This window comes from Actinomycetospora endophytica (assembly GCF_021026375.1).
Classification (GTDB): domain Bacteria; phylum Actinomycetota; class Actinomycetes; order Mycobacteriales; family Pseudonocardiaceae; genus Actinomycetospora; species Actinomycetospora endophytica.
This window is the reverse complement of the sequence record NZ_JAJNDB010000007.1, coordinates 338448-453790: the sequence shown is the minus strand read 5'-3', so window position 1 is coordinate 453790 and position 115343 is coordinate 338448. Positions and strand designations below refer to the sequence as shown.

Here is a 115343-nt window from a genome sequence, read left to right as displayed (position 1 = left end):
AGCGGGTCGGCGCCCATGGCGCGCTCGAGGGCGACCGTCAGCGTCGCCCCGCCCCCGTCGTCCAGCGACGCGAACGCGACCAGCGTCGCCGGTTCGGCCACCTCCGGGGCGGGCACGGCGCGCATGAGCACCCTCCAGAGCGCCCGGGCGTGGTCGGGGGCGACGGCGTCGTCGTGCCCGGCGGCGAAGCCCAGTGCGATGTCTCGGACCCGCGGGTCGCCCAGCGCGACCGCGAGCCGCGCGATCTCCTCCTCGGCCAGCACCCCGCCGTTCCCGACCTCCGCCGCCGCGCGCCGGACCGCGTCCAGGTCGCGTCGGGCGGCGCCGATCCCGGAGAGCTCCCGGTCGGTCAGCGCGGCCCGGTAGGCGTCGTCGATCAGGCCCCGACGACGACGGCCGCTCGCCGCGGCCTCCGGGGCGAGCGCGGCCTCCACCTCGTCGCGCGAGCCGTAGGTGATCCGGCCCGCCCCGGCGACCTCGGCGGCCGCCTGCATCCCGGTCGGGTCGGGCAGCGTGCCCACGCACGCGCACTCGTCGTAGCACTGCCAGGGCGCGTCCACCGCGACCCGCGCGGTCCACACCGCGCCCGTCACCGGCACCTCCACCTCCGCGAAGCTCGCCCGCAGCGCGTCGACCAGGTCCGCCTGCGGTGGCCGCACACCCGGGACGCCGTCGGAGACGACGACGATCATCAGCTCGTCCGGCCCGGTGCGCCGCAACCGGTCCCGGAGCGCGGCCGCGAGCAGCCGGTCGGTCTCGGCCGGGTCGTGCGACCCGTCGTCGGCGGGCAGGTCGACGCGGGCCATCCCCCCGACCCGGCCGCGCTCGCCGCGGCGGTGCATCGCCATGGCGACCACCGACTCCTCGGGGACGAAGCCGAGCATCGCCGGGAGCGACGCGACGAGTTCCGGCGGCGTCCCGACCCGGACGACCACCGGCTCGTCGTCGGGACCCGGTGACGGACGGGAGGGCAGGGGACCCGGCAGGCGGCGGGGAGGGATGCGGCGACGGGCTTTGCGGGAGCTCATGTCCTGTCGACTCCGCCCGGCCGCGATCGGATCCACGGATCACCCGGACGGCCGCAGGCGACGACCACCCGTCACCTGGACGTCACGTCGATTGGCTTGCCGTGCTCCGGCGCACGGGTCACGCTCCCGGACGTGACCAGCGCCGATACGGCCCCATCCCCCCGGCACGACTACGACCTGCTCGTCATCGGCTCCGGGCCCGGCGGCCAGAAGGCGGCGATCGCGGCGGCGAAGCTGGGCAGGCGGGTCGCGGTCGTCGAGCGGCGCGGCATGGTCGGCGGGGTCTGCACCCAGACCGGCACGATCCCGTCGAAGACGCTGCGCGAAGCCGTCCTCTACCTGACCGGTTACGCCATGCGGGGGCTCTACGGCGAGAGCTACCGGGTCAAGCAGGACATCACCGTGCAGGACCTGCTCGCCCGCACCCACTTCGTCATCGGCCGCGAGGTCGAGGTCATCCGGGCGCAGTTGCAGCGCAACCGCGTCGACCTGCTCAGCGGGGCGGCCCGGTTCCTCGACGAGCACGCCGTCGAGGTCCTCGGCGAACGCCGCGGTGAGCACCAGACGGTCACCGCCGACAAGATCATCGTCGCGACGGGGACGCGGCCCGCGCGCCCGCCGGCCGTCGAGTTCGACGACCGCCGCGTGGTCGACTCCGACGGCATTCTCGCGATGGAGGCGATCCCGGCGAGCATGGTCGTCGTCGGGGCCGGGGTGATCGGGATCGAGTACGCGTCGATGTTCGCCGCCCTGGGGACGCGGGTCACCGTCGTCGAGCGACGCCCGCAGATGCTCGACTTCTGCGACACCGAGGTCGTCGAGTCACTGAAGTTCCACCTGCGCGACCTCGCGGTGACCTTCCGCTTCGGCGAGGAGGTCGCGAGCGTCGGGGTCTCCGAGCGCGGCACGGTGACCACGCTGGTCAGCGGCAAGAAGATCGCCGCCGAGACGGTCATGTACTCCGCGGGCCGGCAGGGCGTCACCGACGAGCTGGCCGTCGAGAAGGCGGGGCTCGAGGTCGACGCCCGGGGCCGGCTGACCGTGGACGAGCACTACCGGACGTCGTTGGGGCACATCTACGCGGTCGGCGACGTCATCGGCTTCCCCGCGCTCGCCGCGACCTCGATGGAGCAGGGCCGCCAGGCCGCGTACCACGCGTTCGGCGAGCCGGTGGGCAACACGAGCGCTGTGGCCCCGTACGGCATCTACACGATCCCCGAGGTCTCCTACTGCGGCGCCACCGAGACCGAGCTGACCGAGCAGGCCATCCCCTACGAGGTCGGCATCGCGCGGTACCGCGAGCTCGCGCGCGGGCAGATCGTCGGCGACGACTACGGGATGCTCAAGCTCCTCGTGTCCCCCGACAACCATGCGCTGCTGGGCGTGCACGTGTTCGGCACCTCGGCGACCGAGCTGGTGCACATCGGCCAGGCGATCATGGGCTGCGGCGGCACCGTCGACTACCTCGTGGACGCGGTCCTCAACTACCCGACGTTGTCCGAGGCCTACAAGGTCGCCGCGCTCGACGCGACCAACAAGATCCGGGCGCTCCGCGCCATGTGAGTGGATGTGGTCGTCATAGCGACCACATCCACTCACATGGGCTACGCCCCAGTCGGGAACCGCAGCAGCGCGCCGACGTTGTCCTGCAGCTCGGTCCCGGCGCCGAGCACCGCGACGTCGCCGCCCAGGGCGCCGGTCGCCCGCACGAGCACGTTCTCCGCGGGCCGCGAGACCGGCTCCGCGTCCGAGATCTCCTTCAGGTTCGCGGGGTCGGTGGAGAGCGCCTCGGGGCTGTCGCCGACGTACAGGTCGCCCGGGACCTCCGTCCCGTCGACGAGCAGCAGCGTCGCGACCGCACCGGTGCGGGCGGCCTCGAGCACCGGCTCCAGGCCCTCGACGGCGTTCGCGTGCGCCTTGGCCTCGTGGAACTGGCGCCGGACGGCCGCCTCCTGCTCGGTCGCGGCCCGGCCGGCCTCGGTGAGCAGGGCGTCCTCGAGCGCGTCCTCGCTGGCGCCCGCCGCGCGGCTGCCGGCGTCGACCTCGCGGGTGACGTCGAGGAGCTCCTTCGGCAGTTGCTCGCGGATCACCTCGCGGCCCTGGACCTCGCCGGCCAGCACGACCAGCTCCGGGCGGAACGAGGACGCGGCGCTGCGGATGCCGGACACGACGTCGGCGGCGTTCTGGTACGAGGCCTGCTCGTGGCGACGCTGGCGCTGCTTGTGGGCGTTGCCGCCCTCGCGCGGCTTGTGCACCTGCTCGGCCGCCGACCCGTCGATGGTCTCCCCGGTCAGCTCGCGCGCGCCCTCGGCGTTCGACGCGATGACCTGGTGGACGTCACCGCCGGTCTTGTCGGCCACCACCAGCAGCACCCGGATCGAGCCGGACTGCGAGCGGTAGTAGGCCCCGAGCTCGGGCAGCGGCGACCAGATCGCCGAGTCACCGGAGGCGTCGACCGCCTCCACGGTCTCGTCGAACAGCACGCCGTCGCGGGACGCGACGACCACGCGGCCGTAGGCGTCGAGGTCGCCGCCGCGGGCGGTCCCCAGCACCTCGTCGAGCGCGGCGACGGTCTTGTCGTCGGCGCCCTGCTCGGTCAGCGAGTCCGACAGCCCACGCCAGCGCAGCTGGGTCTCCTTGTCGGCGTTCTCGCCCGGGTTGCGGGCCTCGAGGTAGACCGTCGCGAAGGGCCCGGTCCGTTCGAAGAGATCCCGCGTGCGCGACAGGTCCATCCGGCGTTCCTCCTTCTCGTCGCCGCTGGAGGGGGTCCGCGGCGACGGGTGTCGTTCAATGCCTGGGGCCAGCCGTACCCGGTGTGTCCCGTGCGGCATGCGTCGGATCGAACGAGCCGGGATCACCAGCCGCGCAGGTCGACCGGCCAGGTCTCGAGGACCTCGTCGTCGCGGACCAGGTGCATCCGCTCGTGCAGCGCGACGGTCGGGTCGATGTGCGCCGGGACGACGAGCACGCGGTCACCGACCCGGACCGGTTCGGCGGGCGCGAACGTCACGTGCTCGTCCGAGCAGAACCACACCTGACTGCCGGGGATCGTCGGGTTCCCGTGGTCCATCCCCAGGGCCTTGAGCCCGACGTCGGCGACCGCGTAGCCGGGCATCTCGCCGCGCGGCGGCGCCACCGACACGACGGTGCCGAGGACGTGCAGCGCCTGGGCGTACCCGACGCCGGCGGCGGCGTAGGCGGAGTCCATGAGCGCGTAGGACCCGGCCTGCATCTCGGTCACCCACGGGTTCATCGCCGAGGTGCCCGTCCCGCCGCCCGAGACGACCTCGCCCCCGACGTCGGCGTGCGCGGCGAGCAGCAGCGCCATGCACGCCTCGGTGAGCCGGGCCCGCTCGGCGGTGTCCGGCAGCGCCTGCAGGTGGCCTTCGTAGCCCATGACGCCGCGCACCGTCAGTCCGTGGGCCCGCGCGGCGTCCGCCAGTGCTCCGGCGTCGGACGGTGCGCAGCCGCAGCGGGGGAGGCCGACGTTGACGTCGACGAGGACCTCGCGCACCCCGCCTGTCGTCGCTGCCTGGATCGTCTCCGGCGAGTCGACCGCGACGGTCACCCGCGCGCCCCGCTCGACGAGCGCGCCCAGCCGCCGGGTGTCGAGCACCTCGTTGGCCAGCAGCAGGTCCGTGCCGAGCCCGGCGACGACCATCCCCTCGACCTCGCGGATCGTCGCGCACGTGAAGCCCGGCGAGCCGTGGGCGGCCTGTCGGTGGGCCAGCGCCGTCGTCTTGTGTGCCTTGACGTGCGGGCGCAGCGTCGCGCCGGGCCAGCGCGTCGCCATCGCCGCGAGGTTGGCCTCCAGCGCGTCGGCGTCGACGACGAGGGCCGGTGTCTGCAGGTCAGCGCTTCGCACCGGTGGCTCCCAGGATGCGGTCGAGGTGGGCGTTGGCGAACCGGCCCTCGGGGTCGAGCCGGTCGCGCAGCGCGGCGAAGGCGCCGAACTCCGGGTACGACGAGGCCAGCTGGGCCGCCGTCCGGGTGTGCAGCTTCCCCCAGTGCGGCCGGCCGTCGAGGGCGGTCATCACCGACTCGACGGCGGCGAAGTAGGCCTCGTGCGGCCGGCCGCGGTAGACGTGCACCGCGAGGTACGCGGAGTCGCGGCCGCTCGCCGTCGAGAGCGGGATGTCGTCGGCCCCGGCCACCCGGACCTCGACCGGGAAGGTGACGTCGCGGGCGTGCCGGGCGGCCGCCGCGCGCAGTCCGGCCAGCGCCTCGGGCAGCGCCTCCCGCGGCACGGCGTACTCCATCTCCAGGAACCGGACGCGTCGCGGGCTGGTGAACACGCGGTAGGAGCGGTCGACGTACTCGGCGTTCGCCATCTGCCCGGCCATCACGCGGTTCAGGGCCGGCACCAGACGCGGGGCGGCGGACCCGAGGCGGCAGACCAGCTCGAACGCGCCGTTGCCGAGCAGTTCGTCGCCGAACCAGGCCGAGACCGGCCCGCGGGCCGGGCCGCGCCGGCCCTCGTCGTCCGGAACCCGATCGTTGATCTTGGTGGCGGCGAGGTCGGTGTGCGGGAACCAGTAGAACTCGACGTGGTCGTGCGCCGCGGCGAGGTCGTCGAACCCGGCGAGCACCTCCGCCAGCGGCATCGCGCTCTCGCGGGCGTGCAGTCGGAACGCGGGGACGGCGGCGAGCGTGACGGCGGTGACGACGCCGAGCGCGCCGAGCCCCACGCGGGCGTGGTGGAAGATCTCCGGGTGCTCGTCGGGGCTGCACGCGAGCACCGAGCCGTCGGCCGTGACGAGCTGCAGCGCCCGGATCCGCGCGGCGATCCCCTGGTGGGCGGCGCCGGTGCCGTGGGTGCCGGTGGCGACGGCGCCGGCGATCGTCTGGGCGTCGATGTCGCCGAGGTTGGGCAGCGCGAGGCCGCGGTCCCAGAGCCGCTCGTTCAGCGTCCGGATCGTCATGCCGGCGGGGACGGTGACCTCGTTGCCGTCCACCCGAAGGAGATCCGGCGACGACGGTGCCGCGAGCGCGACGCCGTCGGGGACCCCGATCCCGGTGAACGAGTGGCCGGTCCCGGTCGCCTTGACCCGCAGGCCCTCGCGGGCGGCGGCCTTCACCGCCGCCGAGACCTCCGCGGCGTCCCGCGCGACGACGCGGCGCACCGGCTCGGTGCGCTGGTTCCCGGCCCAGTTGTGCCAGGTCATCCGGCCTCCACCACGGTCGTCGTCGGGGTCGTGTCGGGGAGCCCGGCCGTCCCGTCGCGGAGCCGCCGGCGCAGCACCGCCACGTACCAGAGCCCGGCCAGTGCGATACCGCCGAGCACCACATAGTCGGCGGCCCGGAACGCGTCGGGCAGGCTCAGCGCCGCGACCACGACGACGAGCCACACCAGCGCGAGCGTCGCCACCGGGAGTGCCGCGCGGCCGAGCTCGAAGCCGGAACCGCCGTCGGTGCGCAGCCGGCGACGGCGGGCCAGGTAGCCGCCGAGCGTCAGCAGGTACGCCAGGTAGGGCACGAGCGCGGTGGCCCCGACGAGCACCGTGAACGCTTGGCCGTCGAGCGTGCCGTAGCCGAGCAGCAGGAGGCAGACGATCAACGACACCACCAGCGCGGTCACCGGAGTCGCGGTGCGGGGATGGACGCGGGCCATCGCGGTCGAGGCGGGCAGCAGGCCGTCGCGGGCCATCGCGAACAGCAGCCGCGAGTTCGACGCCGCGGCAACCACGAGCAGCGCGAACATCGAGAACACGACGATCACGAGGAAGACCTTCGTCAGCACCGGCCCGAGCCAGTAGCCCGCGATCGCGGCGAGCGGGACCGGGGAGGCCTCGACGGCCGCGAGGTCCGGGATGGCGACCGTGAACCCGATCAACGCCACCAGCCCGAGCACCCCGGAGATGACGGCGGCCGCGATCATGGCCCGCGGCACGGTCCGTCGGGCGTCGACCGCCTCCTCGGCCATGTCCGCGGCGGCCTCGAAGCCGACGAGGGTGAAGATGCCGATGAGGGCGCCCCCGACGATGCCGTCGGCGAGCGGGGTGCCGGGGTTGGTCGTCGTCAGGAAGCCGAGGCCGTGCCCGCCGTCGGGGGTGCTCGCGTGGCCGTGGGCCCACAGGGCGAGCACGACGACCGAGAGCACGACGGTCCCGACGATCTCCGCGAACACCGCCAGGTTGTTCACCCGCGCCGCCCACTGCACCCGGATGATGTTGACCAGGTAGGCGAGGACGATCGCGAGCACGGCGATGACCAGCAGCAGCGTGGTGTCGGTCGCGTCGAGGCCGAGAACAGTGGCGGTGAGCGGGGCGAGCCCGATGAGCGCGATGCCGGGGAGCCCGACCGCGCCGTAGAGCACGCCGAGCGAGCCCACCGCGTAGCCGAACCGGGTGCCGACGAGCCGCGCGCTCCACTGGTAGTTCGCCCCGGCCAGCGGCATGTGGCCGGCGAGCTCGGCGAGGACGAGCACCACCAGGATCTGGCCGACCGCGGCCACCGGCCACAGCCACACCGCCGCCGGCCCGAGGGTGGTCAGGCCGTAGGCGTAGTTGACGAAGATCCCGGTGGTGATCGAGACGACCGAGAACGCGATCGCGAACAGGGCGAACCGCCGCAGCACGCGGGGGAACGCGGTCGCGTAGCCGCTGGTGGTCGTCTCTTCCACGAGCGTCAGCGTGTGGTGTGGGCCATACTGTGTCAAGCGTCTGAGACGGTTGACCAAGTTCGGGGGTGCGCGGTGGCTCGGGTGTCGGCGATCGAGCGGCGCCGCCAGCTCGTGGAGGCGGCGTTCCGGGTGATCGGCGCGGAGGGGTTCGCGGCCGCGACGACCCGGCGGATCTGCGCGGAGGCCGGCGCCCCGGTCGCGACGTTCCACTACTGCTTCGCCTCGAAGGAGGAGCTGCTCGTCGAGCTGACCGAGGCGACGGTCGCGGCGCTGATCGACGCGCAGGCCGGTGGGGTGCTGGTGCGGGGGTCGGTGGCCGAGTCGCTGCGGGCGACGCTGCGCGAGTACTGGGCGACGGTCGAGGCCGACCCGAACCGCGAGGTCGTGCTGACCGGCCTCACCCAGTACGCGCTGCACGAGCCGGCGCTGGCGGGGGTGGCCCGGCGGCAGTACGAGGCCTACCACCGGACCGCGCGCGTGACGCTGGAGTCGCTGGCGTCGGCGTGCGGGGTGTCCTGGCGGCTGCCGGTCGAGGAGCTGGCGCGGATGCTCGTCGTCGTCACGGACGGGGTGGTGATCGCGTGGCTGGTGGACCGGGACGGCGCGGCCGCCCGGGCGTCGTTGGACGCGTTCGCCGACGCGCTGGCGGGCTTCGCCGTGTCAGCGGTGGCCCATCGCTGACATCGGCCCGGCACCCGGGGTGCACGACGACGGCCCGTGCGGTACGCCTGAGGGGTGCCGGAGCTGCGGACCGTCGACGTCGCCGAGATCGAGGACACCGTCCGGAAGCTCTGCGTCGAGGCCAACCACGAGCTGCGCGCCGATCACGTGGCGGCGCTGGAGCGGGGCCGGGCGGCCGAGGAGTCGCCGATCGGGCGCGAGGTGTTCGACCGGCTGCTCGAGAACGCGCGGGTCTCTGCGGCCGAGCGGATCGCGTTCTGCCAGGACACCGGGTACGCGGTGGTGTTCCTGACGCTCGGCCAGGACGTGCACCTCACCGGCGGCTCGCTGGCCGAGGCGATCGACCGCGGCGTGGCCGACGGGTACCGCGAGGGCTACCTGCGCGCCTCGCTCGTGCGCTCCCCCGTCGACCGCGTGAACACCGGGGACAACACCCCGGCGATGGTCCACTACGACATCGTGCCCGGGTCGGCGATCGAGCTGACGCTGCTGGTCAAGGGCGCCGGCTGCGACAACATGTCAGCGCTGCGGATGCTCACCCCGGCGGCGGGCGTCGAGGGGATGAAGCAGTTCGTCGTCGAGACCATCGAGAAGGCCGGGCCGTCCGCGAGCCCTCCGGTGACCGTCGGGATCGGGATGGGCGGCACGTTCGACCGCGCGGCGGTGCTGGCCAAGCGCGCCCTGACCCGCGACCCCACCGGCTCGCCGTCGCCGGATCCGAAGCTCGCGGAGCTGGAGGCGGAACTGGTCGACGCGATCAACGCGACCGGGATCGGGCCGGCCGGGTTCGGCGGGACGGTGACGACGGTGGCCGTGCACGTCGAGTCCTACCCGACCCACATCGCCGCGTTCCCGGTCGCGATCAACCTGGACTGCCACTCGCACCGGGTGCGGAGCGTGACCCTGTGACCGGCCCTGGAGACGTCAGCGATGGGGCACCGCTGACGCCCAACGACAGCAACTCCACATCCTCGATCCGGCTCCCGCTCGAGGAGACCACGCTGCGTGAGCTCCGCGCCGGCGACTCCGTCCTGCTCTCCGGCACCGTCTACACCGCCCGCGACGCCGCCCACGCCCGCTTCGCCGAGGCGATCGCCGCCGGCGAGCCCCTCCCGTTCGACGTCGACGGCGCCACCATCTACTTCGTCGGCCCCACCCCGGCCCGCCCCGGCCACGTCATCGGCTCGGCCGGGCCCACCACCGCCAGCCGCTGCGACGCCTACTCGCCGATGCTCGTCGAGCGGGGGCTGCGCTCCATGATCGGCAAGGGCCGCCGCAACCAGGCCGTCAAGGACTCGATGCGCGCCCACGGCTGCATCTACTTCGGCGCCATCGAGGGCACCGCCGCGCTCCTGAGTCAGTGCATCACCAGCGCCGAGATCATCGCCTACGAGGACCTCGGCGCCGAGGCGGTCCGGAAGCTCACCATCGAGGACTTTCCCGCGCTCGTCGTCAACGACGTCCACGGCGCCGACCTCTACGACGACGGGCCGGCCCGCTGGCGCCGGCGCTGAAGCCGACGCAAACCGGACCTACGCCGCCCCGACCCGGCCGGCGTCGTCGTGAAGTGCTCTGATCGGGAATCGAGCGGTGCCGCCGGCACCGACGAGGAGGGAGTACTCGCCATGAAGTACGACGCCGTCCTGGCCGAGACCGTGGGCATCCGAGGACACGGCGACGACCTCATCGAGGCCTACAGCGCACGACCGATGGACGCCGCCCCGCACAGCGGCATGATCGTCATCCACCACATGCCGGGCTACGACGCGGAGACCAAGGAGATCACCCGCCGCTTCGCGACGATGGGCTACTCCGCGATCTGCCCGAACCTCTACACCCGCGAGGCCCCCGACGCCGACCCCGACGACGCCGCGGCCACCGCCCGCGCGAACGGCGGGGTCCCGGACGAGCGCTTCGTCGGCGACGCGAAGGGCGCGGCCGCCTGGCTGCGGGCGCTGCCGAACGCGACCGGGAAGGTCGGCGTCATCGGCTACTGCTCGGGCGGGCGCCAGGCGGTGCTGACCGGCATCGAGGTCGACGTGCAGGCCGCGGTCGACTGCTACGGCGCGCTCGTCATCGAGACCCCGCCGGAGGGCTTCCCGCTGAAGGTCAGCCCGTTCCCGGAGCGCATCAAGGACCTCGGCGCCCCCCTGCTCGGCCTGTTCGGCAACGACGACGCGCACCCGGCGCCGGACCACGTCGACGAGCTGGAGAAGCTGCTGCAGGAGAGCGGCAAGACCTACGAGTTCCACCGCTACGACGGGGCAGGCCACGCGTTCTTCGCCGTCGACCGGCCGTCCTACCGGCCCGAGGCCGCCGTCGACGCCTGGGGCCACGTCGAGAACTTCCTGGCCGAGCACCTCGGGGCGTCCTGATGTGCACCTACTCCACCGAGAAGGTCGCGCTCGACCGGTCGTCCGGGAAGACCCGTGACGGCTGGCAGTCGATGTCCGAGGCATCCGTCTACTACGACCACCCGGTGCACGCCCCGGACGCGCACACCGTCAACATCGACTTCCTGAACCCCGACCGCGGGCCGTCCTCGCGCATCGCCGTCGAGCTCTCGCTGGACTCGGCTCGCGAGCTGCTCGCCGCGCTGCAGACGACGGTGGAGCGGGCCGAGGAGCACTAGCGTGCTTGTGAGTGGATTTGGTCGTTCCAGCGACCAAATCCACTCACATGGCGGCAGCCAGGCGGCCTACTCCGACATCGGCCCGCTCCGGATCCGTCGTCGCGAAGCACAGCCGCAGCGCGTCGGTGAAGTGCCCGGCCGGGGAGAACGCCTGGCCCGGGATGTAGGCCACGCCTTCGGCGAGCGCCGCCGGGAAGAGCTCCTGGGTGTCGACGCCGGGCAGGGTCACCCAGAGGAAGAACCCGCCGTCGGGGTCGGTCCAGCGCGCCCGGTCCCCGAGGTGACGCGACAGCGCCGCCTGCATCCCGGCCTTGCGCTCCCGGTACACCGCGCGCTGCGTCGCGAGGTGCTCCGTCAGGTACCCGCCGGCGAGGAACCGCGCGACGAGCCGCTGCGCGGGCATGTTCGCGCAGGTGTCCATCGCCTGCTTCGCGTTGATCAGCAGCGGTGACAACGACGGGTCCGCGTCGACCCAGCCGCACCGCAGTCCGGGCGCGACCGTCTTGGAGAACGTGCGCACCGAGAACACCAGCGGGTCGCCGCCGGCCACCGCCCGCAGTGACGGCACCTCGGTCCCGGCGAAGCGCAGCAGGGCGTACGGGTCGTCGTCGATCACCATCGAGCCCCAGCGCCGCGCGAGCTCGACCAGCCGTTCCCGACGCGGTGGCGACAGCGTCGTCCCGGCCGGGTTCTGGAAGGTCGGGATCGTGTAGATGACCGTCGGCGCCCGCCCGGCCGCGGCCACCGCCTCCTCGAGCGCGTCGACGTCGAGGCCGTCGGCGTCGGTCGCCACCTCGAGCAGCTCGGCCCCGTAGGACAGCGCGACCGCCGACCCGCCGGTGTAGGTCGGCGACTCGACGACGACGAGGTCGCCCGGGTCGACGAAGAGCTTGCAGGCGAGGTCGAGCCCCTGCATGCCACCGGCGGTGATCGTCAGGCGGTCGTCGGTGGTCTCGTCGGAGGTGCCCCGCAGCGACTCGAGCAGGGCGCTGCGCAGCATCGGGTCGCCCTCGGTGGCGGCGTAGTCGTACGACGACGGGCGGGTCAGCTCCTCGGCGGCGAGCGCGGCGAGGACCTGCGACGGGATCGAGTCCGGGGCCGGACTGCCCATCGCGAACCGGACGATGTCGTGGGTCTGCGCCGCGAGCAGCGAGGTCGACGAGTCGATCACCGACCCGACGAGTCCGTCGGTGCGGGCGGCGAACGGGAGGGTGATCACGAGGGCTCCTTCTGCTGCGACGTCCACTTCGACTTCTTCGACGTCCCGACGACGGGGGCGGTGGCCGGTTCGGGTGGCGACCTCACGACGGGTCCGCCCGTCCGGTGAGCAGCAGCGCCACGCGCATCCCGGCGAACTCCCCGGCCCGGCCGACGAGCAGCGCGAGCCCGGCCGCGGCGGCGGGCTCGACGGCGTGGCCGAGCGCGTGCAGCCGGTCGGTCGCGGCGACGATGGCGTCCTCGTCGACCACCTCGACGCTCTCGAGGACCTCCCGGCACACCGCGAACGTCACCGCGTTGTCCGGGCCGAGGTCGCCCATGAGCGAGGTCGCGACGGTGTCGATCTCCGGCACCGACACCGGATGGCCGGCGGCCAGGGACCGGGCCATCGCGGGCGCCCGCTCGGCGGACACCCCGACCACCCGGGTCCGCGGCGCCAGGGCCCGCAGGGCCAGCCCGACGCCGGCCGCGAGCCCGCCGCCCGAGACCGGGACGAAGACCGCGTCGTACCGCTCCCCCACTTCCAGCCCGAGCGTGCCCTGGCCGGCCACCACCTCGGCGTGGTCGAACGGCGGCACGAACACCTCGCCGTCCCGGACGGCCGACGCGGCAGCGATCGCCGCGGTCTGGTCGGCGGCCGAGGCATCGACCTCCGCCCCGGCCTCCGTGAGCGCCCGGACCCGAGCCGCCGAGACCGACGACGCCACGTACGCCCGCACCCGCAGGCCTGCCCGTGCGGCCACCGTCGCGACCGCCCGCGCGTGGTTGCCGGTGGACGCCGTCGTGACCCCGGTCGCGCCGCGCTCGGCCGCAGCGAGCACCGCGTTCGCCGCCCCACGGATCTTGAAGCTGCCGCTCGGCTGGCGGTACTCGCAGACGAGATCCACCGTCACGCCGAGCTGGTCGGAGAGGACGTGGCTGGGCCGCAGCGTCACCGGGTCGGCGACCGTCGACACCCGGGCGACGGCGGCCTCGACGTCGGCGACGGTGGGCAGGAGCTGTGCCGTCACGCCGTCACCACCAGCTCGCGCGGCAGCGTCGTGAGCGGACGCGGGCCATCGTCGGTGACGTGCACCGTCTCGGACAGCGCGTACCCGAGGTCGTCGAGCCAGACCGCGACCATGAGGTGCAGGACGTGCCCGTCGACGAGAACCGTCCGGTCCCCCGGGGCCAGGCTGATCGTGCCCTCCATCCAGATCGTCTTCGGGAACGAGATGCCGATCGAGTAGCCGATCCGCGCGGCCTTGGTGATCCCGAACGGCGCGACGACCTTCCGCCACGCCGCCTCGACGTCCTCCGCGCGCGCCCCGACCCGCATCGCCTCGAGGGCTGCGGCCATCCCGTCGGTGACGACGCCCTCGACCCGGCGGTAGCCCGGCGACGGCTCGCCGAGGTGGAAGCTGCGGGAGAGCCCGGCGGCGTAGTTGTGCCGGTGCCCGCCGAGCTCGACGTACACCGGGCCCGGGCCGTACGTGCCCTCGCGCCAGCGCAGGTGCGGGTTGTTCGTGTTGTCGCCCATGGCCATGTAGGGCTGGGCCGGTGTGGAGCCGATCAGGTCGCCGGTGCCGCGCACGAGCGCCGCGTAGACCTCGGCGGCGACGTCGGCCTCCCGCGCGCCGGGTGTGATCGCCTCCCGCGCGACCTCCATCGCGGCGTCGCTGATGGCGGCGGCCTCGGTGATCACCGCGATCTCCGCCGGGGTCTTCACCGCCCGCACCCACTCGACGAGGCCGTCGGAGGACGCGACTGACGAGCCCGGGAACGCCGCGCGCAGGATCTCCAGCTCGCGCGGGGTCAGCGTGCCGTCGAGCTCGACCCCGATCCGGGCGCGCGGGATCCCGCGCTCGGCGATCGTCGTCGCGACCACCGAGAACGGGTGCTCGCCGCGCGGTCCGTCGTTGATGCAGGACTCGGGATAGCCGACGAGCTCGTCGTCGGAGAGCCACGTCGTGACCCGGGCGCCCTGGACGTCCATCGCGCGCAGCACCAGCACGATCTGGGCGGTCGGGTCCACCGGCACCAACAGCGCCTGCGGGACGTAGAACGAGTACGCGTCGTAGCCGGTCAGGTAGAAGATGTTCTTCGGGTCGGTGACGACGAGCAGGTCCAGCTCGTCGCGGGCGGCGGCCTCGCGCACCCGGGCCAGGCGGCCCGCGAGCTCGCCACGGTCGAACGGCACGGTCGGGGTCATCGACGCACACCTCCGGCTGGATCAGGACTGGGAGATCAGCTCGGTCCACATCGCCGTGGACAGCTCGAGACTGCGCAGGTCGACCCGCTCGTCGGGGCCGTGGAACATCCGCCGGAACTGCTCGGGCGTGGCATGGCCCGAGTGCATCGAGAAGCCGTACACCTCGGCGCCGGCCCGGCGGAAGTAGTCCGCGTCGGTAGAGGCGGTGATCATCCCGGGGACGAGCCGGGTGCCCGGGACGAGCGCGTCCGCGATCCCGGCGATCGTGTCGCGCAGCGGGCTCGCCACCGGCGAGGTCGTGGTCTCCAGCCGGTGGCGCCACACCACGTCGACCCGATCGGTCAACGGTCCCAGGGCCCGGGCGATCTCTGCCTCGACCTGCGCGCACGTCTGCCCGGGCAGGATGCGCGCGTCCACGTCGATCTCGACGAGGTCCGGGATCGCGTTGATGACGACGCCGCCCCGGGCGCCGGTCGGGGTGATCGTCAGGTGGGTGCACGCGTGGGCGTGGGCGGCGAGCGCCGGGTCGCCGGTCGCCTCGGCGGTGGCCAGCACCGTCGCCGGATCCAGCAGGCCCGCGGCGAGGTCGGCGTCGAGGCCCATCGCGGCGACCCAGGCCTCCCACTCCGCCGGGATCGACGGCGCCACCCGGTGCTCCGCCAGCCGGCGCACCACCTCCGCGGCGGTGACCAGCGCGTTGTCCGCCCCGTGGGGCATGGCCGCGTGCCCGGCACGGCCGTGCACGTCGAGGCGCAACCACGCGGAGCCCTTCTCCGCGACCGCCCACGAGAGCGCCGGCACCGGACCCGTCGTCAGCGGCCACCCACCGCCCTCGGTGACGATCCGGTCGGCCATCACCTCGTCGCGGTGGTGGTCGAGCAGGTAGCGGGTGCCGTGGTCGGCGTGGCCCTCCTCGTCGGCGGCCGCCACGAACACGATGTCCCCGCGCGGCCGGATCCCCCGACGGGCGGCGAATCCGGCCCGGCGCATCGCCACGGCCATCGTGGCGGTGGTGTCGAGCATGTCGATCGCCCCGCGGCCCCACACGATCCCCTGGTCGACCTCGCCGGCGAACGGATCCCGCGTCCAGTCGGCGTCCGTCGCGGGCACGACGTCGGTGTGGCAGACCAGCCCGAGCGACGGCGCCGTCGGGTCACTTCCCCGGAGCCGCGCGACCACCGAGCGCCGTCCGGGCGCGGCGTCGACGACGGCGGTGTCCACCGCGTCGCCGAGGAAGGCGCGCAGCGTGTCCGCGGTGCGCACCTCCTGCCCGGACGCCACGTCGCCGGTGTTCACGCAGCCGTTGCGGATCATCGTCGTGAGCAGCTCGACGACCTCGCCGGTCGCCGCGCTCACGAGCCCACCCCCGGCACGAACCCGCCGTCGAGGTCAACCACGTTCGCCAGCGGCCGGCCGTCGAGGAACCGCTCCATCTGATCCACGAAGAGCGCCGCGAGCGTGTCCCGCCAACCGATCACGTCGCCCGAGCAGTGCGGCGAGATCAGCACGTTCGGCGCCGCAAAGAGCGGGTCGTCGGGCGGGAGCGGCTCGACGTCGGTGACGTCGAGCGACGCGGCCCCGAGCCGGCCCGCCTGCAGGGCGTCCACCAGCGCCGCGGTGTCGACGATCGGCCCGCGCCCGACGTTGACCAGGTGCGCGCGCGGCGACATCGCGGCCAGCACCTCGGCGGAGACCATCCCGCGTGTCGCGGGGGTCAGGGGCGCGGTCACGACGACGTGGTCCGCGTCGCCCACCACCGCGTCCGGGTCCTTCGCCAGCTCGGCCGCACCGACGACCTCGTCGAAGTCCGGGTCGGCCTCCCGCGACGACCGTGCGACCCCGCGCACAACCACCCCGACAGCACGCAGCAGCCGCCCGGTCGCGCGCCCCAGCGCCCCGGTCCCGACGACGACGGCCCGGGTGCCGGCGAGGCGGGCGTTCTCGCGGTAGTGCCAGCGGTGCGCGTCGGTGTCGCGGACGGTGGTGGCCAGGTCCTTTGCGCGCGCGAGCAGCAGGGCGAGGACGTACTCGGCGATCGGGCCGTCGAACACCCCGCGGCTGTTGGTGACCACCACCCCGGAGGCGCGCAGCTCCGGCGTCATGACGTGGTCGACGCCCGCGGCCGCGACGTGGATCCACCCGAGCCGGTCGGCCCGGTCCCAGGCCGACCCGAGCGCCGCCGAGAAGTGGTCCCACATCAGGAGGGCGTGGGCGCCGGGCAGGGCGTCCGCGAGACCCTGGGCGTGGGTGTGCCGGATCGCCAGGCGGCCGTCGAGCCGGTCCAGACCCGCGGGCGGGTCCAGACCGGGAGCCGAGAGGACGACCAGCACCGACCCGTCGTCGGGAACCTCCGAGCTCACGCGGCCACCGGAGGAGCCTCGACGGCGCGGGGGATCTCCGTCCCGCGTAGTGAGCAGCCGCGGGTCTCGGGCACGAACCACAGGGCCACCATCCCGACGACGAAGGCCACCATCATCACGTAGGCCGGGATCAGCTTCGACCCCGTCGCGCCGATGAGGGCCTCGCTGACCGCGGGCGCGGTGCCGCCGAAGATCGCGGTGGCGATGTTGTAGGCGGCCGCGAACCCGACGTAGCGCACCTGGGTCGGGAACATCGCCGGGAACGTCGACGAGATCGTGCCCAGCTGCAGCGTGTAGATGACGCCGAGTACCGCGAAACCGACCAGCGCGCCGACGAAGCCCTGCGCCATGAGCAGGTACATCGGGACCACCAGCACGAACATCCCGATCAGCGAGATCCACCAGAGCGGCTTGCGCCCGATCCGGTCCGACCACGCCCCGGCCAGCGGCAGGAAGATGATCATCGCGGCCTGGCCGATCGCGATGAGGAGGTCGGTCGCCCCCGAGCCCATCCCGATCGTCTCCTGTAGATAGGTCGGGGAGTACGTGAGCAGGGTGTAGTTCGCGACGTTGAGGGCGACGACGAGTCCGCCCAGCATCAGCAGCGGGCGCCAGTAGAGGCGCACGAGGTCGACGAGGCGTGTCCGCGCCGACTGCTGGACGCGGCCCTGCTCCTCGAGCTCCCGGAAGACCGGGGTGTCCTCGAGCCGGGACCGCAGGTAGAGCCCGACCAGGCCGAGCGGCAGGCCGAGCAGGAACGGGACGCGCCAGCCCCATGCGGCCATGGCCTCGGAGCCGATCGACGCCTCGGTCACCCCGACGACGATGATCGCCAGGGTGAAGCCGGACAGCGTCCCGACCTCGAGGAAGCTGCCGAAGAACCCGCGGCGGCGGTCCGGGGCGTACTCGGCCATGAACGTGGCGGCCCCGCCGTACTCGCCGCCGGTCGCGAAGCCCTGCACCATCCGCAGGATCAGCAGCAGGATCGGGGCGAGCACCCCGACCGACGCCGCGGTGGGCAGCACCCCGACCAGGAACGTCGCGGCGCTCATCAGCAGGATCGTCATGGCCAGCACGGCCCGCCGCCCGACCCGGTCGCCGAGCGCGCCCCAGAAGATCCCGCCGAGCGGCCGGAGCACGAAGCTCACCGCGAAGACGAGCATCGAGGCCAGCGTGGAATATTCGCCGGGGAAGAACGCGTCGCCGATCTGCGTGGCGACGTAGGCGTAGACGCCGTAGTCGAACCACTCGGTGGCGTTGCCGATCGCGGACGCGGCGATGGCGCGGCGGACGAGCGTCGGGTCGGCCTCGACCGTTCCGGTGGGGCTCTGGCTCATGGGAGGGCTCCCGGGATCAGGTGACGCGTCGGTCGAGAGCCGTGCGGATCGTCGTCGCGATGTGGTCGACCTCGTCGTCGGTGACCACGAACGGCGGGCAGATCTGCAGCGTGTTCTCGTGGATGGCGCGCAGGATCACGCCCTCGTCGGTGACGTCGGCGGCGACCGCAGCCCCGTCGACGTCCGCGCGCAGCGCGACCCCGGCCAGGAAGCCGGCGCCCGAGCGCACCTCGGCGACCAGCGGGTGGTCGCGCAGCGGATCCAGCACCTTCGTCAGCACGTCCTCGGCGGCCGCGGCGCGGGCGACGAGCTCCTCCTCGGCGAGGATGTCGAGGTTGGCCTCGGCGACCGCGCAGGCGGTCGCGTGCCCGGAGTAGGTCAGGCCGTGGCGGAACATCGGGGTGTCCGGCGTGTCGGCGAAGAAGCGGTCGGCCACGCGCGGCGCGACGAGGACCGCGCCGAGCGGCGCGTAGCCGCTCGTCAGGCCCTTGGCGAGGGTGATGACGTCGGGCTGCAGTCCCCAGCGGTCGCTGGCGAACCAGTGTCCGGTACGTCCGAAGCCGGTGATCACCTCGTCGGCGACGAACAGCGCGCCGATGTCGTGAGCGAGGGCCTGGAGCCCCTCGAGGTAGCCCTCGGCCGGGCCGTGCACGCCGCCGGTCCCGATCACGGGTTCGGCGACGATCGCGGCGATCCGCTCCGGGCCGATCCGTTCGATCTGCGCCCGGGCACCGTCGAGGTCGTTCGTCGGGATGCGCGCGGTGTCCGGCACGAGCGACGGCGAGCCGTACCCGTCGCGGTTGTAGGGCAGCCCCGCGATGCTCGTCCCGAGCCCGTGCAGGCCGTGGTAGGCGCGGTCCCGGGAGACCAGCACGGTGCGGGTGGTGTCCCCGGAGAGCTGCGCGTGGCGCAGAGCGAGCTTGCAGGCGAGGTCGACGGAGTCGGACCCGCCGCTGGTGAGCATGACCTTGGCGCCGTCGACCGGACCGAGCGCTGAGAGCCGGTCGGCCAGGCGTAGTGCCGGCTCGTTCGCGAAGCGCCCGAAGCAGTGGTAGGTCTCCAGCCGGCACATCTGGTCGTAGGCGGCGCGGGCGATCCGCTCGCGCCCGTGCCCGACGTTGGTGTGCCAGAGCCCGGCGGTCGCGTCGAGCAGCCGGCGGCCGTCGTCGGTCGTCACGTACGCGCCGTCGCCGCCGGCGATCGTCAGCCGGGTCCGCGCCGTCGTGGGCATATGTGCCTGGCCGTGCCAGAGGGCCTCACCGAGCGTCATCCGCACCTCCCTGGAGGCTCGAAACTGTAAGACAGTTCAGCAGTGAGGCACAAGGACTAGAGTAGCGGCGTGCGAGTCGACGAGGGACTCACGGCCGGGATGACGGTGCGGCGCACCACCACCGCGCAGCAGGTCGCGGACGGGCTCGCGGAGCGCATCCTCGACGGACGGATCTCGCCGGGCGCCCGACTGCGCGAGAGCGCGATCGCGACGGATCTCGGGATCTCGCGGCCGACCGTCCGCGAGGCGGTGCGAGCCCTGGAGCTGCGCGGACTGGTGCGCTACGAGATCAACCGGGGCGCCGTCGTCATCTCCCCGACCCCGGAGGAGCTCGCCAGCCTCTACGCCGCCCGCGCCGAGCTCGAGGTGGCCGCGGTGGCCTCACCCCGTCCGCCCGAGGCGCTCGCCCGGGTCCGGGCGGCGCTCGAGGACCTGCGCGAGGTGGCCGCAACGCACGACCCGGAGCTGATCGTCGAGCGCGACCTCGCCTTCCACGCCGCGCTCGTCGGGATGCTGGGTGTGCGCCGGCTCGACGACTTCTACGCCCAGCTCACCCAGGAGCTGCGCGTCTACCTGCTCGTCCTGTCGGTGTCCGACCGCGAGTACGAACACTCCGACGCGGTCGTCGCCGAGCACGCCGAGATCGTCGACGCGCTGGACTCCGGCGATCCGGCACACGCGGCCGCCGTCGTGCGCCATCACGTCGAGGCGAACGCGGCGCGGTTGACGGAGATCCTCTCGCGGGGCTGACCCGCGTCGGCGAGTGTGACGAGCGCCACATCGCTTTGCGAGCGCTAACGATATATCGTTGAGCCATCGCCGACAGTCGGCGACATCAATCGAGAGGAACACTCACCATGTTCAACACCCATGAGCGCCCGGAGCGGGCGCACCGACACGGCGGCCCGGGTGGGCCGCACGAGCACCGAGGCGAGCCCGGCGGGCCGCGACGCGGTGCACGCCGACGGGGTGGCCCGTTCGGCGGAATGGACTTCGGTCCCCCCTTCGACGGCCCGTTCGGCCCGGGGGGTCCCCGTGGCCGCGGACGCGGTCGGGGTCGCGGACCGGAGGGCGAGGGGCCGCACGACGGTCCGGGTCCCGACGACAGCGGCCAGTTCCCCGGCCCGTGGGGTCCGGGAGGGCCGCGCGGACGTCGGGGTGGTCCCGGCGGTCGCGGTCCCGGTGGCCGCGGCGGCCACGGTCACGGCCCGGGTGGTCGCGGCAAGGGCCGGCGCTCGCGGGGCGACGTCCGCCTCGCCATCCTCGCGCTGCTGCGTGAGGAGTCGCGCCACGGCTACCAGATCATCCAGGAGATCTCCGAGCGCTCCGGCGGCTCGTGGAAGCCCAGCCCGGGCTCGGTCTACCCGACCGTCTCGCAGTTGGCCGACGAAGGCCTGGTCCACACCGAGAAGGAGTCCGGCCGCACGGTCGTGCACCTGACGGAGGAGGGCAAGCGCTACACCCAGGAGCACGCCGCCGAGCTCGACGCGGTGTGGTCGCAGGTGGAGGCGGGTGCGAACGACGGGTTCACCGATCTCCGCACCGCGGGTCGTGGACTGGCCGGCGCCGTGGCGCAGGTCGCCCAGGTCGGCACGAACGAGCAGGTCACGCAGGCGACGAGCATCCTCGACGAGGCCCGACGCAAGCTGTACCTGCTGCTCGCCGAGGTCGATCCCGCTTCCGGGGCCGACAGCGACGACGACGAGCCCGAGGACGACGGGCCGGAGGGCCCGGTCGCCGAGACGACGTGACCGCCGGTCGCGCCGCCACATCGGTGAAACCTCCCCGTCACGTGACGTCACATGGCGCTCCTACGCTCGATCTTCCGGTTGCCGCGATCCGCGAGCTTCGTGCCGGGACGAGAGGAGCCAGGAGTGCTGGGACTGCTACGGGCGACGTACGCCCTGCTCGGTCCTGTCCGTCCGGGACGGGGAGGTCCACCGGCCCCGGGTCCGGTGCTGCGCAACGTGCCCGGCGAACGCTGGGCCCTGCAGTACCGCACCGTGCACGGGTACCGGCGAGCCTTCCGCATGGCGGGCTCCGGCCCGGTCCTGCTGCTGATCCACGGGATCGGCGACGACTCGTCGACCTGGGGCCCGATCCTCGACGACCTCGCGCATGACTTCACCGTGCTCGCCCCCGACCTCCTCGGCCACGGCGGCTCCGACAAGCCCCGCGGCGACTACTCGATCGGCGCCTACGCGAACGGGATGCGCGACCTGCTCTCGGTCCTCGACATCGACCGCGCGAGCCTCGTCGGGCACTCCCTCGGCGGCGGCGTCGCGATGCAATTCGCCTACCAGTACCCGGAGCGCACCGAGCGGCTCGTGCTCGTCGGCGCGGGCGGCGTCTCGCAGGGAGTGACCCCCGCACTACGGGCCGCGTCGCTGCCGTTCGCCGACCTCATCCTGCCGATCCTCAGCTGGCCCGGCGTCCGCTTCCAGACCGAGCTGCTCCTGCGGTTCGCCCAGCAGCTCGACACCAACCTCGGCCGCGACGCGGAGGACTTCGTCCGCCTCGTCGACGCCCTGCCCGACGCCACCAGCCGCGCCGCCTTCCTGCGGACGCTGCGTGCGGTCGTGGACTGGCGCGGTCAGGTGGTGACGATGCTCGACCGCTGCTACCTCACCGCCGGCATGCCGACGCTGCTCGTGTGGGGCGCCGACGACATGATCGTCCCCGTCGAGCACGGCCGCACCGCGCACGCCGCGATGCCGGAGAGCCGCCTCGAGGTCTTCGAGCGGGCGGGACACTTCCCGTTCCACTCCCACCCGGAGCGCTTCATCGCGGTCCTGCGCGAGTTCCTGGCCACCACAGAGCCCGCCCACTGGAGCCCCGCCGAGTGGCGGAACCTCCTGCGGACCGGTCGGAGTGAACGAACCGCCCGCGCGGTCCGGACCGCGGCGCCGGACGACGCACCACCCGCACCACGGACGAACGGGACACTGATCGGCCACGCCGGTCGGTGAGATCCTGGCCCGGCGTCAGCCGTCGGAGGTGAGTTGCCCGGCCCGCTGGAAGGAGACGCCGAGCAGCTTGCCGATGTCGCGCAGTGAGAGCCCTGCCCGCTTCAACTCGGTCGCGGCCGCCCGGGCCTCGGCGGCGGCGGCCTTCCGGGCCTCGGCCTCCTGCTCGCGCAAACTCGCTACGCGCGCCAGGTGCTCTCGAGCGGAACCCGGCAGCTGGATGTCGATCTCGAGGTCGATGCTGTCCGGTTCGATGTGACGCAAGGTCGCGATCAGGTCGCGAGCCATCGTCTCGATCTCGGCGACGTTGCGAGCCTGGGTGTACTGGCCGAGCTCAGCAACGTGGACCAGCCAGAAGCGGTCGTTGTCGCGCGTTGCCCGGGCCGTGTAGGTCGTCATTTTCGCCACCAGCCCCTCCCGAGCTTCGCTTCGCACTGCTTGTAGATCTCCCGGGTCAGCCCCTCGCCGAGCTCAGCGTGGCGCGGAATCGGGATCGTGACCCCGTCGAGCCCGTACAAAGAGTGATTCGCTCCCTGACGAAGCAGGGTCCAGGACAGGCCCTGGCGTTTGGCCTCCTGTCGAATCCGCTTCTCCAGGGTCCTTGCCCTGGTCATGTTTGTCTATCCAGGGATAGACGCACGGATCTATACCGCACTAGACGCCCGAAGCGCCACATATCAACACCGCATCGATCGGTCGTGGCCCGGCTCGGCTGGTGTAGGTGTGCCCGGTCGGGGTGGTGGTCCGGATCTGCTCGAACAGAGCGATCCGATCGACCCGCGCTGCGTCCGACACCGCCGCGTCCTCAGCACGGGCGAGTTCCCCGAGGCGCCCGAGCAGCGCGGTCAGCTCGGCGCTGACCGCGTCACCCGTCTCACACGCATCGTTCGAACGCATGTTCGAGAGACTAGCAAGACCCCCCGACGACGAAGCCCGAACCGGACGACCGGCCCCGACCGCCTCACCCGACGGCGCGGCTCGTCGGCACCCGGTCAGGACAGTTGGGCAGACTGGGCGGGTGACCTCCACGCCTGTGACCACCGAGACGAGCACCGACGACCCGTACCTCTGGCTCGAGGACGTCACCGGCGACGAGGCCCTGTCCTGGGTCCGGGAGCGCAACGGCGAGAGCCTCGGTGCCCTCGCCGACGGCAAGCGGTTCACGGCCCTGCGCGACGGCCTGCGGGCGGTCCTCGACTCCGACGACCGCATCGCCTACACCCGTCGTCGGGGGGACCTGCTCTACAACTTCTGGCAGGACGCCGAGCACGCGCGCGGCCTGTGGCGGCGGACCACCCTGGACTCGTACCGGACCGGCGACCCGGACTGGGAACTGCTGCTCGACGTCGACGCGCTCGCCGCCGAGGAGGAGGAGAACTGGGTCTGGGCCGGCGCCGCGGCCCGCTGGCCGGACTACACCCGCGCGCTCGTCCAGCTCTCCCGCGGCGGCGCCGACGCGACGGTCGTCCGGGAGTTCGACCTCACGACGAAGCGCTTCCTCACCGCCGACGACGGCGGGTTCGCGCTCCCCGAGGCCAAGAGCCGGATCTCGTGGATCGACGACGACACCGTGTTCGTCGGCACCGACCTCGGACCGGGCTCGCTGACGACGTCGGGCTACCCGCGGGTGATGCGGCGCTGGACCAGAGGCACCGAAGTAACCGACGCCCCCGTCGTGTTCGAGGCCGACGAGACCGACGTGTCGGCCTTCGCCGGGCACGACCACACCGTCGGCTTCGAGCGCGACATCGTCGGCCGCAGCCCCGACTTCCACACCGCCGAGGAATTCGTGCTGCGCCCCGACGGCGGCCGCGTCCTCGTCGACGTCCCGCCCGACGCGGACACCGAGATCGAGCGCGCCTGGCTACTGGTGCGCACGCGCTCGGCGTGGACGGTCACCGGCACCGAGTACCCGGCCGGGACGCTGCTCGCGTTCGGCATCGAGGACTACCTCACCGGGGGCCGCGAGCACACCGTGCTGTTCGAGCCCACCGCCAGCCGCTCGCTCTCGGGCTGGGCCTGGACGCAGCACCACCTGATCCTCACCCTGCTCGAGGACGTGGCGACGCGCCTCGAGGTCCTGACCCCGCCGTCCGGGCCCGAGCACGCCACCCCGGGCGAGTGGAGCCGGCGCGAACTGCCGGCCGCCGACGACTTCTCCGTGGTCGGCGTGATGGGGGTCGACCCCGACCAGAGCGACGAGGTCTTCCTCGACACCGACGGCTTCACCCGGCCGTCGACGTTCGTGCGCACCGAGATCGGGGACACCGCCGCGCAGGACGCCCCGCTGGAGACGCTGCGCTCGGCGCCGGCGTTCTTCGACGCCGCCGGGATCACCGTGCGGCAGTTCTTCGCGACGTCCGACGACGGCACCGAGGTGCCGTACTTCGTCGTCGGGAAGGAGCGTTCGACGCCGGGTCCGGTGCTGATGACGGGCTACGGCGGCTTCGAGATCTCCCGGACGCCCGCGTACTCCGGGGTGATGGGCCGCGGCTGGATCGAGACGTCCCCGGAGCAGGGGTGGGACGGCGGCACGTACGTCGTCGCGAACATCCGCGGCGGTGGCGAGTACGGGCCGGAGTGGCACACCTCGGCGCTGCGCGAGCACCGCCACCGCGCCTACGAGGACTTCGCCGCGGTGGCGCGCGACCTCGTCGACCGCGAGATCACGACGCCGGGGCAGCTCGCCATCCACGGCGGGTCCAACGGCGGGCTGCTCATGGGCGTGATGATCACGCGGTACCCGGAGCTGTTCGGGGCCGTCGTCGTGATGGTGCCGCTGCTGGACATGCGGCGGTTCCACCTGCTGCTCGCCGGGGCGTCGTGGATGGCCGAGTACGGCGACCCCGACGACCCCGACGACTGGGCCTTCATCTCGCAGTACTCGCCGTACCAGAAGCTCGACAAGGACTCGTCGTACCCGGCGATCCTCGTGACGACCTCGACCCGCGACGACCGCGTGCACCCCGGGCACGCGCGGAAGTTCGTCGCGCGGCTGCGGGAGTACGGGCACCCGGTGGAGTACTACGAGAACGTCGAGGGCGGGCACGGCGGCGCGGCCGACAACGCGCAGCGGGCCTTCCAGTGGGCGCTCGTCCTGGAGTTCTGCCGCCGCCAGGTGGGCTGACGCTCAGACGAGCCGCGCCAGCAACCGTTCGACCTCGGTCTCGGGATCGTCGGTCAGCCCGGTGTGCACGGGACCGGGCTGCACCACGGTCGACCGCGGCGCGGTGAGCCACCGGAAGCGCTCGCCGGCCGAGAGCACCCCCGCCGGGCCCTCCCCGGCGACGGTGCGCTCCCAGGCCGCGACCGCGGTCGCGACCTCCTCGACGTCGAGGTCGGGCGCCAGCGCCGCGAGCCGTGCGGTGTCGAGCGCAAGCCGGATCGTCAGGTGCACCTCGTGGCGACAGTAGAGGAGCACCCCGACGTTGACGCACTCGCCGCGGTCGACCCGGGGCACGACCCGCAGCGCCGCCCATTCATAGGTGTTCCGCTCGGCCCCGGTCACGGCACCCACGTCCGATCCGCCAGCCGCGCCAGCAGGTGCTCGACGTAGGCCGCCCGGGCCGCGGACACCGAGGAGAAGAACGCGTCCTCGGCGAGCCACTCCTCCGGGACCTCGGCGACGACCGCCTCGAGCACCGACCGCGTCACCGCCGCCGCCATCTCTTCGTCGGCCGACGCTCGCGCGGCCGTCGTCGTGAACGGCAGGAGGACGTGGTCGGACGCGTCGTAGGCCCGCCCGACGACGCCGTCCGCGCGCGCCCACGAGTGGTGGAAGTAGAGGCAGGCGCCGTGGTCGATGCTCCAGAGCTCCCGATGCCAGCGCAGCAGGTTGGGGTTGCGCCAGGTGCGGTCGACGTTCTCGACGAGGGCGTCGAACCACAGGATCCGCGCCGCCTCGTCGGCGGGCACGGTGTGCGCGACGGGGTCGAACCCGATCGCCCCGGGCAGGAAGTCCATCCCGAGATTCGGCCCGCCGGAGCGGGCGAGCAGCTCCTGCACCTCCCAGTCGGGCTCGGCGCGCGCGACCACGGGGTCCAGATCCACGACGACGAGCTCCGGCACCCGCAGCCCCAGCGCCCGGCCGAGCCCGCCGGCCACGACCTCGGCGACGAGCGCCTTCACGCCCTGCCCGGCGCCGGTGAACTTCACGATGTAGGTGCCGAGGTCGTCGGCCTCCACGACCCCGGGCAGCGACCCGCCCTCGCGCAGTGGCGTGACGTAGCGGGTCGCGGTGACGCGCTGCAGTGTCACAGCAGAGCCGGCGTCACAGGAGGTCCAGCGCGTACCAGACCTGGGCGTGGGGGTTGTCGTTGTACGGCTCGACCTCGACGAACCCCGCGCGCTCGTAGAGCGTGCGGGCCTCGATCAGATCCGCCCGCGAGTCGAGCACCAGCCGCGCGCAGCCCGCCTCCCGGGCCAGGCGCACGACCTCGTCGAGCAGCAGCTTCCCGACGCCGAGCCCGCGCACCTCGTGCGCGCTCCACATCCGCTTGATCTCGGCCGCGTCGGGCGGCACCCCGGGACCGCGCCAGCGGAGTCCGACGCAGCCGACGGCGGCCCCGCCGTCCTCGACGGCGACGACGAACGTGCCGTCCGGCGGGACGAGCCCGTCGTCCGGGCTCTCCACCCCGAAGGCCTCGACCTCGTCCTCGGTGGCGGGCCGACCGTGCATCCGGCCGATGACGTCGTGGAGGTAACCGCGCAGCGCACCGAGACCCGGCTCCACGTCGGGACGGGCCTCACGCAGGACGATCGTCGCGCTCACGGGGGACATTGTGACCTCCGGCGAGATCCGGGACGTCGTCAGTACCCCGCCCCGGAGAGCATCTCGGTGATGACCTCGCCGATCCGCGTCGTGTCCTCCTTGCGCAGCCCGAACATCGCGAAGTGACCCGCCGGGGTGTCGATCACGCGCAGCTCACCGTGCGGCAGCAGGCCGGCCTCGACCTCGCAGTCCTCGACCGGGAAGAAGTTGTCGCCGCCGAACGGCACCACGAAGAAGTGCCCGGTGATCTTGCTGAGCGCCGCGGGCAGGAACCCGTGGCCGTGCGGCGAGATGTCCCCGGCCCACCACTTGGCCGCCTGGGCGACGAGGTTGTTCGGGTCCATCGGGGCGAAGTAGCCGCGGATGAAGTGCTGGCGGAAGTCGTTCGCGCTCGCGTACCCGAGCCCGCGCCAGTGCTCGCCGCGGTACCACTCGTGTGTGAAGCCCTCCAGCGAGAACGCGAGGGCGTGGCGGGTGAGCCCGAGCCGGACCTCGGAGGAGTCGGCGTAGAAGCCGCCCGCGAACGCCGGGTCCGAGCGGAGCAGTTCCATGTGCAGGTCGATGAAGACCTGGTTGTGCGCCGGGGTCTTCGCCGTTCCCGCGAACGCCGCCGCCCGCGGCACCATGCCCGGGAACCGCGCGGCCCACTCGTAGGTCTGCTGGGCGCCCATCGACCACCCGAGCACGGCGTGCAGCCGCTCCGCCCCGAAGTGCTCGGTGACCAGGCGGTGCTGGGCGACGACGTCGTCGACGATCGAGACGGCCGGGAACTGGCCGCGGTCGAAGGGCGGCGGCGTGTTCGACGGCGAGGACGACATCCCGCCGCCGAACTGGCCGGGGCAGACGACGAAGTACTTCTCGGTGTCGACGGGCAGGCCCGGCCCGATGTAGGCGTCGAGCGACGACGGCGTCCCCGAGTACATGTGCGGGAACAGGACGAGGTTGTCCTTCGCCGCGTTCAACGTGCCGTGGGTGCGGTACGCGAGCACGGCGGACGGCAGCGTGTAGCCCGAGGTGAGGACGAAGGGCCCCAGGTCGAAGTACTCGTGCTCGCCCTGCCGGCCGTGGGAGTAGTAGCCCTGGCCGTCGGTGCCGGTCATCGCACGCGCCCTCCGCCTCGACTGGATCGGTCGCCGAGCGTATCGGCGGCGCCGCGTCACGGTCGTGTCAGGGAACCCGGACGCCCACCCGGTGCGCCGCGTTCCGGGCGCCGCTCGCGGGCTGGGTCCGCCCGGCGGCGTCGGTGGCGGACGCGGCGAGCACGTGCTCGCCCGGCCCGAGGGCGACGCGCGCCCGGAAGCCCTGCCACGCCGGCGCGTCCGTCGTCCGGGGTCGAGCTCGGCCGCCGTCGGGGTCCCGTCGACGGTGACGACGACGGCGGTCACCGGATCGACGCTCCACGCCCAGCCGGTGACGACGACGTCGGGCCCGACCGCGGCGCCCTCGGCCGGGACGGTGATCGCAGCGTTGACGTCGAGGTCCCGGACCGGCACCGGCTCGCCGTCGGGACCCGGTCGCAGGTAGAGCCGCGTGGTGAACAGGTGCTCGGGGCGGTGGTCCGCGAGCGTCAGCCGGGTGAGCCACTTGACGCTGTTGGTGCCGAAGTAGCCGGGCACCACGAGGCGCAGCGGTCCGCCGCGGTCGGTCGCGAGCGGGGTGTCGTCGACCGCGTACGCCACCAGCGCCCGGTCCGCGACGACGTCGAGTGGGAGGTCCTTGAGGTAGTCGTCCGCCGCGATGCCCCCGAACTCGCCGTGGTCGGCGCCGCGCGCCCAGAGCGTGTCGGCCTCGTCGAGCGGTCCGGCGAGCGCGAGGACGTCCCGCAGTCGCGCGCCGGTCCACACGAGATTCGCGACCCGTCGCACCGGGACGCCGGGCTCGAGCGGGTTGCCGAAGCACTCGTGCACCGACTCCACGCGGTGCGCGGGGAGGGCGCGGACGTCGGCCGGGGTCAGTCGCACCTCGGTCGCGACGAGTCCGCCGACGACGACCGGCCGGTCCGGCTCCGCGACGGCGAGGCCGAAGTGGGCGATCACGAAGGCATGCTCGAGGGGCGTGACGCGGTCCGTCAGGCGTTCCGGGGGCACGAGGCGGCGCACGGCGGTCGCCGGATCCATCGTCGCGCGCACCCGGGTCAGCCTAGGTCGCCGCCGGCCACCGGACGGCCAGCCGCGCGCCGCCGTCCGGGGAACACCCGGCGCGCACCGTCCCGCCGCGCCCCTCGACGAGCCGCGCCACGAGCGCCAGCCCGAGACCCGCGCCGGGGGCACCGGTGGTCGCGTCGAGCCGGGTGAAGCGGTCGAACACCCGCTCGCGGTCGGCCGGCGGGATGCCGGGGCCGTCGTCGTCGACGAGCAGCCGCACCCACCGCCCCGCGGGCACCGCCGACACGTGCACCACCGAGCGGGCGTGCCGGTGGGCGTTGGCGAGCAGGTTGTCCAGGACCAGCCCGACCTCGGGGTCGGTGGCGGCCGCGCGGACCGGGACGGGCACCCAGACGGTGGTGGCGACGGTGGTGCCGGGCGCGCGGGCGACGGCCTCCCCGAGCGCCTCGGCGAGATCCACCGGCGTGGGGTCGCCCGGCGTGGCGCCCTCCGCCCGGGCGAGCGCGAGGAGGTCGGCGACGAGATCGGTGAGCCGTTCGGCGTCGCGCGCGACGCCGCGCCAGGCCGCCCGGTCCTCCTCCGACGAGTCCGGCGACGGGTGCGCGACCGCGACCTCGGCCTGCGCCCGCAGCGACGCGATCGGCGAGCGGAGCTCGTGGGCGGCGTCGTCGGAGAAGCGCCGGAGCCGGTCGACGGCGTCGTCGCGGCGGGCCAGCAGGGCGTTGATCTCGACGGCGAGGGCGGCGATCTCGTCGGCGGCGACCGGTACCGGGAGGCGCTCCCCCGGGCCGGTGTCCGCGGCGGCCGCCCGCATCCGGTCGACCGGGCGCAGTGCCGCGCGGGTCGCGATCCACGCCGCCCCGGTGAGCGCCGCCGCCGCGAGCAGCACGCCCGGGATGAACCAGCCGGCGGCGTCGCGGAGGAGCACGACCGACCCGAGCAGATCCCGGGTGGCCACCACCAGCCGCGGCGATCCGTCGGGCAGCGTCACCGGCACCGCCACCCACCGGCTGAGCCCGCCGGGACCGCCGACCGTCACGGGCACGCCGGCGACGAGGCCGCGCACCGCGGCCGGGTCGAGCGGGACGGGGCCGCGGCCGTCGGTCGGGGTGCCCGCGACGTCGACAACCCGGACCCCGGGCGGGGTCGGCGTCCCCGCGACGACCGCGGCGCCCGCCGACTGCGCCCGGTCGCGCAGCTCCCCGTCGCCGGCTGCGACCACGGCGGTCAGCAGCAGGCCCGCCCCGAGCCGGACGAGCGCGGTGAGCACGACGACGGCGACGAGCGCGACGACCAGCGTGATCCGCGTCCGCAGCCCGCGGCGGGCCCACCAGCCGCGGAGGCCTCGCCGCTGTTCTGAGCGAGGGGGCCCTTCGCTCGATCCAGCCGACCGAAGGGGCCCTTCGCTCGAATCGGGAGTGCTCACGCCGGCACGAGGTCGAGCCGGTACCCGCGCCCGCGGACCGTCGTGACGAGCTCCCCCGCCCCGGCCGCCGCGAGCTTGCGGCGCAGGTAGCCGACGTAGACCTCGACGACGTTGGGCGCGGCCGCGCCCTCGCCCCACACCGCGGTCAGCAGTTCGTCCTTGGTGACGGTCTCGCCCTGCCGCGTCGCGAGCACGTGCAGCACGCCGGTCTCCCGGTTCGACAGCTCGATCTCGCGGCCCTCCCAGCTCGCCGTCCCCGCCCCCGGGTCGACGGTGAGCGCGCCGAGCACCACCCGGGCCGGCGCCGGACCCCGTCGGCGCAGCAGCGCGCGGAGCTGCGCCACCAGCACGACGAACGAGAACGGTTTGACGACGTAGCCGTCCGCGCCGAGATCGAGCCCGTCGGCCTGGTCGACCTCGCCGTCCTTCGCCGAGAGCAGCAGCACCGGGGTCTCGACGCCACCGGCACGCAGCCGCTCGAGCACGCGGTAGCCGGACAGCCCGGGCAGCACGACGTCGAGCACGACGACGTCGAACGCGCCGGTCTCGGCCTGTGCGAGGCCGGTCGGGCCGTCGCCCACCGCGACGACCTCCATGCCCTCGGCGCCGAGCCCGCGGATCAGCGCCGCGCGCACCCCCGGTTCGTCGTCGACGACCAGCACACGGGGCACGCCCCCGAAGGTAGCGCCGAGCCCGCCGTGACGGTCGGCCGTCAGAGCACCGGGACCGGCGACAGCACCACGGCCATCATCAGGACGGCGATCACGACCCCGGCCAGGACGCACTGTGCGCCGTAGCCGAATCGGTGATCCCCCTCGCGTTCGCGCGCCCTGGCCGTCGTCCCCCGTGTTTCCCCCACGTGAGGGATCGTCACAGCCGGGGACGCGCCGCGGGATCTTGCCGCGCCGCACGTCCGGGTGACACCCACAGGAACCCCACGACCGTGATCAGCGGGCGCGGACGACGCTGTGGGTCTCTCAGGAAGTTCCGCCCAGGATGGAGCCATGAGCAGGCGAGGGCGCTGGGGCGCCGGGCTGGCGGGGATCGTGGTGGCCGGGGCGGTCGCCGTCGGGGTGGCGGTGGCACCGACCGCGGCGGCCGCACCGCCGCTGCCGCCCGTGACGCCGGAGGCGCTCGCCGCCTCGGTGATCACCGCGAAGCCCGGCCCGATGAACGGCACGGTCACCGTCGACAACGAGCTCGGCCTGCCCGCCATCCCGCAGGTGCCGCAGCTGGGGAACGGCACGTCGACGGTGCGGGTGTGGTCGAACGGGGACGGGAAGGGCCGGGCGGCGATCCCCTCGCCCGACGGCGAGCGCACGCTCGTCTCGGACGGCACGACGCGCTGGTCCTACGACTCGACCGACCGCACCGTGACGAAGGCCCCGGCGCACCCGGCGAACGCGCCGGCGCACCCGGGTCGGCCCGGCGGTGTCGACCCGCAGACCGACCCGTCCGGGGCGGCCACGCAGATGATCGCCGACCTGCGGAAGACGAGCACCGTCACCGTCGACGGCACGACCGACGTCGCGGGCCGCTCCGCGTACCAGCTGGTGCTCACCCCGCTACCGACCGAGCGCACCCTGCTGCGCGAGGTCCGCGTCGCCGTCGACGCCGAGAAGCGCATCCCGCTGCAGCTCACGGTCCTGGCGACCGGCTCGCCGCAACCGGCGCTGACCGTCGGGTTCTCCGACATCACGTTCGGGCCGCAGGACCAGTCGCTGTTCACGTTCACCCCGCCGCCCGGGACGGCCGTCAAGGACGCGCCGGCTCGTGGCCCGGGTGGCCAGAGTGGTCCCCCGCAGGGTGCCCAGGCGCCCAAGGTCGTCGGTGACGGGTGGGACCGCGTCATCGTGGCGCAGAAGCCCGCGACCCGGCCGAACCCGAACCGCGACGAGGGCGACGCCCCCGACCTCTCCGCGCTCGGCACCCCGGTCAGCGGACCGTGGGGTCAGGGCCGTCTCATCAGCACCGCCGTCGCGACCGCGATCGTCACGAACGACGGCCGCATCGCCGCCGGGGCGGTGCCCGAGCAGGTGCTCTCCGAGGCGCTCGGCCGGTGACCACGGCACCTGGGACGCTCGACGTCGTGCCGTTCCCCGACGGGCCCACCCCCGACGACCAGCCCGCGCCCGCCGCCCGGGTGCGGGGCCTGCGCAAGACGTTCGGCCGCGTCGTCGCGGTCGACGGCGTCGACCTGGACCTGCCGTCGGGCGCGATCGTCGGGATGCTCGGGCCGAACGGCTCCGGGAAGACGACGCTGATCCGGATGCTGCTCGGGCTGACCCGGCCGACCGCGGGGCACGTCGAGCTGCTCGGCCGGACCGGCGACGACCTCCCGGCCGCCCTGCCCGACGTCGGGGCGCTCGTCGAGGGCCCGGGGTTCCACCCGTTCCTCTCCGGACGCGACAACCTGCGTCGGGCCGCGGCCACCGAGCCGCGACTGGCCGGCGACCTCGGGGCACCGGTCGACGCGGCGCTCGAGCGGGTGGGCCTGACCGAGGCCGCCCGGCGCCGCTACCGCGGCTACTCGCTCGGGATGAAGCAGCGCCTCGGCCTGGCCGCCGCGCTGCTCGTCCCGCGCCGGCTCGTCGTGCTCGACGAGCCCACCAACGGCCTCGACCCCGCGGGCACCCGCGACGTCCGCCGGGTCATCGCAGAGCTGCACGACGCCGGCACGACGGTGCTGCTCTCCTCCCACCTGCTCGCCGAGGTGGAGGCGGTGTGCACCCACGTCGCGGTCCTCCAGCGGGGCTCGCTGCTGGTCTCCGGGGAGCTGTCGGGGCTGCTCGACGCGGGCGCGGGCGAGCTCGTCGTCACGACCGACGATCCCGACGCGGCCCTGGACGCCCTGCGGGCCGCGGGTGCCGGGCCGTATCTGCGCGACGGCGGGGTCGTGGTCCCGTCGGGTCCGCTGGAACCGCCCGACGTCGTGTCGGCGCTGGTGCACTGGGGGGTCGGGGTGTGGGAGGTGCACCGGCGACGCGCCCACCTCGAGGAGCTCTTCGCCCGGCTGACGGAGGAGGACGCGTGACCACGACCGCCGACACACCGGTGACGACCCGCACCCACGCCCCGCTCGGTCGGCTGCTCGGCGCGGAACTGCGGTGGGTGCTGCGCCGGCCGCGCACGCTGGTGGTGCTCGGCCTGCTCGCGCTCGTGCCGCTGGCGATCGCGATCGGGGTCGCGACGGCGGGCGGGCCGCCGTCCGGGCGCGGTCCCGGGCTCGTCGCCGAGATCGCGGGCAACGGCTTCGTGCTGCCCGTCGTCGCCCTCGGGCTGGCGCTCGCGCTGCTGCTGCCGCTGGCCGTCGCCCAGGCCGCCGCCGACGCGATCGCGGGCGAGGCGGCGACCGGCACGCTGCGCGGACTGCTGCTCGCCCCGGTCGGGCGGGTGCGGCTGGTGGTCATGAAGTCCGCCGGAGTCGTCATGGTGGCCGTGCTCGCGGTGCTGCTCATCGCAGTGGTCGGGATGGTGGCCGGAACGGTCGTGGTCGGCGGCGCGCAGGGCACGCTGGTCACGCTCTCGGGCACCACGCTCGGGGTGGGCGAGGCGCTCGGGCGGATCGCGCTGGTCGCGGTGTGGACGGTCGGGCAGCTGCTCGCCGTCGGCGCGGTGGCGCTGGCGATCTCGACGCTCACCGAGCACCCGCTCGTCGTGCTGGCGTCGGTGCTGGGCGGCCTCATCGTGTTCGGGGTGCTGTCCGCGATCCCGTCGCTGGAGTGGCTGCAGCCGGTGCTGCTGACGACCGGCTTCAGCGCGGGCACCGACGTGCTGCGCGATCCGCTGCCGTTCGACAACCTGTGGTCGTCGACGATCCGCGCGCTGGTCTACATCGCGATCGGGCTGGTGGTCACCGTCGTACGGATGCGCCGCCGCGACGCTTGACGGGGGTGGGTTCCGTCGGCGGGAGCGCGACAGGCACACCACGCAGGAATTCCAGCGCCCTGGCATGCCTCGCGTGCCCCTGATCAGCACGGATCCGCTCGTTCATCGGGACGACCCCGAACGGTCCTTGAGGAAGATCACGGGGTCCCACTACCGTACTGTGGTAACCGATCCGGACAATTCCGACCGGTCCCTACAGCCCGGAGGAGCGTATGAGCACCCCGACCGACGCGCCGACCAGCGTCACCAGCATCGGCGTCGTCATGTTCACCGTCTCGGACGTGGACGCCGCCATCTCGTTCTACCGCGACCGGCTCGGCTGGGACGTCCGCAGCGACACGACGTTCGGCGAGAACGGCGAGAACCGGTGGGTGGAGGTGGCACCGCCCGGGTCGGTGGCGCGGCTCGCGCTGAACCCGCCGATGTACGACGAGCCGGGCGGCAGCTCGATCGGCGTCGAGACCACCGATGTCGTCGGCGAGCACCGGCGGCTCACCGCGATCGGCGGCGTCGACCTCGAGCCCGAGCCGATGCGGACGCCCGGCGCGCCGTTGATGTTCATGTTGCGCGACCCCGACCAGAACGTCGTCGTCGTGGTCGAGGCCCCGCCGGCGAGCTGAGCTCGACCGGCCCGGAGGTGGGGAGAGCCGTCGCGGCCCTCCCCACCCGGGGCGATACTGGTGCAGGGCACCTATTCCGAACCTGCGGTAAGCATCGGTCGTGCGGCCACGAAGTCGTGCCAGTCGCGCGCGGCGAGCTGGGACCAGCGTGCGGCGGTGTTGTGGTGCAGCCCGACGAGGTCTGCCAGGACAGCCGACGGGAGTTGCGCGGCGAGTGAGATCAGGGCCGCGTTGCGGGCTGGTCGGGTATGCAGGCCGAAGCGGGCGAGCTTGACGTTGAAGCCTTCGGCGCTCAGAGGAGCGCCTGGGACGAGCCCGGGGAAGAGCCACCGCCGGGCGCCGGGGCGAGTCGGGTAGCGGGAGCGTCCGGAGCCGGCTTCGGCGAGGCGACTGAGCATGTCGGCGAGCTTGGGTGGAAGCAGGAGGCGGTGGGCGCCGACGATGAGGTGGGTGCGTTCGTCGGAGTGATGCTCGAGGTGGTCCGCGGTCAGGCTCCGGATTCGGATCAGCGGGAGTCCGTAGAGGAGGATCAGGGCCCCCGCAGCGCGAGTGTCGAGCGGTGGGGTCGTGTCGTTGAAGCACCGCTCGAGCAACCGCCAACGCTCCCCTTCCTCGAGCATCGCTTCCGGCTGTTGCCGTGGTGGGAATGGGACCCGCAGCTCCTTGGTGAGGCGGTGGGATCGAGCCCAGGCGAGGAAGGAGCGAATCTCGCGGGCTTGGGATGTGCCCTGGGTCAGCCAGCGATCGATGGTCGCCTGGTCGAGTTCGGCGAGGTCGAGTTGCAGGGTGTCGAGCCAGGCGAGGAATTCGTGAGCAACACGGACCTTGGCTCGGAGGTGGTGACCTGCCCTGGCTTGATAGCGGCGTCGGGCCGCGGCTCGGCGGGCGCGGCGTAGCACGAACCAATGGACGAAGGGGCGGATCAGGCGGGCGTGGTCGGGCTGGTCGGCGAGGAAGGTCTCGAGCCAGGGCCGGATGCGTTCGAGCTCCTCATTGCGGGCGGGGAGGACGCCAGCGTCGACGAGCAGTGCGCGCAGAAACGTCTCAGCCCGGTTCTGGGGCAGGGTGTCAAGGTAGTTGTGGGTGACAACGTCCTCGCGACGGGCGAGATCCCGCAGTAGTTGTGCGGCGTCGCTTCGCATAAGCCAGGCGATTTGGCCGTTGGGGCGGTCGGCGGCAAGCAGCAGCTCTCGGACGGGTTGTAGCTGCGGGTTCGGTGTGCCGTTGGGACCGGCGAGCAGGTCGTCGACCCGCTCGTGGAGCTCGCATCGGGCGCACTTCTCGTCGGAGTAGTGGCGGCCCGGGCGCTTGCAGGTGCGGCAGCGTGGGTCGAGCGTGCTGCCGGCGCAGGGCCCGCAGAGGGGACCGTGGTCGTCGCGTCCGATCAGGACGCGGAGCTCGTGACAACTCGCGCAGTGTTCGGGGTGATCGTGCAGCTTGATGTGGCAGGTGTTGCAGACCGGCCCGAGTGGGAGATGCGCGTGGACTGGGCGGGAGCGGCCGCAGCGCGAGCAGGCGCGTGGGACGCGGGCGCAGCTTCGGCAGATCCACTCGCCGGTGGCGTCGCGGTGGCCGGAACGGTCGCGACCGCATTGGCTGCAGGTGGCGGTGGCTCTGGTGGCGGGGTTGCAGCTCTCGCAGAGGTCGGGCTCGCCGTTCTTGCCGCGGCGGGACACGATCCGAACGCGGTTGCAGCGTCCGCAGCGCGCGCGGGGTCGGTGGTCGCGGCGGTAGCAGTTGACGCAGAGGGGCCCGTCGTCGCCGACGAACACGACCCGGCCGGTTCGTCCGCATCCGACGCAGCAGCGCTGGGGCGGAGTCCAGCAGCGGGAGCAGAGGGCGCCGCCGTCGTCGGTGCGGGAGGCGACGGGGCGGTCGCGGGCGCAGCGAGCGCATGTCTCGATCCGCTCGGGATCAACGCGGTAGCACGGGTAGCAGATCGGGCCCTCTGGTCGGCGGGCGGCGATGCGGGTGTCGAGTCGCCCGCAGCGTGCGCAGTCGCCGCGGTAGTTCCTTCCCGCGCATGCCGGGCAGATCCGACCGTTGGCACCAAGTCGGGGCAGGTCCGCGGTCTGCTTGCTGCAGTCTGTGCATCGGGGCAGGGCGACCGGATGGCCAGCCGTGGCGAGCACGCCCAAGACCCGCATCAACGCTCTGGGACCGTCCGCTGAGCCGGTCAGGAGGGCGTCCGGGTGAGCTTGGAGGTGGTCGGCAAGCTCGCGCAGCGCCCGACCGTCAGTGGCTTGCGCGGTCGCGAGGACCTCGTCGAGTTCCTGTTCGGCGAGGTTGGTGATGGAGGCTTGGATGGCGGATCGGATGGTGGTGTGACGCTGCCGGATCTGGTGCTGGCGCTGGGCTTCCCGGGTCTCCGGTGAGGTCACGACTGGTCGGGGCGACGGATGGTGGTGCGCCGGACTTCTGGAGCGCGCCGCGGCGTGGAACCGGTACCGGTCTTGCGGACCGTCGTGTTGACGGTGGTGATCTCGATGAGGTCGTTGGGGTTGCAGGCGAGGATGTCGCAGAGCGCGGCGAAGGTGTCCATCGAGAGCCGCTGCGGGGGCTGGGTGACCAGGCGGTAGACCTGTTCGCGGGAGAGCTCGATGCCGCGCTCGGCGAGTAGCGGCACCAGGTCTGAGGTCTGGTAGAGGTCCCGCTCGGCCATGCGCCGGCGCAGATGCCATTCGAAGCCCATCTTCTTGATCATGAGACAGGCTCCCAGAGGTCGAAGCCGGGCGCGGTGAGCGACCGTTGCAGCAGCCGGTTGCGGTAGTCGTCGGACACTCCGGTGTAGATCGCGGTGGTGCTGGCGTAGGAGTGGCCGACCTGCTCCTGGACGAAGCGCTCCGGATAGTCGAACTCGACCAGATGCGTGACGTAGGAGTGCCGCAGCGAGTGCAGGTCGAGCTCGGGGTCGATGCCTGCAGCGGCGCGGGCGTGCTCGAAGGCATCGTTGATCGACCGGAGTGACATCCGGCCGCGGCGTTCGGTCACCCAGAACGCCGGGTGGTCCCCCGGGACCAAGATAGGCCGGACCTCGGCGAGGTAGTGCTCGACCAGCTCGACGATCCAGTCGAACTCCGGCACCGTCAGGACGGTGCGACGCTTTGCGGTGCTGCCCCGCGAGGATTTGCCGTGCCGGACGAAGAGCCCGCCGATGCGCCCGAAGGCCTTCGCCTTCGGGTTGCTGCGTAGGTCAACCAGGTCGAGGCCTTGGGCTTCCTGGCGCCGTAGCCCGAACGCGTAGACCGTCTTGAGCAGAACCGCGTCGCGCTGGGCGGCGGCAGCTCCCTTGCGTCGCCGTTCGCGGATCTCCTCGACGCGGCCATCGGCGGCGTCGAAGAGAGCCTGGACCTCGTCGTAGCTCAGCGGTCGCCGTGAGGTGCGGCCCTCGAACTCGACGTTGTGGAGCACCGAGTTCCACTCGTGCAGCACTTGCTGCGGTGAGGCGCCGAACCGCTCCAGACACTCGCTCGGCCAGCCGTAGCGGGCGTCGGTGATGTAGTCGCAGAACAGCCGCAGCGCGTTCTGGTAGCTGCGCGCGGTCGAGACCGCTACCGACATCGAGCTCATGAACGCTTCAAGCTCACCAGGTGTCCACTGCCAGGGGTACTGGTTGGAGAACCGGGCGAAGCGACGCACGACCTCGAGCCGCGGCTTGATCGTGGCGTCCGCCCGTAGGAACCGGGACCGCTGTTGACGTGACCAGCCGTCCAACATCGCCTCGAACACAGCAGGCGCTGGGTCCAGATGCAGGACGCCTGACACCAGCACCAAGGACGCCGCTCCTGGCAACGCCGGACCATGATCCACGATGTTGCATCAAACCCAACATCGTTGCGTTGGTCAAGATCGTCAACGTCGCGAGTCAGTGCCCAGTGCGGCTCCAACGAGGAGCTAATGCCCGCAAGTGAGCCTGGACCGCTCGGGTGTAGGCCTCCTCTGCTGGCTTCAGGGCGCTCAGGTCAACAAGGGCACGCGGAACGATCATGCCTTCGTCAGCGTCGGCTGCTGAGGTCTGCCACGCCGACTTCATGTGTTCCCCGGCCACTGTTCTGGTTTGCTTGATGAGTTCAGCGAAAGCGCGCCCAACGTGCTCGGACTCCAGCTCGGTCCAAGCGAGATGAAAGTCGATATTCGCCTGTATCTCCCTCAGCGCCTCGCTAAGCCTGATGCGCTCGTCGACAGGGCGCTCCGCTGCCCGCCGACGGATCGCGTAGGGGAACTCCTTGTAAGCTGCCTGAGCGCGTCGAGCATCGGCGAATGCCTGTCGGAGCCGCGCTCGTTCTTCTTCTCGACTCTTCCGTCGAGCGAGAACAACCGTAACTAGCCCAGTGATGACAGCCGCTGCGACCGTGCCCGAAAGTATCGCGGCTAGGACCAACGTCGCCGCAGAGGCCGATGAGGTCGTCGCCGCCTCAGCCGACAACCCACAATTCATATCGTGTCCGCCTCCTCATGAGGGTATTCCTCACCCAGCCACTCGCCGTGTTCGCGCCACCACGCTTCCTTGAATAGATGCTCGGCGATCATTCCTAGTAGCTTAAGCAGGCCGTCTTCGGGAACCCATCTACGGCAAGCATCGTCTCCAGAATGCCAGATACAGAGCATCCGTCCACCGCGCTTGTTCCGGAAGCGATGCGGCGACTCGACCGACCCGTCGGCGTAGACCTGCGGGTAGGCGGGTCGTCGGCGGTCAAACTCGACTATCACAGTTCGCGCCTCGTAGCCTGCGATCGGAAGTTGAACCTGCCAAGTGTCCACCGGACCACCCGCTCGCTGCTTGCGCCGATATCGAAGACCGGGAAACGCTTTCCGGGCTGCCGCCTCGAGGCGTGCGCGTCTCGGCCAGTCCTCAAGCCAACACCTCGCCGGCTGCCTCCTCACCCTGCGGCATCACCGTAGGAGCGAGGCCGCTTCGTGAGTGCAACACCGGTGCTGGCCGCCGGGCTGCCGGAGAGACCTGTCCTACCGAAGGAAAGAGACTCCCCCGCTCGCACCGTCGCTGCGATGCGGGCCTTCGAGTCCCCGCCAGCAGTGGCGACGTAGTCAGGCCAGAGCGGAGCCAGTGCCTTACGCACATAGGGCTCGTCGTCGTCATGCTCGAGCGCGTCTTTCAGCGCTCCAGCAGCAACCTCAAGCCGATGCACTGCCCGGTCGCGGTCGGCGACTTTGATCGCACCGGACACCTTGGCAGGGTCCGGAGTCAGACGTCTGCGAAGATCCTTCGCGCCTTGAGACCAGAGAGCGAGCAATGCCTCCGGTTCGGCCATCGCCCCTTCGACGAACATTAGACCGAACGCCTCGATGTTAAACGAGCAGAGGGGGCCCGTGGCAGTCCTCTTGTTCTCCGCCTTCGCGAGGCGGATCGCACGAGCCCTAGTGACTCTCACCTCCTTCGGGTCCGCCGTCAGCATCTCCGTATGACGCTGCGGATGGGACGGGTCCCATCGTTCGCGCTCAGTGTTCGGAATCCACAAACCCGGCGCATCCTTGCGCTCAAGGCCTGCCACAAGGTCAGCGCTGGGATCTTCTCCCGTAGGCAGGGGTGAGTGGAAGCGGACGAGCAGGGCCCTCTTGGTGATCGTGATCGCAACGTCCGGGTAGTCAGCCTTCAGCCGACTTCGAACATGCACCCGAAGTCTCTCAACGACACCTCCGGGTCCCTCCTCCTGATCAGAGTCTGGTCCGAGGGTCCGGTGGAATCGACGATCGAGTCGCACGCCGCAATCAGCGTCCAGCCCTTTGTCTCGAAGATGGATCGGGCAGTTCGCCGTGCCGTGAGCAATCGACCCCGACGAAAACGTCTCTAGAACTCCCTCGAATCCTCCGGCCGCCGCGAGCGTAGCGTCTCGCCGCTGACGGGCTTCCTTCAGCGCCGCATCGTCTGGAGTAATCTGCCGTCGTACGTCCGCGAGAATGTCTGCTGTAAAACCCATGGAACTGCCCTCGTGCATATCCGGAGACGAGTAGGATCGGAGCCCGGGCAAGTTCGTCACTGAGACCCACCCGGGCAGCCGCATCTCTGCCTACTTGCGGCGCTTACGCTTCGTCGTCGGCGCCTGAGCCAGTGCGCTGCCGGCAGCTCGCTTCGCAGTCTTCGAGAACCGCGCGTCGCGGAGAACTCGCGACGCTGCCTTCGCAGCAGCCTTGCTCGTCTGTCGAGGGTTCCTCGGCATCTTCATCTCCTTCGGATGGGGGCCTTGCGGCCCGCTACCCAGGGCGTGATGTGATGCCGGTGCAGTACCGCAGGGGACATCACGTCCTGGCTGCAACGAGCGCCCGGCCCCGCAATGGCCGGGCGTTCGTGTTTCCGCAGGCTGTCGACCTACGGAGCTACCTGGACGGGGGCTGAGACCTACCCAGCCCCCGTCCGCAGCACTATGAAGTTGCGCCGATCGACGTTGCAGCTGGTGCAATACCGCTCGGTTTCAGCTGCAGCCGCTGGTCGAGCCGCAGCCCTCGCAGACGTAGCAGGACCCGGCCGGACGCATCTTCGTGCCGCAGGTCAGGCACAGCGGCGCGTCGGCCGCCTTGCCCTGCTGCAGTTCGAGGAGCTCCGTCGAGCTGCCGACCGAGACGTCGGCCCGGCGGCTGCCGGACTCCGTCGAGGTGCTCTCGGCGGGCGCGTCGATCGTGGACCGCAGCTCGGACACGTCCACCGACTCGTCGGGGATCGGTGCCGCGGGCCCGGACGACCCGTAGTCGGCCTCCACCTGCGCCGAGCGCTCGTCGGCCGAGAAGATGCCGAGCTGCGCCCGCTTCTCGTAGGGCAGGTGGTCGAGGGCGATCCGACGGAACAGGTAGTCGACGATGCTCGTCGCCATCCGGACGTCCGGGTCGTCGGTCATGCCGGCCGGCTCGAAGCGCATGTTCACGAACTTCGACACGTAGGTCTCCAGCGGCACGCCGTACTGCAGCGCTATGGAGATGGCCATCGAGAACGCGTCCATGACGCCCGCGAGCGTCGAGCCCTGCTTCGACATCTTGACGAAGATCTCGCCGAGCCCGTCGTCGGGGTACGAGCCCGCCGTCATGTAGCCCTCGGCGCCCGCGACCGCGAACGACACCGTCTCGCTCGGGCGCCGCTTCGGCAGCCGCTTGCGGACCGGGCGGTGGTCGCTGACGGCGACCTCGGCCGCGGGCGTCGAGGTGGAGGTGCCCGACTTGCCGGTGGAGAGCGGCTGCCCGACCTTGCAGTTGTCGCGGTAGATCGCCAGCGCCTTGAGCCCCAGCTTCCAGGACTCGAAGTAGATCTCCTCGACCTCCTCGACGGTCGCCCGCTCGGGCATGTTGACCGTCTTCGAGATCGCGCCGGAGATGAACGGCTGGACCGCCGCCATCATGCGCACGTGCCCCATCGGGGCGATCGCGCGCGTCCCCATCGCGCAGTCGAAGACCTCGTAGTGCTCGGGGCGCAGACCGGGGGCGTCGATGACGTGCCCGTGCTCGGCGATGTACTCGACGATCGCCTCGACCTGCTCGTCCTGGTAGCCCAGCGCCGTGAGCGCCTTCGGCACGGTCTGGTTGACGATCTGCATCGAGCCGCCGCCGACCAGCTTCTTGAACTTGACCAGCGAGAAGTCCGGCTCCACCCCGGTGGTGTCGCAGTCCATCATGAAGCCGATGGTGCCGGTGGGGGCGAGCACGCTGGCCTGCGCGTTGCGCCAACCGTGGCGCGAGCCGACCTCGAGGCCGCTCTGCCACTGCTCGGTCGCCGCGTCGCGGATGCGGGAGTCCTCGCGGTGCAGCGTGCGGATCGCGTCGTTCGCCGCGGCGTGCTTGCGCATGACCCGGCGGTGGGCGTCCGCGTTGCGGGCGTAGCCGTCGTAGGGCGCCACCGCCTCGGCGAGCTCGGCCGAGCGACGGTAGGCGGTACCGGTCATCAGCGAGGTGATCCCGGCGGCGAGCGCCTGCCCGCCCGCGGAGTCGTACGCGTGACCGGTGGCCATGAGCAGCGCCCCGAGGTTCGCGTAGCCGATGCCGAGCTGGCGGAACGCCCGCGTGGTGTCGCCGATCGACTGCGTCGGGAAGTCCGCGAAGCAGATCGAGATGTCCATCGCGGTGATGACCAGCTCCACCGAGCGCACGAAGCCCTCGACGTCGAACCGGCCGTCGTCGCCCAGGAACTTCATGAGGTTCAGCGACGCGAGGTTGCAGCTGGAGTTGTCCAGGTGCAGGTACTCCGAGCACGGGTTCGAGGCGGTGATGCGCCCGGACTCCGGCGAGGTGTGCCAGTCGTTGATCGTGTCGTCGTACTGCAGGCCCGGATCGGCACACTCCCACGCCGCCTCGGCCATGCTCCGGAAGAGCGACTTCGCGTCGACGGAGTCGATGACCTCGCCGGTCATGCGGGCACGGAGGCCGAACTCGCCGCCCGACTGGACGGCGCGCATGAACTCGTCGGAGACGCGCACCGAGTTGTTCGCGTTCTGGTACTGCACCGAGGCGATGTCCGCGCCGCCGAGGTCCATGTCGAACCCGTTGTCGCGCAGGACGCGGATCTTGCGCTCCTCCTGGCGCTTGGTGTCGATGAACTCCGCGACGTCGGGGTGGTCGACGTCGAGCACGACCATCTTCGCGGCGCGCCGCGTGGCGCCGCCGGACTTGATCGTCCCCGCGGACGCGTCGGCACCGCGCATGAACGACACCGGCCCGGAGGCGGTGCCGCCGGAGGAGAGCAGCTCCTTCGACGAGCGGATGCGCGAGAGGTTGAGGCCGGCCCCGGAGCCGCCCTTGAAGATCAGGCCCTCCTCGCGGTACCAGTTCAGGATCGACTCCATGGTGTCGTCCACGGAGAGGATGAAGCAGGCGCTGACCTGCTGCGGCGAGGCGGTGCCGACGTTGAACCACACCGGCGAGTTGAAGCTGAAGTACTGGTGCAGCAGCATCCAGGTCAGCTCGTCGGAGAAGACCTCGGCGTCCTCCGGGGTCGCGAAGTAGCCGTTCTGGCGACCGGCCTCGGTGTAGCTGCGGACGACGCGGTCGATGAGCTGGCGCAGGCTCGACTCGCGCTGCGGCGTGCCGACCGCGCCGCGGAAGTACTTGCTCGTGACGATGTTCGTGGCGTTGGCCGACCACGCCGTGGGGAACTCGACGCCGCGCTGCTCGAAGTTCACCGAGCCGTCGCGCCAGTTCGTCATGACGACGTCACGACGCTCCCACTCCACCTCGTCGTAGGGGTGGCGCCCCCCGGTGGTGTGCACGCGCCCGATCGACAGGCCCCGACCCGCGGCCGCACGCCCGGCCGCTCCGTCCGCGGCGCCGTCCGTGCTCGTGTCGGACCCGACGGTCTCCGTCATCCGTTCATCCCCTCGTGCTCGCGTGTGCCGGGGACGCTTCCCCACGACCCGGCATCGATGTCCCCGAGCGGTCACCCCCGACGGCGTCCTCGCCGCCGGACCGCTCGTCCGTCCCGTTCTCGCCGTTCTCCCCCGACCCGCCGTCGTCCTCCGCGGACATCCGCCCGCGCAGGTCCGCGATCTCGGCCTCGAAGTCGGCCACGGAGGAGAAGTTGCGATAGACGCTGGCGAACCGCAGGTACGCCACTGCGTCCAGCTCCCGCAGCGGCCCCAGGATCGCCATCCCGACCTCGTGACTCGGCACCTCGGCCGTGCCCGACGCCCGTACCGTCTCCTCCACCTTGTGCGCCAGCAGTGCGACCGCGTCCTGGTCGACCGGGCGGCCCTGGCACGCCCGCGCCACGCCGCGCACGACCTTGTCGCGACTGAACGGCTCGGTGACCCCACTGCGCTTGACCACCGCGAGGACGGCCTCCTCGACGGTGGTGAACCGCTTCCCGCACGCCGTGCAGGAGCGGCGGCGACGGATCGCCTGGCCCTCGTCGGCCTCGCGCGAGTCGACGACCCGCGAGTCGTCGTTGCGACAGAACGGACAGCGCACCCTCGGCTCCTCTCCCGCGTCGAGACCTGCGCCCCCGGGCCCGAGCCTGGGGACACACCTGTGGACCGGACACCTCCGGTCGTGGACCGGGCGGTGCCGCCGGTGGACGGACCACCGACATCGGTGGAGTTCCCTGTGGACAGGGCCTCCACCGGCATTCACAACCTGTGGACTAACTACAACCATGTAACCACAAGATGTAGGGGCGCGACGCTAGCGACACCCGAGGAAACGAATCAAGCCCGATCGCGCCGTCGAGGGACGCGCGCGGCGAGCGGTGTCCCCAGGCGCCGGGCGGCGGCGCCCCGGGGCGACTGGGACGCACGGTGCTCCGGGGAGTGACACGACCGTCAGGAGCCCGCCGGCACGACCAGCGGCCGCCCCGGGACCACCGCCGACCCGGAGAGGTGGTTGTCGGCACGGATGCGCGACACGACGGCGTCCGCGTCCGCCGTGGGCGCGGTGCGGTGCGCGACGTCGAGCAGCGACTCCCCGGGCGCCACCACCGTGACCGTCGACCCGGCGGGCACCGGCCCGCCCGGCACGGCCGCCGCGGCCGCGCCGCCGAGGCGCACGGCGAGGACGACCAGGCCGAGCAGCACGACGCCCAGGACCACCGTCGCGACGGTGCGTCGCCGGCGCAGCACCGCGGCCCGCGCGGACGCGCGCTCGTCAGGCGCCTCCGGATTCACTCGTTCGGCCGAAGGCCACGGGCGGGCGAGCGGTGCAGCGAACGGCGCCGGCCGCCCTGCCGGACGGCACGCGTCGCGCCGGCCCGCGGGGCGCGCGGGCACCGCCGGGGCGGGGGCGTACGCCGGCCGCACCCGACCCGGGGATCCGACCGTCCCCGTCGCTCCACCCTCCCGGCCCACCTGGGCCGGGACCTCCACGTCCTGATCCGGGCCGGAGGCCGGCCGCGTGCCCGTCACAGTGCTCGTCCGGGTCGTCATCGCCACGCATCTCCCCTCGCACACGCGTTCGATCGAACGCGTGTGCGATGTCTAGCATCGACCCCTGACAACGTCGACGGACCGCGCGGCGTGTCGTTCGAACACGTGTTTGATCCCGTCGGCCGTCGGCGCTACCTTCTGGTTCCGGGAGCACGCAGCGTCACCGGCGCTCCGGCGGCACGACGGGATCACCGCCGGCCGCGGCGCCCGCTGTCGGACCGGACGGAGGAGGAACCCATGGCTGGACGCAGGCGCGACGGCGGGGTCGAGGAGCCCGCGGAGGTCGCGCGGGCCGCGTCGCCGCCGCCCGGAGCCGAGGGCGAGGTGGCGGCGGCGGAGCAGGCCGAGGTGGTCACCGCGCAGGTGCACGCGTTCCCGGACCGGGAGCCGGAGCCGTCGGCCTCGGGGGCGCCCGCGCTGACCCCGCGCCAGCGCAAGGTGCTCGAGGTCATCCGGGACCACGTGGAGCGCGTCGGCTATCCCCCGAGCGTCCGTGAGATCGGCGACGCGGCGGGACTCACCTCGACGTCGTCGGTGGCCCACCAGATGAAGGTGCTGGAGAAGAAGGGCTACCTGCGCCGCAATCCGAACCGCCCCCGGGCGCTCGACGTCCGCCTCCCCGAGGAGCTGGACCCCGAGCTCGGCGCGGCCGCCGAGACCGAGGCGGTGCGCGCCGACCGGCCCACGCCGTCGTTCGTGCCGGTGGTCGGGCGGATCGCGGCCGGTGGGCCGATCCTCGCCGAGCAGGCCGTCGAGGACGTCTTCCCGCTGCCGAAGGAGCTGGTCGGCGAGGGCGCGCTGTTCATGCTCAAGGTCGTCGGTGACTCGATGGTCGAGGCCGCCATCACCGACGGGGACTGGGTGGTCGTCCGGCAGCAGCCGAACGCCGAGAACGGCGAGATCGTGGCCGCGATGCTGGACAACGAGGCCACCGTCAAGACCTACAAGCGCAAGGACGGGCACGTCTGGCTGCTGCCCGCCAACGAGGCGTACGAGCCGATCCCCGGCGACGAGGCCACCGTGCTGGGCCGCGTCGTGGCGGTGCTCCGGAAGCTCTGAGGACTCCCGAGCGGGGTCAGCGACGCGACCTCCCGGACCGTCGTCGGGCCCTGACCGCGAGGGCGACACCGCCGAGGACACCCAGGACCACGACGGCTCCCACCACGACCTCCGCGACCACCACCGGCGGTCCGGACGGTGGGTCGCCGGACTCCGGCGAGCCCGGCGCCGGGGTCGCCGTCTGCGGCGCCCTCCCGACGAGTCCGGCCGCGCCCGGCACGGCCCGCAGCGACGCCGTGCCACCCGAGTCCCCGGCCTCGCCCGCGGAGAGCAGCGTCCCGTCGGCGGTGAACGCGACGGCCTCACCCTGCGGCTCGCCCGGGAGCGGTACACCGACGGGCGCGGCACGCAGCCCGGCCACGACGTCGTCGGCGGTGCCACCCGTGACGGGATAGAGCCACGCGTCGGTGTAGGTCCGCACCGCGGCGACCCGGCCGTCGGCCGAGAGCGCGCCCCCGGTGAACAGGCCTCGACCGAACGGCCCGAGCGGCCCGCCCTCGGTGCTCGAGAGTGGCACGTCCAGTTCGCCCACGCGGTGCAGCGGGGTCGTCGCCGCGGCGGTCGGCGGGACGTCGGTGGCGTAGATCCCGCTGCGTCCCCCGAGGTCCTTGGTGACGATCACCGGACGGCCGTCCGCGGGCAGCAGCAGCGTCTCGGCGTCGTGCGACCCGTCGGGATAGGTCAACCGGAGCACGGTGGGCCCGCCGCGGACCGGCAGCCGGATCAGTGCGATGTTCGACCGCCGACGGTCGTTGTCCCCGATGTCGGCGAGCCAGAGCGTGCCGTCGCTACGGGCGAGGTCCTCGACGTCGCGCCCGGTCACCCCGACCTGTCGCGTCGACGCCACCGAGCAGTTCGGGGCGAGGGTGTACACGACGGTCGCGTTCCCGCTGTCGTTCACGACGGCGGGTCCGGACGGCGTCACGGCGAGGCCGGACACCTCGTCGAGCGTCCGGTCACGCAGGGCGCACCGCGTCACCGGGGCTTCCGGCGCGGCCCCCGCCACCGGCCCGGCCGCCACCAGCATGGCGAGGACCGGGAGCACCACGAGGACGCCGAGGCCCCGGGTCACCGCTCAGGACACCGGCACGTCCGCCGACACCGACGCCCGCCCGACGGCGGCCGCGAGCTCGGGACGGACCCGCGCCTGCAGCACCGTGCCCTCGGCGAGGTGCCGCTCGGCGAGCACCTCGCCCTCGGCGTGGACCCGGGCAACGAGAGCGCCCTCGGTGTAGGGCAGCACCACGTCGATCTCGACCTCGGGCCGCGGCAGCGCCTCCGCGATCCGGCGCCGCAGGAGCTCGATGCCCTCGCCGGTGCGGGCCGAGACGAACACCGCCCCGGTCAGCGTCGCGCGCAGCTGGGCCAGCGCCATCGGGTCGGCGTCGTCGACCTTGTTCACGACCAGCAGCTCCGGCGGCGCCTCCGCCCCGGACCGCTCCGGGGTGATCTCCCCGATCACCTCGCGCACGGCCGCGATCTGGTCGGTCGCGGAGGGATCCGACCCGTCGACCACGTGCACCACGAGGTCGGCGTCGCCCACCTCCTCCAGCGTCGAGCGGAACGCCTCGACCAGCTGGTGGGGCAGGTGGCGCACGAACCCGACGGTGTCGGTGAGCGTCGCGTCGCGCCCGTCCGGGGTCTGCCAGCGGCGGGTCGTCGGGTCGAGGGTCGCGAAGAGCGCGTCCTCGACGAGCACACCCGCATCGGTGACCGCGTTGAGCAACGAGGACTTCCCGGCGTTGGTGTACCCGGCGATCGCGACGGCCGGCACCTCACGACGGCGTCGCCGGTCGCGCTGGGTGTCGCGGACGGTCTTCATGCCCTCGAGCTCGCGGCGCAGCTTCGAGATCCGCTGGTGGATGCGCCGGCGGTCGGTCTCGAGCTTGGTCTCACCGGGACCACGCGTGCCGACCCCGCCGCCGCCCGCGCCGCCACCACCGGCGCCGCCGCCCTGCCGGGACATCGACTCGCCCCAGCCGCGCAGCCGGGGCAGGAAGTACCGCAGCTGGGCGAGCTCGACCTGCGCCTTGCCCTCCCGGGAGCGGGCGTGCTGGGCGAAGATGTCGAGGATCAGCGCGGTCCGGTCGACCACTTTGACCTTGAGCTTCTCCTCGAGCTGACGCAGCTGGCCGGGCGAGAGCTCGCCGTCGGCGATCACGGTGTCCGCGCCCGTCGTCGACACCGTCTCGCGCAGCTCGGCCACCTTGCCCGAGCCGACGAACGTGCCCGGGTCGGGCGAGGAGCGCCGCTGGATGAGCCCGTCGAGGACCTCCGATCCCGCGGTCTCGGCCAGCCGGGCGAGCTCGACGAGCGAGGCGTCCGCCGTCGCCGAGGTGCCCTCCGTCCACACGCCGATGAGCACGACGCGCTCGAGGCGCAGCTGCCGGTACTCGACCTCGGTGACGTCGGTGAGCTCGGTCGAGGCTCCGCTGAGACCGGGCACCCGGCGGAGCGAGGAGCGCTCCTCGAGGTCCAGCGTGCCGGTCGTCGGGTCGGGGGCACCGGCCTCGTCGTGGACCGTCGGATCGATCTCGATGCGGCCGTGGGAGGAGCGGCCGTCACGACGACCGGGCGTGCCGGTCTCGGACGGGGCGGGACGATCGGATGCGGGTTCTGTCATCGTGCGCTCCACTGTCCCACGGGCGACGCGCCGTCACCACGCCTTTCCGGAGCGCACCGCGGGGCCGGACCACCCGCCGTCAGACCCCGGCGGTGTCCCGCAGACGGACGAGTGCCCTGAGCTCACCGGGTGCAGCGGGGTCGGCCGCCAGATCCACCTCGCCGCGGGCGACCAGCACGGCGGGACCGGTCAACGTCGTCGTCGAGCCGGGCGCCGAGCCCAGGCCCGGACCGACGCCGACCTGCAGCACCCCACCCGGCGTCGCGACCGTCACCGTCCCGGAGTCGAGGTCGACGGCCCGCAGTGCGGCGACCGCACCGGCCACCGTCCCCGTCCCGCACGAGCGGGTCTCGCCCGATCCGCGCTCGTGCACCCGCAGCCGGGTGACGCCGTCGGGCGTGAGCGGCGTCAGGAACTCGACGTTGACCCCGTCCGGGAAGAGCTCGACGTCGTGACCGGGGGCGACGGTGAGGTCCAGGGCGTCGAGGTCGGCGGTGGTGACGCACGCCAGGTGCGGGTTGCCGACGTCGACGGCGACGCCCGGGAACGACGTCACGAACCCGGCCGGGCCCACCGAGGACGGCACCAGCGCCGCCGAATCGGAGCCCAGCCGCGCGGGGCCCATGTCGACCGAGACCTCGCCGTCGGGGTCGTCGCCCAGCTCGACGACCCGCAGGCCCGCGCGCGTCGCGATCGCGGAGGTGCCGGCCGGGGCCAGTCCGGCCTCGACGAGGAACCGGGCGAACACCCGGATGCCGTTGCCGCACATCTCGGCGAGGGAACCGTCGGCGTTGCGGTAGTCCATGAACCACGCCGCGCCCGGGTCCGGCGACGGCGCGACCCGCAGCACGCCGTCCGCCCCGAGCCCGCGCCGACGGTGGCAGAGGGCACGCACGGCGGCCGGCTCGAGGTCGAGGCGGCCCTCGAGGTCGGGCAGCAGGACGAAGTCGTTCTCCGTGCCGTGGCCGAGGACGTACTCCATGCCCACCAGCCTACGAAGTGGCTGCCGCCTCACGCGTCAGGGTGACGACGTCGTCGGCGAGCGTGGGCGAGGACGCGTCGAGCCACGTCACGCGGGGGTCGCGGCGGAACCACGAGCGCTGCCGCCGCACCAGCCGCCGGGTGGCGACGACGATGCGGCGGCGGGCCTCGGCGAGCGCCGCCGGGTCCGGGTCGGCGGCTCCGTCGAGGATCTCCAGGATCTCGCGGTAGCCGACGGCGCGGGACGCGGTCTCGCCATCGGCGAGGCCCCGCGCGGCGAGGTCGCGCACCTCGGCGACGAGTCCCGCCGCGAGCATCCCGTCCACGCGGGTCTCGATCCGGGCGTCGAGCTCGGCGGTGTCGCGGTCGATCCCGACCAGCACGGTGCCGCGTCGGGGCTCGCCGGGGCGCGGCAGGCTGGCCGCGAACGGCTCGCCGGTGATCTCGACGACCTCGAGCGCGCGCACCACCCGCCGTCCGTTGCTGGGCAGGATGTCCGCGGCGGCGTCCGGGTCGATCCGGGCGAGCCGGGCGTGCAGCGCGGCCGGGCCGTGGGCCGCGAGGTCGCCGTCGAGCCGCGCGCGGACGGCCGGGTCGGTGCCGGGGAAGCGCAGGTCGTCGACCAGCGCCTGCACGTAGAGCCCGGAGCCCCCGACGGCGACGGGGGTCCCGCCCCTGGTCAGGACGTCGTCGAGGGCGTGCCGGGCGTCGCGCTGGTAGGCCGCGACGGTGGCGGTCTCGGTGACGTCGAGGACGTCGAGCAGGTGGTGCGGGACGCCGCGGCGGGCGTCCGGCGGCAGCTTGGCGGTCCCGAGGTCCATCCCCCGGTAGAGCTGCATGGCGTCGGCGTTGACCACCTCGACGCCGTCCAGCCGTCCGGCCAGGTCCAGCGCCAGGTCGGACTTGCCCGTGGCCGTCGGCCCGACGAGGGCGATCGGTCGCGCGCTCACCGTTCCCACGCTAGTCGCGGCCCGGTGACCGGTGGACCATGCCTCGATCGCCCGCGATTCGTTGTTCCGGCAGCGGGCAAACCGCGGGTCGTCGCAGGTCGGGGGTGCGACGCTGCCCACGAAGCTGTTTGAATGCCCGGACGATCGGATCGGGAGGTGTGCGGCGAATGGCCGACGAGCAGGCCACGGGGGTGGCCGGCGCGGTCCCGGGAGCGGTCGGGACGGATGTGACGGCGACCCCGGAGGCGCAGGAGGCCGAGGTCAGCGTGGACGGCGCCGGCGAGCAGGACGCCCAGGACCGGCCGGACAACGCCGCGCCCGCGGCTGAGGACCACCACCCCGCCGCCGACCAGGTGCCGGACCCGGAGCCGGATCCGCTGCCGACCCCGGCCGATGACGCTCCCGGTCCGGCTCACCACGCCACCCCGGCCGACGTCGCCGGCGCTCCGGCCCCCGTCCCCGGCCCGACCCCTGCCGGTCACGCACCCAGCCCGGCCGACGTGGCCACCGCTCCGCCCCCTGTCCCCGGCCCGGCCGGACACGCACCCAGCCCGGCCGACGTGGCCGCCGCTCCGACCCATGCCCACGCCTCGGCCGATCACGCGCCCAGCCCGGCCGATCACGCGCCCAGCCCGGCCGACCTCGCGCCGGCCTCGCCGGGCAGCGTCCCGACCCCGGCCGCCGTCGCACCCACCCCGCCCGCCGTCACACCGGATCCGGCGGAGGCCGCCCCGACGGACGACGGCGAGTCGCCGGCGGCGTCCGCCGACTCTCCGGCACCCGCGGCCGAGGTGACCGACCTGCCGTCCGTCGCCCCCGCGGTCGACGAGCCGGCCCGCTGGGGACGCGTCGACACCGACGGCACCGTCTGGACGGTGGCACCCGAGGGCGACCGTGCCGTCGGCTCCTGGCAGGCGGGCGACGCCACGGAGGGCCTCGCCCACTACGCGCGCCGCTTCGACGACCTGCGCACCGAGGCCGACCTGCTCGTCAGCCGCCTGCAGTCCGGCCGGGGCGACGCGGCGGGCGTGCTGCGCAGCGCGACGGTGCTGCGCGAGCGGCTCGACGTCGCGTCCGTCGTCGGCGACCTGCCCGGACTGGTGACCCGGCTCGACGCCGTCATCGGCGCCGCCGAGCGCAGCGGCCGGGCCGAGAAGTCGGCGAAGGCCGGCGCGCGCGAGAAGGCGGTCGCGCGCAAGGAGGCGCTCATCGGCGAGGCCGAGACCCTCGCGGAGGAGACCACCCGCTGGAAGCACGCGGGCGACCGCTTCTCGGGGATGCTCGAGGAGTGGAAGACGGTCCGGGGGATCGACCGCAAGACCGACGACGCGCTCTGGAAGCGCTTCGCCAAGGCCCGCGAGACGTTCACCCGCCGTCGGGGGGCGCACTTCGCCGAGCTCGACCGCGCCCGCTCCGCCGCGAAGACCCGCAAGGAGGAGCTGGTCACCGAGGCCGAGTCGCTGCAGGACTCCGAGGACTGGGGTCCGACGGCGGGGCGCTACAAGGAGCTCATGGTCGAGTGGAAGTCGGCCGGACGGACGTCGAAGGACGCCGACGACGCCCTCTGGGCCCGCTTCCGCGGCGCGCAGGACCACTTCTTCGCGCGCCGGTCGGCGACGTTCGACGCCCGTGACGCCGAGTTCGCCGGCAACGCCAAGGCCAAGGAGTCGCTGCTCGTCGAGGCCGCGGCCATCGACCTCTCCGACGTCGACTCCGCCCGGGCCGCGCTGCGCTCGGTCCAGGAGCGCTGGGACGAGATCGGCAAGGTGCCGCGCGAGCGGGTCCGCGAGTTCTCCGCCCGGCTCAAGGAGGTCGAGGACCGGGTGCGCGGGGCGGTCGACCGTCGCTGGTCGAAGACCGACCCGGAGAAGGAGGCGCGCGTCGGGCAGTTCCGGGAGCGCGTCGAGGCGTTCGAGGCGCAGGCCGCGAAGGCCCGGGCCGCCGGGGACGAGCGACGCGCCAGGGACGCCGACCGTCAGGCCGAGCAGTGGCGGGAGTGGTTGGCCGCGGCGGAGCGCGCGACCGGCTGAGTCTTCCCAGGGCTCGAGTCGTCCCAGAGCTCAGGCGGCGAGCTCCAGGTGCACGAGCCGGAACGCGTCGTCCATGAACGGCACGACGTCGAGGCCTCCGAACACGGCCCGCAGCAGCGGGCCGGGCGCGCTCCCGTGGGCGAGCTCGCCGACGACCGACAGGTCGGCCAGCGTCCGCGCACCCGGTCGGCCCGCCGTCAGGTCCTCGAGCGGCGAGGCCAGCCGGATCCCGGAGCTCTGCAGGTAGCGCGACCACCGGGTCAGGGTGATCACCCACGGCGCGAACCCGTCGAAGGCGAGCTCCACGCCGGCGGTCAACCGCTCGCGGGCGCGGTCCACCAGGGCGTGCACCTCGACGTCGGGCAGGTACATGAGGAGGCCCTCGGCGACGAGGATGGTCGGTAGAGCGGGCTCGACCTCGTCCCACCAGCCGGGGTCGGTGACCGAGGCCGGGATCGTGACGATCTCCGGCGGCAGGTCGTAGAGCTCACGGCGCAGCGCGATCACCTCGGCCTGGTCCACGTCGACCCAGCGGCTGCCCGCGGGCCGGTGCACGCGCAGCGGCCTGGAGTCGAGCCCGCAGCCGAGGTGGAGCACCTGCCCGTCGGGGTGCGCGTCGAGGAAGCCCCGGGTCCACGCGTCGAGGCGGCGGCCGCGGGCCGCGATCACCGGGGCGTTCCCGCGGCCGAGGGCGTACTTGGTGAACGAGTGGCCGTCGGACGCCAGGCGGTCCACGAGGCCGACGGCGTACGGGTCGCCCAGGATCGGCGTCGACGACCGCGCGTCGACCGCCCGCAGGTAGACCGTGACCAGCATCGTCTCGGCGACGCCCTCGAGCACCCCGTACCTCCTCGATCAGGTCCGTCCCACCGGCGGCACGGACACCCGCCGGAACCGCACCGCCGACCCGGGCCGCAGCTGACCCGCCCGGTCGGTGTCCGCGTCGAGCACGACGCCGATCACCGGGTAGCCACCGGTCACCGGATGATCAGCCAGGAACACCGTAGGACGACCCGACGGCGGCACCTGCACGCTCCCCCGGATCACGCCTTCGCTGGGCAGCTCGGCACCCCCGTGCCCGGGGGCGCGCGTCAGCTCCGGGCCGTCGAGCCGGAACCCGACCCGGTTCGCGTCGTCGGTCACCGTCCACGTCGTGCGCAGGAACGCGGCGACGGCGTCGTCGGCGAACCAGTCGTGGCGCGGGCCGAGCACCACCCGCAGCGTCGCTCCCGTGGCCTCGGGCGCGACGTCGACCGCGGGCACCGGCGACGACGGCGGCGGTCCCACCGGCAGCTCGTCCCCGGTCGCGACGACCGGTGGACCGAGCCCGGCGACCGTGTCCGTGGCCCGGCTGCCCAGGACGGGGTCGACCGCGAGCCCACCGCGGACCGCGACGTAGGAGCGCAGCCCGCACGACGGCGTCCCCAACCGGACCTTCGACCCGGCCGGCACGACGACGGCCCGGTGCAGATCACCGGGGCGGCCGCCGATCCGCACCGGCGCCGGCGCCCCGGTCACGGCGACCAGGCTCGTCGTCGTCACCCGGAACGCCAGCCCGCCGAGCGTGGCCTCCAGGCCCGCCGCGCCCTCGTCGTTCCCGACGAGCCGGTTCGCCAGCCGCAGCGCCGCGCGGTCGGCCGCGCCGGACACTCCGACCCCGAGGTCGGCGCGGCCCGGGCGGCCGGTGACGTCCTGGATCGTCGTCAGCGGGCCGGTCGCGGTGACCGTCAGACGGTTCATGTGGCCCGGAAACGGATCCGGGCGCCCGGCACGAGGACGGCCGGCGGATCGCGGTCGAGGTCCCACAGCACGTGGTCGGTGCGGCCGATGAGCTGCCACCCCCCGGGCGACTCGCGCGGGTAGATGCCGCTGAACTCGCCCGCCAGCCCGACGGCGCCGGCCGGGACCCGGGTGCGCGACGACGACCGTCGGGGCACGTGCAGCCGGTCGTCGCCGTCGCTCGCCAGGTACCCGAAGCCCGGCGTGAACCCGGCGAACGCGACCGTCCAGACCTGGCCGGTGTGGGCGGCGACGACCTCCTCGCGGGCCAGGCCGGTGTGCGCGACGACGTCGTCGAGGTCCTCGCCGTCGTAGGTCACGGCGATCTCGGTGACCTCGCCGTCCGTCTCCCGGTCCGCGGTGGACGCCGGCTCGCGGGTGCGCACGTCGTCGGCGACCGTGGCCAGGTCGGCGGCGGAACGCACCCGCAGCAGCACGGTGCGCGCCGCCGGGACGAGGTCGACGACGCCGTCGGGCGGAGCCGCGGCCAGCGCCGCGTGCAGCGCGAGGACCTCGGGGAGCGTGTCCAGCTCGACGAGCAGGCCGGTGTCGCCACAGGGCCGCACGGTGCGGGTCACGGTGCCCATCCTGCGCGGGTGCCCGCGCTCACCGGAAGATCGCCGGGATCGCGGCGACCGACTCGACTCCGGCGTAGACGGTGAACGCGAAGGCCGCGACCCCGATGATCAGCAGCCAGACCGGCTGGCGGACCCCGGCGAGCAGGTCGCGCCGCCGCCAGGCGATCCAGAGCAGGAGGCCGAGCCCGAACGGCAGGATCAGCCCGTTGAAGGCGCCGGCGAAGACCAGCAGCGAGGACGGCGCCTGGCCGATCACCAGGAACGCGATGGTGCACACCGCGACGAACGCGGAGATCGTGAGGTTGAAGCGCCGGTCGACCGTCGGCGAGAGGGTCCGCAGGAACGACGCCGAGGTGAACGACGCGCCGATCGTGCTCGTCATCCCGGCCGTCCAGAGCACGACGCCGAACAGGTGCAGCCCGACCGGTCCGAGCGCGAACGCGAACGCCGAGCCCGCCGGGTCGGTCTTCGAGAGCTGCGCGCCCGCGGCGACCGCCCCGAGGATGCCGAGGAACAGCAGGACGCGCAGCACCCCGGTGACGAGGATGCCGTTGATCGAGCCGCGGGTGATCGTGCGCAGGTTCTCCGGGCCGGTCGTCCCGGACTCGATGAGCCGGTGCGCGCCCGCGTAGGTGATGTAGCCGCCGACGGTGCCGCCGATCAGCGTGAGGACCGGCAGGAAGTCGAGTCCGACCGGCGCGACCGTCCGCAGCGCGGCCTGGCCCACCGGCGGTGCCGTGATCACCGCGACGATCGCGATGAGGGCGATCTTGAGGACGCCGAGGCCGATCACCGCGCGGTCGACGGTGCCCTCGAGCGCGCGGTAGTTGAAGATCACGATCGCGATGACGGCGCTGACCACGGCGCCGTAGCGGAGGTCGATGCCGGTCGCGTCCTGCAGGCCGAGGCCCGCGGCGCTGATGTTGCCGATGCCGAACACCAGCCCGCCGACCACCACGAGGAACGCCAGGACGTGCCCCGAGTACGGGACGACGCGGTTGGCCAGGTCCTGGGCGCGCAGGCCGGAGAGACCGACGACCCGCCAGACGTTGAGCTGGATCGCCAGGTCGATCAGGACGCTCGCGACGATCGCCGCGGCGAACGAGGGGCCGTACTTCGCGGTGAAGGTGCCGGTCTGCGAGATGAAGCCCGGCCCGGCCGCGGACATGGCCATGAGGAACATCGCGCCGGCGACGGCGACGGACCGCTTCACGTTCACCGTCGGGCGCTCGGGCCGTCGCTCGGCGTCGGGCGCTGGCTCCGTGTCGGGCGCTCGCTCGGTGTCGGGCTCGGGATTCTTCTCCGGGACGTCGGTCATGGGGGCCTCCCTGCAGGCCTCGCTCGTGCGGCAGGGGCACCGGGCCGGACGTCGTCGCACCGATCGGGCATCCCCGCAGAGTTCGTCCAACGTAGGGATCGTTCAACAATCCGTCAACGCCGACGAAGAGTCGGTTCGGAGCGGACGAACCCCGTTCTGAGCGAGGGGCACCTTCGGTCGATCTATTCGATCGAAGGTGCCCTTCGCGCAGAGGGCGTGATCAGGTCGTTGGGCCGTTCAGTCGCGGGAGAACGCCCAGCCGGCCCACCGACCGGCGAGCACGACGACGGCGATCAGCGCGAGCACCAGGCCGAACCCCGGCCCGTTGCCCGGCACCGTGTTCTGCGACCAGATCGCCCAGAGCCCGGTCACCGAGGAGACGCAACAGCCGGCCGCCGTCACGAACACGACCACCCAGCGCCGCGTCATCACCGCCGCCGCCGACGCCGCGACCCCGAACACCAGCGCGAAGATCGAGAAGAGGCGCGGGAGCACGGAGACGCCCGGGGCGCCGAGTACGACCTGCCAGCCGGTGGCGCCCTGCGCGGTCCACGGCAGGATCGCGGCGACCAGCAGCACGAGGATCGCGACCGCCGCGACCAGGACCTTCGGCCCGAAGTCGACCTCGCGCGAGATCGCGGGGCGCTGCGGTTCGGCCGTGACGGGACCGACGGGCTCGTCGAACGGGTTGGGACGGGTCATGCGTCGGGACTCCCCACCCCGCAGGCCGCCGACACGGGTTCCGGCCGCGGCTCCGGCCGACCGATCGACGGCAGCCCCAGCCCGACCCGCGGCGTCGTCGGGCGCGTACCCGCCTCGTGGGCGTCGCCCGCCCGCGTCCGGCGGTGGTGCAGGACGTCGCCGTCGGCGACGACGTGGTGCGGCGCGCCGTAGGTGGCGCGGACCGTGACGAGGTCGCCGGGACGGACCTCGCCGTCGAGGGCGCCCCCCGTCGGCGTGAAGTGCACCAAGCGGCCGTCGCGGGCGCGCCCGCTCATCCGGCGGGTCGCGGTGTCCTTGCGGCCCTCGCCCGTCGAGACGAGCAGTTCGAGGTCGCGCCCGACCTGCTCCCGGTTGCCCGCCAGGGACATCTCCTCCTGGAGCGCGACCAGCCGGTCGTAGCGCTCCTGCACGACCGCCTTCGGCACCTGGTCCGGCAGGGACGCCGCCGGGGTGCCGGGCCGCGGCGAGTACTGGAAGGTGAAGGCCTGCGAGAACCTGGACTCCTCGACGACGCGCAGCGTCTCGGCGAAGTCCTCCTCGGTCTCGCCGGGGAAGCCGACGATGATGTCCGTGGTCAGCGCCGCGTCGGGCATCGCCTCCCGGACCTCGGCGACGATGTCGAGGTAGCGCCGCGCGCGGTAGGAGCGGCGCATCGCCTTGAGGACGCGGTCCGACCCGGACTGGAGCGGCATGTGCAACTGCGGGCACACGTTCGGCGTCTCGGCCATGGCGGTGATGACATCGGACGTGAAGTCACGCGGGTGTGGGCTCGTGAAGCGCACCCGCTCCAGGCCCTCGACCTCGCCGCACGCGCGCAGCAGGTCGGCGAACGCGGTCCGGCCGGTCGCCCGGTCCTCGAAGCCCACGCCGTACGCGTTCACGTTCTGCCCGAGCAACGTCACCTCGAGCACGCCCTCGGCGACCAGGGCCTCGACCTCGCCGAGGATCTCCCCCGGCCGCCGGTCGACCTCCTTGCCGCGCAGCGAGGGGACGATGCAGAAGGTGCACGTGTTGTTGCACCCGACGGAGATCGACACCCAACCCGAGTAGGCGGAGTCCCGCCGCGCGGGCAGGTGCGACGGGAACGTCTCGAGGGCCTCGAGGATCTCGACCTGGGCCTCGCCGTTGTGCCGCGCCCGCTCGAGCAGCGCCGGCAGCGACCCGACGTTGTGGGTACCGAACACCACGTCGACCCACGGGGCCTTCTTCGTGACCGTCGCACGGTCCTTCTGCGCGAGGCACCCGCCCACGGCGATCTGCTGGTCGGGGCGGGCGGCCTTGCTCGGAGCGAGGCGTCCGAGCTGGCCGTAGAGCTTGTTGTCGGCGTTCTCGCGGACCGCGCAGGTGTTGAACACGACGAGGTCGGCGTCCTCGGGGGCCCCGTCGCTCGGCGCGGGCTCCCACCCGGCCTCGACGAGCACCCCGGCGAGACGCTCGGAGTCGTGCACGTTCATCTGACACCCGTGGGTGCGGATGGCGAAGGTGCGGGGGCCTGCAGCGGTCATCACGACCCAGAATAGGCCCCCGACCTGCCACGATACGAAGGGCACCTCCGACCACACCGGGTGGCCGAAGGTGCCCTTCAGTTCGCGCCGGTACCGCTCAGCTGCCGATCGGCCCGATCGAGTCCGCGGGCAGCGGCGAGCCGTTCTCCGGGCCGGCGTCGTCGAGCGACAGCTTGCCCGTGGCGTCCCGCTGCTCCAGCTCCTCGCGCTTGAAGATCTTCTTGCCGAGCCAGACCAGCGGGTCGTACTTGCGGTCGACCACGCGCTCCTTCATCGGGATGAGTGCGTTGTCGGTGATCTTGATGTGCTCGGGGCACACCTCGGTGCAGCACTTCGTGATGTTGCAGAAGCCGAGGCCGTGCTCCTCCTGGGCGTCCTCCTTGCGGTTGCGGACGTCGAGGGGGTGCATGTCGAGCTCGGCGACCCGCATCAGGTAGCGCGGCCCGGCGAACTCCTGCTTGTTCTCGTCGTGGTCACGCACCACGTGGCAGGTGTTCTGGCACAGGTAGCACTCGATGCACTTGCGGAACTCCTGCGAGCGCTCCACGTCGATCTGGGTCATCCGGTACTCGCCCGGCTCCAGATCCTCCGGCGGCGCGAACGACGGGATCTCGCGCGCCTTGACGTAGTTGAAGTCCACGTCGGTGACGAGGTCCCGGATGACCGGGAACGTCCGCAGCGGCGTGATCGTGATCGTCTCGTCCTCGGTGAACGTCGACATCCGCGTCATGCACATCAGCCGCGGCCGGCCGTTGACCTCGGCGCTGCAGCTGCCGCACTTGCCCGCCTTGCAGTTCCAGCGCACGGCGAGGTCGCCCGCCTGCGTCGCCTGCAGCCGGTGGACGATGTCCAGCACGACCTCGCCCTCCTCGACGTCCACGTCGAAGTGCTGCAGTGAGCCCTCGCCGCTGGAGTCGCCGCGCCACACCTCGAACTTCGCCTGGTAGCCCATGCTCACGCTCCCTGGCCCGCGCGGTGCCCGCCGAGCTCGTCGCCGGTGTAGTACTTCTTCAGCTCGTCCATCTCGAAGAGGTCGAACAGGTCCGAGCGCATCGCCGTCTGGTCCTGGTGGGTCAGCTTCACCTGCAGACCCTCGGCGTCCGGGGCGAACGTGAGCGCCAGCAGCTGCTGACGCCAGTTCTCGTCCATCGTCGGGTAGTCGTCGCGGGTGTGGCCGCCACGGCTCTCCTGCCGCTCGAGTGCCGCCAGTGCGATGCACTGGCTGACCAGCAGCATGTTGCGCAGGTCGAGGGCCAGGTGCCATCCCGGGTTGTAGGCGCGTCCGCCGACGACACCGACGCGCGGAATGCGATCGGTCAGCTCGGCGAGCCGCTTGAGCGCCGTCTCCATCTCGTCCGCGCGGCGGATGATGCCGACCAGGTCGTTCATCGTCTGCTGCAGCTCGTGGTGGAGCGTGTAGGCGTTCTCGTCGCCCTGCACGGTGAACGGCCGCTCCGACTCCTCCAGGGCCGAGTCGACGGCCTCGGTGGTGATCGCGGGCGCCGTCGGGAGCGCGTCGAGGTACTCCGCCGCGCCCGCACCGGCCCGGCAGCCGAAGACGAGCAGGTCGGACAGCGAGTTGCCGCCGAGACGGTTCGAGCCGTGCATCCCGCCGGCGACCTCACCCGCCGCGAAGAGCCCGGGCACCGAGGTGGCCGCGGTGTCGGGGTCGACCTCGACACCGCCCATCACGTAGTGACAGGTCGGTCCGACCTCCATGGGGCCGGCCGTGATGTCGACGTCGGCCAGCTCCTTGAACTGGTGATACATCGACGGCAGCCGTTTGCGGATCGTCTCGGCCGGCATCCGGCTCGAGACGTCGAGGAAGACCCCGCCCGCGGGCGAGCCGCGGCCCTCCTTGACCTCGTTGTTGATCGCGCGTGCGACCTCGTCGCGGGGCAGCAGCTCCGGGGGCCGACGGTTGTTGTCGGCGTCGGTGTACCAGCGGTCGCCCTCCTCCTCGCTGGTCGCGTACTGCTCCTTGAACACCTCGGGGATGTAGCCGAACATGAAGCGCTTGCCCTCGGAGTTGCGCAGCACGCCGCCGTCACCGCGGACCGACTCGGTGACGAGGATGCCCTTCACGCTGGGCGGCCAGACCATCCCCGTGGGGTGGAACTGGACGAACTCCATGTTGATCAGCGTGGCGCCCGCGCGCATCGCCAGCGCGTGGCCGTCGCCGGTGTACTCCCAGGAGTTGCTGGTGACCTTGAACGACTTGCCGATGCCGCCGGTCGCGAGCACCACCGCCGCCGCGTGGAAGCAGATGTACTCGCCGGTCGGGCGCCGGTAGCCGAACGCGCCCGCCACGCGGTCGCCGTCCTTGATCAGCTCGGTGACCGTGAACTCGTGGAAGACCTTGAGGTCCGACTCGTAGTCGCCGGTGCGGGCGTGGTCCTCCTGCTGCAGCGAGACGATCTTCTGCTGCAGGGTGCGGATCAACTCCAGGCCGGTGCGGTCGCCGACGTGGGCCAGGCGCGGGAACTGGTGCCCGCCGAAGTTGCGCTGGCTGATCTTGCCCTCGGCGGTCCGGTCGAAGAGCGCCCCGTAGGTCTCCAGCTCCCACACCCTCGACGGTGCTTCCTTGGCGTGCAGCTCGGCCATCCGCCAGTTGTTGAGGAACTTCCCGCCGCGCATGGTGTCGCGGAAGTGGACCTCCCAGTTGTCGCGGGAGTTCGCGTTCCCCATCGACGCCGCGATGCCGCCCTCGGCCATGACGGTGTGCGCCTTGCCGAACAGCGACTTCGAGATGATCGCGACCCGCTTGCCGCGCATGCGGGCCTCGATGGCCGCGCGCAGCCCGGCACCCCCGGCCCCGATGACGAGGACGTCGTAGGTGTGGTGGGTGACGTCCGGCGTGGTGCCCCCGGCGGCGCCGGCCGCCTCGGTTCCTGGAGCCATCAGTTCACGATCCTCAGGTCGGAAATAGTGCCGCTCGCGACGAGCATGATGTAGAGGTCGGTGAGAATCAGCGTCCCGATGGTGATCCACGCGAAGAGCATGTGGCGCGTGTTCAGCTTCGAGACCGTCGTCCAGATCTTGTAACGCACCGGGTGCCTCGAGAAGTGCTTGAGCCGCCCGCCCGTGATGTGCCGGCAGGAATGGCACGAGGCGGTGTAGAGCCAGAGCCCGACCACGTTCACCAGCAGGATGATGTTCCCGAGCCCGATCCCGGTCTCGAACGCCACGATCATGTCGTAGGTGTTGATGACCGAGATGACGAACGCGAGATAGAAGAAGTACCGGTGCGCGTTCTGCAGGATCAGCGGGAAGCGCGTCTCCCCGGAGTACTTCGAGTGCGGCTCGGCCACGGCGCACGCCGGCGGCGAGGACCAGAACGCCCGGTAGTAGGACTTCCGGTAGTAGTAGCAGGTGAGCCGGAAGCCGAGCAGGAACGGCAGCGACAGGATCGCCAGCGGGATCCACGGCGGGAACGCCGGCAGGAACGTCCCGAAGTGGCTCGAGCCCGGGACGCAGCTCGCCGAGAAGCACGGCGAGTAGAACGGCGAGAGGTAGCGGTACTCGGACACGAAGTAGGCCGAGCCCCAGAACGACCGGATCGTCGCGTAGACGACGAAGGTCGCCAGGCCCAACGCATTCACCAGCGGCGAGAGCCACCAGCGGTCGCGGCGCAGGGTGCGTGCCTTGATGTCGGCGCGCCCCGGTGCGATCGGGGGGCTGGCGCCGTGGTCGCGTTCAGTGGTGGTCACTCGCACCTGTCCTCGTCGACGGAGCCGGACGGCGCCCGCACGGATGCGCCCGCCGCGTCCGGTCGCGGTCGTGGTGGGGACCGCGCACGGCGAGGGGAACCGCACGGCGCCGAGCCGAGTAGTGCGGGGCACATTACGACTCTTATTCCCGGCCTGTCGTCCGGGTCACAGGTGATCATCCCGTGATCCCGGTCACCGGCTCCGACGAAGAGCGTCGCCGCAGGTCACGGACGTGGTCCGGCGACCGGCTCCTCGTCCTCGAGGTCCGGTTCGGCATCGTCGAGCTCGGCGCCGCGCTCGGCCATCTCGGTGCGTACGACGTCGTAAGCCAGCCCAGCGCCGTAGCCCTTCCGGGCGAGCATCCCGACGAGGCGACGAGCGGCGGCCTGAGGCTCGACACGGTCCAGTGACGGGAGCCGGCGACGGACCAGCTCGGACGCCTTCTCCCGCTCGGCGTCGGCGTCGAGGCCCGCGACGGCCTCGCCCGCGGTCTCGGAGTCGACGCCCTTGCGCCGCAGCTCCTGCGACAGCGCCCGTCGGCCGAGCCCCCGGTGGCGGTGACGGGAGTCGACCCACTGCTCGGCGAACGCGGCGTCGTCGAGCAGTCCGACCTCGACGAGCCGGTCGAGCACCAGGGTGGCGACGTCGTCGTCGAACCCTCGACTCTCGAGTCCGGCGGCCAGCTCGGCCCGCGTGCGGGCGCGCGTGGTGAGCAGGTTCAGGCAGACCGTCCGGGCCGCCGACTCCGGGTCGGCGGGCGGATCCGCCTCCCCGTCCCGGGGTCGGCCGTCGGCGGTGTGACCGTCGGCGTCCGGGGGTTCGGGCGCCCGACGGCGCGGGCGTCGGCCGAATCCCCCTCCGAGCTGCGCCACCCGCGTCAGAAGTCGACGGGGGCGGGCGTCGTCTCGTCGGCATCGAGCTTCGGCCCGACACCGAGCTTCTCCTTGATGCGCTTCTCGATCTCGCCGGCGACGTCCGGGTTCTCCAGGAGGAACTTCCGGGCGTTCTCCTTGCCCTGGCCGAGCTGGTCGCCGTCGTAGGTGTACCAGGCGCCCGACTTGCGGACGAAGCCCTGCTCCACGCCCACGTCGATCAGCGAGCCCTCCTTCGAGATGCCGTGGCCGTAGATCATGTCGAACTCGGCCTGCTTGAACGGCGGGGCGACCTTGTTCTTCACGACCTTGACGCGGGTGCGGTTGCCGACCGCGTCGGTGCCGTCCTTGAGCGTCTCGATCCGGCGGATGTCCAGGCGGACCGAGGAGTAGAACTTCAGCGCGCGGCCACCGGTGGTCGTCTCCGGCGAGCCGAACATCACGCCGACCTTCTCGCGCAGCTGGTTGATGAAGATCGCCGTGGTGCCCGAGTGGCTCAGCGCGCCGGTGATCTTGCGCAGCGCCTGGCTCATCAGGCGGGCCTGCAGGCCGACGTGGCTGTCGCCCATGTCGCCCTCGATCTCTGCGCGCGGCACGAGCGCGGCCACCGAGTCGATGACGACGATGTCCAGCGCATTCGAGCGGATCAGCATGTCCAGGATCTCGAGCGCCTGCTCGCCGGTGTCCGGCTGGGCCACCAGCAGCGCGTCGGTGTCGACGCCGAGGGCCTTCGCGTACTCCGGGTCCAGTGCGTGCTCGGCGTCGATGAACGCGGCCACCCCGCCCGCGGCCTGCGCGTTGGCGACCGCGTGCAGCGCCACCGTCGTCTTGCCGGACGACTCCGGGCCGTAGACCTCGACGACGCGGCCGCGGGGCAGACCGCCCACGCCGAGCGCGACGTCCAGGGCGATCGAGCCGGTCGGGATGACGCTGACCGGCGCACGGCCCTCGTCGCCCAGCCGCATGACCGAGCCCTTGCCGAACTGCTTGTCGATCTGCGCGAGCGCCAGCTCCAGCGCCTTGTCGCGGTCCGGTGCCTGAGGCATTCGGGGTTCCCCCTCGGGACGGGTGTTCGGATCCGGTCGGTCCGGTCGCTTCAGGACGCTAGGCCGGGGGTCCGACATCGTGGGTGCCTGCGGTGTTCGGCTGTGGACGGATCGGGCGGTCGGTGCCGCTGTGGATGACCGCGTCGGACGTTCAGAGTAGACGAACAGATGTTCGATCCCCGAGGGGGACACGCCGGGAAATCCGCGTCATCGGCGTTCGGCGGGCACCTCGAACTCGGCGCACACCGCCCGCCACACCTCGCGGGGCTCCGTCCCGCCCTCGAGCGCCTGCGCGACGGTCCGACCGTCGAGTGCGGAGAACACGTGGTCACGGCTGATCGACCCGGCGCGGACCGCGCCGAACTCGTCCTCCATCAGCTGCCGGAAGTGGGTCAGACGCACCCTTCCGAGGGTAGGGACCGCGTCCACCGGCGGAACCCCGGGGGACGGGGCTCCGCACACCGGGACCGGCATCGCCGCGACGGGTAGCGTCGACCGGGTGGACCCCCTGACGCTCGGGCTCGACCTGCACTCCACGGGTCCGGCCTGGCTCTGGCAGGTCGTCTCGGTGCTGGCCGTGGTCTCGGCGCTCGTCGTGCTGCTGCGCTGGTGGTTCTCGCAGCGCGGACGCTGACCGGACCACGCTGACGGGTCACTGTCGGACCCCGCGGGCACCATGGGGGCGTGACCATCCCCGAGGGCGTGCTCGAACGCTTCTCCCCCGCCACGCGCGACTGGTTCTCCGGCGCGTTCGGGGCGCCGACCGCCGCACAGGCCGGCGCCTGGGACGCGGTCGCCGACGGCGAGCACGCGCTCGTCGTCGCGCCCACCGGGTCCGGCAAGACGCTCGCCGCTTTCCTCTGGGCGCTCGACCGGCTCGCCGCCGCCCCGATCCCCGAGGAGCCGCAGCGCCGCTGCCGCGTCCTCTACGTCTCGCCGATGAAGGCGTTGACGGTCGACGTCCAGCGCAACCTGCGCTCGCCGCTGGCCGGCCTGCGCCAGGCCAGCCACCGGCTGGGGCGCCCGGAACCGGACATCCGCGTCGCCTCGCGCACCGGGGACACCCCGGCCGACGAGCGCCGGTCGTTCGCGCGCACCCCGCCGGACGTCCTCGTCACCACCCCCGAGTCGCTGTTCCTGCTGCTCGCCTCAGCCGCGCGGGAGTCCCTGCGCGGGGTCGAGACGGTGATCGTCGACGAGGTGCACGCCGTGCTGGCCTCGAAGCGCGGCGCCCACCTCGCGCTCTCGCTGGAGCGCCTCGACGCACTGCTCGACTCGCCCGCCCAGCGCATCGGTCTCTCCGCCACGGTGCGCCCCGTGGAGGAGGTCTCGACGTTCCTCGCCGGCGGACGCCCGGTCCGGGTCGTCCAGCCGGAGACGCCGAAGACGGTGCAGGTGGGCGTCGTCGTGCCGGTCGAGGACATGAGTGCGCTCGACGCCGGCGACAACCAGTCGGGTCCGGGGGTCGAGGAGGAGGTCGAGGGATCCGCTGCCGGGGCGGCGCAGCGGGCCTCGATCTGGCCCGCGGTGCAGGAGAAGATCCTCGATCTCGTGGAGGGCCACCGCTCGACGATCGTGTTCGCCAACTCCCGCCGCCTCGCCGAACGGCTCACCGCGCGGATCAACGAGCTCGCCACCGAACGCGCGGCGGCGAAGGAGGCGGAGCGGGAGCCGATCGACCTCGACGACGAGGACGACGGGCCCGACGACGAGGGTTCCGACGACGAGGCGCCTGACGGCGAGGGTTCCGACGACGCCGGCCCGGCGCGGCCGGGCCGGACCGGTCCCTTCCCGGCCGAGGCGGTCGGCCAGTCCGGGGTCGCCGAGCCGGCCGAGGTGATCGTCGCGCGCGCCCACCACGGCTCGATGAGCCGCACGCAGCGCACGCTGGTGGAAGAGGCACTGAAGTCCGGGCAGCTGCCGTGCGTCGTGGCCACGTCGAGCCTGGAGCTGGGCATCGACATGGGCGCGGTCGACCTGGTGATCCAGGTCGAGGCGCCGCCGTCGGTGGCGAGCGGGCTGCAGCGGGTCGGGCGCGCGGGCCACCAGGTCGGCGCCGTGTCCGAGGGCGTGGTGTTCCCGAAGTACCGCGGGGACCTGGTCTCCTGCGCGGTGGTCGCCGAGCGCATGGCCGGCGGGAAGATCGAGGCGATGCGCTACCCGCGCAACCCGCTGGACGTCCTCGCCCAGCACGTCGTCGCCATCACCGCGATGGAGAACTGGTCGCTGTCCGACCTCACCGCGCTCGTCCGCCGGGCCGCCCCCTTCTCCGGCCTGCCGGACTCCGCGATGACCTCGGTGCTCGACATGCTCGCCGGCCGCTACCCCAGCGAGGACTTCGGCGAGCTGCGGCCGCGCATCACCTGGGACCGCGTCACGGACGAGCTCGCCGGTCGGCCGGGCGCCCAGCGGCTCGCCGTCACCTCCGGCGGCACCATCCCCGACCGCGGCCTCTACACCGTCGTCACCCCCGGCTCCGGGGAGAACGGCACCGGCGGCAGCCGCGTCGGCGAGCTCGACGAGGAGATGGTCTACGAGTCCCGCGCGGGCGACACGTTCCTGCTCGGCTCCACGAGCTGGCGGGTCCTCGACATCACGCGCGACCGCGTCATCGCCGAGCCCGCGCCCGGCGTGCCGGCACGGATGCCGTTCTGGAAGGGCGACGCACCCGGCCGTCCGCTCGAGCTGGGCCGGGCGCTCGGCGCGTTCGTCCGCGAGGTCGCGGCGGCCGACGAGTCCGACGCCCGCGCCCGGGCCGTGGAGGCCGGGCTCGATCCCTGGGCCGTCGACAACCTGGTCTCCTACCTCGGAGAGCAGCGCGACGCGACGCGCCACGTCCCGAGCGACCGCACGATCGTCGTGGAGCGCTTCCGCGACGAGCTGGGCGACTGGCGGATCGTCGTGCACTCGCCGTTCGGGGCGCAGGTCAACGCGCCGTGGGCGCTGGCCATCGCCGCCCGGTTCCGGGAGCAGCGCGGCCTGGAGGTCTCGGCCGCCTCCGCGGACGACGGGATCGTGCTGCGGCTGCCCGACACCCTCGACGACGCGGGCGAGGAGATCCTGCCGGGCGCCGAGGACGTGCTGCTCGACCCCGACGAGGTCGACCAGCTGGTGACGGCGGAGGTGAGCGGGTCGGCGCTGTTCGCGGCCCGGTTCCGGGAGTGCGCGGCCCGCTCGCTGCTGCTCCCCCGCCGCGACCCGACCCGCCGGACCCCGCTGTGGCAGCAGCGTCAGCGGGCCTCGCAGCTGCTCTCGGTGGCCTCGAAGTACGAGCAGTTCCCGGTGGTGCTGGAGACGTTCCGCGAGTGTCTTCAGGACGTGTACGACGTCCCGGGCCTGGCCGAGCTGATGCGTGACGTGCGGTCGCGGTCGGTCCAGGTGGTCGACGTGGCGACGCCGTCGGCCTCACCGTTCGCGCGGACGCTGATGTTCGGCTACGTCGGGATGTTCCTCTACGAGATGGACGCCCCGCTGGCCGAGCGGCGGGCGGCAGCGCTCTCGCTGGACTCCAACCTGCTCGCCGAGCTGCTCGGCTCGGAGGCCATCCGGGAGCTGCTCGACGCCGAGGTCGTCGCCGAGATCGAGGCCGGGCTGCAGCGCACCGACCCCGAGCGCCACATCCGCGACGCCGAGGGCACCGCCGACCTGCTGCGTTTCGTCGGCGACCTGACCACCGCCGAGGCGGCCGCGCGCGGGGTCCGCGAGGAGTGGCTCACCGAGCTCGAGTCGGCCCGCCGGGCGATCCGGGTGAAGGTCGCCGGCGAGTCGCGGTGGGTGGCGATCGAGGACGCCGGCCGGCTGCGCGACGCCCTCGGCGCGGGTCTGCCGGTGGGGGTGCCCGAGGCGTTCACCGAGCCCGTCGCCGACCCGCTGGGCGACCTGCTCGCCCGCTACGCCCGCACCCGGGGACCCTTCCCGGCGGCGGCCGCCGCGCGGCGGTTCGGGCTCGGCGTGGCGGTCGTGACCGCGGTGCTCGAGCGGATGGCCGGCGCCGGGCGGCTCGTCCGCGGGGAGCTGCGGCCCACCGACGCGCCCGTGGTGCCGGGCGGGCAGGAGACCGTCGAGGGCGGCGGCACGGTCGACTTCTGCGACGCCGAGGTGCTGCGCCGGATCCGGCGGGGCTCGCTGGCGCGGCTGCGGGCGGAGGTCGAACCGGTCGAGCCGGCCGCCCTCGGACGCTTCCTGCCGACGTGGCACGGGATCGGCGAACGTCGCCGGCGGGCGCCCGGACCCGACGACGTCCTCGGCGTGGTCGAGCAGCTCGCCGGCTCACCGATCCCGGCGAGCGCGTGGGAGTCGCTGGTGCTGCCCGCGCGGCTGCCCGGCTACCAGCCCGCCCTCCTCGACGAGCTGACCAGCGCCGGTGAGGTGACCTGGACCGGCTGCGGGACGCTCGCCGGCGGCGACGGGTGGCTCGCGGTCGCCCCGACCGACGTCGCCGATCTCATGCTGCCCGACCCGGAGGACGATCTCGCCGACTCCCCGCTGCACCGGGCGCTGCTCGAGGCCCTGGGGCCGGTCGAGGGCGGGGGCGCGCTGTTCTTCCGCCAGCTCGCCGACCGCGCCGGGACGATCCTGCGCGACACCGACGAGACGATCCCGGACGACCCGACCACCGTCGAGGCGCTCTGGGACCTCGTCTGGGCCGGTCATGCCACGAACGACACGCTCGCGCCGGTCCGGTCGCTGGTCTCCGGCGGGGGCGCGCGGTCGGCCGGGAAGAGCCGGGGCGCGGCCCACCAACGACGACGCGCTCCCTCGCGGGGGCGGTACGCACGGGTCGGGCGCCCGCAGATGCCCTCACGCACCGGTCCCCCGACGGCGGCCGGGCGCTGGTCGCGGGTGCCGCCGCGCGAGTCCGACGCGACGCGGCGGGCGCAGGCACGGACCGAGTCGTTCCTGGAACGGCACGGGGTGCTCACCCGCGGGGCGCTGGAGACCGAGCGGATCGGCGGCGGGTTCGCCGGCATCTACCCGGTCCTGCGGGCGATGGAGGAGTCCGGGCGCTGCCGGCGTGGCTACGTCGTCGAGGGGCTGGGCGCGGCGCAGTTCGCGGTGCCCGGCGCGATCGACCGGCTCCGGGCGACCTCGCACGACGACGACGCCTCCGCCCGGGGCCAGGCCGCGGTGGTGCTCGCGGCGACGGACCCGGCTCAGCCCTGGGGCGCCGCGCTGGACTGGCCGCAGACGCGCGCCGCGCAGGACGGCACCACCGGGCACCGTCCGGGACGCAAGGCCGGGGCGCTCGTCGTGCTCACCGACGGCGAGCCGACGATCTACGTGGAGCGGGGCGGGAAGTCCCTGCTGTCCTTCACCGACGACCTCGAGACCCTGACCGGGGCGGCCAACGCGCTCTCCGCGGCGGTCCGTGACGGCTGGCTCGGTGGGCTCTCGGTCGAGCGGACCGACGGCTCGGGCGCCCTCGACGGGGTCCTCGCGGAGGCACTGTCCGAGGCCGGGTTCCGCAACAGCCCGAAGGGCCTGCGGCTGCGGGCGTGAGAGGCCGACCCGTCCCGCGGCGCCCACGACCGCCGGGCATGATGGAACAGGGCGGGCGACGAGGGGAGACCGATGGCGCTGGCGTGTCCCAGCTGCGAGGCCGCTGCCGCGGAGTACGTCGGGATGGCGGACGACGGGCGCAACGAGATGAAGTGCGGAGCCTGTGACCACCACTGGTTCCTCGGCGCGAAGCCGGTGTCGCCGCGCGCGGTGACACCGAAGCCTCCGAAGGCGGCGAGGCCCACGACACCGCGGGCCTCGCGGGCGACCGGCACCCGGTCGGGCTCGACGGGCACCACCGGCGCGACCCGCCCGGTGACGCCGTCCACCCCAGCCGCACCTCCCGTCGTCGTTCGGTTCCCGACCCTCGACGACGTGCCGGGCGAGTCCCTCCAACGCCTGGCCTCGCTCAAGGGGGCCTGGCCCCGGCAGCGCCCGCGACCCGACCCCTACGCCGCGGACTTCCGCCGGCTGTACGAGCTGATGTTCAGCCGCGCCGGCCTGCCGCACGCGGAGCCGGGCCAGCTCAAGGACTTCGTCACCACCGACGTGCTCGCCCTCTCCGGGAACACCAGCTCGTTCTCCCGGGAGTGGCGCCGCCTCGGGGACCGGGACGCGTCGGAGCGGTTCCGCAACGTGGTCGAGTACCTGCTGCGCGGCGAGAGCGGCGACGACGAGGGCGGGGCCGACGGGGGCGCCCCCGACGACCCGCCGCTCGAGGACCGGTTCACCGCGCTCGCCGAGCAGCGCTCGCCCTACTCGATGGGCGGCGTCCGCGAGTCGATCCTCACGCACGTGCTGGCGGTGGCCCGTCCCGACCGCTTCCTGCCGCTGCTGCGCGTCGACAGCGGCCCCGGCGGCGAGGGCAAGCGCGACATCGCCCGCACGGTGCTGGGCGTCGAGATCCCGGCCGTCGACCGGGCGCGGCACACCTCCGGGAGGGTCGCCTGCGGGTCGAACGACCTGCTCGTCGACGCCCTCGGCGCGGGATTCAGTGACCTCGACGACGCCGCGGCGTTCCTGCTCTGGGCGCACGCCGAAGGCTGATCCCGGCCGGGCTCCGGGGTCAGGCGCCCGCCCAGGCCGCGACCTCGGCGCGCAGCTCGACGCGCCGCGCGTCGTCGACGAACGCCGCCTCGACGGCGTTGTCGGCGAGCGTCCGGACCTGGTCCGGGGTCAGGGCGAGGGTGTCGGCCACCGCCCGGTGGTTGTCGTCGACGTAGCCGCCGAAGTACGCCGGGTCGTCGGAGTGCACGCTCACCGCGAGGCCGGCGTCGAGCATCCGAGGCAGCGGGTGGTCGGCGAGGGTGTCGACGGTGCGCAGCCGCACGTTCGAGAACGGGCACACGGTCAGCGGCACCGCCTCCTCGGCCAGCCGCCGGACTAGAGCAGGGTCGTCGAGGCTGCGGATGCCGTGGTCGACCCGCTCCACCCCGAGCACGTCGAGCGCGTCCCGGACGTAGGACGCCGGGCCCTCCTCCCCCGCGTGCGCGACCAGGTGCAGGCCCTCCGCGCGGGCCCGGGCGTACACCTCGGCGAACTGTGCGGGCGGGTGCCCGACCTCCGCCGAGTCGAGCCCGATCCCCAGCAGCGGCGTCGAGGAGCGGACGAGCGAGTCGAGGACCTCGGCGGCCTCGGTGGCCGGGCGGTCGCGCAGGAAACACGGGATCAGTCCGGTGGTCATGCCGGACGGCGCGTCGGCGAGCGCACCCGACACGCCCTCGAGCACAGCCTCGAGCGGCACCCCGCGCGCCAGGTGGGCCTGCGGGTCGACGAACAGCTCCACGTGCCGGACCCCACCCGCCGCCGCCCGCTCGAGGTACGCGGCGGTAATCGCGGCGAAGTCCTCGGCGGTGCACAGCACGGCCATGTTCGCGTAGTAGAGGTCGAGGAAGTGCGGGAGGTCGGTGAAGGCGTAGCGGGCCCGCAGGTCGTCGAGGTCGGCGTACGGCAGGGCGACCCCGCGGCGCTCGGCCAGCTCCAGGATGAGCTCGGGCTCCAGGGTGCCCTCGACGTGGACGTGCAACTCGACGGCCGGTGGGGTGTCCATGGGAGTGATCCTCCCCGATCACCCCGTCGTCACTGGTCAGGCCGGAGCAGGAGCGTCCCGGACCGCGGGGCCACGAGCCGACTCCTGGTCGCCGGCGCCGGTGTCCGTGCCGGTCACCTCCCGCCCCGACCCGCGGTCGGACGGGGAGCACCCGACGCGCTGGAGCCGGACCCCGACCGCCGCGGCCGTGCGACCCAGCCGGGCGGCGAGCTCGTCGAGGACCTGCCACCGGGGCCGGGTCGGGTCGGCCTCGAGCCATCCCTGCCGCAGGGCGCTCTCCTCCTCGGCCCGCCACGGCTGCCCGCAGTGAGCGGGGCGGGCGCGGGCATCGCGGTAGGGGAACGGCAGCACCTCCCCCGGCGCGCCGTACCGGCCGTCGGGCCAGTCGTCACGCCAGCCGAACCGGACCCGTTCCTCGCGGAAGGGATCGTCGTCCGCGTCGTCGGGGTACGGCTCGTCGGGCGGCGACAGCGGGGGGTCGAGCGGGCCGAGGGTGCCGTACTGGTCGTCGGCCCAGGCCGCCCGCAGCAGCGCGTGGAGCCGCCGGGCGGGCAGCGATACCGCCCGCGACCACTCCTCGGTGACCTCCGGCTCGTCGACGGCCATGATCGCGACGTAGGCCCGCCCGTCCAGCACCTGGATCCGCAGCTCCTGGTCCGTCTCCCGCACCCTGATCATCTCGCGCATGACGACCACGGTCGCCGTACCGGAGAGCTGGACACAACGTCGACCGCGCCTGCCTGTGGACAACTCGGGCGGTCCACAGGCCGCGTTGCGCCGACCAGCGGAGTCGATCCGGGGGTCAGGACGCGACCGTCCGACCCGGGGCTCGACGACGGGCACACCACGCACCCCGAACCCGGCGCCGACCTGCCTCAAGTGCCTCTCGCAGCACACCGCGCCCCGACACGAGCCGCCTCAGAGCACCTCGCGCACCACGACCCGCGCCGGCAGCCGACGCCCGAAGTACTCCACGGCCAGCTCCGTGCCCTCGACAGCGAGCGCCGACGGCACCGCCGCCAGCGCCAGCGACATGTCCTCGGTGTGCGAGACCTCGGCCGCGGACACCCGCCCCACGCACTCGTCGCCGGCGAGGACGGGCTCGTCGCCGACGACGACCTCGCCCGGATCGTCGAGCGCGAGGGTCACCAGCCGACGCTCCGGCGCAGCGAGAGCGCCGGCCCGCCCGAGGAACAGACCCTTACCCGGATCGACCAGATGCTCCAACCCCGCCTCCGGCGGAGTGAGCTCCGTGTCCAGGCCGAGCCCGAGGGTCCGGTGCCCGGCCTCGACGAGCAGGCTGGTCACGGCGCGGGCTCCCGCGGCCACCACCCCGAGGGTCGCGCCGGCGTCCCAGAGGACGTCCCACAGCGCGGCGCCGAGGTCGGCGCCGGTCCACAGCTCGACGCCGTCGACCCCGGCGGGTGTACCGCGCAGCGCCAGGACCGGGACCGCCCCGACGTGCGTCTCGAGGGCGTCCGCCGCCCACCCACGACCCGACGGGTCGCTCAGCCGCGAGAGCAGCACCCCGGCGGCCGGGCCCCACACCCCCAGCGAACAGGTCCCGCCGGTCACGTCGGCGACCTCGACGGCACCGAGGGCGTGCTCGGCGAGCCACCGGGCCTCGAGGCGGGTCGCCACCCCCACGGCGAACCGGTCGGCGCCGAGGCGGGCGACGTCGAGATCCGCGTGGATGCGCCCGGCCCGGTCGAGGGCGAGCGCGCGGGTGCGCGTCCCGACCGGCCGGTCGAGGTCGACGGTGGCCAGCTGCTGGAGTAGACCGAGCGCGTTCGGGCCGGTGACCTCCAGCCGGTGGCGGCTCGTGAGGTCGACCACCGCGACGGCCCGGCGGACCACCAGCGCCTCGGCCCCGGCGATCGGCGACCAGTGCCGTCCCGCCCAGGCCCGGCGCGGGCGGACCTCGCAGACCTCGGGCAGGTCGGCGTTGTCGCCGAACCACGCGGGGACGGCCCAGCCGTCGAGCTCGGCCACCACGGCACCGAGCTCGCGGTGGCGCGCCTCGAACGGCCCGGCCCGCGGCGGGCGCGACGACGTCGAGAGGCGCTGGGGGTGCGCGATGTCGTCGATCTCGTCGAAGGACCGGCAGGCCCGGCTGCGCACGGTGGTGGGCGCGAGCAGGGCCGGGTCGAAGCGGTCGTGGTGGGCGGCGGAGAGGTCGACGGGCGCGGACCCGCCGTCGGGGCCCGGCAGCGACGGCACCCCGTCGACCATCCAGCTCACGAGGGCCTGTGCCACGCCCGCGGAGTGGGTGGCCCCCACGGCCTCGGCCAGCCAGAAGCCGGGCACCCGCGTCTCGCCGAGCAGCGGCATCCCGTCCGGGGTGACCGGGACCAGGCCGTTCACCCCGCGCTCGACCTTGGCGTCCGCGAGAGCCGGCAGCAGGGCCTGGGCGGCGTTCCAGCTCGGCTCGAAGTCGAGGTCGGTGAACGTGCGCTCGCTGGGCATGCCGCCGCGGTCGGGGCCCGGACGGTCCAGGCCGGCGGGGTCGGCGGGCATCGCGCGGTGGCCGGACGCCCCGACGCCCAGCCGGTCGCCGTGCTCACGGACGGAGAGATCGGCGTCCGGGTGACGCAGCGTCGGGAACACCGCGCCGCCCGGGTCGACGAGGCCGCGCAGCTTCTGCAGGACGTCGAGCTCGCGCATGGGGGTCGTCCACGCGTACTGGTGCGCCATCGGTGTGAGCGGCACGGTGACGCCGGCCATCGCGCCGACCAGCGGACCCCACATCCCGGCCGCGGCGACGACGATCTCCGCCGCCACCCGCCCGTCGTCGGTCTCGACGCCGCGGACCCGTCCGCCGGCGGTGTCGATCCCGGTGACCCGCACGCCGTACCGGAACTCGGCCCCCCGCGCGGCGGCCGCGCGCGCCTGGGCCTCGGCGGCACCGAGCGGGACGGCCACGCCGTCGGAGGGGACGTGCAGGCCGCCGAGGACGACCTCCCGGTCGATCAGGGGGTGCAGGGCGGCGCACTCGCCCGGATCGAGCAGGTGGCTCTCGATGCCGGCCGCGGTGGCCCAGCCGTGGCGACGACGCAGGTCGGCGAGCCGCTCCCGCCCGGCGGCCACCTCGAGCCCGCCGACCGGCCGGAAGCAGGCCCGCCCGTCGAGCCGCAGCGAGCCGTACTTCGCGGTGGTGGCGCGGGCGAGGCGGGTCATCGTCGGGTGGCCCGTGGTCTGGAAGACCAGGCCGGGGGCGTGCGAGGTCGAGCCGCCGGTGCGCACCGCCTCGCCCTGCTCGAGCACGGTGACCCTGGTCCATCCGCGTGCCGTGAGCTCGTCGGCGAGGGAGCAGCCGACGATGCCGGCTCCGACGATGACCACGCGAGGTCCCATGGCGTCTCCCGCTCGGGCGAGTCATCCCACTCGTGTTGCGTTTTACGCAACACGTTCTGCTTGTGGCAACACCGTGGGACGCCGGACGGAAAGCTGTCAAGAGATCAGAGGCGGAGCGTAACGAGGACGTTCCCCGGTGACGGGCACGGAGTACTCCGTCCAGACACGGAGCGTCAGAGTCGCTGCGCCGATCAGCGCAGCGGTCCGCCCCCGCTCGGCTCGACCCAGCCGAGCTTCGCCGAGAGCTCCCGCGCCGCCTCGCGCATGTCCGCGACGACCGCCCGCGCACGACGGCGGGGCAGCCGGTACGACGGCCCGGAGGCGGACAGCGCCGACACCACGTTCCCGTCGTGGGCCCACACCGGGACCGCCACGGCGTGCATCCCGACCTCGAGCTCCTCGAAGGAGCGCGCGTAGCCCTCGTCGACCACGCGGGCCAGCTCGGCGCGCAGGGCCGCGGGCTCGGTGATGGTGGCCTCGGTGTAGCGGGGCAGCCGGCGCCGCAGGACGGTCCGCTGCTCGGCCTCGTCCATGTACGCGAGCAGCACCTTGCCCGCCGACGTGGCGTGCAGCGGCGTCCGCCGGCCGACCCAGTTCTGCGTGCTCACCGCGGAGTTGCCGAACTCCTGGGCGACGTTGATCGCCGCCTCGCCGTCGGACACCGCGAGGTTCACCGTCTCGCCGATGACCTCCGCGAGCGCCTGACAGGTCGGCTGCCCGAGGCGGGCGAGGTCCATCCGGCCGGTCGTCGCGGCGGCCAGGCGGACGACCCCGAAGCTCAGGGCGTACTTCCCGCGGTCGCCGAGCTGCTCGAGCAGACCGCGACGCTGCAGCGCCGACACCAGCCGGGAGGCCGTCGACTTGTGGACGCCGAGCTCCTCGGCGATCTCGGTGATGCCGGCCTCGCCCCGCGCGGCGAGGATCTCCAAGATCGTCACCGCCCTGTCGACGGACTGGACCGAGGAGCGGTCATTTCGCTCTCCGTCGGCCCTCGACATGCGCAAAAGTGTACCGATTCCCGGACTCGCCCAGGTCACCCCCGATCACGGCCCCGTCGTGCGATCCGCGAATCGACCCCACTCCGTTTCGCATTGCGGCCAGTGTTCCCCGATGTGCAACCGAGGACCGCGTCGAACCGGGTGGACCGCACATCGCGCATGAAACGATCGTGTGGTCCACGGCGCAGGCGCCCGCCCGGTCCTCCGAACGGCCGTGGTCCAGACTGGTCGGCGTGTCGGAGACCCGGGTCGAGCGCGACGACCCGGGCCCCTCCCCGGAGCCCGCCACCGGCGGCACCACGACGATCGACACGCCCGCCCCCGACGGCGCGCCGCTGCACGGGCCGCACCCCCGCCCGCCCGCCGCGCACGTCGTCCACCGCGGTCCGGGGCCGCTGGACCGCCGCGGCCTGCGCTGGCTGCGGGTCGACGCCCTCGGTTTCACGCTCGCCGTCGCCACCGGCGCCCTGGCGATGACCCCCTCACTGATCCCGCGCACCTGGTGGGTCCAGGGCCTGGCGACGGGGCTCTCGGCGGCCGTCGGCTACGGCATCGGCACGTCGATCTGGTTCCTGCTGCGCCGCACGCACCGCGGGGTTCGCCTGATCGCGCACGCCCGCGGGTGGATGCCGCGCCGGGTCCGGCAGTCGGCCTGGCCGATCCTGCTGGCCGCGGCGGCCGTCGTCGTCCTCGTGATGCTGATCGCCGGGGCACGCTGGCAGCGCGAGATCGCGGTCCTCGTCGGGATCGAGCCGCCCGGCTACCTCGGCTACCTCCGCGCGGCCCCGACCGGCGTGGCGGTCGCCGCCGTGCCCATCGCCCTCGTCCGGATGATCCGGCACGCCGACCACGTGCTCGTCCGGGGCCTGCGCCGCTTCACGCGGCTGCCCCGCCGCATCGCCACCGTGGTGGCGGTCGTCGTGCTCGCCGTCGTCATCGCCGCGTTCGCGAACAACGTCGTCCTGGCCGGCACCCTCGCCGTCGTCGACCAGGCGTTCAGCGGCGTGAACGACCAGACCTACCCCGGGTTCGACCAGCCCCAACGGCCCACCCGCTCCGGGTCGCCCACCTCGCTCGCCCCCTGGGCCACCCTGGGCAAGGAAGGCAGACGGTTCGTCGCCGCCGGGCGCAGCGGTGCCGACCTGACGGCGGCGTCCGGCAGGCCCGCGCTGGACCCGATCCGGGCCTACGTCGGGCTGGAGTCCGCCCCCGACCCGCAGTCGCGCGCCGACCTCGCCGTCGCCGAGCTCGACCGCGAGGGCGCGTTCTCCCGCGGGGTGGTCGCGGTCGTCACGACGACGGGTACCGGCTGGGTCGACGACCCGGTCGCCGACTCGTTGGAGGCGATCTGGGGCGGGAACTCGGCCATGGTCGCCACGCAGTACTCCTACCTGCCCAGCTGGCTGTCCTTCCTGCTCGACGGCCCCCGCGCGGAGGAGGCCGGGCGCCTGCTCATCGACGCGGTGCACGCCCGGATCCAGGCGATCCCGCCCGGGCAGCCCCGGCCGAAGATGATCGTCTTCGGGGAGAGCCTGGGTTCGCAGGGCTCGGAGGCGGCGTTCACCTCGCTCGCGGACGTCCGCGCCAACACCGACGGCGTGCTCTGGGTCGGCCCGCCGAACACCAACCGGCTGTGGTCGCAGCTGGTCGCCCGGCGGGACCCGGGCACCCCGGAGATCCGGCCCACGTACTCCGACGGGCTCGTCGTGCGCTTCGCGGGCGGGGACGCCACCCGCACCGTGAGCAGCACGCCGTCGACGCCCTGGATCCCGCCGCACGTGCTGTACCTGCAGCACCCGTCGGACCCGGTGGTGTGGTGGTCGCCGGACCTGATCTGGAGCCGCCCGGACTGGCTCGTCGAGCCCCGCGGCAACGACGTTCTCGGCGCGATGAGCTGGTATCCCGTCGTCACGTTCTGGCAGGTCTCCATCGACCTCATGAACGCCGTGGGGGTGCCGCCCGGGCACGGCCACGTCTACCAGGGCGAGATCCTCGACGGCTGGGCCGCGGTCGCCGCGCCCCCGGGCTGGACGCCCGCCGACACCGAGCGGGCCCGGCACGTCCTGGCCGGCGACGGGTGACGGACGACATGCCGAGGGTCACCCGTCGTCGTCGGCGGGTATGACCTCGGTGACACCCCACCGGGGCCCTCACGGATCGCTCACGGCAGGTGATGGCACGGTGGAGGGTCGAGACCGGGCCACGGCGCGGCCTCGGATCTGACCCCGGCCCGAAGGACACATGACCGCTCCGACCCTCCCCGCGCCGGCGCCCACCCCCGACCCCACGGCCGGGACCGCGCCCCGCCGGGTGCCCGCCGTGGTCGTGCTGTCGGCGGTCGCGGTCGTCGTCGCCGGGGGTCTGGTCGCCTGGAACAACCTGCTCGTCCCCGCGCTGCCCGCCGATCCCGTCGTGCGGATGATCGCGAACGTCGTCGGGGTGCTCGTGCTGGTGCTCGCCGCCCGCGCGGGCGGCCTGACCTGGCGCGACCTGGGGCTGTGCCCGACGACGTGGTCCGCCGGGCTGCGGTGGGGCGGCGCGGCGGTCGGGATCGTGGCCCTCGGGTACGCGGTGGCGTTCCTGCTGCCGGCCACCCGCCCGCTGCTGGAGAACCCGGGCGTCGCGTCGAGCCCGACGTCGGCCGTGGTGCTGCGGGCGCTGCTGCTCATCCCGGTCGGGACGGTGCTCTGCGAGGAGCTCGCGTTCCGCGGCGTGCTGCACGGGCTGACCGAGCGCGCCTGGGCCGGACGCTGGTGGGCCGGCCGCGGTGCGGTGTTCGCGGTGGCCTCGGCGTTCGCGGTCTGGCACCTCGCGGGGGCCGTGGCGGCGCCCGCGGGCGGCATCCCGGTGCTCGGCGTGCTCGTCGTCCTGCTGGTCACGGCCACCGGCGGCGTCGTCATGTCGGTCGTGCGCCGCCGGACGGGCAGCATCTTCGCCTCGATCGGCATCCACCTGGGCACGAACGTCGTCGGTCTCGTCGCCGTCATCCTCGCCACGCGCTAGTCACGAACCCGCCGCCGGCTCCGGAAGAACTGTGAGGAGCCGGACGTTGGCCCTCTCGTGGGCAACCCGCGTCCTACTGTGACGTCCGAGTTGCTGAGCACACGAAACGGACAACGCGGAGGCCCGGTGGCGCAGGCGGTCGTGCACGAGAGCTCGATCGACCCCCGGCGGACGAAGGCGAGCCCCGGCCTCGTCGTCGCCGTCCTGTCCTCGGTCGGCCTCATCGCGTCGCTGTGCATGACGCTGGTCGTGCCGGTGGTCCCCCAGCTCCCCGCGCTGCTGCACACCACCTCCGCGGACGCCTCCTGGGTCATCACCGCCACGCTGCTCGGCGGCGCCGTGGCCACCCCGATCGCCGGGCGCCTGGGCGACATGGTCGGCAAGCGGACGATCCTGCTCGCGACCCTCGGGCTCCTCGTCGTCGGCGCCGTGATCTGTGCGCTGACGTCGTCGCTGGTGCCGGTCATCATCGGGCGCTCGCTGCAGGGCGTGGCGGTCAGCGCGGTGCCGCTGGGGATCAGCCTCATGCGGGACGCGCTGCCCGCGGAGCGTCTCGGCTCGGGCATCGCGCTGATGAGCGCCACGCTGGGCATCGGCGGTGGGCTCGGCCTGCCGCTGTCCGCGCTGATCGTGGAGGTCGCGGACTGGCACGCGCTGTTCTGGGTCGCCGGCGCCCTCGGTGTCGCCGGGACCGTGCTCATCCTCGCCGTCATCCCGGAGTCGCCGCAGCGTTCGGGCGGACGGTTCGACGTCGTCGGCGCACTCGGCCTCACCGTCGGCCTGGTGCTGGGGCTGCTCGCCATCTCCAAGGGCGGCCAGTGGGGCTGGGGCAGCGCGACGACGCTGGGCACGGCCGCCGGCGCCGTCGTCGTGCTGCTGGTCTGGGGCGCCTGGGAGCTGCGGACGACCGACCCGGTCGTCGACCTGCGGGTCTCCGCGCGCCGCGCCGTGCTCGTGCCGAACCTCGTCTCGGTGCCGGTGGGCATCGCGATGTTCACCGGGATGGTGACGTTCCCGCAGCTGCTCCAGGCGCCGACGTCGTCGGGCTACGGCCTGGGACTGTCCCTGCTGATGGCGGGTCTGGTGCTCGCCCCCAACGGCGTCGTGATGATGCTGATGTCCCCGGTGACGGCGCGGGTGTCCGCCCGGTTCGGTCCGCGGACCTCGCTGCAGGCCGGGCTGGTGATCATCGTCGCCGCGTACGTGCTGGGGTCGATGCTGCTCTCGCAGGCCTGGCACGTCGCGCTGGTGATCTCGCTGGTGGGCGCCGGGGTCGCGCTGGCCTACGGCTCGCTGCCCGACCTGATCATGCGGGCCGTCCCGACCGACCGCACCGCGGCGGCCAACGGGCTGAACACCCTGATGCGTTCGGTGGGCACCTCGACGGCGTCCGCGGTCGCGGCCGTCGTGCTCTCGGTGATGACGATCCGCGTCGGGGACGCCCTGCTGCCCTCGCTGGACGGCCTGCGCACGACGCTGCTGATCGCGGCCGGGGCGGGCCTCGTGGCGCTGGTGGCGACGGGGGCCATCCCGGTGCTGCCACGGTCGCGCTCGGTCGACGAGGTGGTCATCGACACCGGCATCGAGCCGGTTCCCGACGACGAGCCGCGCTCGGCCGTGCACGGCCGCGTCCGGTTGGCGCACGGTGCGCCCGCCCCCGACGCCCGCGTGACCCTGGTCGACCTGCACGGCCGCCAGCTCGCGGTGGTCCCGGTCGGTGCCGACGGGACGTTCTGCGCGCCCGTCGACAACCCGGAGACGGTGCTGGTGATCGCCAGCGGACCGGGCGGCCGCCCGACGGCGGAGCACGTCTCGCTCGCGCAGCGGTCCTCGCCGCGGGAGCTGGTGCTGGCGAGCTGAGGGCCGTGCGGTTCTCCGGCGGCCCCGGACGGGCATCATCGAGGTGTGCCCGAGGGTGACACCGTGTTCCTCGCCGGCCGGCGCCTCGACGACGCGCTGGCCGGTCAGGAGCTGACGCGTGGCGAGCTGCGGCACCCGCGCCTGATCGACCACGACCTGACCGGGCGGACGGTGCTGGGCGTGGCCTCCGTCGGGAAGCACCTGTTCACACGGTTCGACGACGGGACGAGCCTGCACAGCCACTTCCGGATGGACGGGACGTGGCATCTCTACCGGCCGGGGCGGCCCTGGCGCGGTCGGGAGCACGACATCCGGGCGATCCTCGAGGTACCCGACCGGGTCGCCGTCGGGTTCCGCCTGCACGACCTCGACCTGCTGCCCACCGCCGACGAGTCCCGGTGGGTGGGTCTTCTCGGTCCCGACCTGCTCGGGCCCGCGTGGGAGTCCGATCCCGAGGGGTGTGCTTCCGAGATGGCACGCCTCCTGCGTGCGGACCCGGAGCGCGAGCTCGGCGCGGCGCTGCTCGATCAGCGGGTGGCCTGCGGGGTCGGGAACCTCTACAAGGCCGAGATCTGTTTCCTGCTGCGGGTGTCGCCGTGGACGCGGGTCGGGGACCTGTCGGACCGGAAGATCGACGACGCCGTGGCGTGGTCGCGCAAGCTGCTGCTGCGCAACGCCTGGCGCCCGGAGCAGTCGACGACGGGCGATCTCGGCGAGGGTGCGCAGCACTGGGTGTTCGAGCGGGGCGGGCGCGGGTGCCGGCGCTGCCGGGACGGCGTCGTGGTGGCGCGTCAGGACGACGGGCGGCCCGACGCCGAGGACCGCGTCGCCTACTACTGCCCGACGTGTCAGCCGGGTCCGCATCCCGACCCGGGTCCGCGGCGGGGCGGGCGGCGGCCGCAGCAGCAGTCGGGCCGGCGGGCGCGATACGGCTGAGCCCGGCCGCCGTTCCGTTCTTGAGCGCTGACCCGCCGCCGTTCTGAGCGCCGACCCGTTCTGAGCGCTGGCCCGTTCTGAGCGCTGACCCGTTCTGAGCGCTGACCCGTTCTGAGCGAAGGGCACCTTCGCTCGAATAGACGGGCCGTGGGCGCCCCTCGCCGGAACGCGCGGCCCGCCCCCGGAACGAGCGAAGGGCCCCGTCGCGCAATCTATTCGCGCGAAGGGGCCCTTCGGTCAGAACCGGAACGGGCTCAGTTCTGCTGTGGCGGCGCGTACTGCTGGGTCGGCGCCTTCGCCGGGGCGGGCTGCGCCGGCTGGGTCTGCCCGTCCACGGGCTGGCCCTGGGTGACCTGACCCGGCCCGTTCATCGACGCCCGAATCTGCTCGAGGCGGCTCTGCCCGGCGTAGTCGGTGCTCGCCTGCTGCACCTCGAGCATCCGGCCCTGCACGCTGTTCTGCGCGAGCTCCGCCTGACCGAGCGCGGTGGTGTACCGCTTCTCGATCTTGTCCCGGACCTCGTCGAGCGACGGCGTGTTGCCCGGCGCCGCGACCTCGCTCATCTGGCGCAGCGACGAGGAGACCTGCTCCTGCATCTTCGCCTGCTCCAGCTGGCTGAGCAGCTTGGTCCGCTCGGCGAGCTTCTGCTGCAGCACCATGGCGTTGCGCTCGACCGCCTGCTTGGCCTGCTGCGCGGCGCCGATCGACTGGTCGTGCAGCGTCTTGAGGTCCTCGACGTTCTGCTCGGCCGTCACGAGCTGCGTCGCGAACGCCTGCGCCGACTGCTCGTACTGCTGCGCGGCCTGCTCGTCACCCTTGGCGCGGGCCTGGTCGGCCATCGTCAGGGCCTGCCGCGCCGAGGACTGCAGCTTCTCGATGTCGCCGAGCTGGCGGTTCAGCTTCATCTCGAGCTGACGCTGGTTGCCGATCACCGAGGCCGCCTGCTGCGAGAGCGCCTGGTGCTGGCGCTGGGCGTCCTCGATCGCCTGCTGGATCTGGACCTTGGGGTCCGCGTGCTCATCGATCTTCGAGGAGAACGCTGCCAGGAAGTACTTCCAGGCCTTCACGAAGGGGTTGGCCATCTGCTCCCGCCCAACTCGTCATCGTCCGCACAGGCCCGAACACGCTGACCTGGACTCCTCACCCATCGTGTCAGCTCACGGCCGCACGTTCCACCGAGGCTCACATCGGACGTGGAGGATCGGTGATCGCGAGCGGCGAGCGGTCGGCACCGACGGGCACTCAGGCCGCCGACCGGACGACCCCGACCGGCTCGCGCCCGAGGGTCACCAGCTCGACCACCCGCAGCTCGCCGGCCGGCTCGGGGGTCTCGATGTCCCCGAACCCGCCCAGCTCGTCCTCGTCGAGGTCCGGGGCGTCGGGCGTGGTGTCCCCGGCGAGGTCGACGGCTCCGCTCGGCACCGGCTCGGGCGCGGCGTCCCCCTCGATCGCGGGGGCCTCCTCGGTCTCCGTGGCCTCGGCGCCACCGAAGGCCTCCTCGACCGCGGACCGCAGCGCCGGGTCGACCCCGACGAGGCGCCGCCGGGCGAGCCGCGCGGGCTCGGGACGCATGGAGTCCGCGACGTCGTCGAGCAGCTCCGGCAGCGAGAGCGCCAGCGCCTCACAGATCGCCGCGAGCAGCTCGCTGGAGGGCTCCTTGCGCCCACGCTCGATCTCCGACAGGTAGCCCAGGCTCACCCGCGCGTCCTTGGACACGTCACGCAGGGTCCGCCGGCGCTCGGTGCGGGCCCGGCGGATGGTCCCGCCGATCGCCTCGCGCAACAACAGCGCCATCTCGCACCTCCGCCCTCACCGCACCCCGGACGCGGGGACCAGCATCGGCCCCGCGGGGAGCCCGGCGTCGATGACCGTTCCGACCACGGTACCGACTCCCGCAGCGCCGCGTCGGTTCCGTGGTGTCCCGCACGGACGGGTTCGCCGACAGCGAACGGCGCCGCGCGGGCTCAGGCGGTCGCCGCTCGGCGTAGCCGCACCGCCTGCGCGACGTAGTCCAGCCCCGTCACGACCGTGACCACCACCGCGAGCAGGAACAACGTCGCGACGACGGGCTGGGCCACCGCGGGCAGCGGCATGATCGCGAGCCCCAGCGCGAGGGTCTGCAGCACCGTCTTGAGCTTGCCGCCCCGGCTCGCCGGGATCACGCCGTGGCGCAGCACCCAGAACCGCATGGCGGTGATCCCGAGCTCCCGGATCGCGATCACGATCGTGACCCACCAGGCCAGCTCGCCCAGGACCGACAGCCCGACCAGCGCCGCGCCGACGAGCGCCTTGTCGGCGATCGGGTCGGCGATCTTGCCGAAGTCGGTGACGAGCCCCCAGCGGCGGGCGAACTCGCCGTCGAAGGAGTCGGTGAGCGACGCGACCGCGAAGACCCCGAAGGCGACCCAGCGGAAGTACGGCGTGTGCCCGCCATCGACGAAGAGCACGCCGAGGAACACCGGCACCAGGATCAGCCGGACGACGGTGAGCGCGTTGGCGATGTTGACCAGCGGCACCGGGGCGCGCGCGCTCGTGGTCGTACCGGGCGTGCTCGTCCCGTCGGCGGACGACGGGGCGGCCGACCCCGGCGGCTGGGTCATCGCGCGCCGGCCACGGCGGGCTCGGGGGCCTCGGCGGTGCCGGGGCCGGGGGCGATCACGTCGAGGACCTCGGCGACGAGGTCCACCCCGGTCGAGCCGGTGACCACGGCTCGCACGACGGCGCCGCGGGTCAGCCCGGCGAGCAGCTCGTCGTCGCCGGTGAGCAGGCACTCGCCGTCGACGTCGGGGCCCTGGTGGGCGGCGCGCCCGATCCAGACGAGGTCGCCGGGCTCGGAGTCGACCAGCTCGACCGGACCCTCGGCCTCGTCGTCGGGGAGGTCGGTCATCTCGGGGACGTCGTCCTCGGTGAGGCCGAGCTCGGCGAGGTCGACGTCGCCGGTCTCGGAGATGGGCGGGTCGTCGAACTCCGCCTCGGCCTCCTCGGAGAGCTCCTGGCGCTCGACGAGGACCTCGACCTCGGTGCCGACGCGGCGGGCGGCACGGTCGGCGCTCACCACCTCGACCAGCGAGGTGATCCGCTCCACGCGGGCGGCGACCTCGGCGGGGTCGACCTTGTCGGGCAGGTCGGCGGCCTCGGTGCCGTCCTCGTCGGAGTAGCCGAACACCCCGACGGCGTCGAGCTCGGCCTCGGAGAGGAAGGCCTCCAGCTCGGCGAGGTCCTCCTCGGTCTCGCCGGGGAAGCCGACGATGACGTTCGAGCGGATGCCCGCCTCCGGCGCGAGCGCGCGGATCTCGGCGCACAGCGACAGGAACGACTCGCGGGACCCGAACCGCCGCATCCGCCGCAGCAGCGGCCCGGAGGCGTGCTGGAAGGACAGGTCGAAGTAGTCGGCGATCCCGGGCGTGCGCGCGATCGCGGCGAGCAGCGGCGGCCGGACCTCGGCGGGCTGCAGGTAGGACACCCGGACCCGGCGCAGGCCCGGCACCTCGGCGAGCGAGCCGAGCAGCCGCTCGAGCGCCCCGCCCGCGGCACCGCGCGCGTCGATGTCCTTGCCGTAGGAGGTGGAGTTCTCGCTGACCAGGGTGACCTCGGCGACGCCGTGGTCGGCCAGCCACGCCGCCTCGGCGACGACGTCCTCGGGCGCGCGGGACACGAAGGCGCCCCGGAAGGACGGGATGGCGCAGAAGGCACAGCGCCGGTCGCATCCGGAGGCGAGCTTCAGCGGCGCCACCGGGGCGTCGTCGAGCCGCCGGCGGGGGATCTCCGGCAGCCACTCGTGCCCGGGGATCGAGCCCTCACGGACCGCCTCGGGACGCTTCACGGGGCTCAGCGGCAGCAGCGTGCGCCGGTCCGCGGGCTGGTGGGAGGCGAGCGGGCGCCCGGACATCACGTCGTCGAGGCGCTCCGAGATCGACCCGTAGTGGTCGAAGCCCAGCACCGCGGACGCCTCGGGCAGTGCCTCGGCCAGCTCCGCGCCGTAGCGCTCGGCCATGCAGCCGACGGCGACGACCTTCGAGTCGGGCCCGCCCGCGGCCAGCACCGCGTCGACGGAGTCCTTCTTGGCCTGCTCGACGAAGGTGCAGGTGTTGACGAGGACGACGTCGGCGCTGCCGTCGTCGCCGCCCGCGACGTCCCACCCCTCGGCGGCCAGCCGTCCGGCCAGTTCTTCGGAGTCGACGTCGTTGCGGGCACAGCCCAGCGTCACGAGCGCCACGCGGCCTCGGGGTTCGGGCTCCACGGCGCTGTCCGTTCCGGGTGAGCCCGCGCGGGACTGCTCTTCGCGCTGCGGCACCCGTCCAGGGTAGACGCCTCCGGGCCGCGCCGAGGAGGCGACGCCGGGGTCCGGCGGTGGGCGGAGGGTGCGGGTCGCGCCCGGCCCGGCGACCCGGCCGCGCCTAGGCTGGACCGTCATGACCCCGGAGACCGAGCGGAGCGCAGCGACCCCCTCGACCACGGAGTCCGGGAACGGACGATCCTCCGGCGCCCCGATCCTGCTGCGCCGCGCCCGGACCGCCGACGTGCGGGGCATCAAGACGCTGGTCGACGGCTTCGCCTCGGACAACATCCTGCTGCGGAAACCGCTGGTCACGCTGTACGAGACGATCCAGGAGTTCCGGGTCGCGGTGCGCGGTCACGAGGTCGTCGGGTGCGGCGCGCTGCACGTGCTCTGGGAGAACCTCGGCGAGGTCCGCACCATCGCGGTCGATCCTTCGGTGCAGGGCGGCGGCGTCGGGCACGCCCTCGTCGACGAGCTGATCGCGCAGGCCCGCGCCCTCGGGCTCGCCAGTCTGTTCGTGCTCACCTTCGAGGTGGAGTTCTTCACACGTCACGGATTCCGGGAGATCGACGGCTCGCCGGTCAGCCAGGACGTCTACCTGGAGATGATGGAGTCGGCCGACGAGGGCGTCGCGGAGTTCCTCGACCTCGCCTACGTCAAGCCGAACACGTTGGGCAACAGCCGGATGCTGCTGGATCTCTAGGAGCCGGAGGCACCTACCCCCACACCCAGACCGATCATCACGACGCCCCCGGTCCCGCCGACGACGGCGAGCCGGCGCGGCGAGCGCGCGAACCACGTCCGGGCGGTCCCCGCGACGAGCACCCACAGGCTGTCGAGGACGAGCGCGATCCCGGTGAACACCGCCCCGAGCAGCAGCACCTGGCCGGGCACCGGCGCCCCGGGGTCCACGAACTGCGGCAGGAACGCCGTGAAGAACACCGCGCTCTTCGGGTTCAGTGCACCCACCGCGATGCCGTCGAGCACCGCCCGGCCGACCCGGCGGCGGCTATCGGGGACCGCGCCGGCGCGGCCGAGGGCGGCGAACGCGTCGTGGCGGTGGCGGATCGCGTTCACCCCCAGCACGACGAGGTAGGCGGCTCCGGCCAGCTTCAGCACCGTGAACGCGACGGCCGACCCGGTGACGAGCGCGCCGAGCCCACCGGCCACGACGGCGACCTGCACCATCAGTCCCAGCTCGTTGCCCACGACGGCGGCCAGGGCCCGGCGCCGCCCGACCGAGAGCGCCCGGCCGACCGCGAACACCACGCTCGGGCCCGGCACCACGATGAGCACCGCGGCGGCGAGCGAGAACGCGATCAGTCGGTGGTCCACGCCCGGGAGAATAGGCGCGACTCCGTCGCCTGTGAGCAGTAATGGACGCTCCGGCGTCGATGAGTGCTCACCAGCGCGGAGCGCACCTACGCGGCGGCCACCGAGCCACCCGGCGGCGTCGACGGCTGCACCGGAGCGGGCACCGTCGCGGCGACCGGGAGCGAGACGCGCACGGAGAGCGCCTCCCGGCACGACGTCACCTCGACCGTCCCGCCCACCAGGGCGGCCCGCTCAGCGAGCGCGGCGGGCACCCGCCCGGGACGCGGCCCCGAGACCCGGGTGCGCCCGCAGGCGACCTCCAGGACGACGGCGTCGTCGCGGTGCTCCACGGTCACGCACGCCGCGTCCGGGCCGGGCCGGGACGCGAGCTCCGCGACGAGCTCGGCCAGCAGGCGCGCGGCGAGCAGTCCGACCTCCGGCCGGTCCCGCCCGGGCACGCCCCGCACGACCACCGACGGCGGACGTCCGCCGTGCCGCGCCGCGGGCTGGCCACCGAGGAGGGCGGCGTGCCGGGCCGAGGCCACGAGCACCGCGAGCCGACCCTCGTCGAGCACGGCGTCGACCTCCCCGACGAGGTGTCCCGGCTCGGCGTCGACGGCCGCGAGGGTCGGGAGCACCGCGGCGACCCGGTGCCGCGCGATGCGCCGGCGCCGCGGCTCGGAGGCGTCCGGCGCGGCGAGCACGGCCAGTTCGGCGGCGAGCGTGCGGTGGGTCGAGGCCGCCAGCCCGAGCCGGGCGTCGACGTCCCCGCGCGCCTGCTCGTCGAACGCGTGGAGCAGGTGGCCGCGGCCGACGGCGATCGCCCGGCGCCGCCGGTGCAGCCCGACCGCGTAGGCGGCCGCGAGCACGACCCCGAGCAGCAGGCACTCCCCCGGCTCCGGCGCGGCCTCGACGGGCAGGTCGACGGTGCCGGCCACGGCACCGGTGGTCGAGGCGGTCGTCGTCGCGAACGGCGCGGCGAGGGCGAGCACCCCGAGGACGGCGGCCAGCACCACCCCGGACGCGGCCGGCGGCGCGTGCCGGGCGGCCAGTGCGACGGCCACCGCCAGCCCGACGACGAGCAGCGGTTCGGCGGCGACGGTCGCGGGGAGCAGCACGACGACGAGCGCGGCCAGCGAGGCCGCCGCGGCTCCGAACAGGGTCCCGACGACGAGGCCTGCCGGGCGCAGTGCCTGCCCCCGGGTCGGGTCGGTGGGCCCGGCGGGAACCGGGAGCCCGCCGAGAGCGGCAGCACGGCGCGTGGCCCCGAGCGCGGCCCGGGCGTGACCCGCGACCGGCCCCCGGTCGCCGTCGTCGACCGGGATCTCGACCAGCCGGTGCAGGGCGTCGACGACGACCGCGCGCAGGTCGACGGCGATCCGCGCCCGCTCCCGGGTGACCGCGGGCGCGGCGGCGGGGTCGGGCCCGCCGAGGTCCTCGGGGAGCGGGAGGTCCTCCGCCCCGTCCACCTCCGGCCCGCTCCGGAGCAGCGCGTCGCCGAGCGCGGGGTCGGCGGGGTGCGGGGGCCGGTCCGTCGTGCCGACCGTCGCCCTGGGCTGCTGCTGCGCCATGTCCGCTCCCCTCGTCCATGGGATGTGCGGCGCAGCCTCGCAGAGCACCCCGGGCGCGCCGGAGGGACACGCGGACCCGATCAGGCGGGTTACTCCGGATAGCCACCATCGGGGTCGTCGTCGGCCTCAGGGACTCCGCCGCCGGCGTCGGAGGCGCTGCTCGGGGCGGGCTCGCCGCGCAGCGAGGCCATGAGATCGGCGAGCTCGTCCGGCTTGAACAGCACGTCGCGGGCCTTCGAGCCCTCGCTCGGCCCGACCACCCCGCGGGTCTCGAGCAGGTCCATGAGCCGCCCGGCCTTCGCGAACCCGACCCGCAGCTTGCGCTGCAGCATCGAGGTCGACCCGAACTGGCTGGTGACGATCAGCTCGGCCGCCTGCAGGAGCACCTCGAGGTCGTCCCCGATGTCCGGGTCGATCTCCTTCTTCTCGCCCGCGGCCTCGGTGGTCACCGAGTCGTCGTAGTCGGGCTCGGCCTGCTCCTTGCAGAAGTCGACCATCGCCGAGATCTCGTCGTCGCCGACGAAGGCGCCCTGCAGCCGGTTCGTCTTGCCGGCGCCCATCGGCAGGAAGAGCGCGTCGCCCATACCGATGAGCTTCTCGGCGCCGGGCTGGTCGAGGATGACGCGGCTGTCGGTGAGCGAGCTGGTGGCGAACGCGAGCCGCGACGGCACGTTGGTCTTGATCAGGCCGGTGACGACGTCGACGCTCGGCCGCTGCGTCGCGAGCACCAGGTGGATGCCGGCCGCGCGGGCCTTCTGCGTGATCCGCACGATCGCGTCCTCGACGTCGCGCGGGGCGGTCATCATGAGGTCGGCGAGCTCGTCGACGATCGCCATGATGTACGGGTAGGGCCGGTAGACCCGCTCGGAGCCGGGCGGCGCGGTGATCTCGCCCGAGCGCACCTTCTCGTTGAACACGTCGATGTGCCGCACGCGGTTGGCCTGCATGTCCGCGTAGCGCTGCTCCATCTCCTCGACCAGCCACTGCAGCGCGGTGGCGGCCTTCTTCGGCGAGGTGATGATCGGCGTGATCAGGTGCGGGATGCCCTCGTAGGGCGTCAGCTCGACCATCTTGGGGTCGATGAGGATCATCCGGACCTCGTCCGGGGTGGCCCGGGCGAGCAGCGAGACCAGCATCGAGTTGACGAAGCTCGACTTACCGGAACCCGTGGACCCGGCGACCAGCAGGTGCGGCATCTTCGCGAGGTTGGCCAGCACCATCTGGCCCTCGATGTCCTTGCCCAGCCCGATGACCATGGGGTGGGTCTCGCGGCGGGCGGTGCCACTGGTCAGGACGTCGGCGAGGCGCACCATCTCGCGGTCGGTGTTGGGCACCTCGATGCCGACGGCGGACTTGCCGGGGATCGGCGCGAGCAGCCGGACGTTCTCGGTCGCCGCCGCGTAGGACAGGTTCCGGTGCAGCTGGGTGATCTTCTCGACCTTCACCCCGTGGCCGAGCTCGACCTCGTAGCGGGTGACCGTCGGGCCGCGCACGAAGCCGGTGACCTGGGCGTCGACCTTGAACTGCTCCAGCACGCCGGTGATCGCCTCGATCATGGCGTCGTTCGCGGCGCTGCGGGCCTTCGGCGGCTCGCCCGCGGTGAGCAGGTCCGGCGGCGGCAGGTGGTAGACGACCTCGCCGTCGGCGCCCTCCGGGACCTCGCGGTGCGAGCTGAAGGACGTCGCGGCCTGCGGGTCGGTCTCCGAGTCCGGGGGGTCGACGACGGGCGGCGTCTCCGGGATCTCGGCCGCCGGCACCTTCTTGCGGCGCTTCGCCTTCGGCGGGGCGGGCTCGTCGGCCGGGGTGTCGGCGGGCGCCTCCTCGGCCGCGGGCGCCTGGCCGTCCCGGTGACGGGCGGGGTGCCCGGCGGCATCGTCCAGGTCCGGCTCGCTCGCGGCCTCGGCGTCGGCGCCCTTCTTGCGGCGGGGGCGGCGCAGCGCGGTGGTCTCGGCGTCGGCCTCGGGGGCCTCCCCCTCGATGTCGTCGACCCCGCCCCACTCGTCGTCGTACTCGTCGTCGAAGGGCTCCCCGGTGATCAGGCAGCGCACCCGGCGCGGGACGTCGCGGACCGGGGTCCCGGTGAGCACGAGCAGGCCGAACGCCGCCACGAGGACGAGGACGGGCATCGCGAGCCACACCGTGACGCCCGCGGTGATCGGGTCGGCGATCACGGCGCCGACCACGCCGCCGCCGGCCTGGCGACCGGCCAGCGTCGGAGGGGCACCCACGGACAGGTGCCAGACCCCGAGCACGCCGAGGCCCAGCAGCAGCGCCCCGACGACGGAGCGGGGACGGGTCTCCGGGTCCGGATCGGTGCGCAGGAGCAGGACGGCGACCCCGAGCAGGATCACCGGCACGGCGAGGGCCACCGAGCCCAGCACCGTCCGGAACGCGACCTCGATCCCCCACCCGACCGGCCCGCCGGCGTGCAGCCACAGCCCCGCCGCGGTGACCAGCGAGAGGATCACCAGCGCGAGCGCGATCCCGTCCCGGCGGTGGGCGGCGTCGATGTCACGGCCGCGGCCGACGGTGCGCGCCAGCGAGCCGAGCCCGCGGGCGGTCAGCGTCCAGACGCCCTGCAGACCGCGGACGATCGGGCCGGGACCTCGACGCGCCGGCTTGCGCGCGGGAGTCCGGCGCTTGGCCGGGGCCCTCCCCGTGGCCGGTGCCCGGCGACCCGATCCGCCCCGGCCCGTTCCCGACCGGGAGCGCGGCGCCGGCTGAGCCGACTCCACGGTGCGCTGCGGTGTGCGGCCCCGGGTGAGGGGTCGACTGCGCGCGGAGGTGTCGGTTCGGGCCATGCGTCTCACCGTAAACGGGAGACGGCACGCGTCACGGGAGCCACACGCGCCCAGCAGGTGCGCTTCGCGCATGTGAGCAGAAAGTGAGGCTATAGCGTCAATTAGTGCTCACGAGCGCGTCAGCGCACCTACGCAGAAGATCCGACGGAACGGGAACCAGGTGGAGCCGTCGGCGCGTTGCGGGTAGGCCTCGCGCAGCCGGGGGGCGAGCTCGGCGGTGTAGGCCGCGTAGTCGGCGTCGGAGAGTGCGTCGCGGACCGGGCGCAGCGCGGTGCCGGAGATCCAGTGCAGCACCGGGTCCTCCCCGGTGAGGCGCTGCAGATAGGTCGTCTCCCACACGTCCACCGCGCTCGCCCCGGCCGCGGCGATGTCGTCGGCGTAGTCGGCCGGCTCGGCCACCGTGGCGGCGTCGCGCAGCGGCACGCCGAACCGGTCGGCCACCTCCCGGGCCAGGACGTGCGACGGCGCGGTGAAGTTGCCGGGCACCTGCATGGCGAACCAGCCCCCGGCCGGCAGCGCCCCGACCCAGCGCCGCAGCAGGTCGCGGTGCCCCGGCACCCACTGCAGGACGGCGTTCGTGACGATGACGTCGACGTCGTCGGCCGGCGTCCACGTCCCGACGTCCGCCTGCACCGCGTCGACCCCGCGACCGCGTGCCGCGGCGACCATGTCCGGCGACGAGTCGAACGCGCTCACCCGGGCGTCCGGCCACCGGGCCGCCAGCACCCGGGTGAGGTGCCCCGGCCCGCACCCGGCGTCGACCACGTGGACCGGGTCGTGCGCCCCGATCCGTGCGAGCAGGTCCGCGAACGGCCGTGAGCGGAGGTCGTCGAAGTCGAGGTAGAGGTCCGGGTCCCAGGTGGTCGCGCTCGTCACGGCAGGGACGCTACGCCCGCGATCAGCAGCACGGCCCCCGTGACGCCCGCCCCGAGGACGCACCCGACGACGACCTGCGCGACCGTGTGCGCGGTCAGCCGCAACCGCGCCCAGGCCACCACCGGCACCGCGAGCCAGGACAGCGCCCACCATCCGCCGCCGAGCAGCGTCAGCACGCAGGCCGCCGCCCCGACCACCGCGACGTGCAGGCTGACCTTCCACGCCAGCGTCACGGCCGTCACCACGAGCACCGTCACGAGCACGGCCACCTGCAGCGCGACGATCGCCCGCGGCGCGCCCGCGAACCCCAGCACCGCCAGCCCGACGAGCACCGAGGCCGCCGACAGTCCCAGCGGCACCGCCCGCTGCTCGCGCCGGGACAGGTGGTGGTCGGTGTAGCGGCCCCGCCGCACCCCGACGTCCACGATCGCCGCCGGGATCGCGACCGTGAACACCATCCCGACCAGCGACCACCCGACGCCGGGCCACCCGGCCGCGAGCGCGCCCACCACCGGGTAGAGCACCGCGAGCAGCACCGTCGGCGAGCTCACCTGGGAGATCCGGGTCGCGGCCAGCACCGGCACAGTCTGCCCTCACGCCGCGAGCAGCCCGACCGCCACCAGCGCGAACGCCGCGACCAGCAGGGCGACCCGGCCGTAGTGCAGGCGGTCCCAGCGACCCACCTGGGCGCGCCAGTCGGTCGGTGCGTTCCCGGCGCTCCAGGTCTTCACGCGGTCGTTGATCGGCACCAGCAGCGTGACCGACGCGATGACCGCCACCACCAGCAGCGCCATCGCCACGACGACGGGGACGGTCACCGGACCGCCCCACGCCAGCACGAGCCACGCGACGCCCAGCACGACCGATCCGACGTACCAGAACGGCATGACCCGCCCGAGCACCCGAGCCCCGTCGCTGCGGGCAGCGAGCCCGGCGTCCCCGGGCAGGCGGTCGAACATCGGGTTGACGAACACCGCCACCGCGAGCTCGACCCCGACGAGCAGTCCCACCGCCACCACCGTGACGACACCAAGCACGTCCATGACGCCTCCTCGAGTTCTAGCACTGCTAGTTCGACTGCCGACGCTAGACGAACGTCGCTTGAATTTCTAGCACTGCTAGAGTCGACACCGTGACGACCCAGGACCGCAAGGAACGGGAGCGCGCCGACCGGCACGGCCGGATCGTCGCCGCCGCCCGCGAGCTCGCCGAGGACCAGGGCTGGGACGCGGTGACCACCCGGCGGCTCGCGGACCGGATCGAGTACTCGCAGCCCGTGCTCTACGGCCACTTCCCCGGCGGCAAGGACGCGATCGTCGCGGCGGTCGCCGTCGAGGGCTTCGCCGAGCTCGCGACGACGCTGCGCGCCGCGGTCACCGGTGCCGGCCCGGGGCGCCGCCCCGCCGTCGCCGCGCTGGCCACCACCTACCTGGACTTCGCCGCGCAGCACCCGGCCACGTACACGGCGATGTTCGACCTGGCCGCGCTGCCGTTCGCCCGCGACGACACCCCGGGCCCGCTGCTGGAGGGCTTCGCGGTCCTGCGCGACACGCTGGCCCCCACGACGACGGGTGACCCGGGCCGGTACGCCGAGCTCGGGTGGGCCACCCTGCACGGGCTCGCGACCCTAGCCCGCGCCGGACGGCTCTCCCCCGACGACGACGGCGAGCGGCTCACCCTCGCCGTCGACCTCCTGACACCGTCCGACGGTCCATGATCGCGACGACCGTGACGGACCGTTCGGTCCCCACCCACCTCCCTCACTCGGGAGTCGATCACGCGTCGGTTCCCGGTCCGGCGACCCGCTCCGGTCGCGACGAGCGTGGTAAGCAGACGCCGTGAGCCGGGAGAACCACCTCGTGCTGGCGGTCGTGACCGCCGGGCCCGGCCTGCTGCTGGTCCACCGCCCCGGCGAGACCCCGCCCGCGGTGCTGCCCGGCGGACGCCCCGAACCGCGCGAGACGCCGGGGGCCACCGCCGAGCGCGGCTGCGAGGAGGAGACCCGGGTGCGCATCCGGGCCGGCCGCCAGCTCGGCCGGATGGTGGTCGACGGGATCGCGACGACCTACGTCGCGGCCCGCCCGGTCACCGAGCCGCCGGTCGGCGAGGTCGCGGTGAGCCTGCAGGTCGCCTGGTACCGCCTCGAGCAGGTCGACCTCGTGCTCCCCGAGCTCTGGCCCCCGGTGCGCCAGTATCTGGAGAAGGCGCTCCGCGCCATGTGAACGAATGTGGTCGTCATGGCGACCACATCCACTCACATGGGCTTCGCCCTATACCGGCAGCACCGTCGGGACGATCATCGGCCGGCGGCGGTAGGTCTCGCCGACCCACTTGCCGACCACCCGGCGGACCGCCTGTGCGATGCGGTGGGTGTCGGTGATCCCCTCGGCCTCGGTGCGCGCGAGCTCCATCTCCACCAGGGAGACGACGTTCTCGAGTGCCTTCGGGTCGTCGGAGAACCCCCGTCCGGAGATCCGCGGGGGCGCCACCGCGCGTCCGGTCGCCGCCTCGACGGCCACCGTGATCGCGATGAAGCCGCCCTCGCCGAGCACCAGCCGGTCGGACAGCGTCGTCTCGCCGACGTCGCCGACCTGGTTGCCGTCCACGTAGACGTGCCCGACCTCGACGCGCCCGGCGATCGCGGCCTGCTTCTCGACGACGTCCACGACGACGCCGTCCTCGGCGATGACGACGTTCTTCGCCGGGATGCCGACGCGCTTCGCGATCTCGGCGTTGGCGCGCAGGTGGCGCCACTCGCCGTGCACCGGCATGACGTTGCGCGGGCGGAGCGCGTTGTAGAGGAACAGCAGTTCCCCGGCGCTCGCGTGCCCCGAGACGTGGACCTTCGCGACGCCGGAGTGGACCACCTCGGCGCCGAGCCGGGTCAGGCCGTTGATCACGGCGAAGACCGCGGTCTCGTTGCCGGGGATCAGCGACGAGAGCAGGACGACCGTGTCGCCCGGGGTGATCGTGATCTGCCGGTGGTCACCGCGGGCCATGCGGCCGAGCGCCGAGAGCGGCTCACCCTGCGAGCCGGTCGAGACCAGCACGACATCCTTCTCCGGCATCTGCAGCGCGTCGTCGAGGTCGACGAGCAGCCCCTCGGGGATGTCGAGCAGGCCCAGGTCGGCCGCTATCCCCATGTTCCGGACCATCGAGCGGCCGGTGAAACAGACCTTGCGCTTGTGCTTCTGCGCCGCGTTGAGCACCTGCTGGACGCGGTGTACGTGGCTGGCGAAGCAGGCGACGATCAGCCGGCTCGGGGCCCGGCGGAACACGTCGTCGATCACCGGCGCGATGTCGCGCTCCGGGGTCACGAAGCCCGGGACCTCGGCGTTCGTCGAGTCGACGAGCAGCAGGTCCACGCCCTCGTCGCCGAGCCGGGAGAACCCGGCCAGGTCGGTGAGGCGGCCGTCGAGCGGGAGCTGGTCGAGCTTGATGTCCCCGGTGTGCAGCACCGTGCCGCCGGGCGTGCGGACGGCGACGGCGAGGGCGTCGGGGATGGAGTGGTTGACCGCGAAGAACTCGAGGTCGAACGTCCCGATGTGGTTGCGCTCGCCCTCGCGGACCTCGAGCAGGTGCGGGGTGAGGCGGTGCTCCTTGCACTTCGCCTCGACCAGGGCGAGCGTGAACCGGGACCCGACGACGAGCAGGTCCGGCTTCTGGCGCAGCAGGAACGGCACCGCGCCGATGTGGTCCTCGTGCCCGTGGGTGAGCACCAGGGCGTCGATGTCGTCGAGCCGGTCCTCGATGGTCCGGAAGTCCGGCAGGATGAGGTCGACGCCGGGCGACTCCTCGCTCGGGAAGAGCACACCGCAGTCGACGACGAGCAGCCGCCCGCCGTACTCGAACACGGTCATGTTCCGGCCGACCTCGCCGACGCCGCCGAGCGCCACGACGCGCAGCGCGCCCTCGGCGAGCGGCTTCGGCGGGACGTCGGCGACGGCGCCGGAGGTCTGCGGCACCGACTGGGTCGGCACGCCGGAGCCCTGCCCGCAGTCGTGCTTCTCGTGCCCGGGGTCGGCGCCGTTCTTGCTCTGCTCACCCTGGTTCGGGGAGCTCTGGTTGCCGCCGTTGCCCCGGCGGCGCTGTGCGGTCGATCGGCTCACCGGGTCACCCCGGTGGGGTTCTCGCTGGGAATGGGTTCCTCCTGGTCACAGGGCGTCGCCCGGCACGACCTCGTGTCGCGGGGCGCTCGCCCACGGGTGCGACCCGTCGTGGGCCGCGGGGATGTCTCGAGCGGCAGAGCGCGCTCCGGGCGCGAGTCGAGCACCGACCCCCTGAGGGGGCGAGGTGCGATCGGCGGGCGTACTCATGCCATGGTCAATGTACCGCTCGTGCGATGGGGCGGGTGATGGTGGAGGGGCACGACGCCACCGACGGGGCACTCGGGGCCGCCGTGGGCGACCTAGAGCCCCCGGTCGGTGGCCTGCACGCTCGCGACGTCGGCCGGTTCGCCCTGCCAGGCCACGACGCACTCGTCGCGCCCGCTGGCGAACATCACCAGCTCGTCCGGCTCACCGACGATCGTGACGGTGCGCGGGCCGCTCTTCACCGCGTGCTCGCGCCCGTCCGGGGCCTGCAGCGTCACGCCCACCGGGCCGGCGCGGAACGCGAGCCGGCCGAGCATCCCGAGCTGGCGCCACAGCAGGGCGTCCCGGTCCGGGTCCGGTGGCCGCGGCGACCAGCCGTCGACCGCGCGCCGCACGTCCTCGTGGTGGATGAAGTACTCCTGGACGTCCACGCCGGCCAGGAACGGCAGCGCCATCGGGCTCCACGACGGCGGGCCGCTGCGGATCAGCGCGACGTTCGCCCCGAAATCGCGCCGCGCGGCCTGGGACTGCACGCGCTCGGTCCAGAAGGCCAACGGGGGGATCATGATGCCGGGCGCCGCGTCGGGTCGACGCTCCCGGACGACGAGGTGGGCGAGCAGGTCGTTCGTCGTCCACTCGCCGCACAGCGTCGGTTCGTCGGGCCCGCGCTCGAGGAACAGGTCGGCGAGGGCGTTGCGCTCGGCGGCGGCCACGTCGGCGGCGGACCGGACAGCACTCATGGATGCCTGCTACCCGCTGAGCCCGCGGATCACCCCTCGGCGACGAACGGGCTCGACGCGACCCGGGAGCCGCTCGGCAGCTCGCTGATCTCGAAGTCGGCGAACACGTTCGGCACCTCGGCCTGCAGCGCCTCGAGGCACATCACCGCGAGGTCGCGGATCTCCACGTCGGCGTGCTCGGAGGCCCGCATGGCGATGAAGTGCCGCCACGCCCGGTAGTTGCCGGTGACGACGATGCGGGTCTCGGTGGCGTTCGGCAGCACCGCGCGGGCCGCCTGCCGGGCCTGCTTGCGGCGCAGCGTGCGGTTGGGCTCGTCGGCGAAGCGCTCCTCGAGGCCCGCGAGCAGCTTCTCGTAGGAGGCCAGCGCGGCCTCGCCCGCCTCGGTGAAGAGCTGGTGCAGCTCGGGGTCGTCCGCGATCACGTCGGGCTCGACCATCGCGGCGTCGCGCTCGGGCACGTAGCGCTGCGAGAGCTGCGAGTAGGAGAAGTGGCGGTGGCGGATCAGCTCGTGGGTGAGGCTGCGCGACATCCCGGTGAGGTAGAAGCTCACGCTCCCGTGCTCGAGCACGGAAAGGTGCCCGACCTCGAGGATGTGGCGCAGGTAGCCGGCGTTCGACGCCGTCGCCGGGTTCGGCTTGGTCCACGACTGATAGCAGGCCCGCCCCGCGAACTCGGCGAGCGCCTGCCCCCCGTCGGCGTCCGTCTCCCACGGCACCCCGGCCGGCGGCAGGAACTCGGTCTTCGCGATCAGCGTCACCTGCGGTCCCACGGTCTCCACGCCCGACACGGTATCCGCTCGTCCGTGGTGATCCGGCGCTCCCGCTCCGGGGTACCAACCCGATCATGGCCAAGCCGGTGAGCGACGACCCCGACGACCCGAACATCACGATGACCCTCGCCGGGCGCGTGATCACCATCCGCGACCGCTACGAGACGGCGAGCATCGTCAACGACGCGCTGATCGCGGTGGAGTTCCTCGTCGGGTCGTTCTTCTTCTTCGAGGGCGTGCCGTCGTCCGCGAAGGACGTCGGGGTGTGGCTCTTCGTGGTCGGCTCGGCCCAGCTCGCGATCCGGCCCGCCATCCGGCTCTCCCGACGGTTCACGCTGCGCCGGATGGCGAGCGGCGGCAAGGACTACCACGAGAGCTCCGACGACTTCTGACATCAGCGTGACACCATGACGGTGTTCGCCCAGCGCTGACATGACACCAATCGCTTGTCGTGGTGTCGCAATGGTGTCACTGTGGTGCCCATGGACCTCACGCCCTATGTCACCGCCCTGCGGGACGACCTCGCCGCCGCGGCGTCGGTGGGCGACGAGCAGACCGCCCGGGCCGGCACCGCGCTGGCCGGGGCCCTCGAGCCCGCCGTTCGCCTCGCCCTCATGAACGCGCTCTCCGACCTCGCCGCGGAGATCTCCGACTCCCTCGACGACCACTCCGTCTCGCTGCGCCTCCGGGGCCGCGAGGTCGACGTGGTCGTCGACCGCTCCGCCGCCGAGGAGCCGGCCGAGGAGGAGGCGCCGGCGGGCGGCTTCTTCGCCGGGCCGTCGTCGAGCCCGTTCGTCGGGCCCGGCGGGGCGTTCCGGCGCCCGGGCTTCGATCACCCCGGGTTCGGCCGGCCGAGCGCCGGACCCGGCGACATGGGCGACATCTCCCGGATGACCCTCCGGCTCGTCGACCAGATCAAGGGCCAGGCCGAGCAGGCCGCCGCCGCCCAGGGCATGTCGCTCAACTCGTGGATCTCGCAGGCCGTGCAGGGAGCCCTGCACGACTCGTGGGGGCACGGGCGGGGCCGCGGACGCGGTTGGGACAAGCACGGCTGGGACGGTCCGGGCTCCGACGACGAGCCGCGGAACCGGCCGTCGTCGTCGGGTGACGACGACGAGGGCGACTCCGGCGTGTCGGGGTGGGTTCGCGGATGAGCGCGCCGAGCAGGACCGAGCGTCACGACGTCGAGGGCCCGGTCGACGTCGTCGTCGAGATCGACGCCGGGCGGGTCGACGTCCGGTTGGACCAGCGGCCGGAGACCTCGACCGACGCCTCCCCCGCCGAGCTGCGCGTCGAGGTGACCGCCGATCCCGAGGGGGCGCCCGGCTGGGTCCGGGGACTCGCGGGCCTGGTGGACGCCGCGGGCGGGCTCGAACGGCGCTTCGGGTTCGACCTCGGCGCCATGGCCGGGCTCGGCGTCCGGCCCGGGGAGGACCCCGAGGAGCGGGCCCGACGCGCGGTCGACGCCGTCGAGATCACCCTCGCCGACGGGCGGCTGTCCGTCCGCGGCCCCCGCGAGGTGGCGCTGCGGGCCGTCCCGCTCGCGGTGACCGTGCACGCCCCGGCGGGGTCCGGGGTGGCGGTGCGCGCCGGAGCCGCGCCCGTCGACGTCGCCGGGCGCCCGGGTGCGGTGGAGATCGGGACCACCGGCAGCGTCAGCGTCTCGGAGCTCACCGCCCGCAGTGCGATCCGCTGCGGGGCCGGGGACGTCTCCGTCGGCCGGGTCGGCGGCGTCCTGAAGGTCAAGGGCGGCGCCGGGGACATCACCCTCGACGAGGTCCTCGCCTCGACCGAGGTCGTGACCGGCAGCGGGTCGGTCGCGGTCGCCCGGGTCGCCGCGGACCTCGCGGTGCGGGCCGGCAGCGGTGACGTCACCGTCCGGGACGCCTCCGCGGGCGACCTGGACCTCTCGACGGGCGCGGGCTCGGTGCGGGTCGGGGTGCACTCCGGGGTCGACGCCTCGGTCGACCTGCGCTCGGCCGCGGGCTCGGCCTCGTCGGACCTGCCGGTGAGCAGCAGCCGCCCCGAGGGCACCACGACCGAGACGGTGGTCCCGCTGCGCATCCGCGGGCGGGCCGCGGCGGGCAACGCCCGGGTGAGCACGGCCTCGTCGTCGTAACCACCCGGCCGGCGCCGGCACCCGGCCCCGGTGGCACCCCCCAAAGCCACGAACGGCTCGTTCGTCACCTTCGAAGGTGACGAACGAGCCGTTCGTGCGTTCGGAGCGAGGTCCGCGGAGCAGCGCTAGTCCGCGCGGGCCCCGGACAGGGTCGCGCCCAGCACGTCGTGGTTGAGCCGCGAGATCGACGCCAGCGGGATGCCCTTGGGACACACCTCGGCGCACGCACCGACGTTGGTGCACCCGCCGAAGTCGAGCTCGTCCTGCTTGGCGAGCATGTTGATCGCGCGGGTCGCCCGCTCCGGCTGCCCCTGCGGGAGCAGGCCGAGATGGGTGACCTTGGCGGCGGTGAACAGCATCGAGCTGCCGTTCGGGCACGCCGCCACGCAGGCGCCGCAGCCGATGCAGGTCGCGGCGTCGAAGGCGTCGTCGGCGGAGACCTTGTCCACCGGCGTCGCGTGGGCGTCCGGCGCCGATCCGGTGTTGACACTGACGTAGCCGCCGGACTGGATGATCTGGTCGAACGCCGACCGGTCGGTCACCAGGTCCTTGATCACCGGGAACGCCCGCGCCCGCCACGGCTCGACGTCGATGGTGTCGCCGTCGGAGAAGTGCCGCATGTGCAGCTGGCACGTCGTGGTGTTCTTCTGCGGGCCGTGCGGGACCCCGTTGATGACCATCGCGCACGAGCCGCAGATGCCCTCGCGGCAGTCGTGGTCGAACGAGACCGGGTCCTCGTCGTCGAGGGTCAGCTTCTCGTTCAGCACGTCGAGCATCTCGAGGAACGACATGTCCTCGTCGACGTCGTCGAGGTGGTACTTGACCATCTTGCCCTTGGTGTCGGCGTTCTTCTGACGCCACACCCGCAGGGTGAGCTTCATCGTCTGATGCCCTCCTACTTGTAGCTGCGCTGGCTCGGGTGGACGTAGGAGAAGTCGAGGTCCTCCTTGTGCAGGGTCGGCCTGCCGCCATGGCCGTCACCGCCCCACTCCCACGCCGCGACGTACGAGAAGTTCTCGTCGTCCCGCGCCGCCTCGCCGTCCTCGGTCTGGTGCTCGACGCGGAAGTGGCCGCCGCACGACTCCTCGCGGTGCAGCGCGTCGAGGCACATGAGCTCCGCGAGCTCCATGAAGTCGGCCACGCGGCCGGCCTTCTCCAGCGACTGGTTGAGGCCGTCCCCGGTCCCGACGATCTTGACGTCGCGCCAGAACTCCTCGCGCAGCGACGGGATCCGGTCGAGGGCCTTCTCCAGACCCTCCTTGCTGCGGGCCATGCCGCACTGGTCCCAGACGAGCTGGCCCAGCTCGCGGTGGAACGAGTCGACGGTGCGGTTGCCGTTGGCCGAGAGCAGCTTGTCGATGCGCTCCCGGGTCGACTCCACCGCCTCGACCACGGCCGGGTGGTCGTCTCCCACCGGCTCGAAGGGGGCGTCGGCGAGGTAATCGGCCACCGTCGTCGGGAGGATGAAGTAGCCGTCCGAGAGCCCCTGCATCAGCGCGGACGCGCCGAGCCGGTTGGCGCCGTGGTCGGAGAAGTTGGCCTCGCCGCCCACGAACAGGCCCGGGATGGTCGAGCGGAGGTCGTAGTCGACCCAGAGCCCGCCCATCGTGTAATGGATCGCGGGGTAGATGCGCATCGGGACCTGGTACGGATCGTCCCCGGTGATGCGCTGGTACATCTCGAAGAGGTTCCCGTACTTGGCCTCGACGGCGTGGCGCCCCAGACGCTCGATCGCGTCGGAGAAGTCCAGGTACACGCCGAGCCCGCCGGGCCCGACGCCGTACTCGGCGTCGCACATGTTCTTCGCGGCGCGCGAGGCGATGTCGCGCGGGACCAGGTTGCCGAACGCCGGGTACTGGCGCTCGAGGTAGTAGTCCCGCTCGTCCTCGGGGATCTCGTTGGGCGGGCGCTGATCGCCGCGCTCCTTCGGGACCCAGACGCGGCCGTCGTTGCGCAGCGACTCCGACATCAGGGTCAGCTTCGACTGGTAGTCGCCGCTGACCGGGATGCAGGTCGGGTGGATCTGGGTGTAGCAGGGGTTCGCAAACAGCGCGCCCCGCCGGTGCGCCCGCCAGGCAGCGGTGACGTTGGAGCCCTTGGCGTTGGTCGAGAGGTAGTAGACGTTGCCGTAGCCGCCGGTGCAGAGCACGACGGTGTCGGCGGTGTACGTCTCGATCTCGCCGGTCAGGACGTTGCGGGTGACGATCCCGCGGGCCCGCCCGTCGACCACGATGAGGTCGAGCATCTCGGTGCGCGGGTGCATCTCGACGGTGCCGGCCGCGACCTGGCGCTCGAGGGCCGAGTAGGCGCCGAGCAGCAGTTGCTGCCCCGTCTGGCCCCGCGCGTAGAACGTCCGCGAGACCTGCGTGCCGCCGAACGAGCGGGTGTCGAGCAGGCCCGAGTACTCGCGGGCGAACGGCACGCCCTGCGCGACGCACTGGTCGATGATGTTCAGGCTGTTCTCGGCGAGCCGGTGCACGTTCGACTCGCGCGACCGGAAGTCGCCGCCCTTGACGGTGTCGTAGAACAGGCGGTGCACCGAGTCGCCGTCGTTGCGGTAGTTCTTCGCGGCGTTGATGCCGCCCTGCGCGGCGATGGAGTGCGCGCGCCGGGGCGTGTCCTGGAAGCAGAACGACTTGACGTGGTAGCCCGCCTCGCCGAGCGTCGCGGCGGCGGCGCCACCGGCCAGACCGGTCCCGACGACGATGACGCTCATCTTGCGACGGTTCGCCGGGTTCACCAGGCGCGCGGAGAACTTCCGGTCGTCCCAGCGGTCACCGATCGGGCTGTCGGGCGACCGGTCGTCGGCGATCGGCTCGCCGAGCGCGTAGCGGCCCTCGCCCTGCGTGGCCGTGGGTTCCTGCTGCAGCTCAGACATTCCTCACCTCACCAGGCCGAACATGACGGACAGCGGAATGATCGCGAAGCCGACGGCGATGACGACCCCGACGGTCACCGAGAACGCCTTCAGAGAGTGCTGGCGGACGGCGCTGTTGCCGCCCAGGGTCTGGACGGCCGACCAGAGGCCGTGACTGATGTGGAAGCTCAGCGCGACCATCGCGACGATGTAGAAGATCGCCACGACGGGCCGGTCGAAGCTCGCGACGAGCTTCTCGTAGGCGCCGCCGGCCGGATCCGGGTTCACCGTGCCCGTGGTCAGGTCGAGGATGTGCCAGATCACGAACAACAGGATGATCACCCCGCCCCAGCGCATGGTCCGGGCGGCGTAGCTGCCCTGGGGGCTGCGGTGCTGGTAGCCGACCGGACGGGCCCGCTTGGCGCGGTACCAGAGCGAGAACGCGGCGGCCATGTGGAGCAGCACCGAGGCGATCAGCACGACGCGGATGATCCACAGGACCCCGCCGTAGCCGAAGATCTCTGCCCCGAGGGTCCGCAGGTGCTCGGAGTACGCGTCGAAGGTCTCCTGGCCAAAGAAGATCTTCAGGTTGCCGATCATGTGGGTGATGACGAACAGCAAGAAGATCACGCCCGTCACGGCCATGACGGACTTCTTGCCGACGGACGATCCCCACGTCCTCGTGACGATGTTGCGCTGGGTCAGGACCACGGGCGACACGCTAGGCCGGTGAACACGCCGACGGCCAATGCATGCAACTCGGTCGGACGATGCTCTTAAGCTATCGGCGTGACCCTCAAACAGCTCGTCTACTTCCTGGCGGTCGCGGACTCGGGACGGTTCGTGCAGGCAGCGGGCGAGGTACGGATCGCGCAACCGACGCTGAGCCGGCAGATCCAGGCACTCGAAGATGATCTCGGCGAGACCCTGTTCACACGGGGTCGGGATCACGTCACACTCACAGCGGCGGGTGAGACGTTGCTGCCGCTGGCGCGGCGCATCGTGGCCGACGTCGAGACCGCCCGCCTGGAGATCGCCGAGCTCGCCGGGCTGCGCCGCGGGCGGCTGCGGGTGGGCGCGACGCCGAGCCTGTGCGTCGGGGTCGTCGCGGACGTCCTGGCCGTCTTCCACGCCAGCTACCCGGGCATCTCGCTGCAGATCAGCGAGGGCGGGTCCCAGGATCTGGTGGCCGACCTCGAGGACGGCCAGCTCGACCTGGCGCTGGTCATCCACCAGCAGAACCGGGGGGTCGCGGCGGCGGCCGGTGCGGGGCCCACCCGTGGTGCCACGTCGGGATCGGGGGACTCCACCCTGCGACTCACCCCGGTGCTGCGCGAGGAGCTCGTCGCCGTCTCCGCGACCGGCGGCCAGGTCGGTCTCGACGAGGCCCTGGGCGACCACGCCGGCATCGTCGAGCTCGCCCGCCACCCGCTGGTGGTCAACCGGCCCGGCTACGAGCTGCGCGAGGTGGTCCTCTCCGCCTGTGCCGCGGCGGGCGTGACCCCGCGGATCGCCGTCGAGGGCGGCGAGATGGACGCGGTGCTCCGGATGGTCGAGCGCGGGCTGGGCGTGGCGATCGTCCCGAGCCTCGTGCTGGCCGGGCGCCCCGGACTGCGCACCACGCGCCTCGACGGCTCCGGCTGGACGCATCGCACGATCGCGCTCGCGCACCGCACCGACGTCGCGCCGACCCGCGCCGCCGAGGCGTTCCGGGAGACCCTGCTCGCCGTGCTCGCGCGGACCTCACGCACCGGCGCGCTGCCGCCCGGGGTGCGGTTCATCCACTCGTCGTCGACGGGGTGAGCCTTCGCCGGCGCCGCTGATCAGGAGCACGTCAGGCATCCGCCGAGCGCCTCGAGCTTGCTCGACGTGCCCCTCGTCGACGCGTGACGCGTTCAGCCGGCCTCGGGGTACGCCAGCGCCCGCGAGAGGGCCGGCGCGAGCGGGCCGCCCTCGACCACGACGTCGTCCACCCCGAGCCACGCCGCCATCTCCCACAGCGCGCCGGCCATCTCGATCGCCACGTGGTCCTCGTCGGCGCCGCGCTCGACGCACTCCGGCTCGGCGAACGCCCCCGGCACGCGCAGCACCCCGGCCGCCCGGTCGGTCTTGAGGTCGACGCGGCCGACCAGCTGCCCGTCGAGCAGGAACGGGAAGACGTAGTAGCCGTGGGTGCGCTGCTCGGCGGGGGTGTAGATGCCGATGCGGTAGGTGAAGTCGAAGATCCGCTCGGTGCGGGGGCGGAACCACACCAGCGGGTCGAACGGGGCCAGCAGCGCGCGTCCGGTCACCTTCCGCGGCACCCGCGCCCCCGCCGCGCGGTAGGCGGGCGCGTCCCAGCCCTTGACCTCGACCGGGGTCAGCTCTCCCGCGTCGACGAGCTCGGCCACCGCGGCGCGACTCTCCGCGGGCGGGAGACGGTAGTGGTCGCGCAGGTCCGGCTCGGTCGCCACGCCCAACGCGACGGCGGCCTTGCGCGTGAGCTCGCGCATCGCCTCGCCGCGGTCCGGGTCGCGCGCGAGCACGTCGGCCGGCAGCACGTCCTCGGTCACCGCGTAGGCGCGACGGAAGCCGCGCCGGGTCCCCGTCGTCAGGACCCCGGTGGCGAACAGGTGCTCGCACGCGACCTTGACGTCCGAGCGGTGCCACCAGCCGCCGTGCGCGCGGGCCCGGCGCTCGCCGCCGTCGCCGAGCACCTGCTCGACCTCGCGGGCCTCGAGCGGGCCGTGCGCGGCGATCGCGTCGTGCACCGCGTCGAGGACGTCCGGCCGGTTGTCCAGCGCGTTGCCGAGCCACCGGCTGGTGCGCGCGGCGTTGTCCCGCATCCGCCAGCGCAGCAGCGGCCAGTCCTCGACCGGCAGCAGGCTCGCCTCGTGCGCCCAGAACTCCACGAATGCCCGACGCCGCCGGTCGGCCCCGGTCAGCGGCCAGGCCAGCGCGTCGAGCGCGTCCCGGTCGTACGGCCCGAGCCGGGCGAACGGCGGCGCGTAGTGCGCCCGCACGGCCACGTTCACCGAGTCCAGCTGCAGCAGTCCGAGCCGCCGGACGAGCCGCTTGAGCGCGCCCCGGTCCGGGGTCGATCCCCTAGCCGGCGCATCCAGTCCCTGAGCGGCCAGCGCCGCCCGCCGCGCGACCGCCGCGCCCATCCGCTCCGGAGCCCCTGCCACGCCGGTGATCGTGCCAGCCACCCCTGACAACGACGGGAATCGAGGCCCTCACACCGGCGTTGACCAGGGAGAACAGTGAAGGAGTACCCATGATCGGGGACCGTGTCGAGATCGTCGTGGACGCCGGTGGCACCACGCGCAGCTGGGACGTGGAGGCGACCCGGGCGGGTCGTCGGGTGGAGATCGCGCACGGGCGCGGCGTCGTCGAGGTCAGCGAGGTGACGCGCGGCGGCACCCCGGTGCGCACCGCGCGCTTCATGTCCTCCCGGGTGCTGGCGCTCGTCGAGCACCCGGCGTCCGCCAAGGTGCGCCTCGCCGACGACGAGCCGCCCGCCCTGCCGTTGCCGCGACCGGCCTGAGGCCCGGCCGCGCCCGGCCTGAGGCCCGGCCGAGCCGGGCCGGCGGCGGCCTCAGCCCACCTCGGTGAGCGTGCCGGCGTCGACGTCGTAGACGAACCCGCGGACCGCGTCGGTGTGCAGCAGGAACGGGCTCGAGCGCACCGCCGCCAGTGAGTCCCGCACGTCCTGGGCCGTGTCGGCGAAGGCGCCGGGCGCCCACACCGGACGCTCGCCGCACTCGGACTCGAGCTCGGCCACGAAGTCGTCGTCGGCGAAGGTCGCCATGCCGCACTTGGTGTGGTGCACCAGCACGACCTCGGTGGTCTTCAGCTTGCGCTGGCTGATCGTCAGCGAGCGCAGCACGTCGTCGGTGACGACCCCGCCGGCGTTGCGGATCACGTGTGCCTCACCGTCGGCGAGGCCGAGGACGCGGTAGACGTCGAGGCGGGCGTCCATGCAGGCGACGACGGCGACGTGGCGCGACGGCGGACCGGGCAGCCCGCCCCCGGAGAACGAGCGGGCGAAGGACTCGTTGGCGGCGACGAGTTCGTCGGTGACGGACAACTGGGCTCCTCGGGTGGCGTCGACTCTCCGGTCCGGCGGCATCCTGCCGGACCCGACCGACATCGTCGTCGGGAACGTGTGGAATGACCGTTTCCCGCCCTGCCCGGGTGACACGGACGACAGCCCTCGTGCCACCCTCGCGCCATGGCGATCGCCCTCGTCCGTCCCGCCACTCCCGACGACGCGGCGGCCGTCACCGCCGTGCAGCGCGACGTCTGGACGACCGCCTGGGCGGACTTCCTGCCGGCCGGGCTCACCCAGGGGTTCGACGACGAGGCGGTGACCGCGGCCTGGGAGCGCGCGGCAGGCGCACCGGGGCTCTGGGTGGCGACCGAGGGCACGGAGGTCGTCGGGTTCTGCCTCGCGGGCCCGGCGCCGCAGGACGACGTGGCCGATGCGGTGGGCGAGGTCCCGGACGACGCGGCGCAGGTCGGGCTGGTCGCGACGCTGCTGGTGTCGCCCCGGTGGGGACGGCGTGGGCACGGCGGACGGCTGCTGGTGACGGCGGCCGAGGCGCTGCGCTCCGGCGGCGGGCCCCGCGGGATCACCTGGGTGCCCGAGCGCGACGCGTCGTCGCGGGCGTTCTACCGGCGCGCCGGGTGGGAGCCCGACGGGACGGTGCGCACCCTCGACGCGGGCGGGCGGCCGCTGCGCGAGGTGCGCCTGGGCGGGCCGCTGGGCCTCGAGTTCGCCCCGGAGCCGAGCGCGGACGACCTCGGGCTGCCGCTGCTGTAGAGCGGCCCGCTGGTCCAGGTCGAGCTGGTCCAGGTCGAGCTGGTCCAGGTCGAGCTAGTCCAGGTCGAGCACCGACTCCAGGCCCACCGTCAGACCGGGGCGCGACACCACGTTGCGCACGGCGAGCAGCACGCCGGGCATGAACGACGCGCGGTCGAGCGAGTCGTGCCGGATCACCAGCGTCTCCCCCGCCGTCCCGAGCATCACCTGCTGATGCGCGACGAGGCCCGTCATGCGGACCGCGTGCACGTGCACCCCGTCGACGACGGCGCCGCGGGCATGGTCCGGGTCGTGCGTCGTGGCGTCCGGGCTCGGACCCAGACCCGCCGACTCCCGGACCTCGGAGATCATCTGCGCGGTGCGGGTGGCCGTCCCGGACGGGGCGTCGGCCTTGTTCGGGTGGTGCAGCTCGACGATCTCGACCGAGTCGAAGAACTTCGCCGCCTGCGCCGCGAACCGCATCGAGAGCACCGCGCCGATCCCGAAGTTCGGCACCACCATGACGCCGAGCTCGGGCTTGGGCTCGAGCCAGCCCCGGACCGTCTCCAGGAGCTCCGGCGTGATGCCGCTGGTCCCGACGACGCAGTGGATGTTCTGGTCGATGCAGAACCGGATGTTCTCGGCGACGGACGAGGGGTGGGTGAAGTCCACCGCGACCTGGGTGTCGGCGTCGGCGAGCGAGAACAGCCAGTCGCCCTCGTCGACCATGGCCACCAGGTCCAGGTCCTCCGCGCCCTCGACGGCGCGGCACACCTCGCCACCCATGCGACCACGGGCCCCGAGCACGCCGACGCGCACCGGCTCGTCGTCGATCAGGGGGTCACTCATCCGGCTACCTCACGCAGCTCGTCGGGGAGATCGTCCGCGTCAGCGTAGGGCCCGACCACGGCCGCCGACACCGGCGTGGCGAACAGGTCGGCGGCCAGTTCGGCGACGTCGGACCGGGTCACCGCGTCGATCCGGGCGAGGGAGTCGGCGAGGTCCAGCGAGCTGTCGCGGCCGTCCAGCTCCCGACGACCCAACCAGCTCATCCGGGAGGAGGTGTCCTCGAGACCGAGCACGTACTCGCCGCGCAACTGGCCGCGGGCGCGGGCGAGCTCGGCCTCGGTGACCCCGCCGCGGGCGAGGTCGGCGAGCTGGGTCCGCAGCACCCCGGCGGCCGTGCCGAGCCGCTCCGGCGCGCACCCGACGTACACCGAGAGCACGCCGAGATCGGAGTAGCCGGCGGTCGAGGAGTAGACCGAGTACGCCAGGCCGCGGCGCTCGCGGACCTCCTGGAACAGCCGGGAGCTGGTGCCGCCGCCGAGGACGGTCGACAGCACGAGCTGGGCCTCCCAGCGCGGGTCGCTGCGCCGGACCGACGGCACCCCGAGCATCAGGTGGGCCTGCTCGGTGTCGTCCTCCCGGACGGCGAGCCGGTCGGCGGGCACCTGCGGCCGGACCACGCCACCCGGCCGCGTCCACGAGCCGTCGCCGAGCGTGAGCCGGTCGCCGAACCCGGCCGTCACGGCGTCGAGCACCGCGGCGTGGGTGACGTTGCCGGCGACCGCGAGGACCGACCGGGACGGCACGTAGTGCGCGGCGTGGAACCGGGCCAGGACGTCCGGGGTCATCTCGGCGACCGACTCCTCGGAGCCCACCACCGGACCGCCCAGGGGGTGGTCGCCGAGCAGCAGGTCGTCGAAGTCGTCGGCGAGCAGGTCCTCGGGGTCGTCGTCGCGACCGGCGATCTCGGAGAGCACGACGTCCCGCTCGAGCGCGACGTCCTCGGGTGCCATGACGCCGTCGAGCACCACGTCGCACACGACGTCGACCGCGAGCGGCATGTCGCTGTCGAGCACGTGCGCGTAGAAGCAGGTGTGCTCCTTGGTGGTGAACGCGTTCAGGTCACCACCGACCGCGTCGATCTCCTCCGCGATCTGCTGCGCCGACCGGCGCCGGGTCCCCTTGAACAGCAGGTGTTCGAGGAAGTGGGCGGCGCCCCGCGATGCCGGGTCGAACCCGGGCTCGTCGCGGGAGCCGACGTCGACCCACAGGCCGACCGACGCCGACCGCGCCCCGGCGACGTGCTCGGTCACCACCCGGAGCCCCCCGGGCAGCACGGTGCGTGCCACCCCGGGGGCCGGGTGCTCGGTGACGAGGGGCGAGCCCTGACCCGTGTCTCCGATGGCCGGTCGTGCCGTGGAGGTCAGGAGCGACCTCCGCCGATCGCGCCGGTGATGGCGCCGGTCGGGGCGTCCTCGGCCGGGGGCGCGTCCGCGCCCTCGGCCCCGGTGCCCTCGGGGGCGTCGCCGTCGCTCGAGGCCTCCGCCGCGTCGTCCTCCTTGACCGGCACGAGGCTGATCTTGCCGCGGTTGTCGATGTCGGTGATCTCCACGCGGAGCTTGTCGCCGACGTTCACGACGTCCTCGACCTTGCCGATCCGCTTCCCGCCGCCGAGCTTCGAGATGTGGACCAGGCCGTCGCGGCCCGGCACCAGCGAGACGAAGGCGCCGAACGCCGCGGTCTTGACCACGGTGCCCAGGTAGCGCTCGCCGATCTTCGGCATCTGCGGGTTGGCGATGGCGTTGATCTTGTCGACCGCGGCCTGGGCGCTGGGCCCGTCCGCGGCACCGACGTAGATCGTGCCGTCGTCCTCGATGGAGATGTCGGCGCCGGTCTCCTCGGTGATCGAGTTGATCATCTTGCCCTTCGGCCCAATGACCTCGCCGATCTTGTCGACCGGCACCTTCACCGTGGTGATGCGCGGCGCGTAGTCGCTCATCTCGTCGGGCGAGTCGATGGCCTCGGCCATCACGTCGAGGATCGCGAGCCGGGCGCCCTTGGCCTGCGTCAGCGCCTTGGCCAGGACCTCGGACGGGATCCCGTCGAGCTTGGTGTCCAGCTGCAGCGCGGTGACCAGATCCTTGGTGCCGGCGACCTTGAAGTCCATGTCCCCGAACGCGTCCTCGGCGCCGAGGATGTCCGTCAGCGCGACGAACGTCTCCTTGCCGTCGACCTCGCCCGAGACCAGGCCCATCGCGATGCCCGCGACCGGCGCCTTGAGCGGCACCCCCGCGTTGAACAGCGACATCGTCGAGGCGCAGACCGACCCCATCGACGTGGAGCCGTTGGAGCCGAGCGCCTCCGAGACCTGCCGGATCGCGTAGGGGAACTCCTCGCGGGTGGGCAGCACCGGGACCAGCGCCCGCTCGGCCAGCGCACCGTGGCCGATCTCGCGGCGCTTGGGCGAGCCCACGCGGCCGGTCTCGCCGGTGGAGAACGGCGGGAAGTTGTAGTGGTGCATGTAGCGCTTCGTCGTCTCCGGCGTGAGGGAGTCGATCGACTGCTCCATGCGCAGCATGTTCAGCGTGGTGACGCCGAGGATCTGGGTCTCGCCGCGCTCGAACAGCGCCGAGCCGTGCGCCCGCGGGACGACCTCGACCTCGGCGGCCAGCGGCCGGATGTCGGTGACGCCGCGGCCGTCGATGCGGAACCCGTCGGAGAGGATCTTCTGGCGGACCGTCGACTTGGTCAGCGAGCGGAAGGCCTCGCCGATCTCCTTCTCGCGGCCCTCGAACTTCGGCCCGAGCTCGGTGACCAGGCGCTCCTTGAGGGCGTCCTGGGCGTCGTCGCGCTCCTGCTTGCCGGCGATGGTCAGCGTGCGGGCGAGCTCGTCGCCCGCCGAGGAGGTGACGGCGGAGAGCACGTCGGCCTGGTAGGGCGGGAAGGTCGGGTAGTCCTTCGTGGTGACGCCCAGCGAGGTGTAGAGGTTCTTCTGCGCCTCGCAGAGCGTGCGGAGGAACGGCTTCGCGGCCTCCATGCCCTGCGCCACGACCTCCTCGGTCGGCGCCGGCGCGCCGCCCGCGACGAGCGCGAGCGCCTTGTCGGTGGCCTCGGCCTCGACCATGGAGATCGCGACGTCGGAGCCGTCCTCGGTGATCGAGCCCGCGATCACCATGTCGAACACGGCGCCCTCGAGCTGCTCCCAGGTCGGGAAGGCGACCCACTGGTCACCGATCAGCGCCATGCGGGTGGCGCCGACCGGGCCGTCGAACGGCAGGCCCGAGATCTGGGTGGAGGCCGACGCGGCGTTGATCGCGAGCACGTCGTACGGGTCGTTCGGGTGCAGGCTCTGCACCGTGACGACGACCTGGACCTCGTTGCGCAGGTTCGACACGAAGGTCGGGCGCAGCGGGCGGTCGATGAGCCGGCAGGTCAGGATCGCGTCGGTCGACGGGCGGCCCTCGCGGCGGAAGAACGAGCCGGGGATGCGCCCGGCCGCGTACATCCGCTCCTCGACGTCGACGGTGAGCGGGAAGAAGTCGAAGTTGTCCTTCGGGCGCTTCGAGGCGGTCGTCGCCGAGAGGAGCATCGTCTCCTCGTCGAGGTAGGCGACGACGGCGCCGGCGGCCTGGCGGGCGAGGCGGCCGGACTCGAAGCGGACGGTCCGGGTGCCGAGGGCACCGTTGTCGAGGACCGCGGTGGTCTCGTGGACACCGGTCTCGGTGTCGACGGCGGCCGGGGAGGCGGAGTTCGCCATGGGTGGGGATTCCTCCTGGTCTTCTGGCCGGGCGGGGCGGACGCCCCGGCCCGGCCTCGGGAGACCCGCCGCCGCGTGCCCCCGCGTCTCGGGGGCCACCGCGGACGGCCGACGTGACCGGTCTTCGATCGAAGCGCCCGGGAACGGATCGCCCTCGTACGGGCGCCGGGTCCGGGAGCCACTACCGAGGACCGGGTCGGATCGGTCGCCACCGGCGCTGCGGTGGCGGGGCTCGTCGTGATTCAGCTGTGGGTGTGGAACGAGATCGGGCCGCCCGCGTCGGCGACGCGGGCGGCCCGGGGGGTCAGCGGCGCAGACCCAACCGCTCGATGAGCGACCGGTAGCGCGAGATGTCCACCGAGGCCACGTACTTCAGCAGCCGGCGGCGGCGGCCCACCAGCAGCAGCAGGCCGCGGCGGGAGTGGTGGTCGTGCTTGTGCGTCTTCAGGTGCTCGGTGAGCTGGATGATCCGCTGCGTCAGCAGTGCCACCTGGGCCTCGGGCGAACCCGTGTCGGTGGTGTGCACTCCGTAGTCGGAGAGGATCGACTTCTTCTGATCGGTGGTCAGGGCCACGTCGGTGGTGCTCCTCGGTATTCGGGGGTGTTGCCCGTCCGCGCGGCCCTCTGGCCGCACGACCGGTGCCGTGTGACGGTGCGTCGGGAGACCCGGTGCGCCAGGTCGGCGCCCAGCCCCGCGCGTCCGGCCGCCACGGACCGCAGCCGGATCGGTTCCCAGTCTACCCAAGGGGTCCGACAGCCTCGTCGCCACCCGCCCCGTCACGCGGTCGGGCACCCCCGCCCACCAGCGGGAACTCCTCGACGACCCGGTACGGGGTCCCGCTCGCGACGAGCAGCACCGCGCCCGGCGTCCACGCCGGTCCGCGGTGCCCGGCGAGGCCCTCCGGGACGGTGCCGTCCCGGCCCCGGGCAACCGTCAGATGGGCGACGTGCCCGCCGGGGTCGGTCCCGACGGCGACCAGCAGGTCGCGCCACGCCTCCGGTCGCTCCGGTCGCACGCCGAGCCAGAGCGCGGTCCCGAACACCCCGGCGCCCGTCGTGTGCAGGGTCGGCGCGAGCACCCCGGCGAGATCCCGGCGCAGCGTCGCGGCGGTGACGTCGGGAGCGGCGTCGGCGAGGAAGCGCAGCGTCACGTGCCTGCGCTCCGGGGCCACCGCGCGCCACCCCGTGCCGGGCAGGGCGCGCTCGAGCGCGGCGCCGACGGCCGCGGTGACGGCCTCGTCCGGGAGGACCGCGACGAAGAGGCGCACGGCCCTCGTCAGCCCTTACAGCCCGAGCAGCTGGCGCGTCGTCGCCACGTCGCCGGCCATGGCGACCAGGAGCTCGTCGATCGAGTCGAAGCGCTCCATGCCGCGGACCCGGCCGACGAAGTCGACGGCGACCCGCTGGCCGTAGAAGTCCTCGGAGTGGTCCAGGACGAACGCCTCGACGGTGCGGACCTGCCCGGAGAACGTGGGGTTGGTCCCGACGGAGATCGCGGCCGGGAGGCGTTCGCCGTCCCGCACGAACCACCCGGCGTA

The 115343-nt window shown here is 73.3% G+C and carries 106 protein-coding genes (2 of these 106 cut by a window edge); 33 read left to right on the top strand and 73 right to left on the bottom strand.

Features of this window, described 5'->3' with window-relative positions; translation table 11 throughout:
- A protein-coding gene (locus tag LQ327_RS28445; protein ID WP_230739241.1) for a DUF4192 domain-containing protein crosses the window boundary here: on the bottom strand, positions 1–1028 show its 5' portion. 115 nt of this gene lie to the left of the window's left edge; only the first 1028 of its 1143 coding nucleotides appear in the window; its start codon is at positions 1026–1028; the stop codon falls past the left edge of the window.
- 132 nt (positions 1029–1160) lie between these two features.
- On the opposite strand from LQ327_RS28445, the gene sthA reads away from it, so the two are divergent.
- Complete coding sequence (gene sthA, locus LQ327_RS28440; protein ID WP_230739239.1) at positions 1161–2591, top strand: Si-specific NAD(P)(+) transhydrogenase; 1431 nt, start codon at positions 1161–1163, stop codon at positions 2589–2591.
- A 41-nt stretch (positions 2592–2632) separates the two neighbouring features.
- On the opposite strand, the gene LQ327_RS28435 is transcribed toward sthA, so the two are convergent.
- The 4 genes from LQ327_RS28435 to LQ327_RS28420 form a co-directional block, all read right to left on the bottom strand.
- The gene (locus LQ327_RS28435) at positions 2633–3760 is read right to left on the bottom strand and encodes a baeRF2 domain-containing protein (RefSeq protein ID WP_230739237.1); all 1128 of its coding nucleotides are present in this window, start codon (positions 3758–3760) and stop codon (positions 2633–2635) included.
- Between the two features lie 122 nt (positions 3761–3882).
- Complete coding sequence (locus LQ327_RS28430) at positions 3883–4893, bottom strand: alanine racemase (protein WP_230739235.1); 1011 nt, start codon at positions 4891–4893, stop codon at positions 3883–3885.
- Positions 4880–6193, bottom strand: a complete 1314-nt coding sequence (locus LQ327_RS28425) for a D-arabinono-1,4-lactone oxidase (RefSeq protein WP_230739233.1) — start codon at positions 6191–6193, stop codon at positions 4880–4882. The genes LQ327_RS28430 and LQ327_RS28425 overlap by 14 nt, the downstream gene beginning before the upstream one ends.
- Positions 6190–7650: an APC family permease gene (locus LQ327_RS28420; RefSeq protein ID WP_230739231.1), complete on the bottom strand. Its 1461-nt coding sequence runs from the start codon at positions 7648–7650 to the stop codon at positions 6190–6192. Before LQ327_RS28420 ends, LQ327_RS28425 begins: the two co-directional genes overlap by 4 nt.
- Before the next feature lie 81 nt (positions 7651–7731).
- Here LQ327_RS28420 and LQ327_RS28415 point away from each other — a divergent pair, with 81 nt between their 5' ends.
- From LQ327_RS28415 to LQ327_RS28395, 5 genes are all read left to right on the top strand, one after another.
- Complete coding sequence (locus tag LQ327_RS28415; RefSeq protein ID WP_230739230.1) at positions 7732–8331, top strand: TetR/AcrR family transcriptional regulator; 600 nt, start codon at positions 7732–7734, stop codon at positions 8329–8331.
- A 54-nt stretch (positions 8332–8385) separates the two neighbouring features.
- The gene (locus LQ327_RS28410; protein ID WP_230739229.1) at positions 8386–9240 is read left to right on the top strand and encodes a fumarate hydratase; all 855 of its coding nucleotides are present in this window, start codon (positions 8386–8388) and stop codon (positions 9238–9240) included.
- Positions 9237–9845 (top strand): Fe-S-containing hydro-lyase, encoded by a 609-nt coding sequence (locus LQ327_RS28405; protein ID WP_230739228.1) that lies wholly within the window; start codon positions 9237–9239, stop codon positions 9843–9845. Before LQ327_RS28410 ends, LQ327_RS28405 begins: the two co-directional genes overlap by 4 nt.
- A gap of 111 nt (positions 9846–9956) precedes the next feature.
- Positions 9957–10706: a dienelactone hydrolase family protein gene (locus LQ327_RS28400; RefSeq protein WP_230739227.1), complete on the top strand. Its 750-nt coding sequence runs from the start codon at positions 9957–9959 to the stop codon at positions 10704–10706.
- Entirely contained in the window at positions 10706–10963 is a 258-nt protein-coding gene (locus tag LQ327_RS28395; protein ID WP_230739226.1) for a DUF6295 family protein, read from the top strand. The genes LQ327_RS28400 and LQ327_RS28395 overlap by 1 nt, the downstream gene beginning before the upstream one ends.
- 43 nt (positions 10964–11006) lie before the next feature.
- On the opposite strand, the gene LQ327_RS28390 is transcribed toward LQ327_RS28395, so the two are convergent.
- From LQ327_RS28390 to LQ327_RS28360, 7 genes are all read right to left on the bottom strand, one after another.
- Positions 11007–12182 (bottom strand): aminotransferase-like domain-containing protein, encoded by a 1176-nt coding sequence (locus tag LQ327_RS28390; protein ID WP_230739225.1) that lies wholly within the window; start codon positions 12180–12182, stop codon positions 11007–11009.
- A gap of 82 nt (positions 12183–12264) precedes the next feature.
- Positions 12265–13191 carry a pyridoxal-phosphate dependent enzyme gene (locus LQ327_RS28385; protein ID WP_230739224.1) on the bottom strand — a complete coding sequence of 309 codons (927 nt, stop codon included), beginning with the start codon at positions 13189–13191 and terminating at the stop codon, positions 12265–12267.
- Positions 13188–14372 carry a M24 family metallopeptidase gene (locus LQ327_RS28380; RefSeq protein WP_230739222.1) on the bottom strand — a complete coding sequence of 395 codons (1185 nt, stop codon included), beginning with the start codon at positions 14370–14372 and terminating at the stop codon, positions 13188–13190. Before LQ327_RS28380 ends, LQ327_RS28385 begins: the two co-directional genes overlap by 4 nt.
- Before the next feature lie 21 nt (positions 14373–14393).
- Positions 14394–15728, bottom strand: a complete 1335-nt coding sequence (locus tag LQ327_RS28375; protein WP_230739220.1) for a M20/M25/M40 family metallo-hydrolase — start codon at positions 15726–15728, stop codon at positions 14394–14396.
- On the bottom strand, positions 15725–16732 hold the full coding sequence (locus tag LQ327_RS28370; RefSeq protein ID WP_230739218.1) for a D-2-hydroxyacid dehydrogenase: 1008 nt from the start codon (positions 16730–16732) through the stop codon (positions 15725–15727). The genes LQ327_RS28375 and LQ327_RS28370 overlap by 4 nt, the downstream gene beginning before the upstream one ends.
- Positions 16729–18069, bottom strand: a complete 1341-nt coding sequence (locus LQ327_RS28365; RefSeq protein WP_230739216.1) for an MFS transporter — start codon at positions 18067–18069, stop codon at positions 16729–16731. Before LQ327_RS28365 ends, LQ327_RS28370 begins: the two co-directional genes overlap by 4 nt.
- A gap of 16 nt (positions 18070–18085) precedes the next feature.
- On the bottom strand, positions 18086–19339 hold the full coding sequence (locus tag LQ327_RS28360; RefSeq protein ID WP_230739214.1) for an aminotransferase family protein: 1254 nt from the start codon (positions 19337–19339) through the stop codon (positions 18086–18088).
- Positions 19340–19408: 69 nt separating this feature from the next.
- Between LQ327_RS28360 and LQ327_RS28355 the strand changes: the two genes are divergently transcribed.
- The 3 genes from LQ327_RS28355 (at position 19409) to LQ327_RS28345 (ending at position 22308) form a co-directional block, all read left to right on the top strand.
- Positions 19409–20089, top strand: a complete 681-nt coding sequence (locus LQ327_RS28355; protein ID WP_230739211.1) for a GntR family transcriptional regulator — start codon at positions 19409–19411, stop codon at positions 20087–20089.
- A gap of 236 nt (positions 20090–20325) precedes the next feature.
- The gene (locus LQ327_RS28350; RefSeq protein WP_230739208.1) at positions 20326–21090 is read left to right on the top strand and encodes a PadR family transcriptional regulator; all 765 of its coding nucleotides are present in this window, start codon (positions 20326–20328) and stop codon (positions 21088–21090) included.
- Between the two features lie 123 nt (positions 21091–21213).
- Positions 21214–22308, top strand: coding sequence for an alpha/beta fold hydrolase (locus tag LQ327_RS28345; RefSeq protein WP_372460768.1), 1095 nt, complete (start codon positions 21214–21216; stop codon positions 22306–22308).
- Positions 22309–22323: 15 nt separating this feature from the next.
- Here the strand turns inward: LQ327_RS28345 and LQ327_RS28340 are convergent, their stop codons facing one another.
- Together LQ327_RS28340 and LQ327_RS28335 are read right to left on the bottom strand one after the other, a co-directional pair.
- Entirely contained in the window at positions 22324–22704 is a 381-nt protein-coding gene (locus LQ327_RS28340; RefSeq protein WP_230739205.1) for a hypothetical protein, read from the bottom strand.
- A gap of 255 nt (positions 22705–22959) precedes the next feature.
- Positions 22960–23202, bottom strand: a complete 243-nt coding sequence (locus LQ327_RS28335; protein ID WP_230739203.1) for a hypothetical protein — start codon at positions 23200–23202, stop codon at positions 22960–22962.
- Positions 23203–23323: 121 nt separating this feature from the next.
- On the opposite strand from LQ327_RS28335, the gene LQ327_RS28330 reads away from it, so the two are divergent.
- Positions 23324–25432 (top strand): prolyl oligopeptidase family serine peptidase, encoded by a 2109-nt coding sequence (locus LQ327_RS28330; RefSeq protein ID WP_230739200.1) that lies wholly within the window; start codon positions 23324–23326, stop codon positions 25430–25432.
- A 3-nt stretch (positions 25433–25435) separates the two neighbouring features.
- Here LQ327_RS28330 and LQ327_RS28325 read toward each other — a convergent pair whose 3' ends face one another.
- From LQ327_RS28325 to LQ327_RS28295, 7 genes are read right to left on the bottom strand one after another with little or no spacing between them, the layout of a single operon-like run.
- Positions 25436–25822 (bottom strand): DUF3037 domain-containing protein, encoded by a 387-nt coding sequence (locus tag LQ327_RS28325; RefSeq protein WP_230739304.1) that lies wholly within the window; start codon positions 25820–25822, stop codon positions 25436–25438.
- The gene (locus LQ327_RS28320) at positions 25810–26562 is read right to left on the bottom strand and encodes a HipA family kinase (RefSeq protein WP_230739313.1); all 753 of its coding nucleotides are present in this window, start codon (positions 26560–26562) and stop codon (positions 25810–25812) included. The genes LQ327_RS28325 and LQ327_RS28320 overlap by 13 nt, the downstream gene beginning before the upstream one ends.
- 13 nt (positions 26563–26575) lie before the next feature.
- On the bottom strand, positions 26576–27076 hold the full coding sequence (locus LQ327_RS28315; protein ID WP_230739198.1) for a GNAT family N-acetyltransferase: 501 nt from the start codon (positions 27074–27076) through the stop codon (positions 26576–26578).
- Positions 27077–27114: 38 nt separating this feature from the next.
- A complete protein-coding gene (locus LQ327_RS28310) occupies positions 27115–29205 on the bottom strand; it encodes an alpha/beta fold hydrolase (RefSeq protein WP_230739195.1) in 2091 nt (696 codons plus the stop codon).
- Positions 29206–29215: 10 nt separating this feature from the next.
- Positions 29216–30607, bottom strand: coding sequence for a sensor histidine kinase (locus LQ327_RS28305; protein ID WP_230739193.1), 1392 nt, complete (start codon positions 30605–30607; stop codon positions 29216–29218).
- On the bottom strand, positions 30604–31269 hold the full coding sequence (locus tag LQ327_RS28300) for a response regulator transcription factor (protein WP_230739302.1): 666 nt from the start codon (positions 31267–31269) through the stop codon (positions 30604–30606). Before LQ327_RS28300 ends, LQ327_RS28305 begins: the two co-directional genes overlap by 4 nt.
- A gap of 50 nt (positions 31270–31319) precedes the next feature.
- The gene (locus LQ327_RS28295) at positions 31320–31466 is read right to left on the bottom strand and encodes a hypothetical protein (RefSeq protein WP_230739192.1); all 147 of its coding nucleotides are present in this window, start codon (positions 31464–31466) and stop codon (positions 31320–31322) included.
- Between the two features lie 145 nt (positions 31467–31611).
- Between LQ327_RS28295 and LQ327_RS28290 the strand changes: the two genes are divergently transcribed.
- The 4 genes from LQ327_RS28290 (at position 31612) to LQ327_RS28275 (ending at position 35115) form a co-directional block, all read left to right on the top strand.
- Positions 31612–32670 carry a LolA family protein gene (locus tag LQ327_RS28290; RefSeq protein ID WP_230739191.1) on the top strand — a complete coding sequence of 353 codons (1059 nt, stop codon included), beginning with the start codon at positions 31612–31614 and terminating at the stop codon, positions 32668–32670.
- A 26-nt stretch (positions 32671–32696) separates the two neighbouring features.
- The gene (locus LQ327_RS28285; protein ID WP_230739300.1) at positions 32697–33641 is read left to right on the top strand and encodes an ABC transporter ATP-binding protein; all 945 of its coding nucleotides are present in this window, start codon (positions 32697–32699) and stop codon (positions 33639–33641) included.
- Positions 33638–34495, top strand: coding sequence for an ABC transporter permease (locus tag LQ327_RS28280; RefSeq protein WP_230739190.1), 858 nt, complete (start codon positions 33638–33640; stop codon positions 34493–34495). The genes LQ327_RS28285 and LQ327_RS28280 overlap by 4 nt, the downstream gene beginning before the upstream one ends.
- A 212-nt stretch (positions 34496–34707) precedes the next feature.
- Positions 34708–35115, top strand: a complete 408-nt coding sequence (locus tag LQ327_RS28275) for a VOC family protein (protein ID WP_230739189.1) — start codon at positions 34708–34710, stop codon at positions 35113–35115.
- Between the two features lie 71 nt (positions 35116–35186).
- Here the strand turns inward: LQ327_RS28275 and LQ327_RS28270 are convergent, their stop codons facing one another.
- Complete coding sequence (locus LQ327_RS28270) at positions 35187–36887, bottom strand: site-specific integrase (RefSeq protein WP_230739188.1); 1701 nt, start codon at positions 36885–36887, stop codon at positions 35187–35189.
- A 420-nt stretch (positions 36888–37307) separates the two neighbouring features.
- Here LQ327_RS28270 and LQ327_RS28265 point away from each other — a divergent pair, with 420 nt between their 5' ends.
- Positions 37308–37490: a hypothetical protein gene (locus LQ327_RS28265; protein WP_230739187.1), complete on the top strand. Its 183-nt coding sequence runs from the start codon at positions 37308–37310 to the stop codon at positions 37488–37490.
- A gap of 2 nt (positions 37491–37492) precedes the next feature.
- Here LQ327_RS28265 and LQ327_RS28260 read toward each other — a convergent pair whose 3' ends face one another.
- From LQ327_RS28260 to LQ327_RS28230, 7 genes are all read right to left on the bottom strand, one after another.
- A complete protein-coding gene (locus LQ327_RS28260; RefSeq protein WP_230739184.1) occupies positions 37493–37807 on the bottom strand; it encodes a helix-turn-helix domain-containing protein in 315 nt (104 codons plus the stop codon).
- An 8-nt stretch (positions 37808–37815) separates the two neighbouring features.
- The gene (locus LQ327_RS28255; RefSeq protein WP_230739181.1) at positions 37816–38925 is read right to left on the bottom strand and encodes a tyrosine-type recombinase/integrase; all 1110 of its coding nucleotides are present in this window, start codon (positions 38923–38925) and stop codon (positions 37816–37818) included.
- Positions 38926–39549: 624 nt separating this feature from the next.
- Positions 39550–39876 carry a hypothetical protein gene (locus tag LQ327_RS28250; protein WP_230739180.1) on the bottom strand — a complete coding sequence of 109 codons (327 nt, stop codon included), beginning with the start codon at positions 39874–39876 and terminating at the stop codon, positions 39550–39552.
- Between the two features lie 119 nt (positions 39877–39995).
- A complete protein-coding gene (locus LQ327_RS28245; protein ID WP_230739178.1) occupies positions 39996–41111 on the bottom strand; it encodes a nucleotidyltransferase family protein in 1116 nt (371 codons plus the stop codon).
- Positions 41112–41543: 432 nt separating this feature from the next.
- On the bottom strand, positions 41544–44414 hold the full coding sequence (locus tag LQ327_RS28240; RefSeq protein WP_230739175.1) for a vitamin B12-dependent ribonucleotide reductase: 2871 nt from the start codon (positions 44412–44414) through the stop codon (positions 41544–41546).
- Between the two features lie 4 nt (positions 44415–44418).
- The gene (gene nrdR, locus LQ327_RS28235; protein WP_230739173.1) at positions 44419–45015 is read right to left on the bottom strand and encodes a transcriptional regulator NrdR; all 597 of its coding nucleotides are present in this window, start codon (positions 45013–45015) and stop codon (positions 44419–44421) included.
- Between the two features lie 350 nt (positions 45016–45365).
- Positions 45366–45707: a hypothetical protein gene (locus tag LQ327_RS28230; protein ID WP_230739171.1), complete on the bottom strand. Its 342-nt coding sequence runs from the start codon at positions 45705–45707 to the stop codon at positions 45366–45368.
- A gap of 495 nt (positions 45708–46202) precedes the next feature.
- Here LQ327_RS28230 and lexA point away from each other — a divergent pair, with 495 nt between their 5' ends.
- Positions 46203–47024: a transcriptional repressor LexA gene (gene lexA / locus LQ327_RS28225; protein WP_230739169.1), complete on the top strand. Its 822-nt coding sequence runs from the start codon at positions 46203–46205 to the stop codon at positions 47022–47024.
- A 16-nt stretch (positions 47025–47040) separates the two neighbouring features.
- On the opposite strand, the gene LQ327_RS28220 is transcribed toward lexA, so the two are convergent.
- The 4 genes from LQ327_RS28220 to miaA form a co-directional block, all read right to left on the bottom strand.
- Positions 47041–48096, bottom strand: a complete 1056-nt coding sequence (locus LQ327_RS28220) for a hypothetical protein (protein WP_230739168.1) — start codon at positions 48094–48096, stop codon at positions 47041–47043.
- Between the two features lie 3 nt (positions 48097–48099).
- Positions 48100–49647 (bottom strand): GTPase HflX, encoded by a 1548-nt coding sequence (hflX, locus tag LQ327_RS28215; RefSeq protein ID WP_230739165.1) that lies wholly within the window; start codon positions 49645–49647, stop codon positions 48100–48102.
- A gap of 79 nt (positions 49648–49726) precedes the next feature.
- On the bottom strand, positions 49727–50629 hold the full coding sequence (gene dapF, locus LQ327_RS28210) for a diaminopimelate epimerase (protein WP_230739163.1): 903 nt from the start codon (positions 50627–50629) through the stop codon (positions 49727–49729).
- 10 nt (positions 50630–50639) lie between these two features.
- Positions 50640–51578 carry a tRNA (adenosine(37)-N6)-dimethylallyltransferase MiaA gene (gene miaA, locus LQ327_RS28205; protein WP_230739161.1) on the bottom strand — a complete coding sequence of 313 codons (939 nt, stop codon included), beginning with the start codon at positions 51576–51578 and terminating at the stop codon, positions 50640–50642.
- Positions 51579–52369: 791 nt separating this feature from the next.
- On the opposite strand from miaA, the gene LQ327_RS35055 reads away from it, so the two are divergent.
- Positions 52370–53608 (top strand): DUF349 domain-containing protein, encoded by a 1239-nt coding sequence (locus tag LQ327_RS35055; RefSeq protein WP_372460772.1) that lies wholly within the window; start codon positions 52370–52372, stop codon positions 53606–53608.
- 30 nt (positions 53609–53638) lie between these two features.
- On the opposite strand, the gene LQ327_RS28195 is transcribed toward LQ327_RS35055, so the two are convergent.
- From LQ327_RS28195 to LQ327_RS28140, 12 genes are all read right to left on the bottom strand, one after another.
- Positions 53639–54448 carry a class I SAM-dependent methyltransferase gene (locus tag LQ327_RS28195; protein WP_230739159.1) on the bottom strand — a complete coding sequence of 270 codons (810 nt, stop codon included), beginning with the start codon at positions 54446–54448 and terminating at the stop codon, positions 53639–53641.
- Positions 54449–54463: 15 nt separating this feature from the next.
- Positions 54464–55348 (bottom strand): 5-oxoprolinase subunit C family protein, encoded by an 885-nt coding sequence (locus tag LQ327_RS28190; RefSeq protein WP_230739158.1) that lies wholly within the window; start codon positions 55346–55348, stop codon positions 54464–54466.
- A complete protein-coding gene (locus LQ327_RS28185) occupies positions 55345–55965 on the bottom strand; it encodes a 5-oxoprolinase subunit B family protein (protein WP_230739156.1) in 621 nt (206 codons plus the stop codon). The genes LQ327_RS28190 and LQ327_RS28185 overlap by 4 nt, the downstream gene beginning before the upstream one ends.
- A 28-nt stretch (positions 55966–55993) precedes the next feature.
- A complete protein-coding gene (locus LQ327_RS28180; RefSeq protein ID WP_230739154.1) occupies positions 55994–57283 on the bottom strand; it encodes an NRAMP family divalent metal transporter in 1290 nt (429 codons plus the stop codon).
- 237 nt (positions 57284–57520) lie between these two features.
- Positions 57521–57985, bottom strand: a complete 465-nt coding sequence (locus LQ327_RS28175) for an Rv2732c family membrane protein (protein ID WP_230739151.1) — start codon at positions 57983–57985, stop codon at positions 57521–57523.
- Positions 57982–59511 (bottom strand): tRNA (N6-isopentenyl adenosine(37)-C2)-methylthiotransferase MiaB, encoded by a 1530-nt coding sequence (miaB, locus tag LQ327_RS28170; protein ID WP_230739148.1) that lies wholly within the window; start codon positions 59509–59511, stop codon positions 57982–57984. Before miaB ends, LQ327_RS28175 begins: the two co-directional genes overlap by 4 nt.
- Before the next feature lie 97 nt (positions 59512–59608).
- Entirely contained in the window at positions 59609–60463 is an 855-nt protein-coding gene (locus tag LQ327_RS28165) for a succinate dehydrogenase/fumarate reductase iron-sulfur subunit (RefSeq protein ID WP_230739146.1), read from the bottom strand.
- 2 nt (positions 60464–60465) lie between these two features.
- Positions 60466–62412: a fumarate reductase/succinate dehydrogenase flavoprotein subunit gene (locus LQ327_RS28160; RefSeq protein ID WP_230739144.1), complete on the bottom strand. Its 1947-nt coding sequence runs from the start codon at positions 62410–62412 to the stop codon at positions 60466–60468.
- The gene (gene sdhC, locus LQ327_RS28155) at positions 62412–63221 is read right to left on the bottom strand and encodes a succinate dehydrogenase subunit SdhC (protein WP_372460767.1); all 810 of its coding nucleotides are present in this window, start codon (positions 63219–63221) and stop codon (positions 62412–62414) included. The genes LQ327_RS28160 and sdhC overlap by 1 nt, the downstream gene beginning before the upstream one ends.
- 224 nt (positions 63222–63445) lie before the next feature.
- The gene (gene recX / locus LQ327_RS28150) at positions 63446–64093 is read right to left on the bottom strand and encodes a recombination regulator RecX (RefSeq protein ID WP_372460766.1); all 648 of its coding nucleotides are present in this window, start codon (positions 64091–64093) and stop codon (positions 63446–63448) included.
- A 5-nt stretch (positions 64094–64098) separates the two neighbouring features.
- Positions 64099–65139: a recombinase RecA gene (gene recA / locus LQ327_RS28145; RefSeq protein ID WP_230739142.1), complete on the bottom strand. Its 1041-nt coding sequence runs from the start codon at positions 65137–65139 to the stop codon at positions 64099–64101.
- Positions 65140–65346: 207 nt separating this feature from the next.
- Positions 65347–65541: a DUF3046 domain-containing protein gene (locus LQ327_RS28140; RefSeq protein ID WP_230739140.1), complete on the bottom strand. Its 195-nt coding sequence runs from the start codon at positions 65539–65541 to the stop codon at positions 65347–65349.
- Positions 65542–65638: 97 nt separating this feature from the next.
- Here LQ327_RS28140 and LQ327_RS34310 point away from each other — a divergent pair, with 97 nt between their 5' ends.
- The 3 genes from LQ327_RS34310 to LQ327_RS28130 all read left to right on the top strand — a co-directional run bounded on the left by LQ327_RS34310 (position 65639) and on the right by LQ327_RS28130 (position 71685).
- Positions 65639–65773, top strand: coding sequence for a hypothetical protein (locus tag LQ327_RS34310; RefSeq protein ID WP_269071010.1), 135 nt, complete (start codon positions 65639–65641; stop codon positions 65771–65773).
- Between the two features lie 68 nt (positions 65774–65841).
- Positions 65842–70638: an Lhr family helicase gene (locus tag LQ327_RS28135; RefSeq protein ID WP_443611922.1), complete on the top strand. Its 4797-nt coding sequence runs from the start codon at positions 65842–65844 to the stop codon at positions 70636–70638.
- Between the two features lie 72 nt (positions 70639–70710).
- Positions 70711–71685 carry a hypothetical protein gene (locus LQ327_RS28130; RefSeq protein ID WP_230739136.1) on the top strand — a complete coding sequence of 325 codons (975 nt, stop codon included), beginning with the start codon at positions 70711–70713 and terminating at the stop codon, positions 71683–71685.
- A 19-nt stretch (positions 71686–71704) separates the two neighbouring features.
- On the opposite strand, the gene LQ327_RS28125 is transcribed toward LQ327_RS28130, so the two are convergent.
- The 4 genes from LQ327_RS28125 to LQ327_RS28110 form a co-directional block, all read right to left on the bottom strand.
- Complete coding sequence (locus LQ327_RS28125) at positions 71705–72688, bottom strand: adenosine deaminase (RefSeq protein ID WP_230739134.1); 984 nt, start codon at positions 72686–72688, stop codon at positions 71705–71707.
- 36 nt (positions 72689–72724) lie between these two features.
- Complete coding sequence (locus tag LQ327_RS28120) at positions 72725–73375, bottom strand: hypothetical protein (RefSeq protein WP_230739132.1); 651 nt, start codon at positions 73373–73375, stop codon at positions 72725–72727.
- A 231-nt stretch (positions 73376–73606) separates the two neighbouring features.
- Complete coding sequence (locus LQ327_RS28115; protein WP_230739130.1) at positions 73607–76042, bottom strand: FAD-dependent oxidoreductase; 2436 nt, start codon at positions 76040–76042, stop codon at positions 73607–73609.
- A 191-nt stretch (positions 76043–76233) separates the two neighbouring features.
- Positions 76234–77040, bottom strand: coding sequence for an IclR family transcriptional regulator (locus tag LQ327_RS28110; RefSeq protein WP_230739128.1), 807 nt, complete (start codon positions 77038–77040; stop codon positions 76234–76236).
- A 233-nt stretch (positions 77041–77273) separates the two neighbouring features.
- Between LQ327_RS28110 and LQ327_RS28105 the strand changes: the two genes are divergently transcribed.
- The 4 genes from LQ327_RS28105 (at position 77274) to LQ327_RS28090 (ending at position 82839) form a co-directional block, all read left to right on the top strand.
- On the top strand, positions 77274–79121 hold the full coding sequence (locus LQ327_RS28105) for an alpha/beta hydrolase (RefSeq protein WP_230739125.1): 1848 nt from the start codon (positions 77274–77276) through the stop codon (positions 79119–79121).
- Between the two features lie 160 nt (positions 79122–79281).
- The gene (locus tag LQ327_RS28100) at positions 79282–80043 is read left to right on the top strand and encodes a CPBP family glutamic-type intramembrane protease (protein ID WP_230739123.1); all 762 of its coding nucleotides are present in this window, start codon (positions 79282–79284) and stop codon (positions 80041–80043) included.
- A 126-nt stretch (positions 80044–80169) separates the two neighbouring features.
- Positions 80170–81903, top strand: coding sequence for an MFS transporter (locus tag LQ327_RS28095; RefSeq protein ID WP_230739122.1), 1734 nt, complete (start codon positions 80170–80172; stop codon positions 81901–81903).
- Between the two features lie 45 nt (positions 81904–81948).
- Positions 81949–82839 carry a DNA-formamidopyrimidine glycosylase family protein gene (locus tag LQ327_RS28090; protein ID WP_230739121.1) on the top strand — a complete coding sequence of 297 codons (891 nt, stop codon included), beginning with the start codon at positions 81949–81951 and terminating at the stop codon, positions 82837–82839.
- 254 nt (positions 82840–83093) lie between these two features.
- Here the strand turns inward: LQ327_RS28090 and LQ327_RS28085 are convergent, their stop codons facing one another.
- The 4 genes from LQ327_RS28085 to LQ327_RS28070 form a co-directional block, all read right to left on the bottom strand.
- Complete coding sequence (locus tag LQ327_RS28085; protein ID WP_230739120.1) at positions 83094–83921, bottom strand: PspA/IM30 family protein; 828 nt, start codon at positions 83919–83921, stop codon at positions 83094–83096.
- Positions 83922–84081: 160 nt separating this feature from the next.
- Positions 84082–84633 carry a helix-turn-helix domain-containing protein gene (locus LQ327_RS28080; protein WP_230739119.1) on the bottom strand — a complete coding sequence of 184 codons (552 nt, stop codon included), beginning with the start codon at positions 84631–84633 and terminating at the stop codon, positions 84082–84084.
- 170 nt (positions 84634–84803) lie between these two features.
- Complete coding sequence (gene pgsA, locus LQ327_RS28075; protein ID WP_230739118.1) at positions 84804–85439, bottom strand: CDP-diacylglycerol--glycerol-3-phosphate 3-phosphatidyltransferase; 636 nt, start codon at positions 85437–85439, stop codon at positions 84804–84806.
- A complete protein-coding gene (locus LQ327_RS28070) occupies positions 85436–87133 on the bottom strand; it encodes a MiaB/RimO family radical SAM methylthiotransferase (protein WP_443611921.1) in 1698 nt (565 codons plus the stop codon). The genes pgsA and LQ327_RS28070 overlap by 4 nt, the downstream gene beginning before the upstream one ends.
- 118 nt (positions 87134–87251) lie before the next feature.
- Here LQ327_RS28070 and LQ327_RS28065 point away from each other — a divergent pair, with 118 nt between their 5' ends.
- Entirely contained in the window at positions 87252–87821 is a 570-nt protein-coding gene (locus tag LQ327_RS28065; protein ID WP_230739117.1) for an amino-acid N-acetyltransferase, read from the top strand.
- Here LQ327_RS28065 and LQ327_RS28060 read toward each other — a convergent pair.
- The 6 genes from LQ327_RS28060 to LQ327_RS28035 all read right to left on the bottom strand — a co-directional run bounded on the left by LQ327_RS28060 (position 87818) and on the right by LQ327_RS28035 (position 94723).
- Positions 87818–88453, bottom strand: coding sequence for a LysE family translocator (locus LQ327_RS28060; protein WP_230739115.1), 636 nt, complete (start codon positions 88451–88453; stop codon positions 87818–87820). The two genes, LQ327_RS28065 and LQ327_RS28060, sit on opposite strands and share 4 nt — an antisense overlap.
- A gap of 86 nt (positions 88454–88539) precedes the next feature.
- Positions 88540–90003 carry a hypothetical protein gene (locus LQ327_RS28055; protein WP_230739113.1) on the bottom strand — a complete coding sequence of 488 codons (1464 nt, stop codon included), beginning with the start codon at positions 90001–90003 and terminating at the stop codon, positions 88540–88542.
- Between the two features lie 89 nt (positions 90004–90092).
- On the bottom strand, positions 90093–92804 hold the full coding sequence (locus LQ327_RS28050; protein ID WP_230739111.1) for a DNA translocase FtsK: 2712 nt from the start codon (positions 92802–92804) through the stop codon (positions 90093–90095).
- A 108-nt stretch (positions 92805–92912) separates the two neighbouring features.
- Complete coding sequence (locus LQ327_RS28045; RefSeq protein WP_230739109.1) at positions 92913–93680, bottom strand: trans-aconitate 2-methyltransferase; 768 nt, start codon at positions 93678–93680, stop codon at positions 92913–92915.
- Positions 93677–94258, bottom strand: a complete 582-nt coding sequence (locus tag LQ327_RS28040; RefSeq protein ID WP_230739107.1) for a phosphatase PAP2 family protein — start codon at positions 94256–94258, stop codon at positions 93677–93679. The genes LQ327_RS28045 and LQ327_RS28040 overlap by 4 nt, the downstream gene beginning before the upstream one ends.
- A 15-nt stretch (positions 94259–94273) precedes the next feature.
- The gene (locus tag LQ327_RS28035; RefSeq protein WP_230739104.1) at positions 94274–94723 is read right to left on the bottom strand and encodes an anthrone oxygenase family protein; all 450 of its coding nucleotides are present in this window, start codon (positions 94721–94723) and stop codon (positions 94274–94276) included.
- 89 nt (positions 94724–94812) lie between these two features.
- On the opposite strand from LQ327_RS28035, the gene LQ327_RS28030 reads away from it, so the two are divergent.
- Both LQ327_RS28030 and LQ327_RS28025 read left to right on the top strand, forming a co-directional pair.
- Positions 94813–95397: a TetR/AcrR family transcriptional regulator gene (locus LQ327_RS28030; protein WP_230739102.1), complete on the top strand. Its 585-nt coding sequence runs from the start codon at positions 94813–94815 to the stop codon at positions 95395–95397.
- 121 nt (positions 95398–95518) lie between these two features.
- Entirely contained in the window at positions 95519–95902 is a 384-nt protein-coding gene (locus LQ327_RS28025; protein WP_230739100.1) for an NUDIX hydrolase, read from the top strand.
- A gap of 48 nt (positions 95903–95950) precedes the next feature.
- Here the strand turns inward: LQ327_RS28025 and LQ327_RS28020 are convergent, their stop codons facing one another.
- The 3 genes from LQ327_RS28020 to thyX all read right to left on the bottom strand — a co-directional run bounded on the left by LQ327_RS28020 (position 95951) and on the right by thyX (position 99512).
- Complete coding sequence (locus tag LQ327_RS28020) at positions 95951–97645, bottom strand: ribonuclease J (protein WP_230739292.1); 1695 nt, start codon at positions 97643–97645, stop codon at positions 95951–95953.
- Between the two features lie 443 nt (positions 97646–98088).
- Positions 98089–98733 carry a TIGR03085 family metal-binding protein gene (locus LQ327_RS28015; RefSeq protein ID WP_230739097.1) on the bottom strand — a complete coding sequence of 215 codons (645 nt, stop codon included), beginning with the start codon at positions 98731–98733 and terminating at the stop codon, positions 98089–98091.
- A gap of 29 nt (positions 98734–98762) precedes the next feature.
- Positions 98763–99512, bottom strand: coding sequence for an FAD-dependent thymidylate synthase (gene thyX, locus LQ327_RS28010; RefSeq protein WP_230739095.1), 750 nt, complete (start codon positions 99510–99512; stop codon positions 98763–98765).
- Between the two features lie 65 nt (positions 99513–99577).
- Here thyX and LQ327_RS28005 point away from each other — a divergent pair, with 65 nt between their 5' ends.
- The 3 genes from LQ327_RS28005 (at position 99578) to LQ327_RS27995 (ending at position 101622) form a co-directional block, all read left to right on the top strand.
- Positions 99578–99895, top strand: a complete 318-nt coding sequence (locus LQ327_RS28005; protein WP_230739094.1) for a YrhK family protein — start codon at positions 99578–99580, stop codon at positions 99893–99895.
- A gap of 90 nt (positions 99896–99985) precedes the next feature.
- Positions 99986–100657 (top strand): toxin-antitoxin system HicB family antitoxin, encoded by a 672-nt coding sequence (locus tag LQ327_RS28000; RefSeq protein WP_230739092.1) that lies wholly within the window; start codon positions 99986–99988, stop codon positions 100655–100657.
- Positions 100654–101622, top strand: a complete 969-nt coding sequence (locus LQ327_RS27995; RefSeq protein WP_230739091.1) for a DUF4097 family beta strand repeat-containing protein — start codon at positions 100654–100656, stop codon at positions 101620–101622. Before LQ327_RS28000 ends, LQ327_RS27995 begins: the two co-directional genes overlap by 4 nt.
- Positions 101623–101747: 125 nt before the next feature.
- Here LQ327_RS27995 and LQ327_RS27990 read toward each other — a convergent pair whose 3' ends face one another.
- The 3 genes from LQ327_RS27990 to LQ327_RS27980 are packed head-to-tail and all read right to left on the bottom strand — an operon-like array spanning position 101748 to position 105190.
- On the bottom strand, positions 101748–102503 hold the full coding sequence (locus LQ327_RS27990) for a succinate dehydrogenase/fumarate reductase iron-sulfur subunit (RefSeq protein ID WP_230739090.1): 756 nt from the start codon (positions 102501–102503) through the stop codon (positions 101748–101750).
- 14 nt (positions 102504–102517) lie between these two features.
- Positions 102518–104500, bottom strand: coding sequence for a fumarate reductase/succinate dehydrogenase flavoprotein subunit (locus LQ327_RS27985; RefSeq protein ID WP_230739089.1), 1983 nt, complete (start codon positions 104498–104500; stop codon positions 102518–102520).
- A gap of 3 nt (positions 104501–104503) precedes the next feature.
- Positions 104504–105190, bottom strand: a complete 687-nt coding sequence (locus tag LQ327_RS27980; RefSeq protein WP_230739088.1) for a succinate dehydrogenase cytochrome b subunit — start codon at positions 105188–105190, stop codon at positions 104504–104506.
- Between the two features lie 78 nt (positions 105191–105268).
- Here LQ327_RS27980 and LQ327_RS27975 point away from each other — a divergent pair, with 78 nt between their 5' ends.
- Positions 105269–106282, top strand: coding sequence for a LysR family transcriptional regulator (locus tag LQ327_RS27975; RefSeq protein ID WP_230739087.1), 1014 nt, complete (start codon positions 105269–105271; stop codon positions 106280–106282).
- A gap of 92 nt (positions 106283–106374) precedes the next feature.
- Here LQ327_RS27975 and LQ327_RS27970 read toward each other — a convergent pair whose 3' ends face one another.
- Complete coding sequence (locus LQ327_RS27970; protein WP_230739290.1) at positions 106375–107625, bottom strand: winged helix-turn-helix domain-containing protein; 1251 nt, start codon at positions 107623–107625, stop codon at positions 106375–106377.
- Between the two features lie 110 nt (positions 107626–107735).
- Between LQ327_RS27970 and LQ327_RS27965 the strand changes: the two genes are divergently transcribed.
- The gene (locus tag LQ327_RS27965) at positions 107736–108005 is read left to right on the top strand and encodes a DUF8836 family protein (protein WP_230739086.1); all 270 of its coding nucleotides are present in this window, start codon (positions 107736–107738) and stop codon (positions 108003–108005) included.
- Positions 108006–108056: 51 nt separating this feature from the next.
- Here the strand turns inward: LQ327_RS27965 and LQ327_RS27960 are convergent, their stop codons facing one another.
- Entirely contained in the window at positions 108057–108548 is a 492-nt protein-coding gene (locus LQ327_RS27960; protein WP_230739085.1) for a beta-class carbonic anhydrase, read from the bottom strand.
- Positions 108549–108692: 144 nt separating this feature from the next.
- Between LQ327_RS27960 and LQ327_RS27955 the strand changes: the two genes are divergently transcribed.
- Positions 108693–109283 (top strand): GNAT family N-acetyltransferase, encoded by a 591-nt coding sequence (locus tag LQ327_RS27955; RefSeq protein WP_230739084.1) that lies wholly within the window; start codon positions 108693–108695, stop codon positions 109281–109283.
- Between the two features lie 54 nt (positions 109284–109337).
- Here LQ327_RS27955 and dapB read toward each other — a convergent pair whose 3' ends face one another.
- The 6 genes from dapB to LQ327_RS27925 form a co-directional block, all read right to left on the bottom strand.
- A complete protein-coding gene (gene dapB, locus LQ327_RS27950) occupies positions 109338–110111 on the bottom strand; it encodes a 4-hydroxy-tetrahydrodipicolinate reductase (RefSeq protein WP_230739083.1) in 774 nt (257 codons plus the stop codon).
- Complete coding sequence (locus tag LQ327_RS27945; protein WP_230739082.1) at positions 110108–111397, bottom strand: M16 family metallopeptidase; 1290 nt, start codon at positions 111395–111397, stop codon at positions 110108–110110. Before LQ327_RS27945 ends, dapB begins: the two co-directional genes overlap by 4 nt.
- Before the next feature lie 74 nt (positions 111398–111471).
- Positions 111472–113805, bottom strand: a complete 2334-nt coding sequence (locus tag LQ327_RS27940) for a polyribonucleotide nucleotidyltransferase (protein ID WP_230739081.1) — start codon at positions 113803–113805, stop codon at positions 111472–111474.
- Positions 113806–114109: 304 nt separating this feature from the next.
- Entirely contained in the window at positions 114110–114379 is a 270-nt protein-coding gene (rpsO, locus tag LQ327_RS27935) for a 30S ribosomal protein S15 (protein WP_230739080.1), read from the bottom strand.
- 163 nt (positions 114380–114542) lie between these two features.
- Positions 114543–115073, bottom strand: coding sequence for a 2'-5' RNA ligase family protein (locus tag LQ327_RS27930; RefSeq protein WP_230739079.1), 531 nt, complete (start codon positions 115071–115073; stop codon positions 114543–114545).
- 15 nt (positions 115074–115088) lie between these two features.
- A protein-coding gene (locus tag LQ327_RS27925; protein WP_230739078.1) for a bifunctional riboflavin kinase/FAD synthetase crosses the window boundary here: on the bottom strand, positions 115089–115343 show its 3' end. Its footprint extends 684 nt past the window's final position; the window shows 255 of its 939 coding nt (coding positions 685–939); the start codon falls outside the window, past its right edge; the stop codon is at positions 115089–115091.

What these genes read in the sequence shown, in the direction of transcription:
- LQ327_RS28260 (WP_230739184.1), bottom strand. Translation starts at nt 37,807, where the DNA reads ATGGGCTTCGAATGGCATCTGCGCCGGCGCATGGCCGAGCGGGACCTC.
- LQ327_RS27985 (WP_230739089.1), bottom strand. Translation starts at nt 104,500, where the DNA reads ATGTCTGAGCTGCAGCAGGAACCCACGGCCACGCAGGGCGAGGGCCGC.
- LQ327_RS28160 (WP_230739144.1), bottom strand. Translation starts at nt 62,412, where the DNA reads ATGGCTCCAGGAACCGAGGCGGCCGGCGCCGCCGGGGGCACCACGCCG.
- LQ327_RS28275 (WP_230739189.1), top strand. Translation starts at nt 34,708, where the DNA reads ATGAGCACCCCGACCGACGCGCCGACCAGCGTCACCAGCATCGGCGTC.
- LQ327_RS28190 (WP_230739158.1), bottom strand. Translation starts at nt 55,348, where the DNA reads ATGAACCGTCTGACGGTCACCGCGACCGGCCCGCTGACGACGATCCAG.
- LQ327_RS28360 (WP_230739214.1), bottom strand. Translation starts at nt 19,339, where the DNA reads ATGACGCTCGGTGAGGCCCTCTGGCACGGCCAGGCACATATGCCCACG.
- LQ327_RS28400 (WP_230739227.1), top strand. Translation starts at nt 9,957, where the DNA reads ATGAAGTACGACGCCGTCCTGGCCGAGACCGTGGGCATCCGAGGACAC.
- LQ327_RS28005 (WP_230739094.1), top strand. Translation starts at nt 99,578, where the DNA reads ATGGCCAAGCCGGTGAGCGACGACCCCGACGACCCGAACATCACGATG.
- LQ327_RS27995 (WP_230739091.1), top strand. Translation starts at nt 100,654, where the DNA reads ATGAGCGCGCCGAGCAGGACCGAGCGTCACGACGTCGAGGGCCCGGTC.
- hflX (WP_230739165.1), bottom strand. Translation starts at nt 49,647, where the DNA reads ATGACAGAACCCGCATCCGATCGTCCCGCCCCGTCCGAGACCGGCACG.
- LQ327_RS28110 (WP_230739128.1), bottom strand. Translation starts at nt 77,040, where the DNA reads ATGTCGAGGGCCGACGGAGAGCGAAATGACCGCTCCTCGGTCCAGTCC.
- pgsA (WP_230739118.1), bottom strand. Translation starts at nt 85,439, where the DNA reads ATGACCCAGCCGCCGGGGTCGGCCGCCCCGTCGTCCGCCGACGGGACG.
- LQ327_RS28130 (WP_230739136.1), top strand. Translation starts at nt 70,711, where the DNA reads ATGGCGCTGGCGTGTCCCAGCTGCGAGGCCGCTGCCGCGGAGTACGTC.
- miaB (WP_230739148.1), bottom strand. Translation starts at nt 59,511, where the DNA reads ATGACCGCTGCAGGCCCCCGCACCTTCGCCATCCGCACCCACGGGTGT.
- LQ327_RS28395 (WP_230739226.1), top strand. Translation starts at nt 10,706, where the DNA reads ATGTGCACCTACTCCACCGAGAAGGTCGCGCTCGACCGGTCGTCCGGG.
- dapB (WP_230739083.1), bottom strand. Translation starts at nt 110,111, where the DNA reads ATGAGTGACCCCCTGATCGACGACGAGCCGGTGCGCGTCGGCGTGCTC.
- LQ327_RS28120 (WP_230739132.1), bottom strand. Translation starts at nt 73,375, where the DNA reads ATGCGCGAGATGATCAGGGTGCGGGAGACGGACCAGGAGCTGCGGATC.
- LQ327_RS27970 (WP_230739290.1), bottom strand. Translation starts at nt 107,625, where the DNA reads ATGGGCGCGGCGGTCGCGCGGCGGGCGGCGCTGGCCGCTCAGGGACTG.
- LQ327_RS28175 (WP_230739151.1), bottom strand. Translation starts at nt 57,985, where the DNA reads ATGACCCGTCCCAACCCGTTCGACGAGCCCGTCGGTCCCGTCACGGCC.
- LQ327_RS28055 (WP_230739113.1), bottom strand. Translation starts at nt 90,003, where the DNA reads ATGGCGCAGCAGCAGCCCAGGGCGACGGTCGGCACGACGGACCGGCCC.
- LQ327_RS28240 (WP_230739175.1), bottom strand. Translation starts at nt 44,414, where the DNA reads ATGACGGAGACCGTCGGGTCCGACACGAGCACGGACGGCGCCGCGGAC.
- LQ327_RS28015 (WP_230739097.1), bottom strand. Translation starts at nt 98,733, where the DNA reads ATGAGTGCTGTCCGGTCCGCCGCCGACGTGGCCGCCGCCGAGCGCAAC.
- LQ327_RS27955 (WP_230739084.1), top strand. Translation starts at nt 108,693, where the DNA reads ATGGCGATCGCCCTCGTCCGTCCCGCCACTCCCGACGACGCGGCGGCC.
- LQ327_RS28000 (WP_230739092.1), top strand. Translation starts at nt 99,986, where the DNA reads ATGGACCTCACGCCCTATGTCACCGCCCTGCGGGACGACCTCGCCGCC.
- LQ327_RS28065 (WP_230739117.1), top strand. Translation starts at nt 87,252, where the DNA reads ATGACCCCGGAGACCGAGCGGAGCGCAGCGACCCCCTCGACCACGGAG.
- LQ327_RS28125 (WP_230739134.1), bottom strand. Translation starts at nt 72,688, where the DNA reads ATGGACACCCCACCGGCCGTCGAGTTGCACGTCCACGTCGAGGGCACC.
- LQ327_RS28115 (WP_230739130.1), bottom strand. Translation starts at nt 76,042, where the DNA reads ATGGGACCTCGCGTGGTCATCGTCGGAGCCGGCATCGTCGGCTGCTCC.
- LQ327_RS28035 (WP_230739104.1), bottom strand. Translation starts at nt 94,723, where the DNA reads ATGGACGTGCTTGGTGTCGTCACGGTGGTGGCGGTGGGACTGCTCGTC.
- LQ327_RS28335 (WP_230739203.1), bottom strand. Translation starts at nt 23,202, where the DNA reads ATGCGTTCGAACGATGCGTGTGAGACGGGTGACGCGGTCAGCGCCGAG.
- LQ327_RS28380 (WP_230739222.1), bottom strand. Translation starts at nt 14,372, where the DNA reads ATGACCCCGACCGTGCCGTTCGACCGTGGCGAGCTCGCGGGCCGCCTG.
- LQ327_RS28080 (WP_230739119.1), bottom strand. Translation starts at nt 84,633, where the DNA reads ATGGCGCTGTTGTTGCGCGAGGCGATCGGCGGGACCATCCGCCGGGCC.
- LQ327_RS28165 (WP_230739146.1), bottom strand. Translation starts at nt 60,463, where the DNA reads ATGGGCTACCAGGCGAAGTTCGAGGTGTGGCGCGGCGACTCCAGCGGC.
- LQ327_RS28050 (WP_230739111.1), bottom strand. Translation starts at nt 92,804, where the DNA reads ATGGCCCGAACCGACACCTCCGCGCGCAGTCGACCCCTCACCCGGGGC.
- LQ327_RS27940 (WP_230739081.1), bottom strand. Translation starts at nt 113,805, where the DNA reads ATGGCGAACTCCGCCTCCCCGGCCGCCGTCGACACCGAGACCGGTGTC.
- LQ327_RS28290 (WP_230739191.1), top strand. Translation starts at nt 31,612, where the DNA reads ATGAGCAGGCGAGGGCGCTGGGGCGCCGGGCTGGCGGGGATCGTGGTG.
- LQ327_RS27990 (WP_230739090.1), bottom strand. Translation starts at nt 102,503, where the DNA reads ATGAAGCTCACCCTGCGGGTGTGGCGTCAGAAGAACGCCGACACCAAG.
- lexA (WP_230739169.1), top strand. Translation starts at nt 46,203, where the DNA reads ATGGCTGGACGCAGGCGCGACGGCGGGGTCGAGGAGCCCGCGGAGGTC.
- LQ327_RS28340 (WP_230739205.1), bottom strand. Translation starts at nt 22,704, where the DNA reads ATGACGACCTACACGGCCCGGGCAACGCGCGACAACGACCGCTTCTGG.
- recA (WP_230739142.1), bottom strand. Translation starts at nt 65,139, where the DNA reads ATGCCTCAGGCACCGGACCGCGACAAGGCGCTGGAGCTGGCGCTCGCG.
- LQ327_RS28100 (WP_230739123.1), top strand. Translation starts at nt 79,282, where the DNA reads ATGACCGCTCCGACCCTCCCCGCGCCGGCGCCCACCCCCGACCCCACG.
- LQ327_RS27965 (WP_230739086.1), top strand. Translation starts at nt 107,736, where the DNA reads ATGATCGGGGACCGTGTCGAGATCGTCGTGGACGCCGGTGGCACCACG.
- LQ327_RS28180 (WP_230739154.1), bottom strand. Translation starts at nt 57,283, where the DNA reads ATGACCGACGTCCCGGAGAAGAATCCCGAGCCCGACACCGAGCGAGCG.
- LQ327_RS28365 (WP_230739216.1), bottom strand. Translation starts at nt 18,069, where the DNA reads ATGAGCCAGAGCCCCACCGGAACGGTCGAGGCCGACCCGACGCTCGTC.
- LQ327_RS28435 (WP_230739237.1), bottom strand. Translation starts at nt 3,760, where the DNA reads ATGGACCTGTCGCGCACGCGGGATCTCTTCGAACGGACCGGGCCCTTC.
- LQ327_RS28425 (WP_230739233.1), bottom strand. Translation starts at nt 6,193, where the DNA reads ATGACCTGGCACAACTGGGCCGGGAACCAGCGCACCGAGCCGGTGCGC.
- dapF (WP_230739163.1), bottom strand. Translation starts at nt 50,629, where the DNA reads ATGGAGTACGTCCTCGGCCACGGCACGGAGAACGACTTCGTCCTGCTG.
- LQ327_RS28350 (WP_230739208.1), top strand. Translation starts at nt 20,326, where the DNA reads ATGGACTTCGGTCCCCCCTTCGACGGCCCGTTCGGCCCGGGGGGTCCC.
- LQ327_RS28085 (WP_230739120.1), bottom strand. Translation starts at nt 83,921, where the DNA reads ATGGCCAACCCCTTCGTGAAGGCCTGGAAGTACTTCCTGGCAGCGTTC.